General features: G+C 63.0%; 97 protein-coding genes, 1 tRNA gene and 1 other RNA gene (2 of these 99 running past the window's edge). 65 read left to right on the top strand and 34 right to left on the bottom strand.

The window, feature by feature from the left end; all coding sequences use genetic code 11:
* Together dnaK and dnaJ are read left to right on the top strand one after the other, a co-directional pair.
* A protein-coding gene (dnaK, locus tag ACEXP3_RS18535; protein ID WP_377298568.1) for a molecular chaperone DnaK crosses the window boundary here: on the top strand, positions 1 to 1,432 show its 3' portion. Its footprint begins 473 nt before the window's first position; only the last 1,432 of its 1,905 coding nucleotides appear in the window; the start codon falls outside the window, past its left edge; the stop codon is at positions 1,430 to 1,432.
* Positions 1,433 to 1,513: 81 nt separating this feature from the next.
* Positions 1,514 to 2,650 (top strand): molecular chaperone DnaJ, encoded by a 1,137-nt coding sequence (gene dnaJ / locus ACEXP3_RS18540; RefSeq protein ID WP_377298569.1) that lies wholly within the window; start codon positions 1,514 to 1,516, stop codon positions 2,648 to 2,650.
* A gap of 268 nt (positions 2,651 to 2,918) precedes the next feature.
* On the opposite strand, the gene ACEXP3_RS18545 is transcribed toward dnaJ, so the two are convergent.
* Both ACEXP3_RS18545 and ACEXP3_RS18550 read right to left on the bottom strand, forming a co-directional pair.
* Positions 2,919 to 3,494, bottom strand: coding sequence for a LysE family translocator (locus ACEXP3_RS18545; RefSeq protein ID WP_377298570.1), 576 nt, complete (start codon positions 3,492 to 3,494; stop codon positions 2,919 to 2,921).
* A gap of 124 nt (positions 3,495 to 3,618) precedes the next feature.
* Entirely contained in the window at positions 3,619 to 4,041 is a 423-nt protein-coding gene (locus ACEXP3_RS18550; RefSeq protein ID WP_377298571.1) for a putative antibiotic biosynthesis monooxygenase, read from the bottom strand.
* A gap of 149 nt (positions 4,042 to 4,190) precedes the next feature.
* Here ACEXP3_RS18550 and ACEXP3_RS18555 point away from each other — a divergent pair, with 149 nt between their 5' ends.
* Positions 4,191 to 4,781, top strand: a complete 591-nt coding sequence (locus tag ACEXP3_RS18555; RefSeq protein WP_377298572.1) for a TetR/AcrR family transcriptional regulator — start codon at positions 4,191 to 4,193, stop codon at positions 4,779 to 4,781.
* Between the two features lie 42 nt (positions 4,782 to 4,823).
* Here ACEXP3_RS18555 and ACEXP3_RS18560 read toward each other — a convergent pair whose 3' ends face one another.
* Entirely contained in the window at positions 4,824 to 5,060 is a 237-nt protein-coding gene (locus ACEXP3_RS18560; protein ID WP_210103939.1) for a SlyX family protein, read from the bottom strand.
* 61 nt (positions 5,061 to 5,121) lie between these two features.
* Positions 5,122 to 5,415, bottom strand: coding sequence for a hypothetical protein (locus ACEXP3_RS18565; protein ID WP_210103940.1), 294 nt, complete (start codon positions 5,413 to 5,415; stop codon positions 5,122 to 5,124).
* A 182-nt stretch (positions 5,416 to 5,597) separates the two neighbouring features.
* Here ACEXP3_RS18565 and recF point away from each other — a divergent pair, with 182 nt between their 5' ends.
* From recF to ACEXP3_RS18580, 3 genes are read left to right on the top strand one after another with little or no spacing between them, the layout of a single operon-like run.
* Positions 5,598 to 6,716: a DNA replication/repair protein RecF gene (recF, locus tag ACEXP3_RS18570; protein ID WP_377298573.1), complete on the top strand. Its 1,119-nt coding sequence runs from the start codon at positions 5,598 to 5,600 to the stop codon at positions 6,714 to 6,716.
* Between the two features lie 36 nt (positions 6,717 to 6,752).
* Entirely contained in the window at positions 6,753 to 7,520 is a 768-nt protein-coding gene (locus ACEXP3_RS18575) for a molybdopterin-synthase adenylyltransferase MoeB (protein WP_377298574.1), read from the top strand.
* Positions 7,517 to 7,987 (top strand): GNAT family N-acetyltransferase, encoded by a 471-nt coding sequence (locus ACEXP3_RS18580; protein WP_377298575.1) that lies wholly within the window; start codon positions 7,517 to 7,519, stop codon positions 7,985 to 7,987. The genes ACEXP3_RS18575 and ACEXP3_RS18580 overlap by 4 nt, the downstream gene beginning before the upstream one ends.
* Before the next feature lie 24 nt (positions 7,988 to 8,011).
* Here ACEXP3_RS18580 and ACEXP3_RS18585 read toward each other — a convergent pair whose 3' ends face one another.
* The 3 genes from ACEXP3_RS18585 to ACEXP3_RS18595 all read right to left on the bottom strand — a co-directional run bounded on the left by ACEXP3_RS18585 (position 8,012) and on the right by ACEXP3_RS18595 (position 9,869).
* Entirely contained in the window at positions 8,012 to 8,512 is a 501-nt protein-coding gene (locus ACEXP3_RS18585) for a DUF3833 family protein (RefSeq protein WP_210103944.1), read from the bottom strand.
* 175 nt (positions 8,513 to 8,687) lie between these two features.
* Positions 8,688 to 9,692: a 2-hydroxyacid dehydrogenase gene (locus ACEXP3_RS18590; RefSeq protein WP_377298576.1), complete on the bottom strand. Its 1,005-nt coding sequence runs from the start codon at positions 9,690 to 9,692 to the stop codon at positions 8,688 to 8,690.
* A gap of 21 nt (positions 9,693 to 9,713) precedes the next feature.
* Positions 9,714 to 9,869: a hypothetical protein gene (locus tag ACEXP3_RS18595; RefSeq protein WP_377298577.1), complete on the bottom strand. Its 156-nt coding sequence runs from the start codon at positions 9,867 to 9,869 to the stop codon at positions 9,714 to 9,716.
* A gap of 49 nt (positions 9,870 to 9,918) precedes the next feature.
* Between ACEXP3_RS18595 and ACEXP3_RS18600 the strand changes: the two genes are divergently transcribed.
* Positions 9,919 to 10,416, top strand: coding sequence for an SH3 domain-containing protein (locus ACEXP3_RS18600; protein WP_377298672.1), 498 nt, complete (start codon positions 9,919 to 9,921; stop codon positions 10,414 to 10,416).
* A gap of 12 nt (positions 10,417 to 10,428) precedes the next feature.
* Here the strand turns inward: ACEXP3_RS18600 and ACEXP3_RS18605 are convergent, their stop codons facing one another.
* Positions 10,429 to 11,421 carry an adenosine kinase gene (locus ACEXP3_RS18605; RefSeq protein WP_377298578.1) on the bottom strand — a complete coding sequence of 331 codons (993 nt, stop codon included), beginning with the start codon at positions 11,419 to 11,421 and terminating at the stop codon, positions 10,429 to 10,431.
* 311 nt (positions 11,422 to 11,732) lie between these two features.
* Between ACEXP3_RS18605 and ACEXP3_RS18610 the strand changes: the two genes are divergently transcribed.
* A complete protein-coding gene (locus ACEXP3_RS18610) occupies positions 11,733 to 12,680 on the top strand; it encodes an AEC family transporter (protein ID WP_377298579.1) in 948 nt (315 codons plus the stop codon).
* 56 nt (positions 12,681 to 12,736) lie between these two features.
* Here ACEXP3_RS18610 and ACEXP3_RS18615 read toward each other — a convergent pair whose 3' ends face one another.
* On the bottom strand, positions 12,737 to 13,312 hold the full coding sequence (locus ACEXP3_RS18615; RefSeq protein WP_210103948.1) for a c-type cytochrome: 576 nt from the start codon (positions 13,310 to 13,312) through the stop codon (positions 12,737 to 12,739).
* Between the two features lie 166 nt (positions 13,313 to 13,478).
* Here ACEXP3_RS18615 and ACEXP3_RS18620 point away from each other — a divergent pair, with 166 nt between their 5' ends.
* Genes ACEXP3_RS18620 through ACEXP3_RS18630 form a run of 3 tightly spaced genes read left to right on the top strand, consistent with a single transcriptional unit; the run spans position 13,479 to position 16,048 of the window.
* The gene (locus ACEXP3_RS18620) at positions 13,479 to 14,234 is read left to right on the top strand and encodes a 3-deoxy-manno-octulosonate cytidylyltransferase (RefSeq protein ID WP_377298580.1); all 756 of its coding nucleotides are present in this window, start codon (positions 13,479 to 13,481) and stop codon (positions 14,232 to 14,234) included.
* 14 nt (positions 14,235 to 14,248) lie between these two features.
* Positions 14,249 to 15,112 carry a prephenate dehydratase gene (locus ACEXP3_RS18625; RefSeq protein WP_377298581.1) on the top strand — a complete coding sequence of 288 codons (864 nt, stop codon included), beginning with the start codon at positions 14,249 to 14,251 and terminating at the stop codon, positions 15,110 to 15,112.
* 21 nt (positions 15,113 to 15,133) lie between these two features.
* Positions 15,134 to 16,048, top strand: a complete 915-nt coding sequence (locus tag ACEXP3_RS18630) for a DMT family transporter (RefSeq protein ID WP_377298582.1) — start codon at positions 15,134 to 15,136, stop codon at positions 16,046 to 16,048.
* Here ACEXP3_RS18630 and nudC read toward each other — a convergent pair whose 3' ends face one another.
* Both nudC and ACEXP3_RS18640 read right to left on the bottom strand, forming a co-directional pair.
* Entirely contained in the window at positions 16,049 to 17,011 is a 963-nt protein-coding gene (gene nudC / locus ACEXP3_RS18635; protein WP_377298583.1) for an NAD(+) diphosphatase, read from the bottom strand.
* A gap of 19 nt (positions 17,012 to 17,030) precedes the next feature.
* Positions 17,031 to 17,435: an HIT family protein gene (locus ACEXP3_RS18640; RefSeq protein ID WP_377298584.1), complete on the bottom strand. Its 405-nt coding sequence runs from the start codon at positions 17,433 to 17,435 to the stop codon at positions 17,031 to 17,033.
* Positions 17,436 to 17,523: 88 nt separating this feature from the next.
* On the opposite strand from ACEXP3_RS18640, the gene ffs reads away from it, so the two are divergent.
* The 3 genes from ffs (at position 17,524) to ACEXP3_RS18655 (ending at position 19,982) form a co-directional block, all read left to right on the top strand.
* An RNA gene (gene ffs, locus ACEXP3_RS18645) (signal recognition particle sRNA small type) lies at positions 17,524 to 17,620 on the top strand.
* An 84-nt stretch (positions 17,621 to 17,704) separates the two neighbouring features.
* Positions 17,705 to 19,633: a DNA polymerase III subunit gamma/tau gene (locus tag ACEXP3_RS18650; RefSeq protein WP_377298585.1), complete on the top strand. Its 1,929-nt coding sequence runs from the start codon at positions 17,705 to 17,707 to the stop codon at positions 19,631 to 19,633.
* A 25-nt stretch (positions 19,634 to 19,658) separates the two neighbouring features.
* Positions 19,659 to 19,982, top strand: a complete 324-nt coding sequence (locus ACEXP3_RS18655) for a YbaB/EbfC family nucleoid-associated protein (protein ID WP_210103955.1) — start codon at positions 19,659 to 19,661, stop codon at positions 19,980 to 19,982.
* A 336-nt stretch (positions 19,983 to 20,318) separates the two neighbouring features.
* Here ACEXP3_RS18655 and ACEXP3_RS18660 read toward each other — a convergent pair whose 3' ends face one another.
* Positions 20,319 to 20,942: an MOSC domain-containing protein gene (locus tag ACEXP3_RS18660; RefSeq protein ID WP_377298586.1), complete on the bottom strand. Its 624-nt coding sequence runs from the start codon at positions 20,940 to 20,942 to the stop codon at positions 20,319 to 20,321.
* Positions 20,943 to 20,998: 56 nt separating this feature from the next.
* Here ACEXP3_RS18660 and recR point away from each other — a divergent pair, with 56 nt between their 5' ends.
* Positions 20,999 to 21,604 carry a recombination mediator RecR gene (gene recR / locus ACEXP3_RS18665; protein WP_210103957.1) on the top strand — a complete coding sequence of 202 codons (606 nt, stop codon included), beginning with the start codon at positions 20,999 to 21,001 and terminating at the stop codon, positions 21,602 to 21,604.
* A 40-nt stretch (positions 21,605 to 21,644) separates the two neighbouring features.
* On the top strand, positions 21,645 to 22,880 hold the full coding sequence (locus ACEXP3_RS18670; RefSeq protein WP_377298673.1) for a lytic murein transglycosylase: 1,236 nt from the start codon (positions 21,645 to 21,647) through the stop codon (positions 22,878 to 22,880).
* Positions 22,881 to 22,925: 45 nt separating this feature from the next.
* Here the strand turns inward: ACEXP3_RS18670 and ACEXP3_RS18675 are convergent, their stop codons facing one another.
* The 3 genes from ACEXP3_RS18675 to ACEXP3_RS18685 form a co-directional block, all read right to left on the bottom strand.
* Complete coding sequence (locus ACEXP3_RS18675) at positions 22,926 to 23,117, bottom strand: hypothetical protein (protein WP_210103958.1); 192 nt, start codon at positions 23,115 to 23,117, stop codon at positions 22,926 to 22,928.
* 249 nt (positions 23,118 to 23,366) lie between these two features.
* Complete coding sequence (locus tag ACEXP3_RS18680) at positions 23,367 to 23,822, bottom strand: GNAT family N-acetyltransferase (protein WP_377298587.1); 456 nt, start codon at positions 23,820 to 23,822, stop codon at positions 23,367 to 23,369.
* Between the two features lie 25 nt (positions 23,823 to 23,847).
* Positions 23,848 to 25,503: an MFS transporter gene (locus ACEXP3_RS18685; protein WP_377298588.1), complete on the bottom strand. Its 1,656-nt coding sequence runs from the start codon at positions 25,501 to 25,503 to the stop codon at positions 23,848 to 23,850.
* 335 nt (positions 25,504 to 25,838) lie between these two features.
* On the opposite strand from ACEXP3_RS18685, the gene rimP reads away from it, so the two are divergent.
* The 10 genes from rimP to ACEXP3_RS18735 all read left to right on the top strand — a co-directional run bounded on the left by rimP (position 25,839) and on the right by ACEXP3_RS18735 (position 38,724).
* A complete protein-coding gene (rimP, locus tag ACEXP3_RS18690) occupies positions 25,839 to 26,456 on the top strand; it encodes a ribosome maturation factor RimP (protein WP_210103962.1) in 618 nt (205 codons plus the stop codon).
* Positions 26,457 to 26,531: 75 nt separating this feature from the next.
* Entirely contained in the window at positions 26,532 to 28,157 is a 1,626-nt protein-coding gene (gene nusA, locus ACEXP3_RS18695) for a transcription termination factor NusA (RefSeq protein WP_210103963.1), read from the top strand.
* Entirely contained in the window at positions 28,154 to 28,840 is a 687-nt protein-coding gene (locus ACEXP3_RS18700; protein WP_377298589.1) for an RNA-binding protein, read from the top strand. Before nusA ends, ACEXP3_RS18700 begins: the two co-directional genes overlap by 4 nt.
* Positions 28,841 to 28,941: 101 nt before the next feature.
* A complete protein-coding gene (infB, locus tag ACEXP3_RS18705; RefSeq protein ID WP_377298590.1) occupies positions 28,942 to 31,800 on the top strand; it encodes a translation initiation factor IF-2 in 2,859 nt (952 codons plus the stop codon).
* Between the two features lie 296 nt (positions 31,801 to 32,096).
* A complete protein-coding gene (gene exbB / locus ACEXP3_RS18710) occupies positions 32,097 to 33,218 on the top strand; it encodes a tonB-system energizer ExbB (RefSeq protein ID WP_377298591.1) in 1,122 nt (373 codons plus the stop codon).
* Between the two features lie 3 nt (positions 33,219 to 33,221).
* The gene (gene exbD, locus ACEXP3_RS18715) at positions 33,222 to 33,689 is read left to right on the top strand and encodes a TonB system transport protein ExbD (RefSeq protein ID WP_377298592.1); all 468 of its coding nucleotides are present in this window, start codon (positions 33,222 to 33,224) and stop codon (positions 33,687 to 33,689) included.
* Entirely contained in the window at positions 33,686 to 34,678 is a 993-nt protein-coding gene (locus tag ACEXP3_RS18720) for an energy transducer TonB family protein (protein ID WP_377298593.1), read from the top strand. The genes exbD and ACEXP3_RS18720 overlap by 4 nt, the downstream gene beginning before the upstream one ends.
* 67 nt (positions 34,679 to 34,745) lie before the next feature.
* Positions 34,746 to 35,747: an Ldh family oxidoreductase gene (locus tag ACEXP3_RS18725; protein ID WP_377298594.1), complete on the top strand. Its 1,002-nt coding sequence runs from the start codon at positions 34,746 to 34,748 to the stop codon at positions 35,745 to 35,747.
* 407 nt (positions 35,748 to 36,154) lie between these two features.
* Complete coding sequence (locus tag ACEXP3_RS18730) at positions 36,155 to 36,778, top strand: ribonuclease D (protein WP_377298595.1); 624 nt, start codon at positions 36,155 to 36,157, stop codon at positions 36,776 to 36,778.
* Positions 36,779 to 36,972: 194 nt separating this feature from the next.
* Positions 36,973 to 38,724, top strand: a complete 1,752-nt coding sequence (locus ACEXP3_RS18735) for a hypothetical protein (protein ID WP_377298596.1) — start codon at positions 36,973 to 36,975, stop codon at positions 38,722 to 38,724.
* A 101-nt stretch (positions 38,725 to 38,825) separates the two neighbouring features.
* On the opposite strand, the gene rpsA is transcribed toward ACEXP3_RS18735, so the two are convergent.
* Complete coding sequence (gene rpsA, locus ACEXP3_RS18740) at positions 38,826 to 40,529, bottom strand: 30S ribosomal protein S1 (RefSeq protein ID WP_210103971.1); 1,704 nt, start codon at positions 40,527 to 40,529, stop codon at positions 38,826 to 38,828.
* A 171-nt stretch (positions 40,530 to 40,700) separates the two neighbouring features.
* Positions 40,701 to 41,336, bottom strand: a complete 636-nt coding sequence (gene cmk / locus ACEXP3_RS18745; protein ID WP_377298597.1) for a (d)CMP kinase — start codon at positions 41,334 to 41,336, stop codon at positions 40,701 to 40,703.
* 304 nt (positions 41,337 to 41,640) lie between these two features.
* Here cmk and ACEXP3_RS18750 point away from each other — a divergent pair, with 304 nt between their 5' ends.
* The 5 genes from ACEXP3_RS18750 (at position 41,641) to ACEXP3_RS18770 (ending at position 64,516) form a co-directional block, all read left to right on the top strand.
* Positions 41,641 to 42,027 carry a TIGR02300 family protein gene (locus ACEXP3_RS18750; RefSeq protein WP_210103973.1) on the top strand — a complete coding sequence of 129 codons (387 nt, stop codon included), beginning with the start codon at positions 41,641 to 41,643 and terminating at the stop codon, positions 42,025 to 42,027.
* A gap of 152 nt (positions 42,028 to 42,179) precedes the next feature.
* A tRNA-Ala gene (locus ACEXP3_RS18755) sits at positions 42,180 to 42,255 on the top strand.
* Positions 42,256 to 43,386: 1,131 nt separating this feature from the next.
* Positions 43,387 to 61,749: a leukotoxin LktA family filamentous adhesin gene (locus ACEXP3_RS18760; protein WP_377298598.1), complete on the top strand. Its 18,363-nt coding sequence runs from the start codon at positions 43,387 to 43,389 to the stop codon at positions 61,747 to 61,749.
* A gap of 114 nt (positions 61,750 to 61,863) precedes the next feature.
* A complete protein-coding gene (locus ACEXP3_RS18765; protein ID WP_377298599.1) occupies positions 61,864 to 62,571 on the top strand; it encodes an invasion associated locus B family protein in 708 nt (235 codons plus the stop codon).
* Between the two features lie 181 nt (positions 62,572 to 62,752).
* Entirely contained in the window at positions 62,753 to 64,516 is a 1,764-nt protein-coding gene (locus ACEXP3_RS18770; protein WP_377298600.1) for a ShlB/FhaC/HecB family hemolysin secretion/activation protein, read from the top strand.
* Positions 64,517 to 64,562: 46 nt separating this feature from the next.
* Here ACEXP3_RS18770 and ACEXP3_RS18775 read toward each other — a convergent pair whose 3' ends face one another.
* Positions 64,563 to 64,817, bottom strand: coding sequence for a hypothetical protein (locus ACEXP3_RS18775; RefSeq protein ID WP_210103977.1), 255 nt, complete (start codon positions 64,815 to 64,817; stop codon positions 64,563 to 64,565).
* Between the two features lie 188 nt (positions 64,818 to 65,005).
* On the opposite strand from ACEXP3_RS18775, the gene ACEXP3_RS18780 reads away from it, so the two are divergent.
* The 6 genes from ACEXP3_RS18780 to ACEXP3_RS18805 all read left to right on the top strand — a co-directional run bounded on the left by ACEXP3_RS18780 (position 65,006) and on the right by ACEXP3_RS18805 (position 70,233).
* On the top strand, positions 65,006 to 65,584 hold the full coding sequence (locus tag ACEXP3_RS18780; protein WP_377298601.1) for a DNA-3-methyladenine glycosylase: 579 nt from the start codon (positions 65,006 to 65,008) through the stop codon (positions 65,582 to 65,584).
* Positions 65,585 to 65,715: 131 nt separating this feature from the next.
* Positions 65,716 to 66,921, top strand: a complete 1,206-nt coding sequence (gene kynU / locus ACEXP3_RS18785) for a kynureninase (protein ID WP_377298602.1) — start codon at positions 65,716 to 65,718, stop codon at positions 66,919 to 66,921.
* Positions 66,918 to 67,757, top strand: a complete 840-nt coding sequence (gene kynA, locus ACEXP3_RS18790; protein WP_377298603.1) for a tryptophan 2,3-dioxygenase — start codon at positions 66,918 to 66,920, stop codon at positions 67,755 to 67,757. The genes kynU and kynA overlap by 4 nt, the downstream gene beginning before the upstream one ends.
* 35 nt (positions 67,758 to 67,792) lie before the next feature.
* A complete protein-coding gene (locus tag ACEXP3_RS18795; RefSeq protein ID WP_377298604.1) occupies positions 67,793 to 68,620 on the top strand; it encodes a hormone-sensitive lipase in 828 nt (275 codons plus the stop codon).
* Positions 68,621 to 68,735: 115 nt separating this feature from the next.
* A complete protein-coding gene (locus ACEXP3_RS18800) occupies positions 68,736 to 69,446 on the top strand; it encodes a YoaK family protein (protein ID WP_377298605.1) in 711 nt (236 codons plus the stop codon).
* 4 nt (positions 69,447 to 69,450) lie between these two features.
* A complete protein-coding gene (locus ACEXP3_RS18805; protein ID WP_377298606.1) occupies positions 69,451 to 70,233 on the top strand; it encodes a YdcF family protein in 783 nt (260 codons plus the stop codon).
* Between the two features lie 3 nt (positions 70,234 to 70,236).
* Here the strand turns inward: ACEXP3_RS18805 and ACEXP3_RS18810 are convergent, their stop codons facing one another.
* Positions 70,237 to 70,728, bottom strand: coding sequence for a hypothetical protein (locus ACEXP3_RS18810; RefSeq protein WP_377298607.1), 492 nt, complete (start codon positions 70,726 to 70,728; stop codon positions 70,237 to 70,239).
* Between the two features lie 109 nt (positions 70,729 to 70,837).
* Between ACEXP3_RS18810 and ACEXP3_RS18815 the strand changes: the two genes are divergently transcribed.
* Positions 70,838 to 71,488 (top strand): trimeric intracellular cation channel family protein, encoded by a 651-nt coding sequence (locus tag ACEXP3_RS18815; RefSeq protein ID WP_377298608.1) that lies wholly within the window; start codon positions 70,838 to 70,840, stop codon positions 71,486 to 71,488.
* 24 nt (positions 71,489 to 71,512) lie between these two features.
* On the opposite strand, the gene irrA is transcribed toward ACEXP3_RS18815, so the two are convergent.
* Positions 71,513 to 71,929 (bottom strand): iron response transcriptional regulator IrrA, encoded by a 417-nt coding sequence (gene irrA / locus ACEXP3_RS18820; RefSeq protein WP_210103984.1) that lies wholly within the window; start codon positions 71,927 to 71,929, stop codon positions 71,513 to 71,515.
* A gap of 290 nt (positions 71,930 to 72,219) precedes the next feature.
* Here irrA and fabA point away from each other — a divergent pair, with 290 nt between their 5' ends.
* Genes fabA through fabI form a run of 3 tightly spaced genes read left to right on the top strand, consistent with a single transcriptional unit; the run spans position 72,220 to position 74,812 of the window.
* Complete coding sequence (gene fabA, locus ACEXP3_RS18825; protein ID WP_210103985.1) at positions 72,220 to 72,735, top strand: 3-hydroxyacyl-[acyl-carrier-protein] dehydratase FabA; 516 nt, start codon at positions 72,220 to 72,222, stop codon at positions 72,733 to 72,735.
* A 42-nt stretch (positions 72,736 to 72,777) separates the two neighbouring features.
* Entirely contained in the window at positions 72,778 to 74,001 is a 1,224-nt protein-coding gene (gene fabB / locus ACEXP3_RS18830; RefSeq protein ID WP_377298609.1) for a beta-ketoacyl-ACP synthase I, read from the top strand.
* 4 nt (positions 74,002 to 74,005) lie between these two features.
* Complete coding sequence (gene fabI / locus ACEXP3_RS18835) at positions 74,006 to 74,812, top strand: enoyl-ACP reductase FabI (protein WP_210103987.1); 807 nt, start codon at positions 74,006 to 74,008, stop codon at positions 74,810 to 74,812.
* 87 nt (positions 74,813 to 74,899) lie between these two features.
* Here fabI and ACEXP3_RS18840 read toward each other — a convergent pair whose 3' ends face one another.
* The 5 genes from ACEXP3_RS18840 to rbfA form a co-directional block, all read right to left on the bottom strand.
* Positions 74,900 to 75,916, bottom strand: coding sequence for a class I SAM-dependent methyltransferase (locus ACEXP3_RS18840; RefSeq protein ID WP_377298610.1), 1,017 nt, complete (start codon positions 75,914 to 75,916; stop codon positions 74,900 to 74,902).
* Between the two features lie 185 nt (positions 75,917 to 76,101).
* On the bottom strand, positions 76,102 to 78,243 hold the full coding sequence (pnp, locus tag ACEXP3_RS18845; RefSeq protein WP_377298611.1) for a polyribonucleotide nucleotidyltransferase: 2,142 nt from the start codon (positions 78,241 to 78,243) through the stop codon (positions 76,102 to 76,104).
* A gap of 379 nt (positions 78,244 to 78,622) precedes the next feature.
* Positions 78,623 to 78,892: a 30S ribosomal protein S15 gene (rpsO, locus tag ACEXP3_RS18850; RefSeq protein ID WP_210103990.1), complete on the bottom strand. Its 270-nt coding sequence runs from the start codon at positions 78,890 to 78,892 to the stop codon at positions 78,623 to 78,625.
* A 162-nt stretch (positions 78,893 to 79,054) separates the two neighbouring features.
* Entirely contained in the window at positions 79,055 to 79,984 is a 930-nt protein-coding gene (gene truB / locus ACEXP3_RS18855) for a tRNA pseudouridine(55) synthase TruB (protein ID WP_377298612.1), read from the bottom strand.
* Positions 79,985 to 79,990: 6 nt separating this feature from the next.
* Positions 79,991 to 80,404 (bottom strand): 30S ribosome-binding factor RbfA, encoded by a 414-nt coding sequence (gene rbfA, locus ACEXP3_RS18860; protein ID WP_210103992.1) that lies wholly within the window; start codon positions 80,402 to 80,404, stop codon positions 79,991 to 79,993.
* A gap of 421 nt (positions 80,405 to 80,825) precedes the next feature.
* On the opposite strand from rbfA, the gene ACEXP3_RS18865 reads away from it, so the two are divergent.
* The 3 genes from ACEXP3_RS18865 (at position 80,826) to ACEXP3_RS18875 (ending at position 83,955) form a co-directional block, all read left to right on the top strand.
* Positions 80,826 to 81,917, top strand: a complete 1,092-nt coding sequence (locus ACEXP3_RS18865; RefSeq protein WP_377298613.1) for a DUF475 domain-containing protein — start codon at positions 80,826 to 80,828, stop codon at positions 81,915 to 81,917.
* A gap of 70 nt (positions 81,918 to 81,987) precedes the next feature.
* Positions 81,988 to 83,082, top strand: coding sequence for an Ldh family oxidoreductase (locus ACEXP3_RS18870; RefSeq protein WP_377298614.1), 1,095 nt, complete (start codon positions 81,988 to 81,990; stop codon positions 83,080 to 83,082).
* A 114-nt stretch (positions 83,083 to 83,196) separates the two neighbouring features.
* The gene (locus ACEXP3_RS18875) at positions 83,197 to 83,955 is read left to right on the top strand and encodes a siderophore-interacting protein (RefSeq protein WP_377298615.1); all 759 of its coding nucleotides are present in this window, start codon (positions 83,197 to 83,199) and stop codon (positions 83,953 to 83,955) included.
* Positions 83,956 to 84,032: 77 nt separating this feature from the next.
* Here ACEXP3_RS18875 and ACEXP3_RS18880 read toward each other — a convergent pair whose 3' ends face one another.
* On the bottom strand, positions 84,033 to 85,769 hold the full coding sequence (locus tag ACEXP3_RS18880; protein WP_377298616.1) for a chemotaxis protein: 1,737 nt from the start codon (positions 85,767 to 85,769) through the stop codon (positions 84,033 to 84,035).
* 302 nt (positions 85,770 to 86,071) lie between these two features.
* On the opposite strand from ACEXP3_RS18880, the gene ACEXP3_RS18885 reads away from it, so the two are divergent.
* From ACEXP3_RS18885 to ACEXP3_RS18935, 11 genes are all read left to right on the top strand, one after another.
* Complete coding sequence (locus ACEXP3_RS18885) at positions 86,072 to 86,401, top strand: STAS domain-containing protein (RefSeq protein ID WP_377298617.1); 330 nt, start codon at positions 86,072 to 86,074, stop codon at positions 86,399 to 86,401.
* Positions 86,398 to 86,766 carry a response regulator gene (locus ACEXP3_RS18890; RefSeq protein WP_210103998.1) on the top strand — a complete coding sequence of 123 codons (369 nt, stop codon included), beginning with the start codon at positions 86,398 to 86,400 and terminating at the stop codon, positions 86,764 to 86,766. The genes ACEXP3_RS18885 and ACEXP3_RS18890 overlap by 4 nt, the downstream gene beginning before the upstream one ends.
* Positions 86,763 to 88,826, top strand: a complete 2,064-nt coding sequence (locus ACEXP3_RS18895) for a chemotaxis protein CheA (protein WP_377298618.1) — start codon at positions 86,763 to 86,765, stop codon at positions 88,824 to 88,826. The genes ACEXP3_RS18890 and ACEXP3_RS18895 overlap by 4 nt, the downstream gene beginning before the upstream one ends.
* On the top strand, positions 88,823 to 89,338 hold the full coding sequence (locus tag ACEXP3_RS18900; protein ID WP_210104000.1) for a chemotaxis protein CheW: 516 nt from the start codon (positions 88,823 to 88,825) through the stop codon (positions 89,336 to 89,338). The genes ACEXP3_RS18895 and ACEXP3_RS18900 overlap by 4 nt, the downstream gene beginning before the upstream one ends.
* Positions 89,339 to 89,359: 21 nt before the next feature.
* The gene (locus ACEXP3_RS18905; protein ID WP_210104001.1) at positions 89,360 to 91,039 is read left to right on the top strand and encodes a methyl-accepting chemotaxis protein; all 1,680 of its coding nucleotides are present in this window, start codon (positions 89,360 to 89,362) and stop codon (positions 91,037 to 91,039) included.
* Between the two features lie 89 nt (positions 91,040 to 91,128).
* Entirely contained in the window at positions 91,129 to 93,030 is a 1,902-nt protein-coding gene (locus ACEXP3_RS18910) for a methyl-accepting chemotaxis protein (RefSeq protein WP_377298619.1), read from the top strand.
* Positions 93,031 to 93,185: 155 nt separating this feature from the next.
* The gene (locus tag ACEXP3_RS18915) at positions 93,186 to 95,006 is read left to right on the top strand and encodes a methyl-accepting chemotaxis protein (protein ID WP_377298620.1); all 1,821 of its coding nucleotides are present in this window, start codon (positions 93,186 to 93,188) and stop codon (positions 95,004 to 95,006) included.
* A gap of 4 nt (positions 95,007 to 95,010) precedes the next feature.
* Positions 95,011 to 95,499: a chemotaxis protein CheW gene (locus tag ACEXP3_RS18920; RefSeq protein WP_377298621.1), complete on the top strand. Its 489-nt coding sequence runs from the start codon at positions 95,011 to 95,013 to the stop codon at positions 95,497 to 95,499.
* A gap of 13 nt (positions 95,500 to 95,512) precedes the next feature.
* The gene (locus tag ACEXP3_RS18925) at positions 95,513 to 96,370 is read left to right on the top strand and encodes a CheR family methyltransferase (protein WP_377298622.1); all 858 of its coding nucleotides are present in this window, start codon (positions 95,513 to 95,515) and stop codon (positions 96,368 to 96,370) included.
* A gap of 15 nt (positions 96,371 to 96,385) precedes the next feature.
* On the top strand, positions 96,386 to 97,465 hold the full coding sequence (locus ACEXP3_RS18930) for a protein-glutamate methylesterase/protein-glutamine glutaminase (protein WP_210104169.1): 1,080 nt from the start codon (positions 96,386 to 96,388) through the stop codon (positions 97,463 to 97,465).
* Between the two features lie 202 nt (positions 97,466 to 97,667).
* Positions 97,668 to 98,363 carry a ParA family protein gene (locus ACEXP3_RS18935; RefSeq protein ID WP_377298623.1) on the top strand — a complete coding sequence of 232 codons (696 nt, stop codon included), beginning with the start codon at positions 97,668 to 97,670 and terminating at the stop codon, positions 98,361 to 98,363.
* 79 nt (positions 98,364 to 98,442) lie between these two features.
* Here ACEXP3_RS18935 and ccoS read toward each other — a convergent pair whose 3' ends face one another.
* The 8 genes from ccoS to ccoN form a co-directional block, all read right to left on the bottom strand.
* Positions 98,443 to 98,595, bottom strand: coding sequence for a cbb3-type cytochrome oxidase assembly protein CcoS (gene ccoS / locus ACEXP3_RS18940; protein ID WP_210104007.1), 153 nt, complete (start codon positions 98,593 to 98,595; stop codon positions 98,443 to 98,445).
* The gene (locus ACEXP3_RS18945; protein WP_377298624.1) at positions 98,592 to 100,892 is read right to left on the bottom strand and encodes a heavy metal translocating P-type ATPase; all 2,301 of its coding nucleotides are present in this window, start codon (positions 100,890 to 100,892) and stop codon (positions 98,592 to 98,594) included. Before ACEXP3_RS18945 ends, ccoS begins: the two co-directional genes overlap by 4 nt.
* Entirely contained in the window at positions 100,889 to 101,377 is a 489-nt protein-coding gene (locus ACEXP3_RS18950) for a FixH family protein (protein ID WP_377298625.1), read from the bottom strand. Before ACEXP3_RS18950 ends, ACEXP3_RS18945 begins: the two co-directional genes overlap by 4 nt.
* Positions 101,377 to 102,939 carry a cytochrome c oxidase accessory protein CcoG gene (gene ccoG / locus ACEXP3_RS18955; RefSeq protein ID WP_377298626.1) on the bottom strand — a complete coding sequence of 521 codons (1,563 nt, stop codon included), beginning with the start codon at positions 102,937 to 102,939 and terminating at the stop codon, positions 101,377 to 101,379. Before ccoG ends, ACEXP3_RS18950 begins: the two co-directional genes overlap by 1 nt.
* Positions 102,940 to 103,113: 174 nt before the next feature.
* Positions 103,114 to 103,977, bottom strand: coding sequence for a cytochrome-c oxidase, cbb3-type subunit III (gene ccoP / locus ACEXP3_RS18960; RefSeq protein WP_210104011.1), 864 nt, complete (start codon positions 103,975 to 103,977; stop codon positions 103,114 to 103,116).
* A gap of 2 nt (positions 103,978 to 103,979) precedes the next feature.
* Entirely contained in the window at positions 103,980 to 104,132 is a 153-nt protein-coding gene (locus ACEXP3_RS18965; protein ID WP_210104012.1) for a cbb3-type cytochrome c oxidase subunit 3, read from the bottom strand.
* Between the two features lie 12 nt (positions 104,133 to 104,144).
* On the bottom strand, positions 104,145 to 104,876 hold the full coding sequence (gene ccoO / locus ACEXP3_RS18970) for a cytochrome-c oxidase, cbb3-type subunit II (protein WP_210104013.1): 732 nt from the start codon (positions 104,874 to 104,876) through the stop codon (positions 104,145 to 104,147).
* Between the two features lie 12 nt (positions 104,877 to 104,888).
* Positions 104,889 to 106,520, bottom strand: coding sequence for a cytochrome-c oxidase, cbb3-type subunit I (gene ccoN, locus ACEXP3_RS18975; RefSeq protein ID WP_377298627.1), 1,632 nt, complete (start codon positions 106,518 to 106,520; stop codon positions 104,889 to 104,891).
* A gap of 290 nt (positions 106,521 to 106,810) precedes the next feature.
* Here ccoN and ACEXP3_RS18980 point away from each other — a divergent pair, with 290 nt between their 5' ends.
* The 10 genes from ACEXP3_RS18980 to ACEXP3_RS19025 form a co-directional block, all read left to right on the top strand.
* Entirely contained in the window at positions 106,811 to 107,473 is a 663-nt protein-coding gene (locus ACEXP3_RS18980) for a response regulator transcription factor (protein ID WP_210104015.1), read from the top strand.
* Positions 107,470 to 108,840 (top strand): sensor histidine kinase, encoded by a 1,371-nt coding sequence (locus tag ACEXP3_RS18985; RefSeq protein ID WP_377298628.1) that lies wholly within the window; start codon positions 107,470 to 107,472, stop codon positions 108,838 to 108,840. The genes ACEXP3_RS18980 and ACEXP3_RS18985 overlap by 4 nt, the downstream gene beginning before the upstream one ends.
* A 126-nt stretch (positions 108,841 to 108,966) precedes the next feature.
* Positions 108,967 to 109,644 carry an MtnX-like HAD-IB family phosphatase gene (locus tag ACEXP3_RS18990; protein ID WP_377298629.1) on the top strand — a complete coding sequence of 226 codons (678 nt, stop codon included), beginning with the start codon at positions 108,967 to 108,969 and terminating at the stop codon, positions 109,642 to 109,644.
* Between the two features lie 12 nt (positions 109,645 to 109,656).
* On the top strand, positions 109,657 to 111,069 hold the full coding sequence (locus ACEXP3_RS18995) for an aspartate aminotransferase family protein (protein ID WP_377298630.1): 1,413 nt from the start codon (positions 109,657 to 109,659) through the stop codon (positions 111,067 to 111,069).
* Positions 111,070 to 111,073: 4 nt separating this feature from the next.
* Positions 111,074 to 112,027, top strand: a complete 954-nt coding sequence (locus tag ACEXP3_RS19000) for an arginase family protein (protein WP_377298631.1) — start codon at positions 111,074 to 111,076, stop codon at positions 112,025 to 112,027.
* A complete protein-coding gene (locus ACEXP3_RS19005; RefSeq protein ID WP_377298632.1) occupies positions 112,024 to 112,374 on the top strand; it encodes a permease in 351 nt (116 codons plus the stop codon). The genes ACEXP3_RS19000 and ACEXP3_RS19005 overlap by 4 nt, the downstream gene beginning before the upstream one ends.
* The gene (locus tag ACEXP3_RS19010) at positions 112,371 to 113,246 is read left to right on the top strand and encodes a fatty acid desaturase family protein (RefSeq protein WP_377298633.1); all 876 of its coding nucleotides are present in this window, start codon (positions 112,371 to 112,373) and stop codon (positions 113,244 to 113,246) included. Before ACEXP3_RS19005 ends, ACEXP3_RS19010 begins: the two co-directional genes overlap by 4 nt.
* On the top strand, positions 113,236 to 114,054 hold the full coding sequence (locus ACEXP3_RS19015; protein WP_377298634.1) for an alpha/beta hydrolase: 819 nt from the start codon (positions 113,236 to 113,238) through the stop codon (positions 114,052 to 114,054). Before ACEXP3_RS19010 ends, ACEXP3_RS19015 begins: the two co-directional genes overlap by 11 nt.
* The gene (locus ACEXP3_RS19020) at positions 114,032 to 115,201 is read left to right on the top strand and encodes a GNAT family N-acetyltransferase (protein WP_377298635.1); all 1,170 of its coding nucleotides are present in this window, start codon (positions 114,032 to 114,034) and stop codon (positions 115,199 to 115,201) included. The genes ACEXP3_RS19015 and ACEXP3_RS19020 overlap by 23 nt, the downstream gene beginning before the upstream one ends.
* A 5-nt stretch (positions 115,202 to 115,206) precedes the next feature.
* A protein-coding gene (locus tag ACEXP3_RS19025; RefSeq protein ID WP_377298674.1) for an EamA family transporter crosses the window boundary here: on the top strand, positions 115,207 to 115,343 show its beginning. The gene runs 235 nt beyond the window's last position; only the first 137 of its 372 coding nucleotides appear in the window; it begins with the start codon at positions 115,207 to 115,209; its stop codon lies beyond the right edge, outside the window.

Consider the following 115,343-nt stretch of genomic DNA (forward strand, 5'->3'; position numbering starts at 1 on the left):
CCGCATTGCGGGTCTTGAAGTTCTGCGCATCATCAACGAGCCGACGGCTGCGGCCCTTGCCTATGGTCTCGACAAGAAGGACGGCAAGACCATCGCCGTCTACGACCTTGGCGGCGGCACGTTCGATATTTCTGTTCTGGAAATCGGCGACGGCGTCTTCGAAGTGAAGTCGACGAACGGCGATACCTTCCTCGGCGGCGAAGATTTTGACATGCGCCTCGTCGAATATCTGGCCGGCGAATTCAAGAAGGACCAGGGCATCGACCTGAAGGGCGACAAGCTGGCCCTGCAGCGCCTGAAGGAAGCAGCCGAAAAGGCAAAGATCGAGCTGTCCTCGTCGCAGCAGACGGAAATCAACCTGCCCTTCATCACGGCAGACGCTTCCGGCCCGAAGCACCTGACGATGAAGCTGACCCGCGCCAAGTTCGAAAGCCTGGTCGACGACCTCGTCCAGCGCACCATCGCGCCGTGCAAGGCAGCCTTGAAGGATGCCGGCGTAACGCCTGCTGAAATTGACGAAGTCGTGCTCGTCGGCGGCATGAGCCGCATGCCGAAGGTCCAGGAAGTCGTCAAGCAACTGTTCGGCAAGGAGCCGCACAAGGGTGTGAACCCGGATGAAGTCGTGGCTCTTGGCGCTGCCATCCAGGCCGGCGTTCTGCAGGGCGACGTCAAGGACGTTCTGCTGCTCGACGTGACCCCGCTGTCGCTCGGCATCGAAACGCTGGGTGGCGTGTTCACCCGACTGATCGACCGCAACACGACGATCCCGACGAAGAAGAGCCAGGTCTTCTCGACTGCCGACGACAACCAGCAGGCCGTGACGATCCGTGTTTCCCAGGGTGAACGCGAAATGGCCGCCGACAACAAGCTGCTCGGTCAGTTCGACCTGGTCGGCCTGCCGCCGGCACCGCGTGGCATGCCGCAGATCGAAGTCACCTTCGATATCGACGCCAACGGCATCGTTCAGGTTTCGGCCAAGGACAAGGGCACCGGCAAGGAACAGCAGATCCGCATCCAGGCCTCCGGTGGCCTCTCCGACGCCGACATCGAGAAGATGGTGAAGGACGCCGAAGCCAATGCCGAGACCGACAAGAAGCGTCGTGCCGTGGTGGAAGCCAAGAACCAGGCCGAAAGCCTCGTTCATTCGACCGAAAAGTCGCTGCATGAATACGGTGACAAGGTTTCCGAGGCGGACCGCAAGGCCATCGAGGATGCCATCGCTGCCTTGAAGGCTTCGACTGAAGTATCCGAGCCGGATGCAGAAGACATCACTGCCAAGACCCAGACGCTGATGGAAACCTCCATGAAGCTCGGCCAGGCGATCTACGAGGCACAGCAGAAGGCGGAAGCCGGTGCTGAAGGCGGCAAGCATGAAGACGGCGTCGTCGATGCCGACTACGAGGAAATCAAGGACGACAAGAAGTCGGCCTGAGGTTTGACTGCTTAATCTGTAATCGCGTAGACATCCGGCTGCCCCTGTGCAGCCGGACCCCTTTCGGGAGCCGTTACCTCCATGGCAAAAGCTGACTTTTACGAAACGCTGGGTGTCGGCCGCACCGCTGACGAGAAGGAGCTGAAAAGCGCCTTCCGCAAGCTTGCGATGAAATATCATCCCGACAAGAACCCCGGCGACGCTGAATCCGAGAAGAAATTCAAGGAAATCAACGAGGCTTACGAGACGCTCAAGGACCCGCAGAAGCGGGCGGCCTATGACCGGTTCGGCCATGCGGCCTTCGAGCAGGGCGGCATGGGTGGCGGTAGCGGCATGGGCGGCGGCTTTGCCGGCGGTGGCGGTTTCTCCGACATTTTCGAAGACATCTTTGGCGAAATGATGGGTGGCGGCCGTGCACGGCGCTCGTCCGGCGGGCGCGAACGCGGCGCCGACCTTCGCTACAACATGGAAATTTCACTGGAAGAGGCCTATTCCGGCAAGACCGCGCAGATCCGTGTGCCGACCGCCGTGACCTGCGATGTCTGCACAGGCTCGGGCGCCAAGCCCGGTACGCAGCCGAAGACCTGCGGCACCTGTCAGGGCTCCGGCCGGGTTCGCGCCAGCCAGGGTTTCTTCTCGGTCGAGCGCACCTGTCCGACCTGCCACGGCCGTGGCCAGATCATTCCCGACCCTTGCGTGAAGTGCAACGGCCAGGGCCGCATCACCGAGGAACGGGCGCTTTCCGTCAACATTCCCTCGGGCATCGAGGACGGCACGCGCATCCGCCTGCAGGGCGAAGGCGAAGCCGGTGCGCGCGGCGGACCGGCAGGCGATCTCTACATTTTCCTGTCGGTCAAGCCGCATGAGTTCTTTCAGCGCGACGGTGCGGACCTCTACTGCGCCGTGCCGATTTCCATGACGACGGCAGCGCTTGGCGGCACGTTCGACGTGACCACGCTCGACGGTACGAAATCGCGCGTTTCGGTTCCGGAGGGCACCCAGCCGGGCAAGCAGTTCCGGCTGAAGGGCAAGGGCATGCCGGTTCTGCGCTCCTCGCAGACGGGGGATCTCTATATCCAGATCCAGATCGAAACCCCGCAAAAGCTGACCAAGCGCCAGCGCGAACTGCTGCAGGAGTTCGAGGAAATCTCGTCCAAGGACAACAACCCGGAATCGACCGGCTTCTTCGCCCGCATGAAAGAATTTTTTGAGGGGTGAGCTGCGACGGCGTAGCCGGCAAAATGTGCCAGTGGCACATTTTGAGCAGCGAACGCCCTGAGCCAAAGCGAAGGGCCGGGGAGCAAGCCAGCTGCGACGGCGCAGCCGGCAAAACTTAGCCGTGACACGTTTTGAGCAGCGAACGCGCCGAGCCCAAAGCGAGGCGCCGGGGCGATGGCCAGCTGCGGTGATCGCGTGACGCCCACCCCATCCAAAGTCCAAACGCCGGCCTCCAGGCCGGCGTTTACATGTCCGCCTAATACACTCGTCAGGCGACAGCCTTCAGCCCTGCCCCGGCAAGCAGCGTGGCAAACAGCAGCAGGCCGATGGCGGCAATGCGGTGAATGAGGATGTGGGTGCGCAGGGATCCGCCCCTATGCTGCAGCAGGCTGCCGCCGAGGATCCAGACGCTCGCTGCACCAAACACCAGCAGTGCGAACATGAGAAGCCAGGGCAGAAGCGAGGCAAGCGCGCCACGCGGCATGATGACGAGGCCGATGATCAGCGCCTTCGGATTGAGGCAGGTCGTGACGAAAACGCTCTGCCAATCGATTTGGCGCGCGCCGGCGGCGTCCGGCTGAACGGTCCAGAGCTTGACTGCCAGGAAGAAGACCCAGGCGCCGGCCGCAAGCTTCGCCCAGAGGGCAAGGACCGGCCATTCCTCGAACAGTGGCGCGGCAAGCGTTGAAACGGGGATAATGATGAGGAGATAACCGGCAAGCTCCGCCGAGATCAGCGGAGCGGCCCTCTTCCAGCCGTGTTGATAGCCGGCGAGCGCCATCAGCGTGTTGGTGGGACCGGGTGTTGCCAGAAGCAACAGTATGGACAGACAGAAAGTCAGCACGCCTCACCCTTTCACTGATGGGATACGGTCGTTCCTATCAGTTCGGCCCAGCTGCCGTCCTGATCGATGTCAATCGAGCCTGGGAACTATCGTGCGACATCTGCCGGGCGGTTCGCGGGGTCGGTCAGGACCGCTGGCGGGCGCGGGGAATGACCAGCCAGTGCAGATATTTCAGGATCAGCGGTGTCACGACGAAGATGATGCTGAACACCATCACCGGCGTGATCAGCAGCGTGCGATGCCAGGTGGCCCAGCCCTCCGTGAGCGGCACCAGCACGTAGAGAAGCGTGGTGATGACCGGATAGACGCAAAGCATCAGCACCAGTGCGAGCCGAAGGCGATGCGGTGCCGGACGCGGCGCAAGAACAGGCCTCTGATCCGCCTGCGGCTGCAGATGCGGATGATCGTGATGGGCGTGGCTGTGGGGATGCGCGTGCGGATGGGAATGAGAGTGGGCAAGAGCCTGCGGCAGGCCGGCTGCCGGTTCTTCCGACCGCGCGGCAGGATGCGGAGACTGCGCCTTTGCAGAGGTCTGTTGCGGAGCCATGGAGATACCAAATAAAAACGATCCGTTTCGTATCTATTCAAACTTGTGTTTACAGGCAAGGGATTTTCCGCGCCGGGGCTTTTCATGCTACCAGACCACAGGACCGCAGCGGCCGCTCGACACGAGCCAAGTCGCGGCAAGGAAACAGCATGACGTCAGACATCCGCAGAACCTCCATCGGTGCGCAACGCAATCCGGAAAGCCGCGATGCGATCCTGAAGGCGGCAACCGACATCATAACCGAATCCGGGCTGGCCGGCTTCTCCATCGAGGCGGTGGCGAGACGCGCGCGGGCCGGCAAGCCCACCATCTATCGCTGGTGGCCGTCGCGCGGCGCGCTGCTTCTGGCAATCTACGAGCTGCAGAAACCGGACCTCAAGATGCCCGACACCGGCGCGCTGGAGGAGGATATTTTTCTGTTCCTGAAGGGCCTGATCGGCCACTGGCGGGATACACCGGCCGGTGCCATCTATCGCTCGATCCTGGCCGAAGCACAGTCGAACGATGCCTCGGCGCGCGTGATCGGTGACTACACTGCGGGGCGCTATCACTGGATCGGCGAGGTTCTTTCGCGCAACAAGGCGCGTGGTACGCTGGCTGACGATGTCGATGCGGACATGGCCGGCGAGCAGATCGCAAGCTTTGCCATCGCGCGGCTGGTGATGCACCGGCTGGACATGTCCGATTCCGAGCTGCGGCTTGCCGCGCGGCAGTTCACGCAGGGCCTGCGCAAGCGCTGATGGAACGGCATCCTGCAGACGGCCGGGATCGGCGCGATGTGCTCAGTAATGCGGTGGCCTAGTGATCGCCGGCGCGTCGAGCGAGCTTTCTTCCAGCGTCAGGAAGCGCTCGGTCAGACGGTCGAGCTTGGCGCGGGTCTGCTCCACCACTTTCCACTGCTCGACCAGTTGCTCGGACAGCTCGTCAATGGTTTTTGCCTGGTAAGCGACGATCTCCTCGAGCTTGACGATGCGCTCGTTCTGCGAGGGGACGGTTTCGGTCGGGATCGTATCGGACATGATGCCTCCTCTACTGCAGGTGCGCTGGATTGGAAAGCGTTCTTCCGGACGTCGAAAAGGGTCAGGCCTGTGTCTTAGCCTTATAAGGCATCAGCATGACAGCCGATGCGGTGACGGCGCCGCTGAAGGTAAACGCCATCGGCACCGAGAGCATGAACATCACCATGAAGGGTGTGTGCGAACGGGCGACCCGCGTGCCGAGCCCTCCAAGATCAAACCAGACGAGGCTGAAGGCAACGCCAAGGCCGATCAGAAAGCCGACGCAGGCATTGATGGCCAGAAACCGCATCATGCTCCAATGGTCCGCCTGCGCCTCCCGTGCGCTCAAAGGCTGATGGCTTTGCTCTCTGTTCATGCCCGCTCTCCCCACGGACTGGTGAATTTCAGCGGATCCTAACATGATTTGGCGCGCAGGGTTCCATTGTTTTTTGCTCCGGCCGGGACGGGCAGGCGCCCACTGAACGGCAAAAATCCGGCGCAAGCTTGCTATCGCCTGGCCGAAGCATTAGCTGCTAGGCACGATCAATGCGAAGCACCATGGCGCAGAAAACCTTCCTTTCGACACTGAAGCTGACCGACTTCCGCAACTATGCGGCGGCCGCGCTGTCCTTCGATGATCGCCATGTGGTGCTGACCGGCGATAACGGTTCGGGCAAGACGAACCTTCTCGAAGCCGTTTCCTTCCTGTCTCCCGGCCGCGGCCTGCGCCGCGCGGTGCTTTCGGATGTGACGCGCGTCGGGGCAAGCGGTGGCTTTTCCGTCTTTGCCGATGTCGAAGGCCGAGAGGGCGAGGTGGCGATCGGCACGGGGATCGAGGGCGGCGAAGAGACCGTCAGCCGGCGCCTGCGGCTCAATGGAACACCGGCGCGCTCGGTGGAGGAACTCACCGATCATCTGAACGTCCTGTGGCTGACGCCCGCCATGGATGGCCTGTTTACCGGCGGCTCGTCGGATCGCCGTCGCTTTCTCGATCGCCTCGTCCTGTCGCTCGATCCCGCCCATGGCCGGCGCGCCGCCGATTATGAGCGTGCCATGCGCAGCCGCAACAAGCTTTTGTCGGAAGGGCGGTTCGATCCGGCCTGGCTCACCGGCATCGAACTGCAGATGGCCGAGCTCGGCATGGCGATGGCGGCCGCGCGCATCGAAATGCTCGACCTGTTGTCGGCCCTCATTGAGCGTGCCGCATCGCCCTTCCCGACGCCGCATCTTGCGCTATCCGGGTTTCTCGAAGACGGCGCTGGCCGGCCCTTTGCCGAACTGGAAGAGGCGTTTCTGGAAACGCTGCGCGAGACCCGCGCCCGCGACGCCGCCGCCGGGCGCACGCTGACGGGGCCGCACCGCGCCGATCTTCTGGTACGCCACCGCGAAAAGGATATGGATGCCGGCCGCTGCTCGACGGGCGAACAGAAGGCGCTGCTGGTCGGGCTTGTGCTTGCCCATGCGCGGCTGACGGCCGACATGACCGGTCACGCGCCGGTGCTGCTGCTCGACGAGATCGCAGCACACCTGGATGAGGGCCGCCGGGCCGCACTCTTCGATCTGGTCGATGATCTCGGCGGCCAATCCTTCATGACCGGCACCGACCGGGCCATGTTTTCAGCGCTCGGCGCGCGGGCGCAATTTCTGACCGTGGCGCAGGGGGCCGTTCATGGCTGATTCCACCCGGGCTTTCCCCGTGCTAGGCTCTTTCTCATGGATCACCTGACATCGGACGAAATCGAACGCTACAAGCGCCATATCCTGCTGCCGGAAGTGGGCGGGGAAGGCCAGAAGAAGCTGAAGGGGGCCCGCGTGCTCGTCATCGGCGCCGGTGGGCTGGGTGCCCCCGTGCTGCACTATCTGGCGGCCGCCGGCGTGGGCACGCTTGGCATCGTGGACGACGACCGGGTGTCGCTCTCCAACCTGCAAAGGCAGGTCATTCACGACAGCGGCACGCTGGGCGAATTGAAGACGCAGAGCGCGGCAGACGCCATCGCACGGCTTAACCCGCATGTGCGCACCATCCGGTTCGAAGATCGCTTTGGGCCTGAATTTGCAGCCCAGCATCTGGCAAGGTTTCACCTGGTCATCGACGGATCGGACAATTTCGACACCCGCTATGCGGCAGCCGATGCGACGGACGCATTCAAGATACCGCTGGTGACGGGGGCCGTCGGCCGTTTCGATGGAACGGTGACGGTGCTGAAACCCTATGAGACCGATGCCGAGGGCCGACAGAACCCCCGTTATCGCGATCTTTTTCCGGAAGCTCCCCCGCAGGGCCTGGTGCCGGTCTGTGCGGAAACCGGGGTCATCGGCGCCCTCACCGGCGTCATCGGCACGCTGATGGCCATGGAAGCGATCAAGCTGATTGCCGGCATCGGCGAACCGCTCGTCGGCCGCCTGCTGATCTATGACGCGCTCGCCGCCACCTTCAACACGATCCGCTACAAGCGCCGCATGAAACCTGAAAGTCGATGATTACCATTGCCCCCGTCCCTTCGGACTTTGCCGATTGGCAAGGTCTGCTCTCCCTCATCCTGCAGGCCTTTTCCTATATGGACACGGTCATTGATCCGCCGTCCTCCGCCCATCGCCTGACACCGGCGACGCTTGCTGAAAAAGCCCGCGATGAGACGGCCTTTCTCGCCCATGACGGCGACACGCTGGTCGGCTGCATGTTCCTGAAGCCGGAGGCGGCCAGTCTTTATGTCGGCAAGCTTGCCATCTCGCCCGCCTGCCAGGGGCGCGGCATCGGCCGGCTTCTACTGCAAGCGGCAGAGGCAGAAGCGAAGCGCTTGAGCCTGCCGGCTCTTCGGCTGGACACGCGCATCGAGCTCGTTGCCAATCATGCGACCTTCGGCGCCTGGGGCTTTGAAAAGACCGCGGAAAAATCGCATCCCGGCTATGACCGGCCGACCTTCATCGAAATGCGCAAGACGCTCTGACGGTCCGACCCTTGGCACCCGCGTTCAGCGGCTGAACACGACGCGGGTCTTTGCCACCGGAAACAGGTATTTCGTCACCCAGGCGGTGTTGATCACCCGTCCGTCCGGCTGCAGCACCATCGTGTCATGGAAACGCACGGTGTTGGGCTTTGCCGCCGTGCCAAGGTTGACGAGATAGGTGAACTTCGCAACCTTGCCTTCGATCACCACATCGGTCGAACCGATGACATCCTCACGGGTCCCGCTGTAGCGGCCCTCGCCGGTCTTGGTGAAGCGCCAGGTCTTGGTGTCCTTCTCGCCGTCGGAGAAGACGAAATCCTCGCGCAGAACCAGCGTCTTGCCGTTCCAGCGACCGTCGAGGTCCACCTTGAAATCGCGCCTGACGCCGTTGATGGCGCCAAAAGAGCCGGTGGCGGTCGTCCTGCCGGCGAAATACCGTTCAAACACCAGATCCGCGGCCTCGGCCGTCTGCGTCAGTGTCACCATCGAAAGCCCCATCGTGAGCGAGACCAAAGCCGTTTTCATGGCTGCCTCCTTTCATCTCTGATGTGGCTTTACGGCGCGTGTTCCCGGCTGGATCGATGAGACGCCAAGAAAGATCGTCACGATGTTGCGAGAACGAAGAAGAGGTCAGGCATGCCTCCTCTCCCGGGGGGCTTCTATCCGACAGGATCGGCATCTCGAAGCAGGAAGGCGCGCCTCAGAGGCGGCTCGGCAGCACGCGGTTCGGCGGACGATGTCCGTCGAAGAAGGTGCGGATGTTGATGATGACCTTATCGCCCATGTCGATGCGCCCTTCGATCGTCGCCGAGCCCATATGCGGCAAAAGCACCGCCTTGCCCTGATGGGCAAGCTTCAGGAGCTTCGGGTTGACCAGCGGCTCGTTGGAAAACACGTCGAGGCCGGCGCCGGCAATCTTGCCCTCGCGCAGCAACTGGACGAGAGCGGCTTCATCGATGATATCGCCGCGCGCGGTGTTGACGATGATGCTTGACGGCTGCATCAGCGCCAGCCGCCGTGCCGACAACAGATGAAACGTCGCTGGCGTCGAGGGGCAGTTGACCGAGACAATGTCGACACGCGCCAGCATCTGGTCGAGGCTGTCCCAATAGGTCGCCTCCAGTTCCTCCTCGGTCGCCGGGTTCACCCGCTTGCGGTTGTGATAATGGATGGACAGGCCGAAGGCCTTGGCGCGGCGGGCAACGGCCGTGCCGATGCGCCCCATGCCGACGATACCGATGCGCTTGCCGCCGATGCGCCGGCCGAGCATCCAGGTGGGCGACCAGCCGGCCCAGCTTGCCGGCGATTCGGTGAGCACCCGCGAGCCTTCGATCAGACGGCGCAAGACCGCAAAGATCAGCACCATGGTCATGTCGGCTGTGTCTTCGGTGAGCACGTTCGGCGTGTTGGTGACGGTAATGCCCTTCTTGGCCGCCGCATCCACATCGATATGATCGACGCCGTTGGAAAAGCTCGCGATCAGCTTCAGCTGCGGCCCGGCCGCCTCGATCAGCGCCGAATCGATTCGGTCCGTCACCGTCGGCACCAGGACTTCCGCCGTCTTCATCGCCTCCATCAGCTGCTCGGGCGTGCGCACCACGTCATCGATGTTCAACTGTGCGTCGAACAATTCGCGCATCCGCGTCTCGACCGCATCCGGCAGCTTGCGGGTGATATAAACCTTGGGCTTTTTCCTGGCGGTCATGGGCGTCCTACAGAAGCTCGTTCAGAAGTCGTTAACCAAGATGGGCGACATTCGGCGGATCAGGCGTTTTCTACCAGACCCACCGGCGAAGACAAACAAAACCTCAGCGAGGACCGGCTGCTGTTTGACCGATGGCTCGGGGTGCAGCACCTGACGACCCGCAAAGAGAAGAAACATGAACCGCTCCATCCGTATCGCCAGCCTCGCAGCCCTGCTTCTCGTCGCCATGTCCGGTATCGCCCCGGTGACGGCACCGGCCTTTGCCCAGGGCGCCTCGAAAGGGGCAAGCGGCCTGCCTCTGCCGCGCTTCGTCAGCCTGAAATCCCGCCGCGTCAATATCCGCATCGGTCCCAGCACCGATTATGCCGTCTCCTGGATGTACATGAAGGAGGGGCTGCCGATGGAAATCATTCAGGAATACGAAAACTGGCGCCGCGTGCGCGATGCCGACGGCACGGAGGGCTGGGTCAACCAGGCGCTCTTGTCGGGCGAGCGCAGCGCCATTGCCGCCCCCTGGATGCGCAGCAAGGGCCAGGATGTCTTCGTCAACATGCGCCGCGATCCGCAAAGCTCCGCCCAGGTTCTGGCCAAGCTGGAGCCGGGCGTGATCATGCGCCTGAAACAGTGCAACGGCACCTGGTGCCAGGCCATTGCCGGCTCCGTGGAGGGCTGGGTCTCGCAGGCCGAGATATGGGGTGCCTATCCCGACGAGGCCTTCAAGTAGACCTCAACCGGCTTAAAGAAGGCCAGCCTCTTGCCCGGCTTCCTTCAGCGATACCATCGGGCGTGGCCCGAAATGCTGGATGACGATGCCGGCGGCAAGGCAACCCATCTTGCCACACACATCGAGCGGCCGGCCGGCCGTGTAGCCGGCCAGGAATCCGGCGGCAAACAGGTCGCCGGCACCTGTCGTATCCAGCACCTTGTCGATCTTCAACGCCTCAATCTTGAAACGCTCGGTGCCGCGCACGACGATGGCGCCCTCTTCGCTCAACGTGACGCAGGCAAGCTTGCTATCGGCCGCGATGTTTTGAAGCGCCAGTTCCAGATCATCCGTCTCGTAGAGCGACAGAACCTCCTGACGGTTTGCAAACACGATATCGACAGTGCCGGAGCGCATCAGATCGAGAAACTCGTCGCGGTAGCGGCCGACGCAGAACGGATCGGACAGCGTCATCGACACTTCACGACCGTTTTCATGGGCGATGCGGGCACATTCGCGGATGGCTTCCTTGGCGCGCGGCGGATCCCAGAGATAGCCTTCGAAATAGGTCACCTTCGACTGGGCCACCACCTCGGGCTCCACATGCTCCGGCCCCAGATCGACGCAGGCGCCGAGATAGGTGTTCATCGAACGCTCGCCATCGGGGGTCACAAAAATCATCGAGCGGGCGGTCGGCGGAAAGGTGCCATCCGGCTTCGTCTCGTAATGCACGCCCTGGGCGCGGATGTCGTGGGCAAAAATCTTGCCAAGCTCATCCTCGGCCACCTTGCCGAAATAGGCCGCACGCCCGCCAAAACTGGCGACGCCGGCTGCCGTATTGCCGGCGCTGCCGCCGGAGGCTTCGTGGGCGGGGCCCATCAGCGCATAGAGGTGTTCCGCGCGTTCCGCATCAATGAGGTTCATGGCAGCCTTGATGATGCCGTTCTCTTCGAGAAACCGGTCGTCGCAGCGTGAAATGATATCCACGATGGCATTGCCGATGGTCAGAACGTCGAACTTGCTCATGAAGCCTTCAATCTCCGCGGTTGGCGACTGCCTCCTCATATAGCTTTCAGAGTTGAAGAAAAGGAAAAAACCGCCACGGCTTACGGCGAGAACCGTCATTCTCCCGTCACGAAAGGGCGCTATACGTCACGGCATCGGATCGCTTCCAGGACCACGGATGAACTGGCAGGAGGCGATACCGGGACCCGGTTTCGGGTGACAAGCGGGCTCGATGCCCGCTTTCTTTTTTTGAGCTGGCGGCCGGGTTCGCGTTTGTCGGTCACGGTCGAATGGGCTAAACGGGGTATCTCCTCTTTGAAAGCCCTTCCCCCGTGTCAGCCGTCTTCGTCAATGTCGCGCCCGTCTTCCTGTTGATCCTCATCGGCTTTCTGGTGGCGCGCACCGGCCTGATGCGCGAAGAGACCGGGGATGCGCTGGCCGAATTCGTCTTCAAGATCGCGCTTCCGACCCTCATCTTCCGCACGCTGGCGGAGGCGCATTTCGAGGGCGCCTCGCCGTTTCGCCTGTGGATCGCCTATTTCGCCGGCGTGGCGGTGACCTGGACGATCGGCCACCTCATTGCAAAGCATGTCTTCGGGCGCGACGAAAAGATCGGCGTCATTGCCGGCATGTCGTCCGCCTTTGCCAACAACGTCTTCATCGGCCTGCCTCTGGTCGGCCGCTCGGTCGGCGATGACGGGCTGGTGGCCCTTTCCATTCTGCTTGCCATCCACCTGCCGCTGATGATGGTGGCCGGCACGATCCTGATGGAACATGCGAGCGCCAAAGTGGATGGTGGCGGGCGGCGCAGCCTGGTGACGGTTCTGAAACAGGTGGCCACCAATCTCTCGCGCAACCCGCTTGTGATTGCGCTGACGTTCGGCCTTGCCTTCAACATCTCCGGCCTTGGCGCGCTCCCGGTCGTGCTCAAGAGCGTGGTGGACCAGATCGCCGCCGTGACTGCCGCGTCCGCGCTTATTTCGCTCGGCATGACGCTGAAGAAATATCCGGTGCATGGCAATCTGTCGCTGGCAGCAGTGATGGCCGTGCTGAAACTGCTGCTGCTGCCGGCTGTCGTTTATGGTCTTGCCCATCTGCTCGGTCTGTCGAAACCCTGGACGGCGGCGATTGTGCTGACCTCTTCGGTGCCGACCGGCATCAATGCCTGGATCATCGCCACCCGCTTCCGCTCCGGCCAGAGCCTTGCCGCCTCGGTGATCAGCATCACCACCATCACCGGCATCGTCACCGTCAGCTTCTGGGCCTGGCTGCTGAGCTGACCCCCGGACGCAAAAAGGCCCGGACGAACCGGGCCTTTTCAGACTTTATCGAAAAATCAGTTGGTCGCCGGTGCGGCAGCCGGATCCGGCAGCGGCGCGGGGCTATCGGACAGCGACCGCAGATAAGCGATCACGTTTGCCCGCTCCTGATCGTTCTTCAGGCCGGCAAAGCCCATGGCTGTGCCCTTGATATAGGCCTTCGGCGCCGTCAGGAAGTGGTTGAGATGCTCATAATCCCACTTCTCCGCGCCACCCTTGGAAAAGTCCTTGATGGCCGCGGAATAGCTGAAGGCTTCATGCGCTGCGATCGGCCGATTGACGACGCCCCACAGGCCGGGTCCGACCTTGTTGGGGCTGCTCGGTTCGGCCGAATGACAGCTCGCACATTTCTTGAACACGGTTGCCCCTGCCGTTGCATCGGCGCTGGCCAGCAGCTTGGCGATCGGCACGGCGGCCGGCGCGGCGGCACCGGCAGCGCCCCCCTCGGCCGGCGCCTCTTCGGCCACGATGGCAAATCCCGGCTTTTCGGGTGCTTTCGCGTGGAAAAGACCTTCCGAGGCGATCGAGACCGACATCATCACGAAGACAGTGCCGAGCAAGGCCCCCGCGGCCATGTTCGTATAGGAATTCATCCGAGAAAAGCTCCTTCCCGCCCGCCGGCCCACCCGCCGGAATCACAGGCGTCCCACCTTGAAATCCGTTGAAAGCTATGTCTTTTGCAGGATCGGTGCAACCTGAATCACGTTGCAGCCCCTGAGACCTTTTGCCATCCCACCGGCAGTGCCAGAAGAGAAATCAATGCGCAATACGGCTTTTGACAAGACGCTCGTTCTTATTCCGGCGCGCATGGCCTCCACCCGCCTGCCGGGAAAGCCGCTCGCCGACATCAACGGTGCCCCGATGATCGTGCAGGTGGCGCGCCGCGCCCGTGAAGCCGATGTCGGCCGCGTCATGGTGGCCGTCGACGACCAGGACGTCTTCAATGCCGTCAAGGCCGCAGGCTTCGACGTGGTGATGACGCGCGCCGACCACCAGTCCGGCTCCGACCGCATTCACGAGGCCCTGGTGGCCGCAGACCCCGACGGCAAGGTCGAGTATGTCGTCAATATCCAGGGCGATCTTCCCACCATCGAGGCGTCCGCTGTCCATGCCTCGCTGCGTCCGATGCAGGATCCGGCCGTCGATATCGCCACGCTGACCGTCGAGATCGACAACGAGGAAGACAAGGTGCTGCCGCATATCGTCAAGGTGGTAGGTTCGCCGATTGCCGAAAACCGCCTGCGCGCGCTCTATTTCACGCGCGCCACCGCTCCTTATGGCGATGGCCCGCTCTACCACCATATCGGCCTCTACACCTATCGCCGCGCAGCGCTCGAACGCTTCGTCACGCTCGGTCCCTCCGTCCTGGAACAGCGCGAGAAGCTTGAGCAATTGCGGGCGCTCGAGGCCGGCATGCGCATCGACGTGGAGATCGTTGACTCCGTGCCGCTCGGCGTCGATACTCCCGCCGACCTTGAAAAGGCGCGCGCGATCCTCGCCGGCCGCCCCCTCTGACCGGACATCCCCTCATGTCTTCGACCACCAATCGCATCGCCTTCCAGGGCGATCACGGCGCCAACTCCGACATGGCCTGCCGGGACATGTTCCCGACCATGGAACCCCTGCCCTGCCCGACCTTCGAGGATGCCTTTACGGCGCTGGAAAGCGGCGAGGCGGATCTGGCGATGATCCCCATCGAAAATACGCTGGCCGGGCGTGTCGCCGACATCCACCACCTGCTGCCCGATTCGCGCCTGCACATCATCGGTGAGTATTTCATGCCCATCCGCTTCCAGCTGATGGTGCTGCCGGGCGTTTCGCGCGAAGAAATCCGCACCGTCCACAGCCATATCCATGCGCTTGGCCAGTGCCGCAAGATCATCCGCTCGAACGGCTGGAAGGGCGTCGTCGCCGGCGATACGGCTGGCGCCGCACGGCTGGTGTCGGAGCGCGGCGACCGCTCGATGGCAGCCCTTGCGCCGCGTCTGGCCGCCGGTCTCTACGGGCTTGAAATCATGCAGGAAAACGTCGAGGATTCCGAGCATAACGTCACCCGTTTCGTGGTTCTGTCGCGCGACGAGCAATGGGCTCACCGAACGAGCGCCGACGACCTCATCGTCACCACCTTCGTCTTCAATGTGCGCAATATTCCAGCCGCCCTCTACAAGGCGATGGGCGGCTTTGCGACGAACGGCATCAACATGACGAAGCTCGAAAGCTACCAGATCGGCGGCAAGTTCGTGGCAACCCAGTTCTATGCCGATATCGAGGGCCACCCGGAGGATGCGCCGGTGCGCCGAGCCCTGGAGGAGCTGCGCTTCTTTTCCGAAAAGGTCCGCATTCTCGGCAGCTATCTCGGCCATCCCATGCGCCGGTCGCTCAACGGCTCGTAACGAGCCTGAAAAGGAGACCGCATGCTTTTAGGCATCTTGGCCGGCCTCCTCACCGGAGCGCTGTGGGGCTTGACCTTTGTGGCCGCGCGCCTCGTGCATCCCTTCTCCGTCTGGGACATCACGATCGGCCGCTACTTCGTCTTCGGCATCACCTGCCTCATCACCATGCTGCATCCGCGCTTTCGCCTGCAGGGTGTCGGCGTCAAGCGCGCGCTGATCGGCATGTCGCTCGGCGTCATTGGATATGTCGGCTATTTTCTCTTGGCCTCGCAGGCCGTCCTTCTGGCCGGTCCCGTCATTCCGCCGCTGATCATCGGCGTCACGCCGGTGGTGCTGCCGGCGATCGCCAACCTGATGGAGCGCACCATCGCCTGGCGCCGGCTTGCCGCACCTCTGGTGATGATTGCGGCCGGCATCCTGGTGGTCAATCTCGAGCTGGTGGCTAAGCTCGACATTGCCGGACAGCGCATGGTGCTGGCGGGTGCCGGCTGCGCGGTGGCAGCCCTTCTCGTCTGGGTGATCTACGGCATCGTCAATTCCCGCCTGATGCGGGCCGACAATCCTCCAAGTGCCATGGACTGGACCACCCTGCATGGGCTGGGCGCGCTGATCGGCTCGATCCTGCTTCTGCCCATGGCCTCCGACGCCTATCAGACCGTGCCCTCCGAGGTGCTGATACGTTTCGTCCTCTGGTCCGTGGTGCTGGGCATGGCCGCTTCCTGGCTTGCCACCTGGTGCTGGAGCTTTGCCTCGAACCGGCTGCCGCTGGCGCTGACGGCCCAGCTCATCGTGGCGGAAACCGTGTTCGGCCTGATCTTTGGGCTCACCATGGACCTGCGCCTTCCGACCCCATCGGAAGGGTTCGGCTGCCTTCTGCAGGTGATCGGCGTCTCGCTTGCCGTGCGCGAATTCACCCGGCGGAAAACGGCGTCCTGATCAGCGGTTCCACTCCACCCAGTCGCGCAGCAAGCGATGGGCAATGGCACCGCGCATCGGCGCCGACGGCCCCTCGCCCGCCGGATCAGCCGCCAGCATGGCCAAAACCTCGGCGCGCGAAAACCAGCGGCAATCCTCGAGCTCCTGGGCGTCGATGTGGATCTCTTCGCTGAGAGCCTCGGCATAACAGCCGATCATCAGCGAATGCGGCATCGGCCAGGGTTGTGACGCGTGGTAGCGCACGCGTCCGGTGACGATGCCCGATTCCTCGCGCGTTTCGCGGCGCACGGCATCCTCGATAGTTTCCGCCGGCTCGACGAAACCGGCAAGCGCCGAATACATGCCCGGCGTAAAGTGATGGCCGCGGCCAAGCAGCACGCGATCGCGCGCCTCGTCCACCGTCAGCATGATGACGACAGGATCGGTGCGCGGAAACATCATATGCGCGCAGGCTGGGCAGATGCGCTTGTAGCCGGCAAGCTGGCTTTGCGTCCTCGTTCCGCATTTGCCGCAGAACCGGTTGGCCTCGTTCCAGTGCAGAAGGCTGACGGCCTGCGCCACCTCGCCCAGCACCTCCTCCGCGACCAGGCCATCGCGCAGGGCCGAGCGGGGATCCGTCAGGCGAAACGACAGTGCAAGCGCGTCCGCAGGCTCAAGGACCGGAACGGCAAGGCGCGGCGACCCATCCTGGCGCTTTCCCAAAAGGATGGCGCCCGCCAGATCCGGCCGAAGAGCCTCAAGCTCCGCACGGTCAAACAGCGGATCAAGCGTACCCTCAGTCTCCTTCAGCAGGAGCCGGTTGCCGGAAAACGCCAGGAGCGTTGCGCCGCCCACCGCCAGCGCCTGATCAAGGCTGTCTTCCGTGCGGTGTTCGGCATCGCGGTCCAGCCGGTTGCCGGTGAATGCCGTCAGCCGGCTTGCTTCGCCGTGCGGGGAATCGGTATCGAAGAGGGAAAGGGTCATGGGGCCAAATCTTGAAGGGTCAGAGGGCTTTATCGAGGGCTGCAAGGAAAGCTCGCTTCTGCTCCTCGTCGTAAGGTACGGCAGAACCGTGGCCCCAGATCGGCCCCGGCCAGTTGGGATCCCCCTCGTTTCGCGCCACCACATGGACGTGAAGCTGCGACACGATATTGCCGAGCGCCCCGACATTGATCTTTTTCGCGCCGGTGACCCGCTTCAGTGCCTGCGCCACAAGGTTCGTCTCGAAGGTCAGCATAGCCTGGTCAAGCGGCGTCAGATCGAAGATCTCGGTCATTCCCGGCCGCTGCGGCACCAGCATCAGCCAAGGCCAGCGGCTATCGTTCAGGATGCGCAGCTGACAAAGGCCGAGCACCGTCACGAGATCGGAATCGCGCGCCAGCCGGGCATCCAGGTCGAATTGGCTCAAGGGTTTCCTCCTGCTTTTTTTGTCTTGCTAGCAGTTTTTTGGAAGCTTGGCTTGCATTTGCGTACGTTATTGCCGATATGTCGCCTCGGGAGGTTGGTGGTGGACGAGCCACTCGCCAACCGGGTCAGGTCCGGAAGGAAGCAGCCCTAACGAGCCAGGCACGGGTCGCCGTGCCAGCCTCCCACCTCATTTCCTAGTTGGCCAGCGTCCGGTCGGTCCGCAATCCGGCAGAGGCCGGGGGCGGTCTTGAAGAAGGCTGGCGGAACCTCATGAGCGACATAGAGCCGCCGGTAAACGGGCCGACAGTTTCGGGAAACACCGCGACGGCCAATGCCGGCTACCGGGTCCTGGCACGAAAATACCGCCCGAAGGATTTCTCCGACCTGATGGTCGGCCAGGAACCGATGGTGCGCACCCTCACCAACGCGTTCGAGACCGGCCGCATCGCGCAGGCCTACATGCTGACCGGCGTGCGCGGCGTCGGCAAGACGACGACCGCCCGCATTCTGGCGCGCGCGCTGAATTACAAGACCGCCGACATCGACAAGCCGACCATCGACCTGCGCATCCCCGGCGAACATTGCCAGGCGATCATGGAAGGCCGCCATGTCGACGTGATCGAGATGGACGCTGCCTCCCATACCGGCATCGACGACATCAGAGAAATCATCGAGCAGGTGCGTTATCGCCCGGTATCGGCGCGCTACAAGGTCTATATCATCGACGAAGTGCACATGCTCTCGACGCAGGCCTTCAACGGCCTGTTGAAGACGCTCGAAGAGCCGCCGGAGCATGTGAAATTCATCTTCGCCACCACCGAGATCCGCAAGGTTCCGATCACCGTCCTGTCGCGCTGCCAGCGTTTTGACCTGCGCCGCATCAGTGCGGCCGATCTGGTCGGCCTGTTCTCGACCATTCTCGACAAGGAAGCCGTGCCCTTCGAGCCGGAAGCGCTCTCCATGGTGGCGCGTGCCGCCGAGGGTTCGGCGCGCGACGGCCTGTCGCTCCTCGACCAGGCGATTGCCCATGGCGGCGGCAGCGTGCAGGTGGAAACCGTGCGCGGTATGCTGGGCCTTGCCGACCGCGCCCGCATCGTCGATCTCTTCGAGCATGTGGTAAAGGGTGACGTGACGGCGGCACTGTCCGAATTTACTGCCCAGTATGAAGCAGGCGCGAGCCCCGTCGTGGTGCTGACGGATCTCGCCGACTTCACCCATCTCGTCACCCGCATCAAATATATTCCGGATGCCGCAGACGACCCGTCCTTGAGTGAAGTGGAGCGCCTGCGCGGCGCCGAATTTGCCGGTACGGTCGCCGTCAGCACGCTGTCGCGCATCTGGCAGATGCTGCTGAAGGGCATTCCGGAGGCGGAAAATTCATCGCGTCCGGCCGGCGCTGCCGAAATGGTGCTGATCCGGCTCACCCATGCCGCGCACCTTCCCTCGCCGGAAGATGCCGCGCGTCGCATGGCCGATCTTCTCTCCGGCGGCGGCAGCGATCCGGCGGCCTCACCCTCGCCGGCCGGCAATGGCAATGGCGGCGCGCGCGCAATGGCGGCCCCGCAGGTGACGGCAATGGCACGCGGTTCCGATGCGGGACAGGCTGCCCGCATGCCTTCAGGCGGCGCGACCGCCATGCTGGCCGCAGTGCCGGCCTCTTCCCCGCCGATGGCGATGGGGCAGACCGAGGCGCAGCCGGATGCCAGGCCCGCGCCGCAGCAGAGACAGCAGACGCAGCCGAAGGTGTCGATCACCTCGCTGTCAGATATTGCCGATCTCTGCACCAAGAATCGCGATCCGAAGCTGAAGGCGCTGTTGCGGGGCTTCGTGCGGCTGGTGAAGGTGGAACCCGGGCGGCTCGAAATCAACCTGCCGACCGATGCGCCGAAAAGCATTGTCGGCGACCTGCAGAAGCGCCTCGAAGAATGGACCGACATCCGCTGGATGGTGATCCTCAGCCGCGAAGCCGGGTCGCAGACGCTGTCCGAGCAGGAAACGGAGGCCCGCGAGGCGCGTCTCACCGATGCGCGATCCGATCCGGATGTCGCCGCCATCCTGTCGCAGTTTCCCGGCGCCCGCATCACCGACGTGCGCATCCGGGTGACGGAGATAACCGACGATGCCGACGAGGCGCCGCCACCGGCAACCATCGAAAGTGCCGAAGGCGATATCCTGCCCGGCGACGACATGGAATTCTAACGACAAGCATAAAGGAGCGGACCCGATGCGCGACATCATGGGCATGATGGGCAAGGTCAAGGAAATGCAGGCCAAGATGGAAAAGGTGCAGGAGGAGATCGCTGCCCTTGAAATCGAAGGCAAGGCCGGCGGCGGCCTCGTCACTGTCGTCCTCAACGGCAAGGGCGAGATGCGCGGCCTGAAGATCGATCCCTCCCTCTTCAAGGAAGACGAGGTGGAAATCCTCGAAGACCTGATCGTGGCCGCCCACAAGGATGCCAAGGACAAGGGTGAAGCCCAGGCGCAGGAAAAGATGGCAGCCTTGACCGCCGGCCTGCCGCTGCCGCCCGGCATGAAGCTGCCGTTCTAAGGCAGGCGCAAGGCCGCAGCGGGAGCGCTGGGAAACAAGCTTTTGCTCTCCAAGACGTTGCATGGGTCAAATGGGTCGCCCCAATGTCCCTTCGCCTCGTCAAAACCAGGGCTATCGCATATGAGACAAGTCCCCTCCCAAACCCTCCCCACAAGGGGGAGGGCTTAATCCAGTCGCACCGTCTGATGCGGGAACAGGGCGCTTGTCACATCGGTTCTCCCCCCTTGTGGGGGAGATGCCCGGCAGGGCAGAGAGGGTCTTATTTCAATGCGATAGCCCTACCGTCAAAACAGGGAAAAGGTGCCGGGAGCCGGATGAGGGGCAGACAGCCCCGCCTCAACTGCCCGCCTTTTCCAGATCCGCGCGCAGCTTCGTGTGGATCGGTGCTGAGAGATACCGCGCCCGATCTTCCGGCGTCAGCCTCTTTCCAAACGCCCGCATCATCTCCACGATCGGCACTTTTTCACCGGAAAATGCTTCTAACGTGACCGCCTCGTCCCGGCTCACGGTTCCCGGCACAAAAACACGGCAGTAAATGCCGGGCCGGCCCGCTGCCATATAGCGCTTGGCAAACTTTGCATCTCCCATGTGGGCGGAAAACGTGTTGCAGGGTATTCGAGCGGACGTCGCCTCCAGCACCACCCCGCCTGAGAGGTAAAAGCGATCACCGGCGCAGACATCCCGGTTGTCGAGGCCACCGATAACGAGGTTCTCGCCAAAAAGGCCCGGCGCCACCGGATGACCGAGCGCCTCGGCCCACCAGTCCAGCGTCAGACTGCCCTCCACATAGACCGCCTGATCCGGCCCGCCGTGGTATTTGCGGTTGCAGATCGCATCGCCGACAAGGCCGTTTTCATCAACCAGCACCGCGCCCGCAACAGAGTGCTTGTTGATGCCCGTCTTATAACTTTTTCCCGGCAGTTTTTCCGCCTGACCGAGACAGATGGCGCTGACTTTCATGGGGCAAGCCTCACTGTGCGATTCCGTTTTCCAGACATATGGTCTAAAAGCGGCGCATGGCAAAACGTGTGACCGGTCCCGAAATCGAAAAACTCATCCAGTTGCTGGCAAAGGTTCCGGGGCTTGGCCCCCGCTCCGCACGCCGCGCAGCCCTGCACCTCATCAAGAAGCGCGAACAGCTGATGGGTCCGCTGTCGGCCGCCATGGGCGAGGCCTATGACAAGGTAAAAGTCTGCTCGCGCTGCGGCAATGTCGATACGGTCGATCCCTGCACGGTCTGCACCGACGAGCGACGCGACCAGGCCGTCATCATCGTGGTAGAGGACGTGTCCGACCTCTGGGCGCTGGAACGGGCCGGCGCGATGAACACGTCCTACCACGTGCTTGGCGGCACGCTGTCGCCGCTCGATGGCGTCGGACCGGATGACCTCAACATCAAGGGCCTCATCGACCGGGTGAGCGAAGGCGGCATCCGCGAAATCATTCTTGCGGTGAACGCCACCGTCGAGGGACAGGCGACGGCCCATTACATCACCGACCGTCTGGGCGATCTCGACGTGCGCATCACGCGGCTTGCCCATGGCGTGCCGGTCGGCGGCGAGCTTGACTACCTCGACGAGGGCACGCTGACGGCAGCGCTTCGTGCGCGCACCGCGATCTGAGGAGAACAGGCTCATGTTGAGAACGACCGCCCGGCGGCGCATAGCCGGCGCCATCGCCATTCTTGCCCTGTCTCTCCTGCCGCTTCCGGCGCTGGCCGCCCCCTCCAAAGCTCAGGTGGAAGGGCAGTTCCGCACCTGGCTTGCCAGCGAAATCACGCCAGAGGCGCGCAAGGCCGGCGTTTCCGCTCGCACCGTCGAGAACGCGCTGAACGGCGTGAAACTGTATTGGGACCTGCCGGATCTGGTGCCGCCCGGCACCACGCCGCCGAAGGAGCGTGACCAGAGCCAGGCGGAGTTTTCATCCCCCGGCGCCTATTTTTCCGAGCAGCGGCTGCAGGGCCTTGCCGCGACGGGCCGCTCGTTGGCGGCCACACATGCGGCAACGCTGCGCAAGATCGAGCAGACCTATGGCGTGCCGGGCGCCATCGTGCTCGCCGTCTGGGGTCGAGAATCCGGCTATGGGCGGGCAAAGCTGCCCTATCCGGCGCTCGACGTTCTCGCCACAAAAGCCTTCATGTCGACCCGCAAGGACATGTTCCGCACCGAGCTGATCGACGCGCTGCGCATCATCGAGCATGGCGACATCACCGCGGACAAGATGATGGGCTCCTGGGCGGGCGCCCTTGGCCAGCCGCAGTTCATGCCGTCTAGCTATGCCCGCTATGCGGTGGATTTCGACGGCGACGGACGCGCCGACATCTGGAATTCGGTGCCGGACACGCTGGCCTCGATTGCCCATTATCTGGCGCTGAAGGGCTGGAGCCGAGGGCGCGACTGGGGATTTGAGGTGTCTATCCCGCAAAACGTCTCCTGCGCGCAGGAGGGGCCGGATCTGGCCAAGCCGATTTCCACCTGGGCTGGCATGGGCATCCGCCGCGTCTCGGGCAAGACCTTTCCCGCCGCGGAGCAGAGGGTCGACGGCATGATGCTGGTGCCGGCCGGCCGCCACGGTCCGGAATTCATCGTCACGCCGAATTTCTACGTGCTGAAGGAATACAACAATTCCGACCTCTACGCGCTCTTCATCGGCAATCTGGCCGATCGTATCGCCTATGGTGCCGGGGCCTTCGAGGGCTCTTGGGGGCCGGTGGGCAAAATGCTGCGCTCGGATGTTCTGTCCATGCAGAAGACCTTGCAGGCCAAGGGCTACGATGTCGGCAATGCCGACGGGCTTGCCGGCTTCAAGACCCGCCGTTCGCTGGGGGACTGGCAGCAGAAGAACGGGCTGTCTCCTACCTGTTTTCCGGACGAGAGCCTGAAGGCAAAGCTGCGCTGACAGCTCACTTTCGAGCCTCAACAGACTATCTCGGTATAGGCAGCATCAACGCCGATTTTTGAAATAGAACATGAGCGCTTTGACGCTGATTGCCATTGTGAATGCGGCCAAAACGAGCCACAGGCCGGCGAAAACGTAGAATGCAGCGGGGTCGCTACTCAGCTCGATCAGTGTGCTGTCCCTTCTGCTCAAACCCATGATGACCCCGTTGATCAGATGATGAACCACCATGCCCAAGACTATGGGTCCTAAAAGGATCTTGCCAATCAAAGCACAATAAAACTTGAGACGACCTTCTTCCACCCGAAAACCTCACAACTCCTGCCTTCGTGGTTTGTCACACGACAACATCCGGCGCTATCAAACACCATATCAATCCGCTTATCGCGTATTCTTGACGAAAATCTCGACCTCTTCCATGTTAATGAACTTGAAATATACATTGGGACGAAGCTGGCGACGGTCGGAAATCGGGAAATGAGACCACTAGAGCGTTAGCTTCAAACCCGCATGGCTGTTTTCAAAGCCAAGCTTTTCATAGAAGCGGTGGGCATCCTCGCGCCTGCGATCAGAGGTGAGTTGCACGAGCCTGCAGCCGCGCTTTCGACACGTCTCGATGGCCCAGACCATCATCTCGCGGCCGATGCCGCGTCCACGCGCCTGCCCGGCCACCCGCACACTTTCGATCTGCCCGCGCCACAGGCCAAGCCGCGACAGGCCGGGGATGAAGCTTACCTGAAGACAGCCGATCACCTGACCCTCTTCGGACACGGCGACGGCGAGCATCTGGTTTTCATCCCGGTCGATGGCCTCGAAGGCCTCGACATAGCGCCGATCGACGGGATCCGACACCACTTCGCGGGCAAGGCCCAGCGCGTCGTCGGCCAGCATGGCGACGATGGCGGAAAGGTCGTCGCGGCGTGCCTTGCGGATCGTCACCATGCGTGCCTCCGAGAATCCGTTGCTGTCAGTGGTGAATATCAAGCGCAGACTTCAGAAAGACTTCGTCGCGCGCATTAAGCGGCGGAATGGCCTGGCGCTCAATCATGCGGTGGACACGCGGTCCCTCCGGCCCGGCATGAAGCGCCCGGATGCGCGACCAGACCTCGGCATCTGCCTGGGTGCGGCGCTGGTTATGGCGCACGTAATCGGCCCAGGTCGCCGTGTGATAGGTCTCCGTCCAGATATCCGGGTTTTCCAGGTCGCGCAGCAGCCCCCACTGGCGCGCGCCGTCACGGATGCGGATGCGCCGGCGCTCCGACATCAGGGTCAGGAACTCGGCGACGTTTTCCTCGCGGATCGTATAATCGACGAGCAGCACGATCGGGCCGCTGCGCGGCTGGAGGTCGAGCCTCAGCGAGGGTTCGCGAAAGGTGTTGACGGGATCAAGGTTCAGCGTTTCCAGCGAGGGCAGCCACAGTTTCCAGCCGATCGCGGCGCCCACCACCAGGGCAAGGCTTGCCAGCATCAGCGCCGTCGCCACTCCATGCTCTTCGGCAAGCGCGCCCCAGACCCAGCTGCCAACTGCAATGCCGCCGAAGGCCGCCGTCTGGTAGAAGGAAAGCGCCCGCCCGACCACCCAGCGCGGCGTCGACAGCTGCACCGTGGTGTTGAACAGGGAAAGCGCCAGCACCCAGCAGGCGCCGGGGATCAGAAGCACGAGACAGGTAAGCCAAGTGACGGTCGACAGCGCGGAGACCACGGCACTGACTGCAAAGCCGGTAAAGGCGATGCGCACGATCATCTCGCTCGAAAACATCTCGCGCAGCCGGGCATTCAGCATGGCGCCGCCCACCGCCCCGACGCCGAATGCACCCAGCATGAAGCCATAGGTCAGCGGCCCGCCGGAGACGAGATCACGCGCGACCAGCGGCAGAAGCGCCAGGATGGCGCTCGCCGAAAGACCGAAGAGAGCCGAGCGGAACAGCACGTTCAGGAGTTTCGGCGACATCGCCACATAGCCGAAGCCGGCCGACAGCGCCCGCCCCAGCGTTTCGCGCGGCAGTCTGCTTTCCGCCTCCTCCTGCTTCCAGCGCCACAGCGCATAGATCAGCGCAAAATAGCTGGCGGCATTGACGGCAAAGGCGGCCGCCGCGCCAAACGCTGCGACGATGGCGCCGCCGATGGCCGGGCCGACGCTTCGGGTGATGTTGAAGCCGACGCTGTTCAGCGTCACCGCCGCCGGCAGAACAGGGCGCGGCACGAGATCCCCGACAGACGCCTGCCAGGACGGATTGTTGAGCGCCGTGCCGCAGCCGATGAGGAAGGTGAAGGCAAGCAGCGCCCAGGGTGTCAGCCAGCCGAAGAAGGCAAAGACCGTCAGCAAAAGCGAGATCACCAGCATGAAACCCTGCGCCGTCAGCATGATGCGGCGGCGGTTGTAATTATCGGCAAGGGCGCCTGCGACCAGCGAAAACAGCATGATCGGCAGCGCCGTGGAGGACTGCACCAGGGCCACCATGTTCTCCGACGAGGAAATCGCCGTCATCATCCAGGCAGCCCCCACGGCCTGGATCAGGCCACCGAAATTGGAGGCGATGCTGGCAATCCAGATGGTGCGGAATGTCTGGTAACCGAAAGGCGCCAGGGGTGAGACCCGCTCGGGCACGGTGAACCTCTTCATGCTCTTGATGCTGCCGGCTAAACTAGTCAGCGCCGGGCTGACGGCAAGCGCAAAAAACACAGCGGCCCGTCCTCTTGCGGCCGATCTACTCTGATCGGCCGCAAACCTCTCCAGCGAGCCGCCGCAGTCTGGACCAGCCGCGCGCGGAGCGCTTCCTTGCCCGCAAACACCCAGGCTTTGCGGGCACGCTTGCAATTGCGGCGCTGAAAGCGTATATGGCTCTCATATTCTTGATCGTCAGATGAAGGGTGGGGCCTGACCGGGACCCGCTCTTTTTTGTTAGGCGGTCAGTTCGCAGCATCATCGCCGGGACGGCGACAGCGCCGAAAGACCAAATGCAGGACAGCACCAAGGAACCGCGTCTCATCGTCGAGACAGGCCTCGACCTCCGGGTCGCCGAAATCATCGAGCCGACGCTCGAAGCGATGGATTTCCGTCTCGTCAGGGTTCGTCTGATGAACCAGAACGGCCTGACCTTGCAGATCATGTGCGAGCGTGACGACGGAACCATGGATGTCGAGGGCTGCGAAGCCGTGTCCATGGCGGTTTCTCCGGTTCTGGATGTGGAAGATCCGATCGACAAGGCGTATCATCTGGAAGTGTCGTCGCCCGGCATCGACCGTCCGATGGTGCGCAAGTCCGATTTCAGCCGCTGGAGCGGGCACCTTCTGAAGTGCGAAACCTCCGTGATGCTCGATGGCCGCAAGCGTTTTCGCGGCAAGATCATCGCAACCGACGAGAACGGTTTCACGCTGGAGCGCGACCAGGCCGCCTATGGCGAAGAGCCGCGCGTGACCGTGCCCTATTCGGCGCTTGCCGAGGCAAAGCTGATCCTGACCGACGACCTGATCCGCGACGCCTTGAAGGCCGACAAGCTGGCCAAGGCCGAAGCTGCAAACCAGAACGACGAAGACCTGAGTGATGACGACCTGGGTGAAGATCACCAGGGCTGACCGCTCCCGGACCAACCGATCCACGCTGCCTGCCTTGCAGGCACGAACCCATTCGATCTACGGAGACCGACGACAATGGCAGTGAGTGCGAACCGGCTAGAACTTCTGCAGATTGCAGATGCAGTGGCGCGCGAAAAGGTCATCGACCGCGAGATCGTGCTGGCCGCAATGGCCGATGCGATCCAGAAGGCCGCCCGCTCGCGTTACGGCACCGAAAGCAATATCCGCGCCGACATCAATTCCAAGACCGGCGAGATCCGCCTGCAGCGTCTTCTGGAAGTGGTCGATCACGCGGAAGACTATACCACGCAGATCCCGCTGGCGCTCGCCCGTGACCGCAATGTCGATGCCAAGATCGGCGACTTCATCGCCGATCCGCTGCCGCCGATGGACTTTGGCCGCATCGCGGCCCAGTCGGCCAAGCAGGTCATCGTGCAGAAGGTGCGCGAAGCCGAGCGTGACCGCCAGTTCGACGAGTTCAAGGATCGCGTCGGCGAAATCGTCAACGGCACCGTCAAGCGCGTCGAATACGGCAACGTGATCGTCGATCTCGGCCGTGGCGAAGGCATCATCCGTCGCGACGAAATGATCCCGCGCGAAAACATGCGCTATGGCGACCGCGTTCGTGCCTATGTCTACGACGTGCGCCGCGAGCAGCGTGGCCCGCAGATTTTCCTGTCGCGTACCCATCCGCAGTTCATGGTGAAGCTGTTCACCATGGAAGTGCCGGAAATCTACGACGGCATCATCCAGATCAAGTCGGTCGCCCGTGACCCGGGCTCGCGCGCAAAGATCGCCGTTATCTCCAACGATAGCTCGATCGATCCGGTCGGCGCCTGCGTCGGTATGCGTGGTTCGCGCGTTCAGGCCGTCGTCGGCGAGCTGCAGGGCGAAAAGATCGATATCATTCCGTGGAGCCAGGATCCGGCTTCCTTCATCGTCAACGCCTTGCAGCCGGCGGAAGTCGCCAAGGTGGTTCTCGATGAAGACGCAGAACGCATCGAAGTGGTTGTTCCCGACGAGCAGCTGTCGCTCGCCATCGGTCGCCGCGGCCAGAACGTGCGCCTGGCTTCGCAGCTGACCGGCTGGGACATCGACATCATGACGGAAGCCGAGGAATCGGAGCGCCGCCAGAAGGAATTCAACGAGCGCACCAACCTCTTCATGGACGCGCTCGATGTCGACGAGATGGTCGGCCAGGTTCTGGCATCGGAAGGTTTCGCGCAGGTCGAGGAACTGGCCTATGTCGAGCTGGACGAAATCGCCTCCATCGACGGTTTCGACGAAGATACCGCCAGCGAAATCCAGATGCGCGCCAAGGAATACCTGGAGCGCCTCGAAGCCGAAATGGATGCCAAGCGCGTCGAACTCGGCGTAGAGGACGAGCTGAAGCAGATCGATGGCCTCACCGGCAAGATGCTGGTGGCGCTGGGCGAAGACGGCATCAAGACGGTGGAAGACTTTGCCGGCTGCGCCGCCGACGACCTCATCGGCTGGTCGGAACGCAAGGACGGCGAGACGAAGAAGTTCGAAGGCCTGTTCTCCAAGTTCGACGTATCGCGCGTCGAGGCGGAAAACATGATCGTGCAGGCCCGCCTGCTGGCCGGCTGGATCACCGAGGAAGACCTCGCACAGCAGCAGGCTGACGGCGAAGACGCCGAGTTGGCGGACGAGGAGGCGGACGCCGCAGTTCAGGAATGATTGCGGCGGCTGAGGCCGGTGACGGGAGCGCAGACGATGCGGAATTGGTTGTGAACGACCGGACCTGCATCGTGACGCGCCAGGCCGTTTCGCCGGAAAAGCTGATCCGCTTCGTGGCGGCACCCGATGGAACGGTGGTGCCGGACCTGAAGCGGCAATTGCCGGGCCGGGGATGCTGGGTGTCGATGGATCGTGCGCTGGTGGAAACCGCCATCAAGCGCAAGATCTTCGCCCGCGCCCTGAAGGCGGACGTGAAGGCGGGGCCGGATCTTGCCGCGCTGGTGGATAGACTGCTGGTGGCGGACCTTGCGGGCATGATGAGCTTGGCGCGCAAGGCGGGCCAGTTCATTTCCGGCGCCACGAAAGTGGATGCCGCGATCCGCTCGGGCCAGGCGCTCGGCGTGTTCCATGCATCGGATGCGGCAGCGGACGGTGTGCGAAAATTGGACCAGGCCCGCAAGGCCTGGCGGCTCGGAACCGAGAGCGAAGAGGAGATCCCCTCCTTCATGCTCTTTACTGCGGCCGAAATGGACGAACTGATGGGCCAGAGTGCTTTTATCCATGCCGCGGCGCTTGCCGGACAGGCGGGTGAGGGTGTAGTGAAACGCGCAACCATGCTCGATACGTACCGCAATGGCGGTCACTCCGGAGCAAATGGCGGCGCTGGCCGGTCAGAGACATGACGTGGTCACCGGCATTCGCCGGCAGCCGCACTGGAAAAGTGTATTGAACGACAGGATCTGATGGCTTCCATCTCTGTTCCTGTCGGAAGGAACAGGAACGGATGACCGACAACAAAGACGACAAGACGCTCAGCGTTACGGCAAAGAAGACCCTCACCCTGAAGCCTTCGGGGATGAGCCAGGGTACCGTGCGCCAGGAAATGGGTCGCGGTCGCACCAAGGCGGTCGTGGTGGAAACGCGCAAGCGTCGCCCGCTGCGTCCGGAAGACGAAAAGCCGATTACACCGATCGTGACGCCCGTTGCAGCGCCGGCCGCTCCGGCACCGCGCGCCGAACAGCCGGCTCCCCAGCCTGTTGCTGCCGCACCGGCGGTAGCGCCGGCGGCCCAGGCCCCGGCACCCGCAGCACCGGTTGCTTCCACGCCCGCTCCGCGCCCCGCAGCGCCCCAGCCGCAGCGTCCGGCTCAGACTTCGGGCTATGGCGCAGGCCAGAACAACCAGCAGCGCCCGAACCAGCAAGGCAACCGCCCGCAGCATTCGCAGCAGCGTCCATCCTCGTCGCAGCCGCAGCGCCAGCCGGATCGTCCGCGCACCGTCCTGCACGATCTCTCCGCGAGCGAAATGGACGCCCGCCGCCGCGCGCTTGCCGAAGCGCAGGCCCGTGACGTGATCGAAGCCAAGCAGCGTGCGGAAGAAGAAGCCCGCCGCAAGATCGAGGACGAGCGTCGCGCCGCCGAACAGGCGATCGAGAACGAGCGCCTGGCAGCAGAAGCCAAGCTTCGCGCCGAAGAAGCCGAAAAGGCAGGCCCGGTGGCGCCTGCTCCGGTCGAAGCCCCGGTTGAACGCGCAGCCGCACCGGCGGCAGCCCGTGCGCCCGAAGGCCGTCCGCAGGCCCCGCGTGCCCCGGTTACGGCACCGGCTGCCGGTCTTCCCGGTGCCGTGCGTGGCCGCAAGAGCGGTGACGAGGACGATGATCGCGGTCCCGCCCGTGGCGCCCCGAACCGTGGCAAGGTAACCGCTCCGGTTCCGGCGAAGGTTCCTGCCCGCCCGAAGGTCGAGGAAGACCGTCGCCGCGGCAAGCTGACCGTCACCACCGTCAGCACGGACGATGACGGCAACGCCCGTGGCCGCTCGATGGCCGCGACCCGTCGCCGCCAGGAAAAGTTCCGCCGCAGCCAGATGCAGGAAACCCGCGAAAAGGTCATGCGCGAGGTCATCCTGCCGGAAACCATCACCATCCAGGAACTGTCGCAGCGCATGTCTGAGCGCGCCGTCGACGTCATCAAGTACCTGATGAAGGAAGGCCAGATGATGAAGCCGGGCGACGTCATCGACGCCGACCTTGCCGAACTCATCGCGACCGAATTCGGCCATACCGTCAAGCGCGTCTCGGAATCCGACGTCGAAGAAGGCATCTTCAACGTCAAGGACGACGAAGGCGAGCTGGTATCGCGTCCTCCGGTCGTCACCATCATGGGTCACGTCGACCACGGCAAGACCTCGCTGCTCGACGCCATCCGCAAGACCTCGGTCGTGTCGGGCGAAGCCGGTGGCATCACCCAGCATATCGGTGCCTATCAGGTCGAACAGAACGGCCAGAAGATCACCTTCATCGACACTCCCGGCCACGCCGCCTTTACGGCCATGCGTGCCCGTGGCGCCCAGGCGACGGATATCGCGATCCTCGTGGTTGCCGCAGACGACAGCGTGATGCCGCAGACGATTGAATCGATCAACCACGCCAAGGCGGCCAACGTGCCGATCATCGTGGCGATCAACAAGATCGACAAGCACGAGGCAAACCCGGACAAGGTTCGCCAGCAGCTTCTGCAGCACGAAGTCTTCGTGGAATCCATGGGCGGTGAAGTGCTCGATGTCGAGGTTTCGGCAAAGAACAAGCTCAACCTCGACAAGCTGCTCGAAGCCGTGCTGCTGCAGGCGGAAATCCTTGACCTCAAGGCCGACCCAACGCGCACAGCCGAAGGCACCGTCATCGAAGCCCAGCTCGATCGCGGCCGTGGCGCCGTGGCAACCGTTCTCGTCCAGAAGGGAACGCTGCGTCCGGGCCAGATCATCGTGGCCGGCGACCAGTGGGGCCGTGTGCGCGCGCTGGTCAACGACCAGGGCGACCACGTCAAGGAAGCAGGTCCTGCCATGCCGGTCGAAATCCTCGGCCTGTCGGGCACGCCCGCTGCCGGTGACAAGTTCGCCGTGGTTGAAAACGAAAGCCGCGCTCGCGAAATCTCCGAGTATCGTCAGCGTCTGGCCCGCGACAAGGCCGCTGCCCGTCAGTCGGGTCAGCGCGGTTCGCTGGAACAGATGATGAGCCAGCTGCAGAACACCGGCTTCAAGGAGTTCCCGCTGGTCATCAAGGCCGACGTGCAGGGCTCTGTCGAAGCCATCGTTGCCGCTCTCGACAAGCTCGGCACCGACGAAGTGCGGGCCCGCATCGTCCATTCGGGCGCTGGCGCGATCACGGAATCGGATATCTCGCTCGCCGAGGCGTCCAATGCCGCCATCATCGGCTTCAACGTACGCGCCAATGCGCAGGCCCGGACCGCTTCCGAGCGTGCCGGCATCGAGATCCGCTACTACAACATCATCTACGATCTGGTGGATGACGTGAAGGCGGCGATGTCGGGCCTGCTCTCGCCGGAGCGTCGCGAAACCTTCCTCGGCAATGCCGAGATCCTCGAGGTGTTCAACATCACGAAGGTCGGCAAGGTTGCCGGTTGCCGCGTCATCGAAGGCAAGGTGGAGCGTGGTGCAGGCGTGCGCCTGGTGCGCGACAACGTCGTCATCCACGAAGGCAAGCTCAAGACGCTCAAGCGCTTCAAGGACGAAGTCTCCGAAGTGCCGATGGGCCAGGAATGCGGCATGGCCTTCGAGAATTACGAAGATATCCGCGCTGGCGATACGATCGAATGCTTCCGCGTGGAACATATCACGCGCACACTCTGATCGACATCAGCCGTCAGACAATCAACGCCGGGCCCTCATGCCCGGCGTTTTTTTGTGCCGTTCAGCCGCATCTGCGTCCTCACGCGCTGCCCTTTGCAAAAGTTGAATAACAAGCTCGGCTTTAACGGCACATTATAGTTGCTAAAGGCACTCAAGTTTATTATCGGGGTAGGCAACTGGCGTGGCCGCGCGGGATTAATCCGGTGCGACACCGCGTTGGGCGCCCGCTTTCTGCAGCAATGGCCAGACCGGCCGGGTGCCCTGGCCCCTGCGTAAGATCATCCGGAGTTTGCCTGATGCCGATCCTGTCCCTCCCGTCCACCGCCTCTGCCCGCCAAGCAAAGACAGGTGCAGCCGGCGGCCTTGCGGCTCTTGTCCTGGCCGCCTCGCTGGCTGCCGCCCCGGCCTGGTCGCAGACGCCGCCCGCCCAGCCGTCTGCCCAGGAGGCGCCAGGCACCACCCAGCCGCGCCTTGCCCAGCCAACGGCACCAGCACCCGAGGTACCAGCGGCAGGTGCGACCGAACCATCGGCCGCTTCTCCGGTCGCGCCCGCTGCCCCAACCAATCAGACACCGGCCTCCCCTGCCCCCGATCCGGCCGTCTCCGGCGCCCAGCCTCTGACGCTGCCGCCGGCTGCCGCGGAAGAGCCAGCCGACATGCCGACGTCGCTGGTCGATCCGCAGGCGCGCGGCGACATCCCCCATAATCTGTCGCCCATCGGCATGTTCATGGCCGCCGACTGGGTGGTGAAGGGCGTCATGATCGGGCTTGCGGTCGCCTCGCTGATCACCTGGACCGTATGGCTTGCAAAATCGCTGGAACTGGCCGCGGCGCGACGCCGGGTGAAGGGCGTGATCAAGGCGATCGCCCGGGCAAAGACGCTGTCCGAGGCGCTGAACGCCACCGAAAAGCGCGGCGGTCCCGCAGCCCTGATGCTGCGCGAGGCGGCGACCGAGCTGAAGCTATCCGAGGGTGCGCTTGATCATGCGGAAAACAGCGGCGTGAAGGAACGCGTGTCCTCGACGCTCGGCCGCATCGAGGCGGGCGCCGGGCGGCGCATGATGCGCGGCACCGGTGCGCTCGCCACCATCGGTTCGGTCGGTCCCTTCGTCGGCCTCTTCGGCACGGTCTGGGGCATCATGAACTCGTTCATCGGCATTTCCCAGGCGCAGACGACCAATCTTGCCGTCGTCGCACCCGGCATTGCCGAGGCATTGCTCGCCACCGCCATCGGCCTCGTCGCCGCCATTCCGGCCGTTGTCATCTACAACATCTTCGCACGCTCCATTACCGGCTACCGCCAGCTTCTCGCCGATGCGTCGGCCGGCGTCGAACGGCTGGTCAGCCGCGACCTCGATTTCCGCAAGGTGCCGCCCGGCACGCGCAAATCGACCGTGTCGCTTGTTGCAGGAGAATGAGCCATGGCCGGAGGCATTCGCGAACATGGCGGCGAGGACATGGCCGAAAACCATGAAATCAACGTCACGCCCTTCATCGACGTGATGCTGGTGCTGCTGATCATCTTCATGGTGGCGGCCCCGCTTGCAACCGTTGACATCAAGGTCGATCTGCCCGCATCGACCGCCAAGCCTGCCCCACGCACCGACGAGCCGCTTTATCTGACCGTCAAGCAGGACCTGACGCTGAACCTCGGCAATGATCCTGTCGGCCGCGAGCAGTTGGCATCCCGGCTGTCGCAGGTGACCGGCGGCAACACGGACCGACGGATTTTCCTGCGCGCCGACAAGTCGGTCGATTACGGGCAGTTCATGGAGGTCATGAATCTGTTGCGCGATTCCGGATACCTGAAGATCGCGCTGGTCGGGCTTGAAACGCTGCCCAAGGCGCCGCAAGCCGCTTCTGCAGCCCCGCAGGGCGCAACGCCATGAGCCAGATGCTTCCCCGCAGCCGCTGGAGCAAGCTTGGCGAGGCAGCCCTCTGGTCCGGTGCCTGCGCCACGGTTCTGGCCGCGCATCTGGCAGCAGCCTCCGTGATGCTGCGCGAGGAGCCGGAAGACACGGCGGAAGCCTCGCAGCCGGCCGCCATCATGATCGAGCTTGCCCCGGAACCGGAAGCGACCCAGACCGATGAAACTCTGGTGGCCGAAGACCAGCAGGATTCCGAAGAGGTCAAGAGCGACACGACGCAGCCGGTAGACGAACCGCTGCCCGAACCGGTTGTCGAGCCTGCCCCGGAGCCGCCGCCAGAGCCCCCCCAGGAGGTCGCGGAAACCCCTGAGCCGCCGCCGGAACCCGTCATGGAGGAACCGAAGCCGGAAGAGCCGGTCAAGGAGGTCACGGAAACCATTCCTGAAAAGCCGCCGGAGCCGATCGAGGAGACGGTAGATCAGCCTGCCGAGCAGCAGCTTGCGCTTCTGCAGAATGTCGAAGTGCCGCTTCCGGTGGTGCGCCCGCCGGAGGTCGAGGAGCAAAAGCCTGAGATTACCGAGGAAAAGCCGAAGCCGGTCGAGAAGAAGGTGGTGCGCGCCGAAAAGCCACGGCCGAAGCCGCCAGCCTCAAAGGCTGCCCAGCAGGCCAAGGCAGAGGTTCAGCAATCCGATCGCACGGCAGCAGCGGCAACCTCCACCAGCCTTGGCGGCAGTTCGCTTTCGCCGGCGCGCTGGCAGACCAAGCTTGCCGCACATCTCGGCCGCCAGAGGGGCCGCTGCCCGGCGACCGGCCGCGGCAGTACGGCCTATGTAACCTTCCGGATCGATGACGGCGGCAATCTTTCGGCCGTCTCGCTTGCCAGATCCTCCGGCTATTCCGATTTCGACAACTATATGGTCGAACTCGTGCGCCGTGCCTCCCCCGTTCCGCCGCCGCCGGCCGGGATCGGCAACAAGGTCACGGTTCCGCTCGGCTATAAAAACTGCTAGTTCAGGCCATCCGGGGTTTGCGCCGTTGCTGAGGCGGCGCGGCCCTCCCGCCTCAGGAATAAGCAGCATGCACCATACCCTTGCCGACCTTGAACGGCAGATCGCCACGGTTTTCGAAACAAGCGGCGTTCTGCCCGCATCTGCGCGCTCGGTTGCCCGCGCGCTGGTGGCTGCAGAAGCCGCCGGCCAGTCCGGCCATGGCCTGCGCCGGGTACCGGCCTACGTGAAACAGGTGAGAAGCGGCAAGGTGGATGGCCTTGCGCAGGCAAGCCTCGCTCATCCGAGACCCGGCGTGCTGGCCATCGATGCACGCGACGGCTTTGCCTATCCGGCGCTCGATCTGGCGGTCAGTACGCTTGCGCCGCTCGCCCGCAGCCAGGGCATCGCCTCGGCCGGTATCTTCCGCTCGCACCATGCCGGCGTGATGGCGCTGACGGTCGAACGCTTTGCCGAAGAAGGGCTGGTTGCCATGATGTTTGCCAATGCCCCGGCCGCCATGGCGCCCTGGGGTGGCCGAAAGCCGCTGTTCGGCACAAATCCCATCGCCTTTGCCGTGCCCGTGGGCGAGCCGGCCGACGGCATCGATCCGATCGTCATCGATCTGGCGCTCTCCAAGGTGGCGCGCGGCAAGGTGATGGAGGCCCAGCAGAAGCGCGTCGCCATTCCCGACGACTGGGCGCTCGACCCGCAAGGGCAGCCGACCACCGATCCCGACATTGCCATGCAGGGCACGATGGCGCCGGCCGGTGGTGCCAAGGGTGCAGCCCTTGCGCTGATGGTGGAGGTTCTTTCTGCCGGCACCACGGGCGCACATTTTTCGCACGAGGCCTCGTCGCTGTTCGACGACAAGGGACCACCGCCGGCACTTGGCCATTTCATCATCGCCATCGATCCGCAGGCGACAGCCGGGGCCGGCTTTGGTGCGCGCATGGCAGCGCTTGCCACGCTCATGGCCAGCGAAGAGGGCGTGCGCCTGCCCGGCCGCCGCGGCCGCTCCTTGCGTCGTGAAGCCCAGGAAACGGGCCTTTCTATCGACGACAGCGTGATGCAGGCGATCGCCGCCCTTTGAGAGGGGCTCCTTCACCGGGTAAAATCGAGATGCCGCCGCGCCCACGGGTCCGGCGGCTTTTTTGTCCAGACGATACGGGGAACTGCAGGGAAAATGACGTTTCGGGGAGCCAGAAACGGAAAAAGCCTGCCGCGGGAGGAGGTGCGGCAGGCTTTTAAACTTGATCGGCAATTGGGAGGAGGAGGAGGTTGCCGATCTCAACGAAGCAGCACTGGGAGGAGGAGTGCGCCGCTTCGATGGTTTGTATATAGGCCATGGCTTCGATTCGAACAACCGCTTTGCCGCAATGCAGCAATGCATCACGCGCAAGGCTTCGCGAGTGATTGCTGCCCGATGCGGCAGAAAATTGCCATATTCAGACCCCGCGCCTTGGTTTATAGCCAACAGGGTCAAGCAGGAGGCAGGCCATGAGCAGGATCAGGACGCACGAGGGCGATATTTCTACAGAGGATGCAGCGCGCTACACGGGCGCTATCGCCATCGATACCGAAACGCTGGGACTGGTTCCTCGTCGCGACAGGCTCTGCGTCGTGCAGCTTTCGCCAGGCGACGGAACAGCAGACGTCATCCGCATTGCCGCTCATCAGACGCAGGCGCCAAACCTCACGGCCATGCTGGCCGATGCCGGCCGGGAGAAAATCTTCCATTATGGTCGCTTCGACATCGCCGTGCTCTACCACACGTTCGGTGTGACCACCGCTTCGGTCTTCTGCACCAAGATCGCCTCACGCCTGACGCGTACCTATACCGACCGGCATGGGCTGAAGGACAATCTGAAGGAAATGCTGGATATCGACGTGTCAAAGGCACAGCAGCAGACCGATTGGGCCGCCGAAACGCTGTCACAGGCGCAGTTGGATTACGCCGCCTCCGACGTGCTTTACCTGCATGGCCTGCGTGACAAGCTGATGGCCCGGCTCAAGCGCGATGAGCGGCTGGAGCTTGCCAAAGCCTGCTTCGACTTCCTACCCACCCGCGCCAAGCTCGATCTTCTCGGCTGGGAAGAAACCGACATCTTTGCCCATAGCTGAGGGCGTGCAATCGGGCATACGGAGACAGGCACGCGACGGCCTCTTAATGCATTTTTAATAAAATTCTATTCTAATAAGCCCTTAATCGGCTTTAGATGACGCCATGAGGCGCCGCGGTTGCGGCCCGTTCGGTCGCAGTAGAAACGCCCCGCCAGCCGGTCTGCCCTTCAACCGACACAGCGTGGAGCAGACCCATGTTGCCTCCGGTCGCCGCATCTTCCGATACCGCCTTCAACACCCATGACCAGTCCGGCATCGTTTTTTCGGCACCCCGCATCGAGGTGCTGTTGTCATCGACCGGTGTGGATGCGCGCCTGTCGCGCGAACCGTCCATCCGAAGCGGCAGCCGGCTCGACATCATGTCTCTCTCGGGCCAGCTGCAATTGGCGCAGGGACTTTCGGTGGTGGAAACCATCGGCGCGCTTCTTTCCGTCAGCCGCAACCAGGGCGAACCGCTCGCCGACTATGCCGAGCGAATCACGGAGGTGATCGCCAAGCTGTCTTCCACCGAACGGCTCTCGCTGCAGCGGGCCCTCAACCAGCTGATGCAGGGATTTACCCTGCGTCTGCTGACCGAGATCCTCAAAAATCCCGTCGGACCGGAGGCTACGCGGCTGGCACTGCGGCTGGAGGCGGCCGCCTATCTGGAGCGCGATCCGGTCGCCCGCCAGGTGGTGACCTCCTATCGCCAGAACGGCGGCGCGGAGGCACAACCGCCGACCGGCAGCCGTGCGAACGCCCCCGCGATTGCCCCGGCGGGTGGCCCGCGACAGGCCGGCGCTTCCACCATGGGTGCCGACCCGCCTTTAGCGCCCCGGGAAGTGCACGAGGAGGCTTCGGCTCTTTCGACATCGCGTAGCCCCGCCGTGGATCGGCGGCAGGATCCGGATGAAACCGCAGCAACGCCGGCGCGCAGGGCCGGCGCGAAAACGGTTCCGGATGCCCCTGGGCCGGGTCGGCAGATGACCACCACCCCCCTTCCCGCCCAGCCGGAGCCTGCGGGACGCATGGCCATCGCAGCGCAGGCGGCCGGGACGACCTCCCCGATCGAGCCTGCTTCCCCTGAAGGAAACGCCTCTTCGGCGGACGCGGCAGGCCTGGGCGCGGCCGGGACCAACAGTGCTGCCGACGAATCAGCGGATGATGTGACCTATGACGCGCCGGCTCTTGCTCGGCAGATACAGGCCGAAACAGAACCGGCAAGCCCAGCCTCTAGCGCGCGTTTGACAGCTCCCGGCCAGCCCCTTCGTTCACAGGCGGCAGAAGCGCCGGGCCCGGTGCAGCTGACGGTCGCCGTTGTCATCTCGGAACCCGTCCCCGTCGCCTGGCTCTCCGGCCTTTACGCGGATGAGGGTGGGGCTTCCTGGGGGCTCGCAAATGCTGCCCTGCCGACACCTGATGAGAGCGCCGAGACGGCACAGGCGCCTGACGCAAAGGCAAAGACAGCCGCCGGGTCGGACGCAGGTCCCGCATCCAACGCGAGGTCTGCAACACCGTCCGCGCCCCTCACCGCCGCACAAGCCTTGCCCGGCGCCGGTGGGCCGGCATCCGGCGCAGCGCCTGCCGCGACGCAGCCGACGGCCATGATGCTGCAGGCGCAGGCCGCACAAGGGGTTCTGCGCGACGGCCTCATGCCGGCCTATGTCCCCTATGCGCCGGCAGGCGGCATCGCGGAAAAGCCAAAACCCCTCGTCTCGGCCATCGAAGCGGAGGACGACCGTCGCGAAGGCGGTGGCCGGTCCGGGGGCGGCGCCAAGAGCAGCGATGACCGTGAGGACAAGCAGCGGCATGCGGAGACGGAGCTTTCCGCAGCCGATGACGAGGATGGTCTTCAGGATCTTGTCCCGGCACTGGAAATCACCGCCGCAGAAGAGCTTGCACCGCAGGACGCGCCGTCCGGTGGCGATGATGCGCAGGCCTATTATCGGCGCATGGCCGGCTGGTAGCTGCGTCCGGACCGTATCTGGCAGCTGTGTCCGGATCTTACGCATAAAAAACCCGCCGGGATCGCTCCCGGCGGGTTCTTCAATTCAGTCTTTAACGAGGATTAGTCGTTGGTGCGGTTCTTCAGGGCTGCGCCCAGGATGTCGCCGAGCGAAGCGCCCGAGTCGGACGAACCGAACTGAGCCACGGCTTCCTTCTCTTCTGCGATCTCGAGAGCCTTGATCGACAGCATGACCTTGCGGTCCTTCTTGGAGAAGTTGACGACGCGGGCGTCGAACACCTGGCCAACCGAGAAACGCTCCGGACGCTGATCGTCACGATCGCGTGCGAGATCGCCACGGCGGATGAAGGACGTGATGTCTTCGTGGGCCACGAGCTTCACTTCGACGCCACCGTCGTTAACGGCGATGACTTCGCACGAAACGACAGCGTTCTTGCGCAGTTCGCCAGACGTTGCAGCTTCACCAACCGCATCGCGGCCGAGCTGCTTGATGCCGAGCGAGATGCGCTCCTTGTCGACGTCCACATCCAGAACGACAGCCTTGACGACGTCGCCCTTGTTGAACTCTTCGATGACCTGTTCGCCCGGACGGTTCCAGTCGAGATCCGACAGGTGAACCATGCCGTCGACATCGCCGTCGAGACCGATGAAGAGACCGAATTCGGTCTTGTTCTTCACTTCGCCTTCGACTTCAGTGCCGGCCGGGTGGCTGAAGGCAAATGCCTGCCACGGGTTTTCCAGCGTCTGCTTCAGGCCAAGCGAGATACGGCGCTTGGACGGATCGACTTCGAGAACGACCACGTCGACGTCCTGCGTCGTGGACAGGATCTTGCCGGGATGAACGTTCTTCTTCGTCCAGGACATTTCGGAGATGTGGATGAGGCCTTCGATGCCCGGCTCCAGCTCAACAAACGCACCGTAATCGGTGATGTTCGTGACGGTACCGGAGATCTTCTTGCCGACCGGGTACTTGGCCGAGATGCCATCCCACGGATCCGACTCGAGCTGCTTCATGCCGAGCGAGATACGGTGGGTTTCCTGGTTGATGCGGATGATCTGAACCTTGACCGACTGGCCGATGTTCAGGATTTCCGACGGATGGTTCACACGGCGCCATGCCATGTCGGTGACGTGCAGCAGGCCATCGATGCCGCCGAGGTCAACGAACGCACCGTAATCGGTGATGTTCTTGACGACGCCGTCAACAACCTGGCCTTCTTCGAGGTTCTGCACGATTTCCGAACGCTGTTCGGCACGCGATTCTTCCAGAACCGTACGACGCGAAACCACGATGTTGCCGCGACGCTTGTCCATCTTCAAGATTTCGAAGGGCTGCGGGTTGTGCATGAGCGGCGTGACGTCGCGGATCGGGCGGATGTCGACCTGGCTGCGCGGCAGGAAGGCAACGGCACCATCCAGATCGACGGTGAAACCACCCTTGACCTGGTTGAAGATGACGCCTTCGACGCGTTCGCCGGCTTCGAACTTGGCTTCGAGCTTGATCCAGCTTTCTTCGCGGCGAGCCTTTTCGCGCGACAGAACAGCTTCGCCCAGCGCGTTTTCGATGCGCTCGACATAGACTTCGACTTCGTCGCCGACCTTCAGCGTGCCGTCTTTGCCCTTGGCGCCGAATTCCTTCAACGGAACGCGGCCTTCAACCTTCAGGCCGACGTCGATGACGGCGACGTCCTTTTCGATCCCGGTGACGATACCCTTGGCTACATAGCCTTCAGCAAGGTCGTTCGTGACGAAGGATTCTTCGAGGAGGGCTGCGAAATCCTCCCGCGTGGGGTTTGCTACTGACATGAAATCTCCTGGTCGTGTCCCTTGTTCGGACACGGATGGCGCCGGGGGGGTTTGTGTTAAACATACCCAAAGAACAAATCCGCCCGTCTTCGATGAGAGGGCAATCCGGCGCGGGGATCCGAGCTTTGGGTCAGGCACTGCAATTGCGCGCGCCGGAAACCCGGCAGGTCGTCAATCTTTTTTCAACGCGGCGTCGATGATGACCGATGCTGCCTCAAACGCGGCCTCTATACTCATTTCCGAGGTATCAAGCAAGTGCGCATCGGCTGCCGGTTTCAAGGGGCTGTCGGCGCGCCCCATGTCGCGCTCGTCCCGCAGCTTCACATCGGCAAAGATAGTGTCGAAATCCGCCTCCTTGCCGGAGGCGAGGATCTCATCGTAACGGCGGCGCGCACGCACTTCGGGCGCTGCCGTCACATAAAGTTTTACCGGAGCATCCGGACAGACCACCGTGCCGATATCGCGCCCGTCGATGACCGTTCCCGGCTCACGCTCTGCAAAGGCGCGCTGCGCCTCCACAAGCGCGCGCCGCACCGCCGGCATCACGGCGATCTTCGAGGCCGCCTCACCGATGGCATGGGCCGAGAGGACCGATCGATCAAGACCGGAAAGATCCACCTTGAGCGCCATCCCTTCCGCCACCGCCTCGTCATCGAGCGGAAGACCGGCATCGAGCAGCGCCTTGGCTGTGGCGCGGTAGGTGAGCCCCGTGTCGAGATGATGATAGCCATAGGTCTGCGCGATGCGGCGCGACAACGTTCCCTTGCCGGCCGCAGCCGGCCCGTCGATGGCGATGGTGAAAGTCATGAAATCCCTCGGCAGCTCTTTTTCTCCTGGAGAGCCTCGCTTAGCGGAAAACCGCTCCGCGCGCACCCTGTTCCATGCTCTCGACCGATCCGCTCACGCAACCAAGCGCACGCCTGCCCACAAAGCCCCGGTGTCACGAAGAGGAGGCCATTCCAGGGCGGTTATCGCGCAAATCCGGGTGTTTGGCGCAAAAAGTTTGCCTTTGACATGCCCAGGCACAAGCATTAAGGGGACCGGCTAGCATTTTAGCGCCGCCTTTGCGGCATCAGCCGAATTGATCGGCCATTCTCACGGGGCTTCGACAGTGGCAAAAGCGGAACTTGGTACCAAGCGCACCGACCCGGATACGGGCAAAAAATTCTACGACCTCAACCGCGACCCGGTTGTTTCTCCTTACACCGGCAAGTCCTGGCCGCTTTCCTTCTTCGAAGAGACGACGGCCCAGATGAAGATGGAACAGGCCGAAGAGGAAGAAGTCGCGGAAGTCGATACGGAAAACACTGATGTCGAACTCGTCTCGCTCGAAGAGGGCGACGAGGCGGCATCCGGTGACGACATTCCCGATATGGGCGATGACGACGTCGAGATCGACGGCGACGACGACGACACCTTCCTGGAAGCCGATGAAGATGACGATGACGACGACGTCTCCGGCATCATCGGCGTCGGCGGCGACGAAGACGAGGTCTAAGACCTTGATTTTTAGGCCCGGACGAAAAAAACGTCCGGGCTTTTCATTTTTAGGCTTGCACTCCGAAACCACCGGAAGTAATAAGCCGCCACCCCGACGAAAGCAGCGCTTTCAAGGGGTTCCCGGAACCGGTTAATGCCCGGTACCCTGATGGGGCTATAGCTCAGCTGGGAGAGCGCTTGCATGGCATGCAAGAGGTCAGCGGTTCGATCCCGCTTAGCTCCACCAAATTTTTAGATTCGGAATTTTGGGAATTTCCACCGGCCGATCGGATTTTCCGTCGAAACGCCGATTAATTCTCAGCTGCTTCCGATGTGCACGTCTCGCCCTCGTTGATCCCCTCACGATGCCCGCGCAGTTATTGGCGCATGCTGACATTCCCGGGCGCCTTGAGCAAAGGCTGGCTGGCAGGACGCTGTGTCAATGACGGACAGATCAACGGTGAGTGCTTCGCGCTGACGTCGAACGGCGGTTTGCTCATACCCCAAGGCAGGTGACATGGCCATCTCATGGGCGACCTCGGCCCGCCGTCCGAAGCGCGATCGAAGCGGCAAGTGCAAACCTCTGGTTCCTGTTTCCATCTTCGCCGAACCTCAATGCGATCCGACAGCCCTTCTCGGCGATAATGCATCCGATGCGCCATGCTCGGAAAAGGAGCAGCGAGGATACCCGGCGCTGCGTCGGAAGCCTGGTCAATCCATCCACCATACGACCGCAGAGACGATCCGACTATTGCCGGCCACGGTCGCGAAAAGTAACAATTCTAAAAGCCGAAAGTAAAAATAAGTATTTTATTCGGAATCATTGCGTGATTTTGAATATTTCCCACCCGCCATTCGATACATTTGTCTAGAGTAGAGAATATTGGCCCAAATCGGCACATTTTGGCAAGGGTGAGCAGAAGTGCCTGCGGCGTTATTTGCGGACGCTCGCCGACCGCCACGACTCACTAAAGTCGGGCTTGGCACTTAAAAAATCTCATAGAATCAATTGACTGACTTTCATGAGGCGGAAGAACCTCTGAGTTCTGGTCGGCGGGGCTGCGATGGTCCGTGCACGACCCGCATATCCGCGGTGTGCGACAAGCGCCGAGATGGCTGTCACCGACCGGAGAACGCAGCTTTAGCGTGACGTCTTCAAAAATACACTATTCAGTCTATTAAAATATGTACTTATAAAACAACAACAAATATTTGAAACCTCACCACATCCGCATCTAGACTTCCATTTTTCAACTCTGTATCTCTAGAAACATCGGGTGGAATCGGATCAGTATTATTTATTACTAAAATATACTGGCCGATTGAAAAAATTGAGAAGGTGCGGCCGATGCTGGGCGGCGCCGGGGGTTCTTTGAAAATGGTTGATCGGTCTCGTCACTGGTATCCTGGTTTTGCGCGTTTTTCCCGCACGCTGACGGCCACTGTCGTGTCAGGAAGTCTGGCGCTTCAGCCCTTCCTCGTGCACGCGCAGCAAATCGTCATCGACGGACGCACGCAAACCTCGCTGCAGGTGCACGGCGCCGTGACGGACGTGGCGACGAAGACGATCGCCAATGGCAATGCGCTGAACTCGTTTTCCAAGTTCAACGTCGATTCCGGCAATACGGTCAATCTCTATGTGCCCGAGGGCGCCGACCGTCTGCTGAACATCGTCCGCGACACCCAGACCTCGATCAACGGCATCCTGAACAGCTACCAGCACGGCGAGATCGGCGGCGACGTTTACTTCCTCAATCCCCACGGGGTGGTGGTGGGTGAAGGCGGTGTCGTCAATACGGGCCGCCTGACGCTGCAGACACCGACCTCCGACTTCGTCGATGGCCTGATCGACAACCGCGGCGCAATCAGCCATGCGCAGGTGGATGCCGCCGTGCGCGGCGAGATCCCGCTGTCGAAGGACGGAAGCGTGCGCATTCTGGGCGAGGTGAATGCCCGCGACCAGCTGATCATCCGCTCGGCCAGCCAGGAAATCCACGGCACGGTGCGGCAAGGAGCCGAAGCCTCGCGTGCCATTTTCGAGCATGTCGTCAACACGGATGGCCTGCAGAAAGGGGCGCAGTCGGTCGCGGTCGGCGCCGACGGCACGATCTCGCTGCTGGGAGCGGGCCAGACGACGACCGCACCCAAGATGATCGCGCTGGACCAGAAAGCCGACACGCGCACCGAAACTTCGCTCACCATCCGTGAGGGCCTGGTCGACATCTCGACCAACACCATCAACGGCAACAATGCCTACAACTCCTTCAGTGTCTTCGACGTCTATGCCGGGCAGACGGTCAATCTGATCGTTCCCTCGACCGTCTCCAACCTGATCAACGTCGTCCACGACAAGCAGTCGAACATTGACGGCCAGCTCAACACATTGAAGAACGGCCATGTCGGCGGCAATGTGTTCTTCCTCAACCCCTACGGCATCGTGGTCGGCGCCAGCGGCATCCTGCGGGCCGACAGCATCACGCTCGCCACCCCCTCCACCGAGGATGTGGATCAGCTTCTGAAGACCGGTCGCGCGCCGGCGCAAAATGACGCGCTCTCGCTTCTGACGCTCGGCGCGTTGCAGAAGAACAGCAAGGGCATCGTCAACGTCGCGGGCGTCGTGCAGGCGAAGTCTAACGTTACGGTGGCGGCAAAGGATGTCGATCTCTCCGGCCGGTTGACCGTGGAAGGTTCAGGCGCTGCCGGTATTGCGCCGCAGATCGTGGTGCAGTCGGTCGAGGACACCGTGATCAACGGCGCGGGCATCCGCGCCGATGGCGCAAACGGCCGCGATGCCGGCTCGATCAGCATCCGCTCCGGCAACGACGTGACGGTGAAGGCAGGCAGCCTGATTTCGGCAAGCGGCAAGGGCGCCAACTCCGACGGCGGTTCGGTGGTCATCTTCGCCGAGAACGAATCACAGCTGGCGGCGGACGCCTCGGTGATGGCGCTCGGCGGCGACGTGTCGGGCAATGGCGGCTTCATCGAATTCAGCGGCCGCAATGTCGCGACCCTGTCCGGCGGCACGCTGGAAGCCGCCGCCTTCTTCGGCGAAGGCGGCAAGGTGCTGATCGATCCGGCCCAGATCGTCATTGCCGCCAACACCTGCCTCGGTTGCGGCGGGGCCTATTCCGGCGCCATTTCGGCCGGCACTACCTTCAGCCTTCAGGCCAGCCAAAGCATCACGCTGGCGCAAAACGTCTTCCTCTCCACCCGCCAGGTGGGCGGCGCGACCGATCGAAACAGCCATGCCAACGCTGCCTCCACCGGTGCCTCAGGCAATGTCGAACTAACGGCTGCCAAGATCGACCTGAAGAGCGGTTCGGCCATCTATGCCCAAGGCAGCGGCAATTATGCCGGTGGCGACGTGACCCTCTCCGGTCAGACGATCAACCTCGAAAACGCAACGATCTCCGGCAACAATGTGGCGCTCGCCGCCAGCGACGAACAGTCGGATTCCGTCGCCTTCCTCGTGCAGACCGGCACGGCCTTCAGCAGCGTCAACATCACTAAAGGCAGCCGCATCAAAGCAGATGGCACGCTGGACGTGACCGCGACCGCCTCCTCGGTGGTCGAGGATCTCAGCCTCAACGTCAACCGCCCCTATCTGCTCTCCTCGGCCAACAAGGCCACCGCTTCTGTCACGATCGACAATTCGAGCCTCACCGCCCAGGACGATGTGACCGTCGAAGCCAATGCCAAGACCGTTTCGCTCGCCAGCGACCTCCTGACCGACAGCGTTCTACCCATTCCGATTCCCTTCGATGCCGCCGTAGGCGTCGCGCTCTCCAGCGCCACGGTCAATGTGCAGAACGGATCGAACATCACCAGCGACACGGCAAGCGTCAGCCTGACGGCCGACAGCCGCGCCGAGGTCGAGGCGATCGCGACCGCGCGCAACATTACCTTCGGACAGGCTTCGCTTCCCTATGCGGCTGCCGTTTCGGTTGGCGTTCTCACCAATGATGCAACGGTCAATGTCGACAATTCGACGCTGACGGCCGCCGAGGACGTCAATGTCCGCGCTTATGCACTGAGCGACAACAGCAACACCTTCAACGTACTGGCCGGTGGCTCCACCACCGGTGCGCTCGGCATCGGTTTCAACTTCACCGATCACCAGGCGGTTGCCCGCGTTCATAATTCCGACGTGACCGCCACCAATGGTGATGTCAACGTCCAGACCGAAAGCATTTTGCGCGCCGAACAGGCTGGAACGCTGTCGGTGAAGGACAGCGCGACCGACAACATTCTCGACCTCCTGGACGGCGTGGTCACGGCCGTGGTGGACGAATTCTTCACGGACGATGGCGAGGTCAACGAGACCGGCGACAAGATCACCACCTACTGGGAAATTACCAAGGATGCCGCGACAGCGATCGATGCGCTGGCCTCCGTCTATAGTGCTGCCTGGGGCGAAAAATCCGGGATTTCCGGCAAGCGTCAGGAAGGCAAGGACAAGGTCTGGGGTGCGGCCGCAGGCGCGTTGATTGCCCTTGACAACAGCTCGGCGGAAGTGACGGCGGATGGCGGAAAATCCGTCAGCATCACCGCCGGCGGCGACCTCAACGTTGAAAGCCGTTCGAATGCGCTGACCATGAACTCCGTCGCAAGCGAAGTGGCTTACGAAGGCGAAGGGGGCAGCGCTACCTCGCTGTCACTCAATCTTTCCTACGAGAACATCTCCAACCGCGCCCTCATCGATGGCGCCGGCGGCACGCTCGCAGTGGATGCAGGTGCCGTTTCGGTGCAGGCGACGCAGTTCGAGACCACAACGGATCCGGATGACGAAGAAGTCGAATATCTGGAGTTCCGGGGCGAGGAAATGAATGCCGGGCACTATGCCAATGGTCGCAGCGTCATCGCCAATGCCCGCGCGGCAGCGCCGGATGCGACGGCCAACACCTATGCGATCGGCATTGGCGTTTCCATGCGGGATGTGGAGGCCTATGTCGATAACGCCGCCTTGAAGCTTGCGGAGGACGGTGCGCTGTCGATCGGCGCGGAGAACGTGCTGTCCGTCCTCTATATGGAAGCCGGTGACGCCGAAGACATGGCGGTGCTGGCGCAGGAAGCTGCGACGGGGCGCCTTGCCGATCAACTTTCCGAAATTCGCGATGCGAAGGCGGCCGCCAAGGCTGCCGCCGAGAGCGAAAAGGCCAATGCGACGACAGCCGAGGCGAAGGCTGCAGCCGACAAGAAGATTGCCGCGGCCGATGCCGACCTGAAGAAGGCGGAAGCCCAGGAGGCCAAGGTCGAGGAAACGAAGACGGAAGCGGAAGCCGCAGCCGCGAACCCGGTTGCCTCGCTCGGTTCCACCTATACCGTTGGCTTCAACATGATCGACCAGAACACCAAGGCTGAGCTTCGCGGCGGAGCCTCGGTCGGTTCGGAAGTGTCGAACGGCGTCCTGTCCGGCGCGGTGGGTGATATCGCAGTGACTGCGCATTCCGGCATGGAAGGCGGGCTCAGCACCTATGCGACGCTGAACGGCGGCAGCGCAAAATCTGCCTCCAGCGGCACGGCCCTTAACATCGGCGTGAACGTGCTGCTCGGCGAAACGACGGCCAAGATTGCCGAGAAGGCAGGCTCCGGTGGTGGGTCGAATGCCCAGAACACCCTGGCCTCGAGCGGCGACGTCACGGTCAGCGCCCGCAACGAGACCTCCTTCCAGATCGTCAACAAAAGTGCGACGCCGGAGAAGATGTCCGGGGACGCCACCTCTGCCAACCTGATCACGCTCTCCGGCGGCATCCAGATGCTGGACACCGGCGCGCGCCTGGAGCGCAGCGTGCTGGCCGATGGTGCGCTGACCGTGGAGGCAGCGAGCGCCAATACGGTGGCAACCTACCTGATCGGCACGACGGCAGGTGGCGCGGTGGCGCCCGTCAGCAACGCCGTGACCAACGGGCTCGACCTGATTGCCAGCATTGCCGGCTACGACCTCGGCGATGAGGAAGAGGAAGGCGAGCCGCCGGCAGACGAGGGGGACGAAGATGAGACTTCTTCCAACGCCAAGCTTGGCATCGGCGCCATTCTGAACGTCGCAATGGTGGCGAGCGCCCTTCGCAACAGCGCCTCGATGATGGAATCGGCCGAGAAGGCCATGAGCGCGGAAGAAGACGCGCAGGGCGTGATGAAGGAGCAGGGCAAGAAGGACTTCGTCCTCAGCGCCGGCTTCTCCTATAATTCCTTCGACAGTCTGGCGGAAACCGCCTCTAACCTGACGCTGCGCGGCGAAGGCGTGACGGTCGGCGCCTACAATGTCACTGACGCTGATGTAACCGTCACGTCGAATTCGGAATTCGACGAAGGCGCCGGCGCGACAGTTCTGTCGGTGGCCGCCAACCTTGCCAACCAGGACAACCGTGCCCTGATCGGCTCCGGCAGCACGATCATCGTCGGTCAGGATGGCCTGACCGTCGAGGCCGCCACCAAGGCCTATGGCACTGATGAGAATGGCGACGAGACGCTGGATGACGACACCAGTGATTTCTTTGCCCGCAGCACCGGCAAGTCCGGCCTGAAGGGCAAGCAGATGATCATCGCGCTTGGCCTCAATATCGTCGACTTCGAGAATGAGGCAACCGTCGGCAACAATGTGACTGTACTGTCGCAGGCTGCTTACGACGCAGCCAACCAGTCCGATCTCGCCGGCGTGATCGCCAGCGGCGACGACAAGCCAGCCGTTTCTGTGAACTCGGCCGCCGCCATGACGCTGAAAGCCGAAGGCAACGCCGCCAACGGCACCAATGGCCTGTTCTTCGATGGCGAGGACGGCCTGCTCGGCTATTACGAGTCCACCGAAGGCATGCGCGGCGGCGCGCTCGGCCTGTCTATTGCCAAGATGGCAACGCCGCTGATCGCCGGCTATTTGGACGCCCGCGTGAAACAACGTCAGTCCGAACTTACAGAAGGTCATAGTGCCGCTGGAGAGGGCGATGCCAAGGGCTTCGGCATCGGCATCAATATCGGCTCCATCGATGTCACGTCCAAGATCGGCGACGACAATGCGATCGTCGATATCGGCGATCTTGCGGTCACCACTGATGCGCAGGTCCGCACCAGTGCACAGGGCGTGGCCGGTACCGGCCCCTCGGGCGAGATCCTCAGCCTTTCGCCGGAGGCGAGCGAATCGGCTGCCACCGCCATGGATGCTGCGGCGGCGATCAACGTTGTCTATGGCGATGTCTCGGCCGCCATCGGCACGACGCGCACCGGCACGCTGCGTGCCGCCGATGCCGATGCGGACCTCGAGGCGCTTCTCGCCGACGGCTACATCTATGCCGATACGGTGACGGTCAGCGCCAAGACCCAGGCCATGGCCGAGGCGACCGCTGACGGCAAGGCGGCCGGTGCCCAGGCGGCGGATGGCGCTGCCGGTGCCATCAACCTGCATGATTTCGACACGACCGCCACGCTGTCTGCCTCCATCCGTGCCACCGGCGATGTGGCGGTTACCGCCACCTCCGATACGGTGGAAGTGGTCAGTGCCGAGGCCTCTGCGCGCGGCACGCCGGTGGAAGCCTATGCCTCGAAGCTGAAGAGCTCGGTCAACAACCTGCTGATAGGCACCAACGGCAGCAATCCGAACACCAGCATCTTCGGCCGGGCCGCCGACCGCTTCAAGAGCACCTATGACAAGGTCAGCAGCACGACCGAAGAACTGAACAATGCCAAACCCACCCAGGCCTTTGCTGCGGCTGTCGGATTCAACTTCGCCGATCACGATACCAAGGCGATCGTCTCCGACAATGTGAAGATCGAAACGCCCGGCGCAATCAGCGTCATTGCCGACCATGATGCCATGTCGATGGTCGAAGCCTCCGGTGCAGCCGTTCTCAGCGACGACGCAACCGGCGCGGCGATGAGCATCAACGTCATCAACACCACGGTGGCGGCCAATATCGGCAAGAAAGTCGTGCTGGGCACCGCTGCAACGCAGGCCGGCGACGTGACTGTCCAGGCGATGAGCCGGTTCAATACGGGCGTCAATGTCGATGATCTCCTAGTCTACAAGACCGATGACGACGGCAATTACATTCTCGAAAACGGCGAGAAGGTTCTCGACGAAACCTTCCCCGATTTCACCTATTCTGCCGAAGCCATCGCCGGTGCCGGCGGCAAGGGCTCCGCGCTGACGGGCGCGTTTGCCGCGACCGTCTATCTCGGCGATACCGCGACGACGCTCGGCAACGGCGTCAAGATCAATGCGACCGGCGACACGACGATCGGCGCCTATGACCGCTCTCAGGTCGCCAACAAGGCCTGGGGCGTGTCTGCCGCGCTTGGCACCGGGACGAGCGTCAACAAATCGGCACGCGGCGCCGTCGGCTCGATCATCTATCGCGGCCGCTCCGTGACCACCACCATCGGCACCGACCTTGATCTTCAGACGGAGGGCGCAGCCGATATCGTCGCCAAGGTTCTGATGCCATCCGAGGCCTGGGTGGGGTCAGACGATGACGGCGTCACCTCCTCCACCACCTGGCTCGACTATGTCGATCCGTTGCTGGGCGGCGACCTTGCCGCACCCTTGCGCAAGGCCGATCCGGCGGTGACGCAGTCGCTGCACAACCAGGTGATCGCCGCCGCGGCCGCCGGCCAGAGCACGCAGGCCTCCTTCAGCGGCGCGCTCGGCATTACGGTTGCCAACGGCGTCACGAAGGTGACGATCGGCGATCGCGCCCATGTCGAGGCCGACACGATCAATGTCGAAAGCCGAATGAACCAGGAAATGCTGGGTATCGGTGGTTCGCTGACGGTCAGCCTTTCGGGCTCTGGCGGCACCTTCGGCGTGCAGGGTGCCGTCAACGTGGTGATGGACGACGTGCTGACCTCTGTTGGCAAGGGCGGCGTCTTCGTCGCCAATGGCGGCGGGGCCGACTTCACCTCCGAAGCCGAGACGCAGGCGATGTCGATCACCGCGGTTGCCTCGCTGTCCGGCTCCAGCTCGACGACGGTTGCGGCCAACATCGCGTCCAACACCTTCCAGAGTTCGGCCAAGACATCGATCGCGGACAACGTGTCGATCACCTCGGCCGACGATACCAACATTACCTCGCGCAATGCCATTGAGGCCTTTGCCTTTGCCGGCGCACTCGGCGTCAGCTTCGGCGGCGCCAATCCGGTTGCCGCCACCGTGGTCAGCAACACGCAGCTCTCTTCGGCTAAGAGCCTGCTCGCCTCCGGCGTGACCGTGACCTCGACTGACGGCTCCGTCAATCTCGGCGCCGCCACCAGCGAACGGCTTCTGTCCGTGCCGGTGGCCGGCGGTGGCCGTGCAGGTGTTTTGAGCGTCACTGTGGTCGACAGCACCACGCGCGCCGTTGCAGACGCAACGTCGACGCTGACGGCCGAGAACGGCGATGTCTCGGTGACGGCAGAGAACACGTCTGACGTGCTGGAAATCGCCGGTACCATTGCCTTCTCCATGAATGGTGCCGCCTTCGGTCTCACAATGCCCGGCACCGGCGTCAACAAGACGGTGGAAGCGCAGATCGGCAACGCCGAGGCGCGCAACATAGAGATTGCCGCGCGCTCCTCCAACGATATCCGCCAGCTGGCCGGCGCCGGCGCCGCTAGCACGCAGAGCACGGGCGCAGGCGGAACGGTATCCGTTCTGGTTCTGGATAACGACGTGACCGCCCGTATTGCCGCAGGTGCCACCGTGACGGCCAACGGCAATGTCTGGCTGGATGCGGCCGATGACAGCAGCCTGCTGCAGTTCGGCGGCGGCATCGGCGCCGGCCAGAATGTCGGCGTCGGCGCAAGCGTCGGTTCGCTGGTCGTGCTCGGCAATACGCTGGCCGAGGTCGGCAGCAATGCGACCGTCACGGCACGCGGACTGGAGAGCGACGTTGTGACCTTCCAGCAGTTGCAGGAGGTGGATGAGGCGAAGGAATCGCAACGGACCGGCATTGTCGGTAGTTTCGAGGCACTGGAAGATACCGGCCTTGCCTTTGCCGACGACGTGAAGGCAGCCTTCGATACGCTCGGGGATGTCGGCAAGTCGAAGGCGGAGCGCGATGCGCTGCTCGCCATGCCGACGACGACGCGTACCGCCAAGGGTTTTGTGATGACCGCCAACGGCGATCATCGCGCCGTCGCCATCTCGCTGGCCGTCGGTGCCTCGACCGGGACTGCCGGCGTCGGCGGCGTCGTGGATGTCGGCGTGTTCAGCAATACCGTGACGGCGCATGTCGCAAACGGCGCCAGCATCAATGAAGGTCTGACGGCTGCGACGCTTGGCGATTACGGTTCCAGCCAGGATACGATCATCAGTGCCCAGTCGACGGGCCGCATGATCGGCTTTGCGGGTATGGTCGGCGCTGCCGCCACGGCCGGCGTCGGCGGCGGCGCGACCGTCAACGTCTTCAGCGGCACGACCGAAGCCGTCGTCGATAGCGGCGCGGTGGTCAAGGCCCGGCGGGACGTTGAACTCGCCGCCCGGCGCCAGCAACAGATCGGCGTCGCCGGCTTCGCCATGGGTGCGTCGAGCGGTGCAGCCGGCGTGGGTGCTGCGGTCAACGTGACGACGATTTCCGGAACGACGCTTGCCCGCCTCGACGGCCGCGCGGACGCCTATCGCGACGTCTCCATCAGCGCGCGCGAAAGCTCGCAGCATCTCGAAGTGGTCGGTGCGATCGGCGTGGCCGGCACGGCCGGCGTCGGCGGTGCGATCAACGTTGCCGTCGCCAGCAGCACCACCTCCGCCGTTCTCGGCGCCTCCGGTGCGATCAATGCAATCGGCGATACCAGCATCACGGCGCGCGCCCGCGAATATATCGGCAACATCATCGTCGCCGGTGGCGTGGGCGGCACGGTCGGCGTCGGCGCCTCGATCAACGTGGTCGATTCCCGCCGCGGCATCTCCTCCTATGCCTATGGCCGCATCAACCAGGATGCCGCCTTCCAGTCGGCCGGCAGCGGCCAGGATGTCGAGATTGAAGCGTCCAGCGCAATCGACATGTATCGCCTGGTCGGCGGCCTCGGCGGCGGCGGCACGGTCGGCGTCGGTGTGAGCTTCGACATGGCGACCATCCTCAACCAGACCGACGCGGCCATCGGTGGCAATGCCAAGGTCTATACCGGCGGCAATGTCGATATCGATGCCGTCTCGGCGAAGAATTATGCCTCCAACACCATTGCCGGCGGCGTCGGCGGCGTGGTGGGCGTCGGCGGCGCGGTGGTCATCAACCGCACCGGCTCCGGCAATCTGAACGGCTACCAGAACAATGACGGTACCTCGGCTGTCGATGGCGGCGGCATGGCTGCCGATATTGACGGTGTTCTCTCCAAGGTCGCGGCGAGCCGTATCCAAAGCAGCGGCAATGCCTCGCTCGACGCGACCGTTGCCAAGGCGAATGGTGCCACGGCCTCCAGCCTCTCCGGTGACGCGACCAGCGTTTCGGCCATGCTGACCAAGGACGGTCATGACCGCACCTCCGCCACCATTGGCGATAGCGCTCAGGTCGTCGCCGGCCGCGCGGTCAGTCTCGCCGCTGCCGATTACGGACGCGTCTACCAGCTGGCCGGAACGGTCGGCGTGGGCGGAACGGTCGGCGTCGGTCTCACCGTCGGCGTCAACGACTTCTCATCCTCGGCAATCACCGCCATCGGCAACAATGCCCGCGTAACCGCAGGCACCACGCTCTCGATGGATGCAGAAAACGTCTCCGTGCTGGAGGCGGTCAACTTTGCCGGGGCGGCCGGTCTTGTCGGCGTGGCCGGCTCGATCAACTACAACCGCCTGCGCAACACGGCCAATACGTCGATCGGCGCCGGGGCTCAGGTCACCGCCTCCCAGGCCCAGATCATTGCCGAAAACGAGCAGAATCTGGCCGCGACCACCATCGGTATCGCGGGCGGCTTTGTCGGTGTTGGCGTCTCCTATACGCGCGCCGAACTGGAAGGCGGCGCCTTCACGACGATCGGCAACGGTGCGACGGTAACGACCCTCTCGGGCGATCTCGACGTGCTGGCCGAACAGCGCTTCCGCATGTCGGTTGACGGACTGGCGGGTGCTGGTGGTGCCGTGGCTGGCCAGGCGGCGGTCTCTGAAATCGAGGAAGACAGCGACGCTACGGTGCAGCTCGGCGACAACGTGACGCTCGACTCGGCCGGCGTGCTCAACCTTGAGGCTCAGAATCTCGGCTGGTCGGTCTCCAACGTTGTCGGCATCGCGTTCGGCGCGGTCGCGGCCGGCTATGTCCATTCCTATGCCGAAAGCTATGGCGATGCCTCGGTATTGGCCGGCAACAACCATCACCTGACCGGCAGCGCGGTGGACATCTCCGCTCTCGTCGGCGACCTGCAGTCGGTCGGTCGTCTGGCCGGTTCCGCTACGCTCGGCACGATCGCCGGCGACCGCAGCGCCGTTGCAACTGCACTTGAATATATCGGCCTCGTCCGCTCGACCTATCGGCGCGCCGACAGCTTCGCGCTGGCGGCCGCCGGTGGCATTGGGGCAGCGCAGGGCAGCAACATCGCCGCGATGACGGGCAACGATACCCTTGTCGACCTCGGCTATGGCCAGATCACTGCGCGCAGCGGCGATGTCGACATCAGCTCTGAAAATGAGGCATCGCTGCAGACCAAGATCATCGGCATCACCGTCGGCGCCCTGTCGCTCGGTGCGCATGTGGCGCAGACGAAGAACGAGAACAACAGCCGCATCGTCCTCGGCTCCTCGATCAATGCGAAGGATATTTCCATCCTCGCCAACAGCGACACCCGCGCCACGGCGGAGAGCTTCGCCGTGTCCGGCGGCATCTATACGGCCGGCATTTCCATGGCCAAGGTGATCGACCGCGGCGCGACAACCATCGAATTGCGCGATCTCGGAACGGTGACGACCGGTGACGACATCAGCGCGACCGGCACGATCATCATCAAGGCCGATCACGAACGCCACTTCGACGGCAAGATGAACTCCTTCGGCGTCGGCCTGGTGGGCGGCGGCGACGGCACCACCGTTTACGACGTGGCAGGCTCCTCGACGGTCGACATCGGCGACAACCGCAAGATCGTCTCGAAGACCTATGACGATCAGAGCAATGGCGAGAACATCCAGATCCTCGCCCGTAACGCAATCGCCAAGGACCTGTTCAGCGGCACCAATCTCAACCTGAAGGCCTATGGCGCAATTGCCGTGGCCGAGGTGGATTCGGACATTACTGTCAAGACCAATACCGGTGTTGCGATCGGCCGCAATGCTCAGATCTATTCGGCGGGCGACCTCACCATCAAGTCGATGGCGAACGTCAGCGGCGACGATGTGATCACCATCGATTCTGCCGGTGCGGCTGCCGCCGCCACGGGCAAGACGAAGTTTACCCACACCGGAACGACCGGCGACCGTGCGCAGTCCTTTGTCACGGTGGGTGATTCGGCCGCGCTGTTTGCCGGCGAGCACCTGGAAGCCTCGGCCGTGACCGACACCAACATCTCGACCTCAGGCGACGGCTCGGCCTATGGCCTTGGCGCCACGCTGCGGGTTGATTCGGTCAGCGCGTCCACCTCGGACAACGTGGTGACGATCGGCACCAATGCCACCGTGACCAGCTACGGCGACGTCTTCCTGGGCGCCGGCGAGGACTATGTGGCGGCCGACAACACGACGGCGCTCGCGGGCGATCGCCTTGTCGGCTATCGTATCAACAACAATACGGTTGCTTCCTCGGTCGTTTCGATCATCGGGGCTGCCATCGGCATTCCGCGCGACAATATCTCGCGCGCCACCAGCGACCAGCACAACCTCCTGAACATTGCCAGCGGCAGCAAGGTCCAGTCGGCCGACAACCTGCATGCGGGGGCCTCCGACGACCTGCGGGGCGGTGCCACGGCCTATATCGACGTGCGCAACTATTCCGCAACGAGCTTCCTGACGGCCTTCATGGACATCAAGGGCGTTGGCAAATCCAGCAAGGCCGGGGTGGTCAATCTCAACGGCACGCTGGAAACGGGTGCCGACCGCACCCGCTGGATTTCAATCGACGGCACCGATGCGAACTCCGTCTCCGGCAAGGGCTACAACTGGCGCAAGGGTGTGAGCAAGTCCGGGAATACGTGGAACGTGAACTATGAGGCGCCGCTCGGCGACGTGGTGCTGCGCACGGGCGTCAACCATGGCGGTCTGATCGGCACGGGCACCATCGTGACCCCGCGCGACGCGGATCTGCGCGTGGTCAACACCTCTTCGAACGCGCTGTCGATCACCGGCCTGTCGATCCCCTATCTCGTCGGCGGCAAGCTCTACGTCAACGGAACGCAGGTGAAGCAGAACGGCTCGGCGCTGCTCGGCACGGTCAACTACGCGCTTCCGACCGAACAGAGCATGCTCTCCGTCGTCAGCACCAATGCCGCCGGCGCCGATTTGACCGTCAACGGCCAGATCAGCAATCTCGGTGGCTCGGTGACGCTGGCCAACATCTATGGCTCCGTGTCGCTGCAAGCGCGCGTTCAGGCGGCCGATCTGACCATCCTGGCCGGTCGTGACTTCCGTATCGACAGCGATGACGACATCAACCTCGGCAACGATCCGATCAGCGAGTACAGCAACCTCGCCAATTCCTACAACAACACGCAGACGGCCTCCAATTCGGACGTCAAGCTGTCGTCCTCCGGCACGCCGCAGGGTGCTGCCGGCTCGATCGAAGCGCTCGGCAACATCTATATCAAGGCCGCGGCGGTCAACATCAACGGCACCATCCGCTCGGGCGTCAGCGGCCGCGACACCACGGTGACGCAGGCGCAGGTCAATTCGGCCCTGTCGAGCAACCAGAAGACCCGTTACGAGCAGACCAAGAGCGAATCCGATCGCTACTATCAGCTCAATGCGGGCCTCGGCTTCGATCCGCTGACGGCAACGCGCGAGCAGCTGGCCAGCATCTCGATCGATGATCTTGCCGAAATTCCGCTCTATTACGACTACGCGACCGGTCACATCGTCGCGAAGAACCTGCAGGCGGAAGGCGGCACCATCGTGATCGAAGGGCGCATCGCCAGCACCGGCCGCGGCAAGGTGGAAGCGCTGGACGGCTATGCCCGCTTCGACATCACCAACCAGTCGACCAGCGCGCTCGAACTGCGCGACATCGACACCGGCGATGGCGTAGAAGGCACGATCGTCTTCAACGACCACAACTACCAGACGGCCGACAGCAGCTACCTGCAGACCCGCTGGGCCCGCGTCGGCAGCGATATCGTCAAGTACGAGAATACCTCTAACCAGCTGACGAACGGCGTGGCGATGACGCAGGTGGCAACAGGCGCCGCAGCCGCGACCTATGATCCGATGGCCGGCCAGCGCTACAAGTGGACCGTAACGGCCGATTATTATGATCTGGAACAGTTCTACTCGCACCACGAGGACAAGAGCGATGGTGAGGATGACGTCAACGACATCATCAGCCACCAGAACGGCGCCGACTGGACCTCTGCCGATTACAGCTGGATCCGCAACAAGCTGACCGGCGGTGACTGGGAACGCTGGGGTGATGACCATCAGAGCTGGTCGAGCCCGACCTATGGAAGCGATCCAGTCGGCTCCCTGATCGTCGACACCTCCGATAGCTCCGAATTCCACTATACCCGTCAGGTCACCGAAACGGGCCGCGAGGTGGAGAACTTCCAGAGCGAGACGGTGTGCGAGACCAGCGTTCTCGGCATCTGCTTTGACTACGAAGTCCGTCCGAAGATGGACTACCGCATCTATTACCACAGCAACCAGACCTATTCGGTGAAGGCGGACAAGGCGATCAATATCGGCTTCTTCGGCGAGGATACCGGACGGATCGCCGTGGACAGCCAGGGTGACGTCCTGATCGGCGGCACCGTTCGCAACGTGACTGGCGAAACGGTGCTGACCAGCCATCAGGGCGGAATCTACACGGCCGAACAGGACGGCCAGAAGGGTGTGCTGATTGCCAACAACGTCACGCTGACCGGCAATACCAGCATCGGCAGCTCGGCCACCGACACGTTCCGCATCGAGCAGACGGGCGACAATGCCATCGTCAATGCCACGGCACCGAACCTCTATCTCGAAGAGGTTGCGGGTGGCCTGCGCCTCGGCCAGGTCAATGTCGATACGGCGAAGACGGCCAATGGCGGCGACCTGACGCTGATCGCGCGCGGCGACATCGATTTCCGCGCCTCCAACATGGGCTCGGTGGTTACGGCGGGCCGGATTAAGCTTGAAAGCAAGACCGGCAAGATTCTCACCAATGTCGCCGACAACGGACTGGACGTGGACACCGATGCGGCGGACGGTGGCACGCTGAGCGTCAAGACGAAGGATCCGAATGCGGTCACCATCCGCGAAGTGTCCGGCGACCTGCGCGTCGATACGATCGACATTGCCGGCGACCTGACGCTGATGGTCAATGGCGATCTGCTGAATGGAAAGGACGATGCCCTCGATCTGACAGCCTACGACGCAGGCTTCGCAAGCTATCTCGACAGCCGCGGCGTCGGTACGGCGTCCTACACGCAGAGTGAGACCGAACTCGTCAACGATGCCAAGGCCGAGCAGATGACGCAGATGTATAAGGCCTACTGGAAGATGCGGGGTGCCGGTTCCGGCAGCACCAATAGCCTGGCGCGCGTCGCTGCGACCGAAAGCACGATCGCCCCCTACGACAAGAACTTCGTCTACCACGTGTCGGACACAGACCGGACGGCGCTCAAGGCCAACGGCTTCTCCGATGCCGACATTGTAGCGTATGAGGCGGAGCAGACAGCCTTCTATCACGACGCGCATGACAAGCTAGGCGCCGCTGCCGAAGGCACCTATGACGAGAACTTCACCTACCAGTTGACGGATGCAGAACGCACCGCCAACACGCAGGGCCTGACGCTCGATCGCGACGCAGTCCTCTCGGCTGTCAATGCGGAGGTCGTGGGTGGCAATGCAACCGGTTCGACGCTCGCCAGCAATATCCAGGCCGGCAGCCTCAACATCGACGTCAGCGGCACGATCGGCGATTCCAGCCAGAGCGTGACGCTCAACGCTGACGGCGACAAGACGATGTCCCTGGCGGACATGCAGAAGATGCGCACCGCCCAGGCCGGCGATGTACAGTACCACGACGACGGGACGGTCACGCTGACCAATCATGAGGGCGTGTCGATCAATACCGATGGCACCGTCAGCGTAACCGCCGGTCAGGATGCCTATCTGCAGAGCCAGGGCGACCTCAACGTGAAGACGATTGCGGTCGGCGAAACGCTGCAGCTTGTCACCTCCGGCAGCCTGCTGAACGCCAATGACGACGGCACGGCCAACGCGACCGGTCGCAATCTGATCCTCTCCTCCGCCGGGGACAATCTCGGAACCGCCGACAAGCGCTTCGTCACCGACACCACCGATGACGGCTATGTGCAGCTGCGCACCGACGGTTCGGCCTATCTGTTGGAAAAGACCGGCGATCTGCGCCTGCAGGATGCGGCCGGCCCGACGCTCGACCTGCAGGCCAATGACGGCCGGATCGTCGATGCGTTGAACGACAAGGGCGTGGAGATCAACGGCGACAATGTGAAGCTCTTCGCCCGCGACGGCATCGGCACAGAGGGCGCCGATCTCGACGTGACAACGCGCGTCAAAGGCTCGATCTCGGTAGAGACGCCCGGCGATTCCTTTGTCTATGCCCCGGATCTTCCCGTGACGGTGAAAGAGGCCGTCGTCGGCGGCCTCTCGAAGATCGTCTCAGCCAGCCAGATCCTGGTCGAGGCGGGTCAGACCTTCTCGGCAAGCGTCATCGACTGGTTCGCGCCGGACGACATCACCTTCGAAGAGAACAGCAAGGTCATCTCGCGTGACGGCACTGCCAAGTTCCGCACCGATGCCAATCTGGTGATGGGCGAAGGCTCGACCATTGATGCTGAGGGCAATGGCATCGACATCGGCGCGGCCGGCAATGTCGTGCTGGGCAACCTCGTCAGCACGAAGGGCGGCGACAATGTCATTGTCGTCGATGCCGGTGGTTCGATCAACGGCAATGGCGACAGTCTGAAGGATATCGACGTTTCCGACGATACCGCAGGCGTGACGCTTTCGGCCCATGGCGGTATCGGCGGCGACACGGCGCTCGCCACCAATCTCGCCCGCCTGACCTTCACCAATGTCGATGGCGGCGACGTGGCGATTGAAAACAGCCGCAGCATGACGCTGGAAAACAGCAGCGTGGGCGCGGGCTCTTCCATCAGCGTCTCGACGGCGGGTGACCTGCTGACAGAGGCCGTTACCGCGGTCGATGGCGACATTGCGCTCTCGGCCGATGCCAAGCTGACCCAGGTCCAGAACGCCGTCATCAATGCCGGCACAGGGTCGATTGCGATCACGGCGGGTACGGATGCGCTGCTTTACCGCATCATGACGGCCGGAAACGGCAATATCGATGTGGCCGCGCTGACCGGTGAGGTCAGCCTCAACAAGGACGTCAGCACCGCCGAAGGCTCGATCAGCGTCACAGCCGCGACGGATCTGACACTCGCCGATACTGCCAACGTGACGGCGGCCGGTGCCGGCGACGTGTCGCTGACGGCCACAACTGGCCAGCTGACCCAGAGCGCGCTTGCCGTCATCAACGGCGGCACGGGGTCGGTTTCCCTGTCGGCCGGTACGGATGCGGTGCTGAACCGCATCCTGACGGGCGGCAACGGCAATATCGACGTGGCGGCACTGACGGGCCGGGTCGATCTCAACAAGGAAGTCAGCACCGCCGAGGGCGACATCAGCGTCACGGCCCATACGAACCTCACGCTCGCCGATGCCGCCAACGTGACGGCGGCCGGTGCCGGCGACGTGTCGCTGACGGCCACAACTGGCCAGCTGACCCAGGGCGCGCTTGCCGTCATCAACGGCGGCACGGGGTCGGTTTCGCTGTCGGCCGGTACGGATGCGGTGCTGAACCGCATCCTGACGGGTGGCAACGGCAATATCGACGTGGCGGCGCTGACCGGTCAGATCAACCTGAACAAGGAGATCAGCACGGCAGAAGGCAATATCAGCGTGACGGCCTATACCGACCTGACGCTTGCCGATGCCGGTCACGTGACGGCGGCCGGCGCGGGCAATATTCGCCTTGATGCCACCACCGGGCTGCTGACCCAGGCGCTGGGCGCCATCATCGACGGGGGAACCGGCGATGTGGATCTGCTGGCCGGTCGCGACGCAATCCTGCAGACCGTCCGGACCGCGGGCGACGGCGACATCGGGATCGTCAGCCGCCAGGGCAATGTCTTCCTGCAGAACGATATCGATACCGCGGAAGGCTCCATGAACATTCTGGCCCAGCACAATGTCTTCATCGCGGCCACGTCCGACCTCACGGCGGAAGGGGCAGGGGACATCAATATCCGCACGCTTCAGGACAGCGTCATCCAAGCGCAGGGTTCCTGGATCGACGGCGGCCGCGGTCAGGTGCGTATCCATGGTGCCTTCGATGTGGTGCTGCGCGATGTCCGCTCCAGCTATCCGTCGCGCTACCGGATCATGGCGACGGCCGGCAACTATATCGACGACGGCGGCAATGCCCATCGCAATGTGCTGGACACCGAGATGCGCAATGCCCGCATCGATGTGGCCGCGCTGATGCCGGTGGTGCCGGATGCGGACCTTTACCTGCGGGCGCTGCGTGCCCTGCAGGACGGCCGGGTCGGCATCGTCAACCGCGGCACGAGCGTCGGTGCCGAGGAGGTGGAAAGCGATGAAAATGGAGCCATCGTTCTGGCGCCGTAAACCTGAACCCGTGTGGGAGGGCAGCAATCTGTGGAAGCAGATGGGCTGGCCTCCCGCAGCAACGACCTTCGTGCCACAAGAGCAGCGAAGATTATTTCCAGAAGTGAGGATGTCGTGTCCAAGAATGCATTCCGTTTGAACTCCCTGACCACTGCCTTTGCTGCCTGCCTGGCGCTTGGCGTTGCTGTGCCGCTGGTGGCAGAGGCCGCAGGCACCGGCGACAAGCCGAAGGCCGCCGATGCGGCCGCACCGGCCACCGCAGCCGCTGCGCCGGCCGCCCCAGCGCCAGCCGCACAGCCGGCCGACGCGGCCCAGAAGGGCAAGGATGCCGCCGCCGGCGGCGACGTCCAGAGCGGCCCGAAGGTCACGGTGCAGCAGCACGGCGACTGGCTGATGGAATGCTACGATCCGGCCGTCAACAACGTGAACTGCCAGATCAAGCAGCGGATCGCCCAGAAGGATACCGACCGCAACATTCTGGTGATGAGCATCGCCTTCGACCCGAAGGCCAAGAGCAATGTCATCCAGTATGTGCTGCCGCTGGACTTCCTGCTGACGCCCGGCGTCTCCGTCGAGGTCGGTAGCTACCAGACGACCGCCGGCGTCAACCGCTGCTCGGCCCAGGGCTGCTTCGTCGAAGGCACCACCGACGATGCCTTCATCAAGGCGATGCAGGGCGCCAAGGACGGTGGTCGCGTCGTGATCGTGTCGCGCACCGGCCAGAAGGTTGGCATCGGCTTCTCGGTCGCCGGCTTCTCTAAAGCCTATGAAGAAATGATCAAGGAAAACACGCGGATGGCGGCGCAGCAGCCGAAGGGCTGAGGCAGACACGGGCGGCCTTCGCCGCCCGACGCCATGCAAGCAGACTGGGGAGGCCCGCGGGGGGTCTCCCTGCGGAATTTCGGGGGTTCAGGTGCGGTCGGTTCGGGACACACAGCGCGGCGGATTGAGCCGGCGCGACAAGGCACAACAGATCGGGACAGCGACGGATGCCGCGCAGGGCATGGCTTTGACCGGTCGTCTGGTGTGGGCGGGCGCCATGCTGGTCGGCCTGTCTTGCGGCATGGCTGCGGCTCCGGCCGACGCGGCACCGGCCCTGCCGACGGTGCCTTCGGCGACCAATGCCGATATCAACAATCCCCGCGCCGTGAGCGATTTCGAGGAGCGTGAACGCCAGCGCGCGCTGGAGCGCGCCACCGACCGGCAGCCGGCAGCACCGAGCGCGCCGGAGCACGAGGACGTGGCCGTGCCGAAGGGGGCAGAGCGCGCAAGTTTCGTGCTGAAGGATGTCGCGTTCAACGAGAGCCGCATCTTCACCAAGGCCGATCTCGACGCGATCGTGGCGCCTTATCTCAACCGCAAGATCTCCGTCGCGGATCTGTTCCGCATGACGGCAAAGATCAACGCGACCTATCGCGAGCGGGGCTATATCACGGCACAGGCGGTGCTGGTGCCGCAGCAGATCGCTGGCGGTCATGTCCGCATCCAGCTGGTGGAAGGCACGATCGGCGCCGTCGAGGTGTCCGGCAACAAGAAGGTTCGCTCGGATGTGGTGATCGACCATGTCGAGGTGCTGCCGGGCAGCATTCCCACCATCCAACTGATCGAGCGGCGGCTGGCCGCGGTCAACCAGAACCGCAAGTTCCAGGTCACGGCCGGGCTGAAGCCCGGCAAGGAGACCGGCACCACGGATCTTCAGTTGCAGGTCACCAGCGAGCCGAAGCCCTTCAGCGGCACCGTCTATATGAACAACCAGGGCACCCGCGACAGCGGCCGCTATACGCTCGGCGCCACCGCGAGCCTCTACTCGCCGTTCGGCTATGACGAAACCCTTTCTGCCGGCCTGACCACCTCCGTCAGCGACATGAGCAACATGTTGCAGGATTTCGACGTCGGCTCCTATTTCTTCGACGCGGATCTTCCGATGCCGGTGGGCAATGGCGGGCTGCGCCTGCTGTATTCGCATTCGGATTCCAAGGTACTGGAAGGCAGCTTTGCCTCGCTCGGCGTGCTGGGTCGCGGCGATCTCGTCAGCCTCACCTATACGCAGCCTTTCTACACCACGCCGACCTGGAACTTCTCGACCGTCAGCGGCGGCCAGTGGAGCGATACCCACAGCGAGGTCAGCACCGTCGATACCGACACGCTGTCGTTTCGCGTGTTCGGCGGTGTAAAGGGGCAGGCAACCTTCCCCACCACCGGCACCTATATCGAAACCGAGCTCCGCCTCATCCAGTCCTGGGTCGATACCAAGGGGCTGAGCGGCCATGACCGCGACACCATCACCCGCATCGTGGGCAGCGCCACGCTGTTCCAGTCGATGGGCGATGGGCTCAGCCTGATGATGCGGGCGGGCGGACAATATACGCCGGAAAAGCGCCTGCCCTCCGGCGAACTCTGGTATCTCGGCGGCGTCAGCACGCTACCCGCCTACGAGCTGTCGTCCCTGTCCGGAGACAACGGCCTCTACCTTGCCAACCAGATCCGCTACAGTTCTGACTATTACAACAGCGGCATGCAGCAGGCGCTCGGCATTCCCTTCTCATCCGGCATCCGCGCCTTCTACGATGTCGGTGCCGTGTTTGACGATTACCTGCGCGGGGAATCCAGCAGCTTCTACTCGGATGCGGGTTTTGGGCTGGATTTCGACATTGGCGGGCACCTGAGCGGCGACCTATCGGTAGCCTGGGCGATCGATCCTGAGATGAACAAAAACATCGAGATCGATAAGCCGCGCTTCCTCTTCACGGTCACCACCAGCTTCTGACGGACGGGCTGCAGCCCTCTGGGATGGCGCGACGGCGAATTCGGCATCACCGCCGCGGTTCGCCGCCCGGCGCGTAGACGCTTTTGCGGGCAAACAGGAATTTGTGGCCGCACTGGCAGCGCAGCATGTATTTTTTGGGGTCGCGGGCGGCAAATTCGGTGGTGAAGCCCTTGGGCATCTCGTCGATGGCAAAGCCCGGGTCCTTGCGGCGCGGGTCGTCGTCTTCCGACACCTCGGCAAAGCCGGAGTGTCCGCATTGCGGGCATTCGAGTTTTCGGGAATATCGGTCGCGTGCAGCCATGCGGGGGTAAGTAGACGCTCGACCTTGCCCTGACAAGACCGGGGAGAAGCAGGCGCCGGCAAAACCGCGATGGCCCCCAGAGGCGCTTGCGTCCCCTCGCCTGATCCGCGATCCGCCATTGCAGCCTTGCATCCGCCGGCACGTCGGGCGACAACGCCGGTTCGGGACTGGAGCAGGGAGCGAAGGCCATGCAGGAGCACGCTTTTTTCGACCGCAGCGCCGTTATCGTCGCACAAGACCTGATCGGCGCCATGCTTACGGTCAACGGCGTTGGCGGCATGATCGTCGAAACAGAAGCCTATGAGCCGGATGACCCGGCCTCGCACAGCTTTCGCGGACCGACGGCCCGAACCCGCACCATGTTCGGCCCTGCCGGTCATGCTTATGTCTACCGGTCCTATGGCATTCACTGGTGCCTGAATTTCGTCTGCCGGCCGGGCAGTGCCGTGCTCATCCGCGCGCTTGCACCGACGATCGGCCTCAACGAGATGGCACGCCGGCGCGGGCGCGCCGACCCGTTGATGCTCTGCTCCGGACCCGGGCGCCTGGCGCAGGCGCTCGGCATAGACAGTGGGCACGATGGCGCGCCGCTCGATGCGCCGCCTTTCGCGGTGGAAGCTGCAGCGACCCCTCCCCTCATCCTCAGCGGCCCCCGCATCGGCATCACCAAGGCGACCGATCTGCCCTGGCGTTTCGGCCTTGAAGGCTCTGCCCATCTCAGCCGTCGCTTTCCCGCAGATGGGAAGGCACCACCTCCCGCGCCATAAAGTGACGCGTGGGGTGGAATACCTAGTTTAAACTTAAAATGATTTGGGTATCATGCCGGAAACGCCCGCAGCGGCGTCGGGAGCATGGACCGGTCGGGGGCGGCAAAAATCCCCTGTGGGGCACAGAGAGAATGACGGACTTTCAAAAGACACGGGCGCTGTTTCACATGCCGGACGGCGTCATCTACCTGGATGGCAACTCGCTGGGGCCGCTGCCACTTTCCGCGACCGAGCGGGTGCGCGCCCTGATGGTGGACCAGTGGGGCGAAATGCTGATTCGCGGCTGGAACCAGGGCGGCTGGATGGCGACACCGCGTCGCATCGGCGACCGGGTCGGCCGCCTCATCGGCGCGCCCGAAGGCACGGTGGTGATGGGCGACACGCTCTCCATCAAGGTTTATCAGGCGCTTGCCTCCGCCCTGCAACTGGCCGAGGAACGTGATCCCGCCCGGCGCGTCATCCTCTCCGACAGCGGCAACTTTCCCTCCGATCTCTATATGGCCGAAGGGCTGATCAAGTCGCTCGATCGCGGCTATGTGCTGAAATTGGTCGATCCTCTGGCCGTGGAAGAGGCGATCGATGAAACGGTTGCCGTCACCATGCTCACCGAAGTCGATTACCGTACGGGGCGCCTGCACGACATGAAGGCGCTGACGAAGAAGGCACATGCGGCCGGCGCGTTCACCATCTGGGATCTTGCCCATTCCGCCGGCGCCATTCCCGTCGATCTCTTGGGCGCCGATGCCGATTTTGCCGTCGGCTGTACCTATAAATACTTAAACGGCGGCCCCGGCGCGCCGGCCTTCATCTATGTTGCTCCCCGCCATGCCGACCAGGCGCGGCCGGCGCTCTCCGGCTGGCTCGGCCACGAAAAGCCCTTTGCCTTCGATCTCTCCTATCGCCCCGGTGAGGGCATCGACCGCATGCGCGTCGGCACCCCGCCCATCCTGGCGCTTGCGGCCCTGGATGCAGCACTCGACGCCTGGGACGATGTGGACATGGCCGACGTGCGCGAAAAGTCGATTGCGCTTTGCGATCTCTTCATCGCTGAAGTGGAGGCGCGCTGCCCCTCGCTCACGCTTGCCTCGCCGCGCGACGGCAGGAGCCGCGGCAGCCAGGTGTCGTTTCTGCATGACGAGGGCTATGCCATCATGCAGGCACTCATCGCACGCGGCGTGATCGGCGATTTCCGTGCGCCGAACGCCATCCGTTTCGGCTTTACGCCGCTTTACATCGACGAGCGCGATGTCGTGTCTGCCGTCGACATTCTGGCGGAGATCATGGACCAGCGGCTCTGGGACAGGCCCGAATTCAAGCAGAGGGGTGTTGTGACGTGAGCGGAAAACCCTACAATCCGGCCGAAGACGGCGCCGAAATGTCGTTCCGCGAAAAAATGTCCTACACCGATTACCTGCAGCTCGACCCGATCCTGTCGGCGCAGAAGCCGCTGTCGTCGGCGCATGACGAACTGCTGTTCATCATCCAGCACCAGACCTCGGAGCTTTGGATGAAGCTTGCCATCCACGAGATCCGCTCGGCCATTGCAGCGATCCGCCGGGACGAGCCGCAGCCGGCCTTCAAGATGCTGTCGCGCGTGGCGCGTATCTTTGAACAGTTGAACAATGCCTGGGACGTGCTGCGCACCATGACGCCGAGCGAATATACGCAGTTTCGCGATGCGCTCGGCCAGTCGTCCGGCTTCCAGTCGGCGCAGTACCGCGCCATCGAGTTCCTCGCCGGCAACCGCAACCTCGCCATGCTCGGGCCCCACAGCCACCGGCCTGACCTGCTCTCCCACCTGGAAGACGTCCTGGCGAGCCCAAGCCTTTATGACGAGGCGATCCTGCTTCTTGGCCGCAACGGTTTCGACATCGGCGCCGATGGCGAGCGGACGAGTTTTCGCGAGAAGCGCGTGGAAAGCGAAAAGGTGCTGGAGGCCTGGCGGCAGGTCTATGCTGCCCCCTCGCGCTTTTGGGATCTCTACGAGCTGGCCGAAAAACTGGTGGACTTCGAGGATTATTTCCGCCGCTGGCGCTTCAACCATGTCACGACCGTGGAGCGCGTCATCGGCTTCAAGCGCGGCACCGGCGGCACCTCCGGCACGCATTACCTGAAGAAGATGCTGGAAGTGGAACTGTTTCCGGAGCTTTGGCGGGTGCGCACCGTTCTCTGACCGATCAACCCCAACACGCTGGCGAGGCCACATTCATGCTCTTTCACCGCATCAACGACTGGGACGACGCCTATACCAACGGCGCCAATATTCCGCGTGGCGAGGAGTGGCCGAGCCGTTGGGTGGCGCCGGCTCTTGCCTATCGTGAAGACCTGGCCGCAGAGGGCCGCGCCAAGCTCGACCTCTCCTATGGCGATGCCCCCCGCAATCGCTACGACCTGTTTTTGCCGGAAAGCACGCCCAAAGGCCTCGTCGTCTTTGTCCATGGCGGATACTGGCAGGCGCTGGACAAATCCTTCTGGTCGCATCTGGCAAAAGGCAGTGTCGAGAGCGGATTTGCTGTCGCCATGCCCTCCTATACGCTGTGCCCTGAGGCCGGGGTCGGTGATATCGTTCGGGAAATCGGTGCGGCGATTATCGATGCGGCAACCGAGATCGATGGGCCGATCCACCTCACCGGCCATTCCGCCGGCGGCCATCTGGTGACGCGGATGATGGCAAAGACCTCGCCACTGCCCGAGGATATCCGGGGGCGGGTGAACAATGTCGTGTCCATCTCCGGCGTGCATGATCTGAGACCCCTCGTCAACACCGGCCTCAATACCAAGCTGCAGCTAACGCCGCAGGAGGCCGCGGCCGAAAGCCCGGTTCTGATGGAGCCCGGACACGGCGGGCGACTGTTCTGCTGGGTCGGCGGCAATGAGCGCGCCGAGTTCCTGCGCCAGAATGCCCTGATGGCCAGCATCTGGCTGGGGCTCGGGGCAGAGACCGGTGCCTATGTCGAACCCGATCGCCACCATTTCACGGTAATCGACGGACTTGCCGACAGGAACCATCCGCTGACGCTCACGCTCTTGTCATGATGCGACGCAATATGTGAGCCGGTGATTATCGCCGGGACATTTCCTTCGGGCAGCCGGACCGGCTAGGCTCTCGCGAAACATCATCGGCCCGATGATTCGGGCTGCCGAGGGCGATATGACACGGGCAAGACGGCGCAGGATCATTCGTGTGCAGCGAACGGGCACGGGGCTTGCGCTGGTGGCGGCGATTTCCTTCATCGCCGGCATGACCGATGCGATCGGGCTGCGTCTCTCCGGCGATTTCGTCTCCTTCATGACCGGCAACACCACGCGAGCGGCGATTTCCCTGGCCGATGGCGATCTGCACCACGGGCTGGTGCTGCTCGGTGCCGTCCTCGTCTTCGTGCTGGGTAATGCCGCCGGCATCGTCGTTGCCCATCTCGTGCAGCGGCGCATGTTCGGTGTTCTGGCCGGCGTCGCCATGCTGCTGTCGCTTGCTTCCATGCTGCAGGATCCGGATCTGCATCTCCTGCGATTTTATATGGTCGTGCTCTCCATGGGCATGGTCAATGCCACCATCGAGCACATCGAAGGCCTGCCGATCGGGCTAACCTACGTCACGGGTGCCCTGTCACGCTTCGGGCGCGGCATCGGGCGCTTTATCATGGGCGAGCGCAAGATGGACTGGACCATCCAGGCGGTTCCGTGGCTCGGCATGATCTCCGGCGCGCTCTGCGGTTCTGTTCTCGGATTGGCGCTTCCGGGAGATGCCCTGTTCATTGCCGCAGTACTGACACTGTTCGTCGCTCTATCCACGCTTCTGATGCGCCGCACATTGCATCACCGCTATAACCAGCGCATCGCCCGCGCGACCGGCACCAAGTGAGTGAATGTTTTATCTGTCAAAAATCGTCTGGCTGCTGGCTCAGCCTCTGTCGCTGTCGTTTTTCCTGTCGTGTCTTGCAGCCGTCGCCGTCTTTTGCGGCTTTCGGCGCAGCGGCGGGCTGATGGCCGCGGCGGCAGCCCTCCTCCTCTTCGTCACGCTCTACACCACGACCGGAAACCTTCTGCTGCAGTCGCTCGAGAACCGGGTGGCGCGGCCGCCCAATGATCCGGCCGATATCTCCTGCATGATCGTGCTCGGCGGTGCGATCGAGAACGAGGTGATGAGCGGCCGTGGCGGCATCGAGCTGAACGCGGCAGCCGATCGCTACACGCAGGCCCTGCGACTGGCGCTTGCCCATCCGGCGGCCCAAATCCTCATCTCGGGCGGCGACGGGTCCTTCAGCGGCGCCTACGAGGGCGAGGCCGGTGCCGCCGCGCGGTTCTTTGCCGCCTACGGCGTGAAACCCGAGCGGCTGATTGCCGAAAACACGTCCCGCAACACCTTCGAGAACACGCTGAACACGCGCGACATTCTTGCGCGCGACGGCTTGGCAAACTGCCTGCTGATCACCTCGGCCTTCCATATGCCGCGGTCGATGGCGCTTTTTGACAAAGCGGGGCTCACGGTCACGCCCTATCCGGTCGATTACCGCACGAGCGGCACGGTGACGGTCGGTTTCGATTTTACCCAGCCGTCTCTTAACGCACAGAACATGTCGACGGCGGTCCGCGAATGGCTGGGTCTCTTCGGCTATTACGCGGCAGGCCGCATCGACTGGCCGTTCTGAGCGCTATTTGCGCGAGATCGTCACCATCTTGGCTCCGCGCACCCGCACCGTCATCTCGCAAGGGGCGGTATCGGTGCGGTCGCAGAATTTCGGATGCATCCGGAAGACGAAGACCATGTTGCCGAACCGCTTGACGAAGTCATAGCCAAAAATCTTGGCCGTCGACATCATGAAATAGCCGCCCTCCTTCACCTGCAGATAGAAATTATACGGGCAGCCATCGGCATCGCAGCCCACGCCCTTTTCGCCATTGCAGGTGACGGCGCCATGATTGACGATGGCATCGATGATGCCGTCATTGTTGATGTCCGTGCGGGTGATGAAATCGTCAGCGAAAGTGGGGCTGGCGCAGATCTTGCGGAAATGGTCCTTCTCGTAGATTTCCGGATCGCTGAGCAGCGCCTGCTGGGCACCTGCCATGGCGGGCAGGAGCGAGAGCAGGGCCGCCTGCAGAAGAATGATCAGAAGTTTTGCCACGCCCTTGGTCTTCCCCATGGATTGCCTGTAGACAAGGCCCGCTGCCAATGGCGGCAGGCCGGATGCGCGGATATGATGCACCCTGCCGCTTGCGCGACGCTGGCGTGCCGTGGGAGGTCGAGGTCACATGTCTGTGCTGATGATGCTGGATTATGCAGGCGTCGCGCTGTTTGCCGCAACGGGTGCCCTTGCCGCCTCGCGCAAGCAGCTGGATCTGATCGGCTTCCTGTTCTTTGCAGCGGCAACGGGCATCGGCGGGGGAACACTGCGCGATCTGGTGCTTGGCCGCACACCGGTCTTCTGGGTGATGGACCCGACCTATCTGGTGATCTGCGCGGCCGTCGGCATCTTCGTCTTCCTCACCGCCCACCGCGTGGAATGGCGCTACAAACTGCTGATCTGGCTCGATGCGGTCGGGCTTTCCGCCTATAGCGTCATGGGGGCGGCGAAAGGCTTTGCGACCACCGGTTCGCTGACGATTGCCATCGTCACCGGCACCATGACGGCCACCTTCGGCGGCATCCTGCGTGATCTCATCGCCAACGAGCCGTCGATCCTGCTGCGGCCGGAAATCTATGTGACGGCAGCACTGGCTGGCGCCACGGTCTTTACCGGCGCAAACCTTCTCAGCCTGCCGCTGCCGGTCAGTTCGGCCGCAGGCTTTGCCATTGCCTTTGGCCTGCGCGGCGGGGCGCTCTACTATGGCTGGACGCTGCCGCGCTACCGCGCACGACCGGGACGGCCGGCGGACGAGGCGCTGAAGAAACGGAAGAAATAGACGATGGATTGAGAGGCGCCGGCCTCAGGCCTTCTTCTCGCGCAGCCGGATGATGACGTCGACATGGGCGATTTCCATGCCCTCGGGTGCCTCGGGCAGATTGCCGATTTCCAGATTGCTGACGGGAATGTCGAGAACCTCGTTGCGGCCTTCGACAAAGAAATGATGGTGATCGGACACGTTGGTGTCGAAATAGGTGCGCGCGCCCTCAACGGCGAGAACGCGGATCAGGCCCGCCTCGGTGAACTGGTGCAGCGTGTTGTAGACGGTCGCCAGCGACACGGGCACGTCGGCGGTGATTGCCTCCTCGTGCAGTTCCTCGACGGTCAGGTGGCGATCACCCTTGGCAAACAGAAGGTCGGCCAAAGCCACGCGTTGCCGCGTCGGCCGCAGCCCGCAATCGCGCAATCTGGTTTCCACGTCGGTGATGGCGTCAGCCATGAGTGAGGCAAGCTCCTGTAAAGCCGGTATTCTCGACTTTTGCATATAACTTTTATGCGTGCCGCTTTCAATAGCGCCAGCGCCCTCGCCGTAAACCGCCCAGCAAGGAAAATGCGCAATTTTGCACGAAATGCCTCTGGTTTGCCGGGTTCCGTTCCTATATGCCGACCTGAATCAATCTGGATCGGCCCCCTGGCAACACCGGGGAGCGGATTCATGCGCTTCAATTTCCGCCGCTCTTGCTTTAAACAGGCGCAACGACCGGCGAAGAGGGGGAACGGACAGGCCTCATGGACAGCAGACAATCGAGCTTCTCGTATGAAGAAATACTGACCTGCGCACATGGAGACATGTTCGGGCCAGGCAATGCGCAGCTGCCCCTGCCGCCCATGCTGATGTTCCACCGCATCACCGAGATTTCCGAAACGGGTGGCCCGAACGACAAGGGCTTCATCCGCGCCGAATTCGACATCACGCCGGATCTGTGGTTCTTCCCCTGCCATTTCGAAGGCGATCCGGTGATGCCCGGTTGCCTCGGCCTCGATGCCATGTGGCAGCTCACCGGCTTTTATCTCGGCTGGCTCGGCGAGCCCGGCAAGGGCCGCGCCATTTCCACCGGCGAGGTCAAGTTCACCGGCATGGTGACGCCGAAGACCAAGCTTGTCGAATACGGCATCGACTTCAAGCGCGTCATGCGTGGCCGCCTCGTGCTCGGCATCGCCGACGGCTGGATGAAGGCCGATGGCGAAGTCATCTACCGCGCCAGCGATCTGCGCGTCGGTCTCTTCCAGGAAAAGGCCGCCTGACGGCCGGCCGCCTGCTCAAAACGAACTGAAAAGGTCAATCTCATGCGACGGGTAGTTGTCACAGGCTTGGGTGTCGTTTCCTCCATCGGCAATGATGCCGCCGAGGTCACCGCGTCTCTGCGCGATGCGAAATCCGGCATCTCCTTCTCCAGCGATTTTGCCGAACATGGCTTCAAGTGCCAGGTCTGGGGCAAGCCGCAGCTCGATCCGACTGATCTAGTCGATCGCCGCGCCATGCGGTTCCTGAGCCAGGGCGGCGCCTGGAACCATGTGGCCATGAAGCAGGCGATTGCCGATTCGGGCCTCGAAGAGAGCGACTACGCCCAGAACGAGCGCGTCGGCATCATCATGGGCTCCGGTGGCCCCTCCACCCGCACGCTGATCGAAGCAGCCGATATCACGATCAAGAACAATAGCCCCAAGCGCATCGGCCCGTTTGCCGTGCCGAAGGCGATGTCCTCCACGGCATCCGCTACGCTTGCCACCTGGTTCAAGATCCACGGCGTCAACTATTCCATCTCGTCGGCCTGCTCGACCTCCGCGCACTGCATCGGCAATGCGGTGGAGATGATCCAGTGGGGCAAGCAGGACATGATGTTTGCCGGCGGCCACGAGGATCTCGACTGGACCATGTCGAACCTGTTCGACGCCATGGGTGCGATGTCCTCCAAGTACAATGACACGCCCTCCACCGCCTCGCGCGCCTATGACGTCAGCCGCGACGGTTTTGTCATCGCCGGTGGCGCTGGCGTTCTGGTTCTGGAAGAGCTGGAGCATGCCAAGGCCCGCGGCGCCAAGATCTATGCCGAAGTGGTCGGCTACGGCGCCACCTCCGACGGTTACGACATGGTGGCCCCGTCTGGCGAGGGCGCGATCCGCTGCATGCGCCAGGCGCTTGCCACCGTCGACGGCAAGGTCGATTACATCAACACGCACGGCACCTCGACGCCGGTGGGCGACGCCAAGGAAATGGGCGCCATCCGCGAAGTGTTTGGCGAAAACCTGCCGCATATCCAGTCGACCAAGTCGCTGACCGGCCATTCGCTGGGTGCTGCCGGCGTGCAGGAATCGATCTATTCGCTCTTGATGATGCAGGCCGGCTTTATCGGCGAAAGTGCCCATATCACCGAACTCGATCCGGAATTTGAAGGCATGCCGGTGGTGCGCTCGCGCATCGACAATGCCAAGATCGATATTGCCCTTTCCAATTCCTTCGGGTTCGGCGGCACCAACGCCACGCTCGTCTTCCAGCGCTATAACGGATAAGACCATGAGCGGTATCATGCAGGGTAAGCGCGGCCTCATCATGGGGGTCGCGAACAATCACTCCATCGCCTGGGGTATTTCAAAGGCGCTCGCCGCCCAGGGGGCCGAGCTTGCCTTCACCTACCAGGGCGATGCACTGGGGCGGCGCGTGAAGCCCCTCGCCGCCGAAGTCGGTTCCGATTTCGTGCTTCCCTGCGACGTGGAGGACCTTGCCTCCGTGGATGCCACGTTCGCGGCCATCAAGGAGCGCTGGGGCAAGCTCGACTTCGTCGTGCACGCCATCGGCTTTTCCGACAAGAACGAGCTGAAGGGCCTCTACGCCGATACGACGCGGGACAATTTCAGCCGCACCATGGTGATCTCCTGCTTCTCCTTCACCGAGATCGCCAAGCGCGCCGCAGACCTGATGGTCGATGACGGTGCGATGCTGACGCTGACCTATGGCGGCTCCATGCGGGTGATCCCGAACTACAACGTGATGGGCGTCGCCAAGGCCGCCCTGGAATCGTCCGTGCGCTATCTGGCGGCCGATTACGGTCCGAAGGGAATTCGCGTCAACGCCATCTCGGCGGGGCCCGTGCGCACGCTGGCGGGTGCGGGCATTTCGGACGCGCGCGCCATCTACTCGTGGAACCAGAAGAATGCGCCGCTGCGCCGCACCGCGACCATCGAGGATATTGGTGGCTCAGCGCTTTACCTTCTGTCGGACCTGTCGCGCGGCGTGACCGGCGAGATCCACTACGTGGATGCCGGCTACAACATCACCTCGCTGCCCTCGCTCGACCGGCTGCGCAACGCCGATTCGGAGTGAGCGCTTCGCGCCTCCTGTCATGAAAAAGGCCTCCGGATCGTCGATCCGGAGGCCTTTTCTCTTGGTCTTCATGGAAGCTGCGAAGCGTCACTTCTTCGCCTGCAGCACCTTGAAGCGGGCATTGCGGCACACTTCGCCGCTTTCCTTGAACTCCGCCGCCAGGACCGGCTCGTAAGGCAGCCCGCGATTGGCGACCATCAGCAGGCGACCGCCGATGCGAAGCGCAGAGGACGCCGCCTTGATGAAGCTCTGGCCGATTTCCGGATTGGCCGCATGGCCTTCATGGAAGGGCGGGTTCATGATGACGAGATCGTATTTTTCCTTGATCGGCTCGGCCGTCAGATCCTGCCAGAAAAAGCGCGTCGAAAGCTGCGGGCAATTGCGGGCAAGGTTCTTGCGGGCGCATTCCAGCGCGCGGTGATCGGCCTCGAACAGGTCGATGCGGTTTACCCGCGGCGAAGCATCCGCCAGCATCACCGAGAGATAGCCCCAACCGGCGCCGAGATCGGCGGCATTGCCATCGAAATCGCGCGGCAGGCGGCTTGCCAGAAGCTCCGAGCCGGCATCGGCATGCTCATGCGAAAACGTGCCCGGCAGTGCTTCGAAGCGGGCATCGATGATCGAAACCGGACGGCGAAGGGACGCAAGGGCTGCATCGACATCGTCCGGGCGCTGGAACCAGACGACGACACCGTGATATTTCGGCATGGATTCGATGGCAAAGCCCAGGTTGAGCAGTTGCTTGCGCAGCGGCTGGATGCCGTCCTCCTTGGAACCGGCAACGGTGATGATGCCGCCCGGCTTCACGCGAGACAGCGCCTCGGCCATGTTGTTGTCGTTCTCGCCGCGGTGCTTGCCGCAAAGCACCAGCGCGCCGTCATAGTCCTCGCCTTCCGGCTCCGGCACGATATGGGCGCCAGCGACCGACAGCGGGCGATAGAGCGGCCGCAGCGGCTGCACATTGGTGATCGTGGCGCCAAAGCCTTCCGGCAGGCGCGGGCCGCTCTCGGCGGCCAGAAACAGGATGCGGGAGCCTTCGCCGGGCATGGGCAGCGTGCCGATGGCGAAAGGATGGAACAGCGTTTTCACGGCGTCGCGGATCATGAAGAGTTTCCGATCTGTGGAGCGTGCGCCAGAGCCTGGCCGACAAACGCTCGATCTCTAAGGGTTGGGGCTGTGCTGCTGACCATACGAGTGCTGCAACGGCCCGAAGTGGACCAGAAGGCCCGAATAGGAAAAGGGCGCGGAAACATTTTCCGCGCCCCAGAAGTCATCCGGATGCGAGCGCCTTATTCGGCGGCTTCGCCTTCCTTCTTCTTGTCGGCGGCGATTTCCTGCCCGGTCGTCTGGTCGACAACCTTCATGGACAGGCGAACCTTGCCGCGCTCGTCAAAGCCCATCAGCTTGACCCAAACCTTCTGGCCTTCCTTGACCACGTCCTGGGTCTTGGCAACGCGATCGGCCGCCAGCTGCGAGATGTGCACGAGACCGTCACGGGCGCCGAAGAAGTTGACGAAGGCGCCGAAATCGGCGGTCTTCACAACCGTGCCTTCGTAGATGGCACCGATTTCCGGCTCGGCCACGATCGAGTGGATCCACTTGCGGGCCGCTTCGATCTCCTTGCCGGAGGAAGAGGCGATCTTGATCGTGCCGTCGTCTTCGATGTTGATCTTGGCGCCGGTCTTTTCGACGATTTCACGGATGACCTTGCCGCCCGAACCGATGACTTCGCGGATCTTGTCGACCGGGATGTTCATCACTTCGATGCGCGGTGCAAATTCGCCGAGCTGCGAGCGACCTTCGCTGATGGCGTTCGCCATTTCGCCGAGGATGTGCTTGCGGCCGCCCTGTGCCTGGGCGAGAGCCACCTTCATGATCTCTTCGGTGATACCGGCGATCTTGATGTCCATCTGCAGCGAGGTGATGCCGTCGGCGGTACCTGCAACCTTGAAGTCCATGTCGCCGAGGTGGTCTTCGTCACCGAGGATGTCGGAGAGAACCGCAAAGCGGTCGCCTTCAAGGATGAGGCCCATGGCGATACCGGCCACCGGCTTTGCCAGCGGAACGCCGGCGTCCATCAGAGCGAGAGACGTGCCGCAGACGGTTGCCATCGAGGACGAGCCGTTGGACTCGGTGATCTCGGAGACGACGCGCAGCGTGTAGGGGAACTGTTCCGGCGACGGCAGCATCGGACGGATCGCGCGCCATGCGAGCTTGCCGTGACCGATTTCGCGACGGCCCGGGGAGCCCATGCGACCGGTTTCACCGACCGAGTAGGGCGGGAAGTTGTAATGCAGAAGGAAGCGTTCCTTGTACATGCCGGTGAGGCTGTCGACATACTGCTCGTCTTCGCCGGTGCCGAGCGTGGCAACAACGATCGCCTGCGTTTCGCCGCGGGTGAAGAGCGCCGAACCGTGGGTGCGCGGCAGGATGCCGACTTCCGACACGATGGCGCGAACCGTTTCGAGATCGCGGCCGTCGATGCGGCTCTTGGTATCAAGAATGTTCCAGCGAACGATCTTGGCCTGCAGATGCTTGAAGACGGCGCCGATGACTTCGGCTGTGTACTTCGGCTCTACGCCTTCGGGGAAGAAGTGAGCCTTCACCTTGGCCTTGACGGCGTCGACGGCAGCGTAACGATCAGCCTTCTGGGTGATCTTGTAGGCGGCGCGCAGCTCGGTTTCGGCAATCGAGAGCATTTCGGCTTCGAGAGCGGAATGATCTTCCGGTTCGAATTCGCGCGGCTCCTTGGCGGCAACTTCAGCGAGCTTGATGATCGCGTCGATGACCGGCTGGAAACCCTTGTGGCCGAACATGACGGCACCGAGCATGACGTCTTCGTTCAGTTCCTTGGCTTCCGATTCCACCATCAGGACGGCGTCCTGCGTGCCGGCAACGACGAGATCGAGAACCGATTCGTCCATCTCGTCGAGATGCGGGTTCAGAACATATTCGCCGTTGATATAGCCAACGCGCGCACCACCGACCGGGCCCATGAAAGGAACGCCCGACAGCGTCAGCGCAGCCGAGGTGGCAACCATGGACAGGATGTCCGGGTTGTTTTCCAGGTCATGCTGGATAACCGTGACGACAACCTGCGTGTCGTTCTTGTAGCCTTCCGGGAAGAGCGGGCGGATCGGGCGGTCGATCAGGCGTGAAACCAGCGTTTCATTTTCCGACGGACGACCTTCGCGCTTGAAATAGCCACCCGGGATCTTGCCGGCGGCGTAGGTCTTTTCCTGGTAGTTGACGGTGAGCGGGAAGAAGTCCTGGCCCGGCTTCGGCGACTTGGCCGACACAACGGTGGCGAGAACGACGGTTTCGCCGTAGGTGGCGAGAACCGCGCCGTCGGCCTGACGGGCGATCTTGCCGGTTTCCAGCTTCAGCGGGCGTCCTGCCCACTCGATTTCGACAGTGTGTGTATTGAACATGCTATGTCCTTCGTAGCGCGGCGGCGCGGCATCGGCATCCAGGCGGATCCCCAGGCGTCGCGCGGCCTTTGCGCAATGCGACACGATCACGGGCAAGACAACGGGAGGCTTTCAGAGGCGTTGCGGCTGTTCCGCAGCGCTTGGCAATACCTCGCCAGTTAAGGCATCAAAGGCATTGCCCGCCGGCGCCCGCATTGGGAACGTCAGCGAAAGCATCCGGCAATCCTGCCCCATGACAGGTCATCGGTTACGTTCGGCGGCCCGGCCATCCGGCCCGCCAGTGCCGTCCGGTATCGAACGGTTCATGCCTTGCCGGGCACATCGGGCCCGGATCGGAAACCGGCGGACCGTCTGTTCGACGGCCCGCCGGAAATCTGTTTTAGCGGCGGATGCCGAGACGGGTGATCAGGTTGGTGTAACGAGCCTCGTCCTGCTTCTTGACGTAGTCGAGAAGCGAGCGGCGGGTCGAAACCATGGTCAGAAGGCCACGACGCGAGTGGTTGTCCTTCTTGTGACCCTTGAAGTGTTCCGTCAGGTTGGTGATACGCTCGGTCAGGATCGCGACCTGAACTTCCGGCGAACCGGTGTCGCCTTCCTTGGTTGCGTATTCCTTGATGAGGGCGGCCTTGCGCTCTGCAGTGATCGACATCGTAAATCCTTTCGATGTGAGGATGGAAGGGGTCGCCATAGGCCGGGATGTCGTCCAGCCTTGGCCATGAAGGCAAGAGAGCGAAAATGACGCATCTCAATGCTGGCGGTGCCTATAAACCATTCGGCCCGCCTTGGGAAGAGGCATGTAATTGAGGGCTTCTCAGCCGAAGACGCGCTTCGGCCGGAACTCGCCTTCGCCGATCTCGCCAATGGCGATCAGCTTGCCGCCGGCAAGCGCCACCGCCTCCGGTTCGGCCACCGGCGCATCGCGCCCGCGCAGAATGATCGGGTTGCCCATGCGCAGGCGGTGGGCCTGGTCGTCGGTGATGCGGATCTGCGGCAGGGCCGACAAGGCCTCGCTGGTATCGACGAGGAAAGCGTCGAGGGCGGCCAGCCGTTCGTCGCGATCCTCGATGGCTTCAAGCGCGATGAGATCGGCAAGCGGCACCATGGTGTCTTCGGCAAAGGGCGCCACATAGGAGCGGCGAAGCTCGGAAATATGCGCATAGCAGCCGAGATCGCGTCCGAAATCGCGTGCCAGCGACCGCACATAGGTGCCCTTGCCGCATTCCACCTCGAAGAAGGCGCGGTCCGCCTCCGCCTTCAGCAGCGTCAGGCGGAAGATTTCCACCTCGCGGGCCGGAATGTCCACCACTTCGCCGTCGCGCGCCAGATCATAGGCGCGCTCGCCGGCAATCTTGATGGCGGAAAACTGCGGCGGGATCTGGCTGATCGTGCCGGTATAATTCGGCAGGATGGCGCGGATGTCTTCCTCGGAAGGCCGGTTGTCGGAAGACTGCGTGACCTCGCCCTCCAGGTCGTCGGTCGAACGCTCTTCGCCCCAGGTCACGGTGAATTCGTAGATCTTGCGGCCGTCCATGACGTAGGGCACGGTCTTGGTCGCATCGCCCAGCGCAATCGGCAGCATGCCGGACGCGAGCGGATCGAGCGTGCCGGCGTGACCGGCCTTCTGGGCGTTGAACAGCCACTTGATCTTGCCGACGGCTTCGGTCGAGCCGAAATCCACCGGCTTGTCGAGGATCAGCCAGCCGGAAATCGGCCGGCCCTTGGGTTTGCGCGGTTTGGACATGGGTCTCTATTCTTGTTCGTCGGTGCCGGCATCGTGGTCGAGGTCACGGCTGACTTCGGGCGAGCGCAAAAGGGCATCAATCTTCTTGTAGTTGTCGAAGCTGGTATCATCGCGGAAGCGCACTTCCGGCATGTATTTCATCTGGCGCAACTGGCCGCCGATGCGCCCGCGGATGAACTTGGCATGGCGGTTGAGGGCGTCGATGATCTTTTCATGATCGGCGACGCCGAGCGGCGTCACATAGGCCGTCGCCAGCTTCAGGTCCGTCGACATGCGCACTTCCGAAATCGAGATCACCGTCTTCTCGATGAGGTCGTCGCGCACTTCGCCACGCTGGAGAACCTGCGTGATGGCAGCGCGGACCTGCTCGCCAACGCGCAGCATCCGCTGCGACGGGGCGGAAGATGTAGGTTTACTCATGGTTGTTTTTCTTTCCTTCGGGCCGTTTCATCACGCGCATCCTAGCAGAAACGCGGTGAAATGGCGCGGGCAGGCGTGCTCCATGCCTTGCGAATGCCAAAAGGTCAAGGCAAGGCGGCAAGTGCGAGCACTGCCGGACTGCGGAGAAGCCCCTTGAGCGCGATGATTAGGCTCTTGACGTTTGGCGGGATTTGACCACTTCTAGGTCTGTCTCCCCACGCGCAGACTGCCTGGGGACGGAACACTGGTGCCGGGCCCCTCTGGCGAGAGTTTTACGGCGCTCTCGCGATGTCGGTACCGCCTGCAAGCAAGCCGGCGGATTGAACCCCATGAAATCGATTAGTATCCGAATGCCGGATGCCGCTCACTGCGCGCATCCGCGTTTTGCTTTTCCGCAAGCTCTCAAGGCAGAGGTGCGCAGATGAGCCAGCCCACATCCCAAAGCTCCACCCTCGGTTATTTCCGCTGGGCCTTCATCGTCACCGTCATCGGCCTTATCCTTGGCGGCATTCTCGGCTGGCAGTCGAGCGGCACGATCAGCGGCATGCTGACCGTGTTTTTCATCTGTGCGGTCCTTGCCGTGCTGGAAATCTCGCTGTCCTTCGACAATGCCATCGTCAACGCCAACAAGCTGAAGGACATGACGCCGGTCTGGCAGCAGCGGTTCCTCACCTGGGGCATCCTGATTGCCGTCTTCGGCATGCGCATCGTCTTCCCGCTGTTGATCGTCGTCATCGCCGCCGGCATCGGCCCGATCGATGCGATCATTCTGGCAGCCGCCAAGCCGGAAGAATATGCCCGCATCATGAACGATGCGCATCTGCCGATCGCAGCCTTCGGCGGCACCTTCCTGATGATGGTCGGCCTCACCTTCTTCTTCAATCATGAGAAGGACGTCCACTGGATCGAGGTGCTGGAAAGCCGTGTCGCGCGCTTTTCCTCCATCAAGGGCATCGAAATTGCCTTCGTGCTTCTGCTGATCATGCTGTTTTCGCAGCTTCTGCCGGAAGCAGACGCCTCGACCTTCGTGCATGCGGCGGTCTACGGCCTCCTGACCTTCCTTCTCGTGGAAGTGCTGGGCGGCGTGCTGGATGCCTCGCAAAAAACCATGAGCGAAGCGGCCAAGGGTGGTCTCGGCGCCTTCATCTATCTGGAAGTGCTCGATGCGAGCTTCTCCTTCGACGGCGTGATCGGCGCCTTTGCGCTGACGCAGAACCTCTTCATCATCGCCATCGGCCTTGGCATCGGCGCCATGTATGTGCGCTCGATGACCATCATGCTGGTGGAGAAGGGCACGCTTGCCGAATACCGCTATCTGGAGCACGGCGCCTTCTATGCCATCCTGATCCTGTCGGTCATCATGTATATCCAGACGCTGTTCCACATTCCGGAAGTCATTACCGGCCTTGGCGGGGCGGGGCTGATCGGCCTCTCGCTCTGGTCCTCCATCCGCTACAACCGCCGCGAACGGGAACGCGACGGGCATACGGAGTTGAGCAGCAGCCACGTTTGACGCACACTGCAGCAATAAGAGTAACGACAGGCCCTTCGGGGCCTGTCCTGTTTCAGGGAGGAGACACATCATGACCAAGCCCCAATCCGCCGCCGTGATCCTTGCGCCACTGGAGGCGATGGCAGACTATAGCCGCGCCGTCCTCAGCGCTGCAGGCGCCGACGCAGAAACCGCCGAGGCGGCCACCCGCGCCATGCTGCATGCCTCGCGTCTTGGCGTCGACAGCCACGGCATCCGGCTTCTGGACCATTATGTCACCGTGATCGAACATGGCCGCGTCAACGGCTGCCCCGACATGCGCTTTTCCGGCGAAGGCGGGGCCGTTGCCGTCCTTGATGCCGACAATGCCCATGGCGCGCGCGCCACCTATCACGCCATGGACAAGGCAACCGCGCTTGCAGACCGCTTTGGCATCGGTGCCGTCTCCATCCGCAACAGTTCGCATTTCGGGGCAGCGGGAGCCTATGCGCTCGAGGCCGCCGAGCGCGGCTTCATCGGGCTTACCGTCTGCAATTCCGACAGTTTCGTGCGCCTGCATGATGGCGCCATGCGCTTTCACGGCACCAATCCGATTGCCTTTGGCGTGCCGGTGGCAGGAACAGAACCGTGGCTTCTCGACATGGCGACCAGCGCCATCCCCTATAACCGGGTAAAGCTTTACGAGAGCCTTGGGGTCTCGCTCCCTGACGGGGTTGCCTCGGATGCGCAAGGCCATGACACGATCGAGCCGCGCAAGGCCGACATGCTGGCGCCGCTGGGTGGGGCCTTCGGCTTCAAGGGAGCAGCCCTTGCCGGTCTCGTCGAGATCCTGAGTGCCGTGCTCTCCGGCATGAAACTCAGCTTCGACATCCTGCCGATGGGCGGGCCGGATCTGTCGACACCGCGCGGGCTTGGCGCCTTCGTGCTGGCGCTCAAACCTTCCGCCTTCCTCGACCAGGCGACCTTTGACGCCGGCATGACGCATTACCTGAAGAGCCTTCGCCAGTCGCCTGTCCGCGCCGATGCGGGTGCCGAAACGCATGTGATGGCGCCCGGCGACCGTGAATGGCAGGTGGCCGAGGCGCGCGAGCGGGACGGGATACCGCTCGATCCGGCAACGCAGGAGGCATTTCGCCGCTTTGCCGTCGCCTATGGCATTGCGCTGCCGTTTGCCAATCAGGCGTGAGCGCCCGTCCCTCGCTCGGACACCAAAACATGACTTTAATTTGAAGGTATAAGGCGCTATCCCTGCGACACACACTGCGGCTGATGCCGCAACGCGCGTTGAAAGGATTTCCGCATGGACCAGCCCGTGTCCCCCACCACCGAGCCGCCCCGCCAGCGTCCGAACCTGCCTGCCTGGACGCTTACCGTCATGGATGCCTTCGATCTGTCGCCCCACATGCGCCGCGTGCTTCTGGCGCCGGAACGGATCGAGGACTTCACCTACAGGCCGGGCCAGGACATCGTCTTCTTCCTGCCGCTGGGCAACGGTGAAACCGGCCGCCGTCATTACACCATTCGCGCGCTCGACCGGGCAACCGGCACGATCGCGGTGGATTTCGTGATGCATGGCGATACCGTCGGCCCGCGCTTTGCCCGCTCGGCCAAGGCCGGCGACACGGTGGAGGTGAAGGGACCGCGGGGTCGCATCGTGTTCAACGACAAGGCCGACTGGCATCTGATGACCGGTGACGAAACCTGCATTCCGGGCATTCTGCACATTCTGGAAACCATGCCCGCAAACGCGCGTGCCTTCGCCTTCATCGAGGTTCAGGACGAAAGCTGGCGGCAACCGGTGGTGACCTCGGGCCAGGCCGTGCTGGAATGGATTTATCGCGGGGATATTCCAGCGGGCCCAAGCACCGTCATGCTGGACCGCATCAAGGCCTTCGCGCTGCCGGACGGCCACGGCCAGGCGCTGATCATCGGCGAGACCAGCAATGTGCGCGCCCAGCGGCACCACCTGATCGAACGCGGGCTTTCCCGCGCGCAGATTGCGTCCGAAGGATACTGGCGGCCGGGCCGCAACGGCGGCCACGACCACGTGGACGACTGATCGCCGCACGGCATTTTGAGGATATCGGCCCGAGGCAGGATCAGGACATAGCGGGCCTGTTGGCGAAGCGGGACACGCTAGAAAAGCGCGTCCTCGAGGTCTTCGTCGCTGAGTGGCGTGACGGGCTCCTCCGGCGCAAGCTCGGTGCCCAGCACATGGGCATGCAGTTCCCGTTCGCTCGCCATCGTGTAGATCTGCGCGATCTGAGGCCCGATGGCTGCAAGCGCCTCGTCAAGACCCGCTGCCGACAGATCCTGGCGTGGATCGACGGCGATATCGTCGGCGCAAGCGCTGAGGATGGCGCCGAGTTCGGCATGGAAGTCCAGACGCTTGAGCGACGCATTCATGGCATTGACGCCGGCGCGGCCTTCCTCGGCCATGACCTTCAGATCCGCATCCATGCTGTCGCCGACGGCGCGGATGCGGGCAAGCGCCCGTTCCAGCCGGACATCGAGATGCTCTTCATCCGATAGTGCCTGTGGATCGTTCAGCAGCTGTTGTGCCGCGTTTTCGAGGACGTGCAGCTCCGCGAGGATCTTTTCCGCCGCCTCGTCGAGATGGCCGGCAAAGACGCGCAGTTCGGCGGTGACGACATTAATCGCCTTGCCCGCTTCGCCGATCTTGCCGCAGCGCAGGTTTGTGTTGAGCGCCATGTAGTGAATGTCGCCGCGCACCACCTGGACCAGGCTGATCCCGTCCAGGAGGTCGCGGACCGTGCCGACCGTGGTGCGGCTGAGATTGGAGGCGGCCTGCGCCACCAAATCGATTTCCGCCACCGCCTCGCGGGCTTCCGAAACGCCCTGCTCCAGTTCACGCAATGCATGGGTCGACTGGCCGTCGCCCTCGCCCATCATCAACTGCTGGATCTGGGTAATCTCCAGAAGATCCTCGCGAAAGCTTTCGATCGTCTCGACGATCTTCCTGGTGTCGCGGTCGAAATCACCGCGCGTCTGGTCCAGCTGCAACGACACAAGCTGGCGGATGATCGCAGAGAGACGCTCGCGATCCTCGCCCGTGAGCGACGCCGCCTGCGGCGTTGCGAGATAGTCCTCCAGGATCTCGAAGCTCGTCTGGCAGTGTTCGACACGCTGGCGGGTGATATCGCCGATCTGCATGGCAGACAAAGTGGAGGCAAGCTTGTTCTGGATACCGCGCGCGATGATACGAACCTTGTCAGCCCGCTCGGCCAGATGCCGGCGCTGATCGCGGATCTGGTCGACGCCGGTGGAAAGGCTGGCCACGATTTTCGGCACCGTCTGGCCATAGCGCAAGAGAATGGCGTCACCCTTGACGATGACGGGCGCAAGGCCTTCGCCGAGATCGCGCAGCTTGTCGGAAAAATTGTTGACCTGCTGGGCACCCTCCTGGATGCGCTGAAGGATCTCTTCGGCAAAGCCGGCGAAATCGTCGATGCCGGCGCCGGTGATCTTGGCGGTCACGGCAAAAGTGCGCAGGTAGCGCAGCGTTTCCTGCATGCTGCTGACATGGGGGCGCAGAACGCGCTCGGTGGAGGAGATTTCCCGAAAGCGGACCTGGCGCTCTCCTTCGGCAGCCGTCAACTGCGACAGCGCCGCGACCGTCGTGTTAAGCTCGCCCATGGTGGCTTTCGCCGTTCCCTCGTCCAGCGATCCGGTGAGATTATCGAGGGAGGCGATCATCTTGTTGAGGATGTCGAGAACGGACAAAAGCACGCCGCCGCCGTCCAGGAAGCGCTGCTCGATACGCGAGCGCGCGTCTTCCATGCGATCAACGGTATGCCGGACGCTGTTGCTGCCAAGGATCGAGAGCTGTTTCGCCGCTGCTGACAATGCCATTACACCCTTAAATCATCACCGAAGAATTGCACGCACCGCAGTCCATGGAACCTGCGTCAGGCAGCCGATGAGCCGCCTGTATTGCGACGCGTAACCTGTTGTGATGCCTCAACGTTAACAGGCAAAAAACCGAGGTTCACTTTCGGGGCGAGTGGTTAATTTTCCTGAGTGCCCGCACGCGGGAACCCATGATGATTCCTTCCACATCATAACTCATACCTGGGAATTAGGGGTTCGTTAATCGGCCGGGAGGAGCTTTCGAGAGCAATGCGTCGCGCTTTATACAAATTGGAGGAGCCTTGATGCTTTCCACCCCGTCTGCCTCCTTTACGATCACCCTTCCCGACACGCTGACGATCAGAAACATCGCGTCCGTGCGGGACGATTTACTGCAAGCCATTCAAGACCAAGACACCGTCATCGTTCAGGTGCCGGCCGATGTGCAGGCAGATCTGAGCTTCCTGCAGCTGGTCGAGTCGGCGCGCATCTATGCCGGCACTGCCGGCAAGCGGCTCGCCCTGGAAAGCCCCGTCGAGGGACGGCTCCTTTCGCTTTTGCAAAGGGCCGGATTTGCCGAGGACATGTCCGCGGACGATGCCGGTTTCTGGTTACATCAAGGGGAAATTCAATGACTGCCAGCATCCTCACCGTGGATGATTCCGCCAGTATCCGTCTTACCACGCGCGTGGCCCTCTCCAACGCCGGTTACCAGGTGACCGAAGCGGTGGACGGCAATGACGGCATCGCCAAGCTGAAGGGCGGACAATACGATCTGATCGTCACCGACCTCAACATGCCGGGCATGGACGGACTGACGATGATCCGCGAGCTGCGCAAGCTGCCGGCCCATATGGGCGTTCCCGTCATTTTCCTCACCACCGAATCCGATGCCGCCATCAAGCAGCAGGCCAAGGCCGCCGGCGCCACCGGCTGGCTGACCAAGCCTTTCGATCCGGAAAGCCTGGTAAAGATTGTCAGAAAGGTCCTTGGCCGATGAGTTTCCCAGATCCGATAGCCGTTTTCAGAACCGAGGCGGCCGAGCTGCTTGAGCAGATAGAGACCGGTCTACTGGATCTGAACCACGACCTGGCCGACAAGGAACAAGTGGACGCGGTGTTCCGCGGCCTGCACACGTTGAAGGGCTCCGGCGCCATGTTCGGCTTCGAGGCCCTTGCCGCGTTTACCCATCATTGCGAAACTGCCTTTGACCAGGTGCGCAAGGGCATCGTGCCGGCAACCCATGATCTGGTGACCGCCGTTCTCGGTGCCACCGACCACATGCGTGCGCTCATTGAAACGCCGAACGGCGATCACGAAGCGGCAAGCGAGGTCCTGCTGGCCGGTCTTCGCGCCGCCGTGGCCGCCGCTGCCGACCCCTCGCAGACGCCTGCGGCGGCCGCACCCGCCAAGCCGCAGGACGTAGGCTACCGCATCCGCTTCAGCCTTCCGGCCAATGCCATGGCCAATGGCACCAATCCGCTCGGCCTTCTCGACGAGCTTGCCGAACTCGGCGCCTGCCGCATTCGCGCCGACAAATCCGACATCCCTTCCCTCGACCTCATCGTTGCAAGCGATCTGCATGTCCGCTGGGACGTGGAACTGCTGACCGACCAGCCCCGCTCGGCTATCGAGGACGTGTTCATCTTCGTGATGGATGAAATGCAGCTGGACATCGCGGCGCTCTCGCCAAACCCGGCTGCGGCGTCGGCGGCAGTGCCCGTGGTCGCGGCTCCCGTATCGTCCGCGGCCCCCGCACCCGTTGTCGCAGCGCCCACGCCGGCACCGGCCCTCGCATCTGCCCCCGCACCGGCACCTTCACCAGCACCGGCAACTGCACCGGTCCCGGCCGAAACGCGCCAGAACGAAACCAAGCAGGCGAAATCGGCTGAAAACGTCCGCGTGCCCGCCGAGCGCCTCGACGAGCTGATGGACCGCGTCGGTGAACTGGTGATTGCCCAGTCGCGCCTCAGCCAGCTGGCCAATTCCAGCGCCGACCTGCAGCTGCGCGCCGTCTCGGAAGATGTCGAGCGCCTGTCGGGCGAGTTGCGCGACACGATGATGGTGCTGCGCATGGTGCCGGTTGCGCATCTCTTCAGCCGTTTCCGCCGCCTCGTGCATGATCTCGCCATCGAAACCGGCAAGAAGATCGAGCTGATCACCGAAGGCGAAACCACCGAAGTCGATAAGAGCGTGGTCGAACGCCTGGCCGATCCGCTGGTGCACCTGGTGCGCAATTCCTGCGACCACGGGCTGGAAACGCCGGAAGAACGAATTGCCGCCGGCAAGCCGGCCGCCGGCCGCATCTATCTCACCGCCCGCCAGCAGGCCGGCGAAGTGATCATCACCATTCGCGACGACGGGCGCGGCATCAACCGCGAACGGGTGCGCGCCAAGGCGGAAGCCTCCGGCCTCATTGCTTCCAACGCCACCCTCAGCGACCAGGAGCTTTTGCAGCTGATCTTCCAGCCGGGTTTCTCCACTGCCCAGCAGGTGACGAACCTGTCGGGCCGCGGTGTCGGCATGGACGTGGTGAAACGCACGATCGACGCGCTGCGCGGCACGATCAATGTCGCCAGCCAGAACGGCGAAGGCTCCAACATCTCGCTCGCCATCCCGCTCACGCTTGCCATCATCGACGGTCTTCTGGTGCGCGTTGGCAATGGCCGCTACGTCATCCCGCTCTCGGCGGTGGAAGAGTGCCTGGAACTGTCGCTCGATGAGGACATGCGCTCGCGCGGTCGCTCCTTCATCTCGCTGCGCGACAGCCTGGTTCCCTTCATCCGCCTGCGTGATCTCTTCCGCACCGGGACCAAGCCGGACCCCTTCCAGAAAGTCGTCGTCATTTCCACCGGCGCCGAGCGGGTGGGCCTCGTCGTCGACCAGATCATCGGCGACCACCAGACCGTCATCAAGGGCATGTCGAAGCTGCACCATGACGTGGCGACCTTCTCGGGCGCCACGATCCTTGGCGACGGTGGCGTCGCCCTTATTCTCGACGTCGGCCATCTGGTCGCCGCAGGCCAGCAACAGGAGGCGCAGTTGCGCGCTGCAGGATGAGCCAAGCACAGAGAAACTTAGCCGAGGACCTTTGGAACGGCCGCGAAGAGGTGGAGGTCCTGACCTTCGACATCGCCGGCGAAATGTTCGCGCTTGAGGCCGTCAAGGTTCAGGAAATCCTCGATCTCCTGCCGGAAACCACCGTGCCCGGAGCAAAGCCCTTCGTCGGCAGCGTCATCAATTTTCGCGGCAAGGTCATTCCGCTCGCCGATATCCGGCTGGCCTTCGGCATGGAGGCCACCAAGCCGACAATCGACAGCCGCATCATCGTGATCGAGCTGGATATCGATGACGAACCGACGCTGACCGGCATCCGCACCGACAAGGTCAACGAAGTCACGACCCTGATGAAGGCGGCTGGCGAGCCACCGCCGAGCGTCGGCATGCGCTGGCGGCCGGATTTCATCGACTGCCTGGTGCGGCGCGGCGGCGAATTCATCATCATTCCCAACCTGCATACCATTTTTTCGGCTCAGCAAGAGCGAATGCCCAACCAACCGCTGCAAGCCTAGGCCGGCACAGGAGATTTCATCATGCGCGCTTCCATCAAGTTAAAGCTCACCGTGGCCTTCGGCTTCGTCATCCTTCTTCTGCTGGCGGTCGCCGGCCTCGGCGTCTACAGCCTCGGAAGCCTCAACGATGAGCTGGAAAACGTGGTGGAAGGCCCGGCTGCCCGGCTGAAGCTTGCACAGGACCTCAGCAATCTTCAGCTGGAACAGATCCGCCAGCAGAAGAACATGCTGCTGGCCACCAATGCATCGGCCGCGCGCGACTATACCAGCAAGCTTGACCAGGCACGCGCCGAATTCGATCGCGAATTCAATGAGGTTCAGGCCAAGGCCACTCAGGAGGGCCGCGCGATCTGGAGCAAGCTGCAGGGCCTCACCGCCGATTACCGCCGCCAGGACGACCAGATCCGCAGCCTGCTTATGGGCGGCGACCAGCCGGCCGCCCTCAAGATCTCCACGACGGAAAATCGCGCCACCGCCGGCGAGATCGACAAGGTCCTCGAGGACGTGGTGACGCTGGAAACCAAGCGTCTGCATGACTCCAAGCAGGGCGCCTACGAAGATTATCTCCAGACCCGCATGATCATGCTGTCGGTTGCCGGCTTTGCCCTTCTGGTGGCCGTTGGCGCAGCGCTCTGGATCGCCGTGTCGATCAACCGCGGCCTGCGCAACGCAACGAACGCCGTGCAGAGTGTTGCGGAAGGCGATCTGACCAAGCTTGTCACCATCACCACAAGGGACGAAATCGGTGACCTGCTCGGCTATGTCAACACCATGATCGAGCGCCTGCGCGGCGTCGTCGGCGATGCGCTTTCGGCCTCCGACAACGTCTCGTCGGGCAGCCAGGAACTGTCGGCAAGCTCCGAGCAGCTGTCGCAGGGTGCGACGGAACAGGCATCAGCCGCTGAGGAAGCCTCCGCTTCGATGGAGCAGATGGCCGCCAACATCAAGCAGAACGCCGATAATGCCGCCCAGACAGAAAAGATCGCCCGCCAGTCCTCGCGCGATGCCGAAGCCTCGGGCCAGGCAGTGTCTCGTGCTGTCGGCGCCATGCGCACGATTGCCGAAAAGATCTCCATCGTGCAGGAAATCGCCCGCCAGACGGACCTTCTGGCGCTGAATGCCGCCGTTGAAGCGGCCCGCGCCGGCGAGCATGGCAAGGGCTTTGCCGTCGTTGCCTCGGAGGTGCGAAAGCTTGCCGAGCGCAGCCAGGCGGCGGCGGCCGAAATCTCCGCCCTCTCGGGCGATACGGTCCAGGTGGCAACCGATGCCGGCGAGATGCTGAGCCGGCTGGTTCCCGACATCCAGAAGACGGCAGAACTGATCTCCGAGATCTCCGCCGCCTGCCGCGAGCAGGATATCGGGGCCTCGCAGATCAACGAGGCGATCCAGCAGCTCGACAAGGTGACCCAACAGAATGCCGGCGCCTCCGAGCAGATGTCGGCGACATCCGAAGAGCTTGCCGCCCAGGCCGAGGAACTGCAGGCCTCCATCGCCTTCTTCCGCGTGGAAAACGGCCACAAGGCCGCCGCCCGCCCGGCGGCCCCGCAGCGGGCTACCCCCACCCATCGCGCTCAACCACAGCAGAAGCGCCAGAGCCAGCAATCGGTTGCGGCCCAGCAGGCCCGCGTGAAGGGCTTTGCGCTGGATATGTCGATGGGTGGCCCGGACGACGACGACCACGATTTTCGCCAGAGCGCCTGAAGGCGCTCTGGCAGAGAGGACTACCGCCGAAACCTCCGGATGTTGCCCGGGGTTTTGAGCGGCCACAGACTTCATGAGGAAACGCTGTCATGCGGATGACCATCAAGACCAAGCTCACGGCTGCATTTGCCCTCCTGTTGTCGCTGATGGCGGCCATGGGTGCCTATGGACTCTATGCTATCGATGATGCCGGCGAGACCCTCCATCATACACTGGCCGGCCCCGTGGCGCGTCAGTCCAACGCCATGACCATGGTCAGCCTGCAGCTGAAGCTCGGCCGGGCCCAGCTGGAACTGATCGAGGCGCACAACGCCGAGGACGCAGCCCAGCTGATTCGCACGGCCGACGACTTGCACGAGCAGCTTGTGAAGTCTGCCGAATGGGCCGTGGATGCCGCAGAAACGGAGGCCGGCAAGAAAGCCTATGCCGATATCATCCTCCTTCTGCGCGATGGCGCGCGCATCGACGAGCAGATCCGGGCGCTGGTCAGGGCCGGCGATTCGGCAGGCGCCCTCAAGCTCGCCAAGGGCCCCAATGACGCCCTGATGGACAAGGTCGAGGCTCTGATCGACGGACGCCTTGCCAACAATCGCAGCCAGATGCAGGAGGCGGAAGCCCATGCGGTTGCAACGCGCGCCACGACCCAGATCGTGGTCGGCATTGCCCTTGCCGTCGCCTTGCTCTCCGGCCTCATTTGCGCCGTCCTCATCCTGCGCGGTATCGGCCGCGGCCTGCGGTCCCTGCAGGAGGCAACGAGTGCTGTTGCCCTGGGCGACCTCGACCAGGAGATCCGGGTTTCCGGCAATGACGAAATCAAGGACGTGGTCGACACGGTCAATCGCATGGCAGCCAATCTGCGCCAGACGGCAGGGGTTGCCAGCCGCGTGGCGCTCGGCGACATCAAGGTGTCGGTCACGCCGCTCTCCGACAAGGACACGCTCGGCCATGCCATGCAGGACATGGTGGCCTATCTCGGCGTGACGGCAAACCTGGCCGAGAGCATTTCCGCCGGTGACCTGACGGTCGAAGCCCGTCGTCAGTCCAAGGACGACGTTCTCGGCACGGCGCTGGAATCCATGGTTCAGCGTCTGCGCGGTGTCGTCGGCGACGCATTGTCGGCCTCCGACAATGTCTCGTCGGGCAGCCAGGAGCTTTCGGCCGGTGCCGAGCAGCTGTCGCAGGGATCTACCGAACAGGCGGCAGCCGCCGAACAGGCCTCCGCCTCGATGGAGGAGATGGCCGCCAACATCAAGCAGAACGCCGATAACGCCGCCCAGACCGAAAAGATCGCCCGCCAGTCCTCGCGCGACGCCGAAGCCTCCGGCCAGGCGGTCTCCCGCGCCGTCGGCGCCATGCGCACGATTGCCGAAAAGATCTCCATCGTGCAGGAAATCGCCCGCCAGACCGACCTTCTGGCGCTGAATGCCGCCGTTGAAGCGGCCCGCGCCGGGGAACACGGCAAGGGCTTTGCCGTCGTTGCCTCGGAAGTGAGAAAGCTTGCCGAGCGCAGCCAGGCGGCCGCCGCCGAAATCTCCTCGCTCTCCGGCAGCACCGTCCAGGTGGCAACCGATGCCGGCGAAATGCTGAACCGACTGGTGCCCGATATCCAGAAAACCGCGGAACTCGTGTCTGAAATCTCGGCGGCCTGCCGCGAGCAGGATATCGGCGCCTCGCAGATCAACGAGGCGATCCAGCAGCTCGACAAGGTCATCCAGCAGAATGCCGGCGCGTCTGAGGAAATGTCCTCCACGTCGGAGGAACTGGCGGCACAGGCCGAGGAACTGCAGGCCTCCATCGCCTTCTTCCGCGTCGATCGGGCCCCGACCGCGCACCGGGCGGTGGCAGCACCGGCACCCCGGACAGCGGGCAAGGCCGCACCGGTGAAACGGCAGACAGTTTCGGCCCAGCTTTCGCGCGCAAAAGGCTTTGTCCTCGACATGTCGGGCGGCGGGCCGGACGAGGAAGACCAGGATTTCAGGCAGATGGCTTAACCCTTGCTTTCACAATTCCGGCTAAACTGAGCAAATTCAAGCGGCCCGATGCAGGGGCCGCATCATACCGGTCAACCGGTGCGCACAAGGGTGAATGTCATCGTTCCTGGTGCGGAAAGTTGAAGTAAAATCTCTCTTTCCTGTGGGACATAACCATGCGTTTCACCATCAAGCTCAAGCTGGCCTTGGCCTTTGGCTTTCTGATCCTGCTCTCCAGTGCGACGGTGATTGTCGCCATCATCAATCTCGGCAATCTGAATTCCGCCATCAGCGGCATCGTACAGGGGCCGGCAGCGAATCTGCGGATCTCCTCGGACCTGTCGACGGCGATCCTGAACGCGATCCGGGACGAAAAGAACGCGATCATCAATACTGATCCCAAGCAGATCGATACGTTCGTCACACAGATCCGGACCAACCTGCAGAAGGCGGATGTGGCCCTGCAGAAGCTGGCGCAGAGCCACAATCCGGCGGTTATCGAGAAGGTCGCTCAGATGAACCGGCAGCTGCCGGCCTGGAAGCAGATTGATGAGCAGGTCATCAAGCTTGCGACCGAGAACACGGACGAAAGCAACCGCAAGGCGGGCGAGATTTCCATGGGAGACGGTCGCAAGGCCTTCAATGAGGTTCTGATCTCGTTGAACGCGGTCAACGAAGCGATCGCTGCCGATCTTCGCACGACGGATGAAGCGACCAACGAGCAGTACACCACCTCGCGCAATCTCCTGATCACCGGCCTTGCCGTGATGTTTGTTCTGTCCGCCGCCGTCGCCCTCTGGATCGCGCTTGGCATCAACAGCGGCCTGAAGAAGATCAAGGCGGTTGCGGATGCCGTTGCCATCGGCGATCTCAACCAGAACATCGAGATCAAGACCAATGACGAAATCCGCGACGTCGTGGAAAGCGTCCGGGTCATGACCGGCAACCTGCGCAATACCGCAGACATTGCCGACCAGATTTCGAACGGCAACCTGACGGTATCGCCCAAGCCGCTGTCGGACAAGGATACGCTCGGCAAGTCGCTGGAAAGCATGGTTGCGCGTCTGCGCGGCGTCGTGGGTGATGCGCTGGCCGCCGGCGACAATGTCTCGTCGGGCAGCCAGGAACTGTCGGCAAGCTCCGAGCAGCTGTCGCAGGGGGCCACCGAACAGGCGTCTGCGGCGGAAGAAGCCTCTGCCGCCATGGAACAGATGGCCGCCAACATCAAGCAGAACGCCGATAACGCCGCCCAGACGGAAAAGATCGCCCGCCAGTCCTCGCGCGATGCCGAAGCCTCCGGCCAGGCAGTGTCGCGTGCCGTCGGCGCCATGCGCACGATTGCCGAAAAGATCTCCATCGTCCAGGAAATCGCCCGCCAGACCGACCTTCTGGCGCTGAATGCCGCCGTTGAAGCCGCCCGCGCCGGCGAACACGGCAAGGGCTTCGCCGTCGTTGCCTCGGAAGTGAGAAAGCTTGCCGAGCGCAGCCAGGCGGCCGCCGCTGAAATCTCCGCCCTCTCGGGCGATACGGTCCAGGTGGCAACCGATGCCGGCGAGATGCTGAGCCGGCTGGTTCCCGACATCCAGAAGACCGCCGAACTGATTTCCGAGATCTCCGCGGCCTGCCGCGAGCAGGATATCGGGGCCTCGCAGATCAACGAGGCGATCCAGCAGCTCGACAAGGTCACCCAGCAGAATGCCGGTGCCTCCGAGCAGATGTCGGCGACCTCCGAAGAACTTGCCGCCCAGGCCGAGGAACTGCAGGCCTCCATCGCCTTCTTCCGCGTGGAACAGGCCAATGCCGGCCGCAACGCACAGCAGCGCGGCCCGGCAAGATCCGCCAAGCCGGCGCCATCTGCTGCCAAGGCAAGGCCGGTGCAGCGCCCGGCCGCCAGCCAGTCGGTTGCCGCCCAGCAGGCCCGCGCCAAGGGCTTTGCACTGGACATGTCGATGGGTGGTCCTGACGACGACGATGCCGATTTCAGGGAAAGCGCGTGACATCATGACGATACAATCGGAAGCCCAGTTCGTTACTTTCAGCCTCGGCGAGGAAATCTTCGCCGTTCCGGTCGAAGTGGTCCGGGAGATCCTGGACCACGAGGAACCGTTCAAGATTCCCCACGGCCCCGATTATCTTCTGGGGCTGCGGGATGTGCGCGGACAGGGCGTTCCGGTGATCGATCTGCGCCTGAGGCTCGGCCTCAGCCGCACGGAAAAGACGCCGCATACCCGCATCCTGGTGCTCGATGTGCCCGTCGGCAACAAGGTGCTGGTGCTCGGCCTCGTCGCAGACCGGGTCTACGAGGTCGTGCCCTTCCTGCGCGAGCAGATCGAGGCCGCGCCGGATATCGGCATTCGCTGGCGCTCGGAATATATTTCGGGCGTCGTGCGGCGCAATGGCGGCTTTGTCGTCATCATTGATCTTGCCCGCCTGTTTTCAGACGAGAGCCACGCGCTTGCCGGGGTGACCTCCACCCTGCAGGTGGCGTGAGCAGGAGACCAGCGTGGCCGCAGCCCCGGAACTTGCCCGCCAGTCGCTCGACGACCGCCTGAGCACGCGGAACTTCGAACAACTGGCCAAATACATCTACGATTACAGCGGCATCAAGATGCCTGTGACCAAGGTGACGATGCTGGAGGGACGCCTGCGCCGCAGGCTTCGCGTGACCGGCATTGCGACGTTCGATGACTATTGCGATTACCTCTTCAATCAGAACGGCCTCGAAAGAGAGCAGGTCTACCTGATCGATGCGGTGACCACCAACAAGACGGACTTCTTCCGCGAGCCCAAGCACTTCGATTACCTTGCCGGCACTGTCGTTCCGGAGCTTGTCCAGGAAGGTGTACCGTTGATCAGGGCATGGAGTTCGGCCTGCTCGACCGGCGCCGAACCCTATACGATGGCCATGGTGCTGGCCGATTGCCTGGCCCAGAAGCCCGGCATCGACTTCCGCATCATTGCGACCGACCTGTCGACCGAAGTGCTGCACACGGCGCGTCGGGCGATCTATACGGAAGAAACCGTTGCCCCCGTCTCCAGGGAGGCACGGCGCAAATACATCATGCAGTCTGTCGACCCCAAGCGGGGGGAAGTCCGCATCACCCCGCAGCTTCGCCAGCGCGTCGGCTTCGGCCGGCTGAACCTGATGGACGACGCCTACGCGATCAAGGACATGCAGCACGTGATCTTCTGCCGTAACGTGCTGATCTACTTCGATAAACCGACACAGCAGCATGTCCTGAGCCGGCTATGCGACTGCCTTTTGCCGGGCGGCTACCTGTTCATCGGTCATTCGGAGACAGCAACCGGCTTCAGCCTGCCGATCAAGCAGGTGGCCAATACAGTCTTCAAACGGGTGTGAGCCATGGGCACCGAGATTGCCAAGAAGATCCGCGTCCTGATTGTCGATGATTCCGCCAGTATCCGGCAGACGCTCACCATGGTCCTGTCGGAAGATCCCGAAATCGAGGTCATCGGCACGGCGACAGACCCGTTTGCTGCAGCCCGCCGTATCCGCGACGATGTGCCGGACGTCATCACGCTCGATGTGGAAATGCCGCAGATGGACGGCATCACCTTCCTGCGCAAGCTGATGTCGCAGCACCCGATCCCGGTCGTCATGTGTTCCTCGCTGACGGAAGCAGGCTCCGAAACGCTGATGCAGGCGCTGGAAGCCGGCGCCATCGACATCATCCAGAAACCGAAGATCGGCGCGGCGGACCATCTGGCCGAAAGTGCGGAGCGCATCCGCACGGCCGTCAAGGCCGCCGCCAAGGCGCGGCTCGGCAAGCTGCGTCGGTTCAGGAGCCCCGAACCGGTGGCGCAGAAATTGACGGCAGATGCCGTCCTGCCGCCGCCGAAGGTGGGAGCCATGGCCAAGACCACCGAAATGGTGGTGTGCATCGGTGCCTCCACCGGCGGCACCGAGGCCTTGCGCGAATTGCTGGAAGCGCTTCCGGCAAACGCCCCCGGCATCATCATCGTGCAGCACATGCCGGAGAAATTTACCGCAGCCTTTGCCAAGCGGCTGAACAGCCTGTGCGAGGTCGAGGTCAAGGAAGCCGAAGACGGGGATCCGGTTCTGCGCGGCCATGTGCTGATTGCCCCGGGCGACAAGCATATGCTGCTGGAGCGGCGCGGTGCCCGCTATCATGTGTCCGTCCGCGCCGGCCCCCTGGTCAGCCGCCACCGCCCCTCCGTCGATGTCCTGTTTCGCTCGGCCGCCCGCGCGGCCGGCAGCAATGCGGTCGGTGTCATCATGACCGGCATGGGCGATGACGGCGCGCGCGGCATGCTGGAAATGCACGAAGGCGGCGCCTTCACGCTGGCGCAGGACGAAGCAAGCTCGGTGGTGTTCGGCATGCCGAAGGAAGCCATCGCCCGCGGTGGCGTCGACCGCATCGTGCCGCTCGACCAGATCGCCCGCGAAATCCTGGCCGCCGACAAGCGCCACTGAAGAGAGCGTCCCCCGCATTGGCGATGCTGACGACGGGGCCTTCAAAGGCCCCTTCTGCACGCCTGCGAAGCGCTCCGGCGCTATCTCTTACATCCGCGCCTTTTCGCTTTTTTAACCATGCTGCGGGATAGTGCGAGGGCACCATGACGCGCGTGCCTTTGCGAGCAATGCCGGCTCACGAACCTTTCCCTGAGGATCGACGATGCCCGTCATTACCTTTGCAAACACCAAGGGCGGAGCCGGCAAGACCACGGCCGTGCTGCTGCTGGCCTCAGAACTTGCCCATGCCGGCTATCGCGTCACCGTTCTCGACGCCGATCCGCAATACTGGATGTCGCGCTGGTTCGATGCCTCCCCATCCATTCCCCGCCTGTCCGTCATCTCCTATGTGACGCAAGCCTCGATCGACCGCCATCTGGCTGAGGCGCAGGCGGCAAGCGATTACGTGCTGGTCGATCTGCCGGGCGCCCGCAGCCCGCTTCTGGCAAAGGCCATCGGCCTTTCCGATCACGTGCTGATCCCCATCCAGGGCTGCGCCATGGACGCGCAGGGCGGCGCCCATGTGCTGGAACTCCTTCAGTATCTCGGTGAAAAGCTCGGCATGCACGTGCCCCATTCGGTGGTGCTGACCCGCGTCAATTCCATGGTGACGACGCGGGCGCTTCTCGCGGTCAAGGGCCTTCTCGCACAGCGCAATGTCGATGTGCTGAACACCCCGATCATCGAGCGCTCCGCCTATCGCGACATCTTCGACTGCGGCGGAACACTGCATACGATGGATGGCGAGCGCATCAGCAATCTCGACAAGGCCCGCGAGAACGCAAGGCTCTACGCCGAGGAAATCGTGCGGCGCGTTCCGGGGGCACAGGCTGGCGCGACCCGTATGGCGGCACGATAATCCCTTCACGACATCCGGCCGCCGGCTCTCAAACGGGCCGCGGTATTCTTTGCCGCGACAGGGTAATACAGCCGCTGTTTTATCCGCGCGGCTGGTCCTCATCCTCCAGTACGCGCCAGGCGGCGCCGTCCAGATCGTCATACTGGCCATTGCGCAACGACCACAGGAAAGCCCCGAGGCCAAGGCCGCCGAGCAGCAGGGCAACCGGGATCAGATAGATCAGCATGTTCATGCGGGCGAGACCTTTGCGGTGAGCGCCGCGGGGCGCCGCCTATCCGGTTCGGAAAGCGACACCTTTGCCTGCCGCGCCGCATGGTTCAGCCGCAGGGAATTGGCAACCACGATCAGCGAGGATGTCGACATGGCAATCGCGGCAATCAGCGGCGTGGCATAGCCGGCGATTGCGATCGGCACGGCGATGATATTGTAGCCGATGGCGAGAGCAAAATTCTCGCGGATCAGCCGGCCGGCCTTGGCAGAAATGCGGATTGCCATCGGCACCGCCTCAAGTGTGTCATGCATGAAGACGAAGTCCGCCGCCTGCCGGCCGATATCGGCGGCCGTTGCCGGCGCCATAGAGACATGGGCGGCGCTGAGCGCCGGCGCATCGTTGATGCCGTCGCCCACCATCAGCACCCGCCGTCCGGCCCCCTGCAGGGCGGCAATCGCCTGCGTCTTGCCGCCGGGCGACAGTTCAGCCTCGAAGGCATCGATGCCGAGCCGTGCGGCCATGGCGGCAACGACCGGGCGCCGGTCGCCCGAAAGCACCTGCGTTTCGAACCCTCCCTGCTGCAGCGTGGCAATCGCCGCCTCGGCATCGGGGCGCGGCCGGTCTTCAGCCAGGAAGCGGGCGATTTCCAGCCCGTCGAGAGACAGCACCACTTCGGAACCGCCATCACGCGTGCTCACCGTTTCCGGGCAGGCGAAGGCGCGGCTGCCGAGGCGATATCGCCCTTCGGGCCGGTCGCAGGAAAGCCCCTCGCCTGCCAGTTCCGTCACCGTGCCAAGGGTGGGCACCGGCCCGGCAAAGGCATTGTAGATGGCCTGCGACAGCGGGTGGCGGGAACGCGATGCCATGGCTGCCGCCATCGCGATATTGGCCGGCGTGCCCACCGTCTCAATGAGTTGCGGACGCCCGAGCGTCAGCGTTCCGGTCTTGTCGAAGACGACCGTATCGATCTCGGCAAGCCTCTCCATGGCCGATCCGTCCTTGACCATGACGCCGTTCTGGAAGAGCCGCCCGGCCGCCACCACCTGCACGACCGGCACGGCAAGGCCGAGCGCGCAGGGGCAGGTGATGATCAGGACGGCAATGGCAATCAGCATGGCCTGCTTCCAGTCGCCGCCGAAGAAGCCCCAGCCGAGAAAGGTGAGGAATGCCAGAAGATGCACCGCCGGCGAGTAGATCTGGGCGGCCCGGTCCGCAATACGGCGATACTGCGCCCGCCCGCCTTCGGCCGCTTCCATCAGCGCGATGATTTCCGACAGGAAGGACTGACGCGCCGTCGCCGTTGCCTGAAGCAGCAGCGAACCGGTGAGGCTGACGGTGCCGGCCTGCACGGCCGCGCCCGGGCCCACGGCAACCGGCGCGCTTTCACCGTTCACGATCGACAGGTCGAGGTCGCTTTCTCCCTCGATGACCAACCCATCCACCGGCACGCGGTCGCCAGCGGCAATGGCGATATGATCCCCCGGCATGACCTCCTCGACCGGACGATATTCCCGGCTGCCGTCGGCCGCCACCACCATGGCGCCGCGCGGAGAAATGCGGGCAAGGCCGGTAATGGCCGAGCGCGCCCGGTCGCGCATGATATGATCGAGCGTGCGCCCGATCAGCAGGAAGAAGAGGAGCGAGACAGTTGCATCGAACCAGGCATGCTCGCCGTGATGAAGGGTTTCCCAGAGCGAGACCGCATAGGACAGCGTAATCGCCAGGGCGATCGGCACATCCATGTTGGTGCGCCCGCGTTTCAGCGCCGCATAGGCCGACCGATAGAAGAAGCGGCCGCCATAAACGAGCGCGGGGGCGGCGATCATCGCCGAGATCCAGTGAAAGAGATCGCGCGTCGACGCTTCAGCCCCCGACCAGACGGAGACCGACAGCAGCATGATATTGGCAGCGGCAAAGCCGGTGACGGCAACGCCGCGAATGAGCTGCGCCTTCATCACATCGCCCGCCTCTTCTGCGGCCGACAGCAGATGCGCGTCATAGCCGGTCGCCCGCTTGATGGCCCGCACCAGATCGACCGGATCCATCGCCGTCTCGTCCTGCGGCACCTGCCAGACGATGGACACACGGCGAGTCGACAGATTGACGCGAGCCTTGGAGACGGGAGAGAGCGCCATCAGAGCCTGCTCGACGGCGCTGATGCAGGTGCCGCAGTGCACGCCGGGCACGCTGAGGTCGAGCTGGTAGAGGCCGTCGCCGAGATCGCGGCTTGCCAGCATCAGTTCCTCGGCCGATGGCAGCGCAAGCGTCGCCCCCGCCATGTCCAGCGAGCCTTCCGTTCCCGGTGCGCAGCAGCTCATTTTACCTCTCCGATCACCGCGATGCGCTTGTTGTGGTGGAGAATACGCTGGCCGTTGCGCATGGCGCTGGTATCGACGATCCAGTGGCCGGTCGCCACCTCGCGCGCCGCCTCATAGGTGCCGTTGCCGACATCCGACAGGGTGACCGAAAAATCCTGGTGGTCGCCTACGGGCCGCTTGAAGGTGGCCGTGACCGTATCGATGGGCACCGGCTTCTGGTCCGGGCCGGTAATCACATAGCGGATCACGCCCTTTTCCACCGAGAGCGTGCCTGTCACGCCGCTTGCGCCCAGAGCCTTGGCTTCGGCCACCTTGGAATTGAACTGCTGGCTGGCGACATAGGTATTTTCCACCACCAGCCCGCTCCAGGAATGGACGGCCTGATAGGCCATGTAGAAATTGACCGAGATGATCGTGCCGAAGAACAGGCAGACGACGCCCATCATATGCCATCCGGTAAAGACGAAACTCTTGGTGTGGGTCATCACTTGGCTCCCGGAGTATTGAAATTGGCGCGGTAGACATCTTTTTCATGGCTGGCGCGGTCTTCGGCGATGAAGCTGAAGCCTTCGCGGGCATCGCCCACGGCTCCCTTCGGCAGCGTCACGAAGACCTTCAGCGTGGTCGCCTTGTCCGGCTCCACCGGAATGGCAAAGACGCGGTCGGAGGTGTCGGTGAGCGTCGGGATCTTCATCTCGGCACCGGCAAGCCCCATCATTGACAACAGCACCGTGCGCCGTTCGGGGATCATGTTGAGAAGCCGGATCGTATAGCCGTTGCGGATGGATCCGTCCGATTCCAGCACATATTGCGGATTGCGGTCATGCAGCACATTGATCTCCAGCCGGTCGCGGCTGAGGAGAGCAATGATGAGGCCGATCCCGACGGCGGTCCAGACGCCCATGTAAAGCAGCGTGCGCGGCCGCAGGATGATGCGCCAGTTGAAATGGCGCACGCGGTCGCTGAACATGCCGTCGGGTTTGCGCACCCGGGCGGGCTGGATGGCGGTCTGCCCATTGTCTGTCGCAAGCGCCATGTTCGACTGGTACTCGTTGAGCGTGGCATAGCCGATCAGCCCGCGCGGACGCTCCAGCTTGTCCATGACGCTGTCGCAGGCATCGATGCAGAGCGCACAGGTGATGCATTCCATCTGCTGGCCGTCGCGAATGTCGATGCCCATGGGACAGACCGCAACGCAGGCATTGCAATCGACGCAATCGCCGACGGCTTCATTGGCGGCCGCCACCTTTTTCTGATGCTTGCCGCGTGGTTCGCCCCGCCAGTCATTATAGGTGACGACCAGCGAATTGTCGTCCAGCATGGCGCCCTGGATGCGCGGCCAGGGGCACATGTAGATGCACACCTGCTCGCGCATCAGCCCACCCAGCACATAGGTGGTGGCGGTGAGAAAGGCGACGGTCGAATAGGCAACGAAAGCCGCCTGGCCCGTCAGGAAATCGAAGGCAAGGGAGGGCGCATCGGCAAAGTAGAAGATCCAGGCGCCGCCGGTTGCCACCGCGATCAGCAGCCAGATCGCATGCTTTGTCACCCGCTTGACGATCTTGTCGGCTGTCCAGGGACCGGCGTCGAGCTTCATGCGAGCATTGCGGTCGCCCTCGATGAAGCGCTCGACCACCAGGAACAGATCGACCCAGACGGTCTGTGGACAGGTATAGCCGCACCAGGCCCGGCCGACGGCGGAGGTGACGAGAAACAGGCCGAACCCCGCCATGACCAGAAGGCCCGCGACGAAGAAGAATTCCTGCGGCCAGATCTCGATGAAGAAGACATAGAAACGCCGGTTGGCGAGATCCACCAGCACCGCCTGGTCAGGCGCAAACGGGCCACGGTCAAAGCGGATCCAGGGCGTCAGATAATAGATGCCGAGCGTGATCAGCATGACCAGCCATTTGAACCGGCGAAAACGCCCCTCCGCCCGCTTGGGAAAAATTTTCTTGCGCGCGGCATAGAGCGGCTCGTTGGGCGTCGACGGCGGCTTTCCGCCGCTCTGTTCGGCCTTCGGGTCTTTGGCGGTATAAAGGTTCATGGGGGCTGATCCACTTCTCATCGGCGCCGTTTTCCCATCGATCCGCCCGGCGATCCTTGACTTGGGTCAAGTTCCAGGAGGGCGCGCGCCGATGTCGCAGCGTCTGCTCCCGAAACGAAAAAGGCCGCGCCCGAAGAGCGCGGCTTCAAAGGTACTGCAGAAGCGGGCGACGAATTATTCGCCGCCGCCCAGCGCATGGATGTAGACGGCCAGTTCCTTGACGGTGGTATCGCCGAGGCGGGTCTGCCAGGCCGGCATCACACCGTGCTTGGGCTGGCGCACCTGGCCGGCGATCTGCTCCTCGCCCTTCACCTTCAGCCAGATGGCATCGGCAAGGTTCGGCGCACCGAACTCGCGGTTGCCCTTGGCGTCTTCGCCATGGCAGGAGGCACAGTTGTCGGCAAACAACGCCTTGCCGGGTTCCACCATTGCCGGATCATGCGGCGTTCCGGTGAGGCTGACGACATAGGCGGCCACCTGGCGGATTTCGATCGGCTTCAGGATATCGGCAAAGGCCGGCATTTCGGACACGCGGGTTTCCGCATCGTCCGCATAGCGAATGCCATGGGCGATGGTCTGGTGGATGTCCTCGATCTTGCCGCCCCACAGCCAGTCGTCGTCGTTGAGGTTCGGATAGCCGGCACCGCCGGTCGCGCCCGAGCCGTGGCACTGCACGCAATTGACCTTGAAGGCGGCAGCGCCGGCCGCCGTTGCAAATTGCGCCATCTGCGGATCGGCGAGGATTTCCGGCAGCGACGAGGTCGAGATCTTCTCGACGATCGCTCCTTGCGCGGTCTTGGCGCCCGCCAGCTCGGCCGACAGCTCGGCGCGGCTGGAATAGCCCAGCACGCCCCGGGTCGCGCCCGTCAAAAGCGGCACGGCCGGATAGACCACCATATAGCCGATCGCCCAGGCGATACAGGCATAGAAGGTCCACAGCCACCAGCGCGGCAGCGGGTTGTTCAGTTCGCGGATGCCGTCCCACTCATGGCCGGTGGTTTCGACGCCGCTGATGTCATCAATATGTTTGTCCGCCATGATCAATCCTCCTTCAGAGGGATTTTTGCCGCTTCGTCGGCGAGGCTCTTGGCGCCGGGACGAAGGGTCAGGAACACGGCGCCGAGGAAGAACAGGGTCATGGCGAGCAGACCCCAGCTATCGGCGAAGTGGCGCATTGCGGTATAGACTTCCATCTTCCCATCTCCTCAGCGGTAACCGGTGGCGTCGTCATAGGTGGAGAAATCGACCAGCGTGCCGAGCATCTGGAGATAGGCAACGAGGGCGTCCATCTCGGTGAGCTTGGTCGGATCGCCGTCGAAATCGCCGACCTTGGCCTTCGGATAGCGCGACAGAAGACCGGCCGTATCGGCATTCGGGTCGGCCTGGGCGGCAAGGTCCGCCTTGGCATTGTCGAGCATGTCATCCGTATAGGGCACACCGACGGTGCGGTTGGCCTTCAGCTCCATGGTGACATCGGTGATCTTGAGCGGCGTTTCCTTGAGGAAGGCATAGCTCGGCATCACCGATTCCGGCACCACGTCGCGTGGACGCGTGAGATGCTGCACGTGCCACTGGTTGGAATAGCGGTCGCCGACGCGGGCCAGATCCGGCCCGGTGCGCTTGGAGCCCCACTGGAACGGATGGTCATACATGGATTCCGCCGCCAGGCTGTAATGCCCGTAGCGTTCCACTTCGTCGCGGAACGGACGGATCATCTGGCTGTGGCAGACATAGCAGCCCTCGCGAATGTAGATGTCGCGTCCGGCCAGTTCGAGCGGCGAATAGGGCCGCATACCTTCCACCTTCTCGATGGTGTTTTCGAGATAGAAGAGCGGCGCGATTTCCACGATGCCGCCGATGGACACGACCAGCAGGGACCCCACCAGGAGCAGCGTGGCATTACGCTCGATAAATTGATGTTTGTCGAGAATGGACATGGGTTGCGCTCCTTATTCGGCCGGCTGCAGGCCGGACGGCACGCCGCCCGGCAGGGTTTCGCGCCGCTCGTAACCGAGGATGGTCATGGTGATGTTGTAGGCCATGATCAGTGCGCCGCTGAGGTACATGATGCCGCCCACGGACCGCAGCACGTAATAGGGGAACATGGCGGCAACGGCTTCGGCGAACGAATAGACGAGGAAGCCCTGATCATCGTATTCGCGCCACATCAGGCCTTGCTGGACACCGGCCACCCACATGACGGCGGCGTAGACGACGATGCCGAGGGTGGCGAGCCAGAAGTGCCAGTTGACCATGGCAAGGCTGTAAAGCCGGTTGCGGTGCCACAGCTTCGGAACGAGGAAGTAGACCGCACCGAAGGAGATCATGCCAACCCAGCCGAGCGCGCCCGAGTGCACGTGACCGATCGTCCATTCCGTATAGTGGCTGAGCGAATTGACCGCCTTGATCGACATCATCGGGCCTTCGAAGGTCGACATGCCGTAGAAGGCAATGGCAATCACCATCATGCGGATGATCGGATCGGTGCGGATCTTGTCCCAAGCGCCGGAGAGCGTCATCAGACCGTTGATCATGCCGCCCCAGGAGGGCATCCACAGCATGATGGAAAACACCATGCCGAGCGTCTGCGCCCAGTCGGGCAGCGCGGTATAATGCAGGTGGTGGGGGCCGGCCCAGATATACATGAAGATCAGCGCCCAGAAGTGGATGATCGACAGCCGGTAGGAATAGACCGGGCGACCGGCCTGCTTGGGCACGAAATAATACATCATGCCGAGGAAGCCCGCCGTCAGGAAGAAGCCGACGGCGTTATGGCCGTACCACCACTGCGTCAGCGCATCCTGCACGCCGGAGAAGACCGAATAGCTCTTCACGCCGAGGAAGGAGACGGGAACCGCCAGGTTGTTGACGATATGCAGCATGGCAATCGTCACGATGAAGGCGAGATAGAACCAGTTGGCCACATAGATATGCGGCTCCTTGCGCATCAGGATCGTGCCGAGGAAGGCGACGAGATAGGCGACCCAGACCACGGTGAGCCAGATATCGACATACCATTCCGGTTCGGCATATTCACGGCCCTGCGTAATGCCGAGCAGATAGCCGGTGGCGGCCATGACGATGAACAGCTGGTAGCCCCAGAACACGAACCAGCCGAGCCCGTCACCGCCGAACAGCCGCACCCGCGAGGTGCGCTGCACGACATAGAGCGACGTACAGATCAGCGCATTTCCGCCGAAGGCAAAGATGACGGCCGACGTGTGCAGCGGCCGCAGCCGGCCGAAATTGAACCAGGGGCCGAAGTTGAGATCCGGAAAGGCCAGCTGCAGCGCCACGACGACGCCGACGAGGAAGCCGACAACGCCCCAGAAGACGGTGGCGATGGTGCCATACTTGACCACTTCGTCGAAATAGACCGGCGCATCGCCGGACCTTGCCGGTGCGGGCACGGCAGCCGGGGCAAAGCGCACCCGGCGCAGAAGTACCACCGTGAAGATGGCAAGGGTAAAGAAAAGCACCCACATATGGGCTGAAAACAGATCATCGTGGGCAAAACCTGCACCGAGCAGCGCCAGGAAGGCGCCCACGGTCAGCGCCACGATCGGTACGGTATTGTTCATCTTGAACATCCCCCAGAGGCGAACAATGGAAGAGGGGTGTCATCGATGTGCCGACAAACCCCGCCTGATGGGGAGAGTTCTCATTTTCGTGAAGACAAGACCTTGATCTGAATCAACAAACGCTGTGGCAGGACGGCGCACGTCACGCGGCCCGTTCCCCCGCCCCTTGCGACGCCTTGCGCCTTGCCCCGCCCGCACCGCCACTGCGAGGACATCCACTCGCACATCGGATAAATTCTGCCACAATGGCGTGGGCAAAGATTGGCAAATCACCTCCCGGAGATGAGCCCTTGCGCCTCCTGCTTGTCGAAGACGACCGCATTCTCGGATCGTCGCTGAAAAAGGCGTTCGAGAAACATGCCTATGGCGTAGACTGGTTCCGCGACGCCGAAACCGCGCTCGAGGCGCTGCGCGACAGCACCTATGGCTCCGTCATTCTCGACGTCAACCTGCCGAAGGCGAGCGGCTTCGACGTGGTGCGCGCCCTGCGCACGCGCGGCGACGACGTGCCGATCCTGATGCTGACGGCGCTCGACAGCGTGCGCGACCGGGTGACAGGACTGGACGAAGGAGCCGACGATTACCTGATCAAGCCTTTCGATCTCGACGAACTTCTGGCGCGCCTGCGCGCGCTTATCCGCCGCCGTCAGGGCCGCAGCGAAACGGTGATCCGCTGCGGCGAGGTGGAGCTTGACCCCTCCGCCATGGTGGCGCGCTGCCGCGGCGTGCCGCTTCACATGGCGGCCAAGGAGTTTCACCTGCTGCGCCTCCTGATGGAACGGGCCGGACGCTACGTGACCAAAAGCGATATCGAATACGCGCTCTACGACACGGATGTCTCCGTCGAAAGCAACACGATCGAGGTGACCATCTATACGCTGCGCAAGAAGCTGGGCCCCGATTTCATCCGCTCGATCCGCGGTGTCGGCTACATGGTCGAGCGCCAGCCGTGACGCTCAGTCAACGCCTGTTCTTCCGCATCCTGCCGACGCTGATGGTGACCATCGCCGTCATAGGCTTCCTCGCCTATCGCAGCGCCACCCGCGAGATCGACAACATCTACGATGCCCAGCTGATCAACGATGCCAATGTGCTGTGGTCGGTGATGAAACGTCCTCTCCTGCGCGAGCGCCGCAGCAGACCGACGGTGCAGGTGCCGGATATCGACTTCAACATGGACAATCAGCTGGCGCTGAACCAGGATGCCGACGATTACGCCGACGCCCATTCCTTCCGCGCCTGGAAGGACGATGCACTGGCGATCGCCAGCAGCAATGCCTTTCCCGCCAAGGTTCAACGGATGAAGGCCGGCTTTTCCGATGTCACCTACCAGGGTGAGCTTTGGCGGGTCTATTCGCTGCCCATTCCCGATACGACCATCACCATGGAAGTGGCCGAAAACATCGACCTGCGCGAAGGGCTCGTCGAAAACATCGTTCTGAACCTCGCCTTTCCGCTGCTCGTGCTGGTGCCGGTCATCGCCATCATTATCTGGCTTGCCATCTATAACGGCATTGCCAGGATCCGGGAACTTGTGTCGGAGATCCGCGCCCGCACGCCCGACGACCTGTCGATGATCGAGACGCGTAACCTTCCCCGCGACCTTGCCCCGGTTGTCCATTCCCTGAACAACCTCTTGCGCAAGCTTGGCCAGTCGCTGACAATGGAGCGCCGATTTTCCGACCTTGCCGCCCATCAGCTGCGCACGCCGCAGGCCGGCATCAAGCTTCTGCTGCAGATGTTTGCGCGGGCTGATACTGAGGAAGAGCGCACGGCGCTGCTGAAGGATCTGGTCGTCAGCAACGAAAGGGCCATGCACATGACCGAGCAGCTGCTGCGGCTTGCCCGCGTCGGCCATCAGGCGGTGCGGCTCGAACCCCTTCTCCTTCATGACGTGGCGGCCGCAGCCATTGCCGATTTCGGCGTGATCATCAACAATCGCAATCTCGATGTCTCGCTGAGCGGGCCGGCAGACGCGACGGTGCGTGGCGACCGGGCACTCCTGCGGATCATGATCGACAACCTGCTCGACAATGCGATCAAATATTCTCCGGACGGTGGCCGCATTGCGCTTTCGCTGGAGAGACGCGAAGGGGGCTGGCGGCTTTCCCTCATGGACAGCGGCCCCGGCATTGCACCGGACCAGCGCCAGGCCGCCTTCCAGCGCTTCAACCGGCTCGGCGAAAGTGCCGCAGAAGGGGCCGGACTGGGCCTTGCGATCGTGGCCGATATCGCCCAGCGGCTGGAGATCGCCATTGCACTTTCGGCGGCCGACTGGGGGCCGGGCCTGCGCATCGATCTCGATATCCCCGCGGCCTGAGCGGCCCCCGGGGAAGCCAAATCCGCCGCCCTATCCTGTCCTGACGAATTCAGTTTCGCTTCATCTTCACCTCATCCTGCTTTCAGCCGCCGGCGCTAGACCCTTCCTCGACAGAAGGAGAATGCGATGCAGGTGTTTTGCGATTTCGACGGGACCATTTCCAAAAAGGATGTGACCGATCTCGTGCTGCAGCAGTTTGCGCTGCCCGAATGGCACGCCATCGAGGATCAATGGACCGCCGGCAGGATTACCTCTGCCCAGTGCATGGAGCGCCAGATCCGGCTCATCCGCGCCGAGCGCGACACGATCGACGCCTTTCTCGATACGGTCGAGATCGATGAAGGCTTCGTTGCGTTCCGCGATTTCTGCCGCGCCCATGGCCTGCCGCTCACCATCGTCAGCGATGGGGTCGAGTATTTTATCCGCCGTATCCTGTCGCGCCACGGCATGCCCGACATTCCTGTCATCGCCAACCGTCTGGTCGCCTCGGCGGCATCCGGCGGTCTTGATCTCGCCTTTCCCTTCATGCGGGCAGACTGCGCCGCAGGCTCGGGCGTCTGCAAATGCGCGGTCGTCTCCCCCTCGTCCCACAGCGTCTATGTCGGCGACGGGCGCAGCGATTTTTGCGTGTCCCGCATGGCGACGGTTGTCTTTGCCAAGGCGAAACTCGCCGATTACTGCGCAAGCCAGCGCATCGCTTTCACTCCCTACGATGGATTTGCCGGTGTCCAGGCCGCCGTCGCAGCCATGCTTTCCACCCCGTCCAGACAGCCGTTTGCACGGCCGCTGGCAAAATCTGCGTGAGAAGAGGTTTCCATGCGCTCCAACCTTAAACTGGCCGAACCTGCAGTGCCCGCCCTCAGCGAAGACGAATTGCGTCATCTCGAGGAGACCTATTGCTCCCATGGCGATACCGTCCATTACACGGACAAGCCGAAATTCTTCAGCGGCTGCGAAGGCTCCTTCGTCTATGATGCAACCGAGACGCCGTTCCTTGATCTGCAGATGTGGTACTCGGCGGTCAATTTCGGCTATCGCAACGAGCGCCTGAATGCGGCCGCCCACCGCCAGCTCGATTGCCTGCCGCAGGTGGCGTCGCAGTATCTGCACCGCGAGAAAGTGGAACTGGCAGCGCTCATCGCGCGCGATGCGGAAGAGAAGTTCGGCCACAAGGGCCGCGTGCATTTCAACGTCGGCGGCTCCCAGGCCATCGAAGACTCGCTGAAGCTGGTGCGCAACTATACCGGCGGCAAGAGCCTGATGTTCGCCTTCGAGGGCGGCTATCACGGCCGCACGCTGGGGGCGACCTCGATCACGTCGAGCTATCGCTATCGCCGCCGCTACGGCCATTTCGGCGAGCGTGCGCAGTTCATCGAGTTCCCCTACCACTTCCGCGGCCCCAAGGGCATGTCGAAGGAGGAATACGGCCACGCCTGCGTGCAGAAATTCGCCCGCCTGTTCGAGAGCGAGTATAACGGCGTCTGGGATCCGAAGGCCGGCAAGTCGGAATATGCCGCCTTCTACATCGAGCCGATCCAGGGCACCGGCGGCTATGTCATTCCGCCGATGAACTTCTTCAAGGAGCTGAAGAAGGTTCTCGACGACCACGGCATTCTCCTGGTGGTGGACGAGATCCAGATGGGCGTCTACCGCACCGGAAAACTGTGGTCGGTCGAGCATTTCGGTGTCTCGCCGGACGTGCTGGTCTTCGGCAAGGCGATCACCAACGGCCTCAACCCGCTCTCAGGCATCTGGGCCCGGGAAGAGATGATCAACCCGACCATCTTTCCGCCCGGCTCCACCCATTCGACCTTCGCGTCGAACCCGATGGGCACGGCTGTCGCGCTCGAAACCCTCAAGATGGTCGGCGAAACGGACTTTGGCGCCGGCGTAATGGAAAAGGGTGCCCGCTTCCTCGACGGCCTGAAGGATCTGCAAAGCCGCCACGCCATCGTCGGCGAAGTGGATGGTCTTGGCCTTGCTCTGCGCATGGAGATCTGCAAGTCCGACAGCTATACGCCGGACAAGGCCACGCTCGACTGGATGTCGGACGAGGGCATGAAGGGCGATCTTCTGGTGGATGGCCGCAAGTATGGTCTGGTGCTGGATGTCGGCGGCTACCACAAGAACGTCATCACCCTTGCCCCGAACCTGATGATCTCCCATGCCGAGATCGATCTGGCGCTGGTTCTGCTCGACCAGTTGCTGACGCGCGCCGAGCGGAGGTAGGACGGTGCAACTCCTTCTTCTTCATCTCGATGATGCGTTGGAGTTGCAGCCCGGCTTCGCGCAAGCCTGCCTGATGGCCGGTGCGCACGAGATCGCCGCCAAGGACAGCGGCCGCGCCATCCGCCTCTGGGGCAGAGAGCCGGGGCTCGATGCGCTCTGGCAGGCGCTGTGCCGCACCCCGCCGAAAAGGAACGGAGGCGCACGGCTCTCGTTCATGGGGTCCGGCGATTTTCATCACGTCACGGCGCTGCTCCTTGCGGCAGCGCTGGAGACAATGACGCAACCGGTGACGGTCATCCACATCGACAACCATCCGGACTGGGTGCATTTCCAGAGCGGCATGCATTGCGGCTCCTGGGTGAACCGCGCGCTGGCGCATCCTCTTGTCACGAAGGTGATCACGCTTGGCGTGTGCAGCGACGATCTGACGTCACCGGAGAAAAAGGGGGCCAACCTGTCCCTGCTGACAGGCGGCGGGCTGGAGCTTTACCCATACCGGCACGCGCCGAGCAAGGTGCGCCGCACCTACGGCTGCGGCCCGGGCTTTCGCCAGGTCGACGGTGCGCTTCACTGGCAGTCGATCGCCGATCTGGGCGAGGAGAACTTCATCGACCTGCTTCTGTCGCGCATCGACACCGAAGCCGTCTACATCACGCTCGACAAGGACGCGCTCTGCGCGGCCGATGCGGTGACCAACTGGGACCAGGGCTCGATGAGCCTGCCCTATGTGCTGGAACTGTTGCGCGCGATTGGCGAGCGGCACCGGGTCATCGGCGCCGATGTGACGGGCGATTACTCGGCGCCCGGCTATGGCGGCAGCCTCGCCACCCGCCTTCTGAAACAGGCCGAGGTGCTGATCGACCAGCCGCGCCGTTCGCGCGATGTCCAGGCCATCCGCACCATCAACAGTGCGGCAAATCACGCGCTGCTCGAAGTGCTCTCGGAGGTGATGCCGTGACCGCAACACTCACCATCGGCACGCTCTTACTCATCCTCTTCTGCATCCTTGCCGAAACGGCACGCGAGCTGTGCTTCAAGCTGGGGGCGGAAGGCACGCTTTTCCAGGCGCTGGCAAGGCCGGTCGTCTGGCTTGGCATCCTGTTCTGGGCCGTCGAACTGCTTGCCTGGACGCGGGTGCTGGAAAAGGTGGCGCTGTCAGTCGCCTTTCCGCTGATGGCTCTGAGCTATGCGGCAATCGCAGCAGCAAGCGCCATCGTCTTCAAGGAAATGATCAACCCGCGCCACGCACTCGGCATCTGTCTGGTGACGATCGGCGTGGTCTGTGTCGGAGCAACGGGACTATGAAAATCTTTGCGCATACCAGATGGGATATCCTGCCGGTGCTTGCAGCCCTTGCGCACCTTGCCTTCAACATCACCCTGATCCTCGGCTTTGAAAGCCGCCCGCTCTGGCTATCGGCCGTGCTCGGCGCGGTCTATGCCGTGTCGATCTCCTGGAACATCAACAGCATCTCCCACAACTTTATCCACACGCCCTATTTCCGGCCGCGCTGGATGAACTATGCCTTCAGCCTCCTGGAATCCGTCACCATCGGCTTTTCTCAGGTCTACTATCACTGGATCCACATGCGCCACCATTCGGGCAACAGCGACCGCCCGAACGAAAAGGGCGAAACGGTGGACCTTCTGTCCATCTACCGGCACGGCCGCAATGGCGAGCCGGAAAATGTCTTCTCCTACACCTTCCTCAGCTTCTTCCGCGACGATATCGGCGACATCCACAAGGCGATCGCAGCCAAGCGGCCCTTCGAGGCGAAGTTCGGCCGGTTCGAACTGATCTCCTTCCTGGGCTTCGTGGCGCTGGCGCTCCTCGTCGACTGGAAGGCCGTTCTGTTCTTTCTTCCCTTCTATTATCTCGGTAACTGCCTCTCCTCGCTCAACGGCTATTACGAGCATCTGAACGGCGATCCCGACGAGCCGATCGCCTGGGGCGTCAGCAGCCATAACAGCTTCTACAACTGGCTGTGGTTCGGCAATGGCTACCATGCCGAGCATCACTACCGGCCAAAGACTCATTGGACGAAGCTGCGCGCCTTCCATGATGAGATCAAGCAGGAGCAGGAGGCGGCCGGGACGCATGTGATCAGCACCTGCCACGCGCTCGGCTTCATGGCGCCGGAAAACCGCCAGCAGGAGGAAGCTCCCCATGCCGGCTGATGGACGCTCCTTCTTCCTGGAGGGCACCAATGGCCTGGGTGTCGTCCTGGTCCACGGACTGACGGGGGCGCCCGCCGAAATGCGGCTGGTTGCCCGCCAATTCCATCGCCGCGGCTTCAGTGTCTACGCACCGCTGCTCGCCGGCCACGGCGAGACGGCTGCCGTGCTGCGCCGCTCGCGCTGGCAGGACTGGCTGGACAGCGTCGAGGCGGGAAGCGCGTGGCTTGGGGCACGCACCGATGCGGTGTTTGCGGCCGGAATCTGCGTCGGCGGCAAGCTTGCGATGATGGCCGCCTACCGCAATCCCGACCGCATCCGTGCCGTCGGCGTCTATTCGCCCTGCTTCAACTATGACGGCTGGGACGTTCCGCGCCATTACGCATTGCTTGCGCCGCATATCGGCTGGATCTCGCATATTCCCTTCCTGGACCGGCTTAACTTTCGAGAAACCGCCTCGCTTGGCATCAAGGATGCCCGCATGCGCCGCATGGTGGCCAGCATGACCGGTGAAGGCATGCTGGACAGCTTTCCCGGACGCGGCCTCGTGGAGATGTACAGGCTCGGGCGAGCGCTCAAGGCACACCTGCCCGAAATCCGTACGCCGACCCTCATCCTGCATTCGCGCGAGGATGATCTGAGCGGCCCGACCCATGCCGAATATATTGCCGCCCATCTCGGCGGCAGGCGCGAGCTTCACTGGCTCGACGACAGTTATCACATGATCCATGTCGACCGGCAGCACCGGCAGGTGGCCGATCTGACGGCAGATTTCTTCGAGGCAGACCATGCATCAAGCACTTGGAATTGACATCGCCGCCCCCTTGCCGCTGGCAGGCGCCACGTCAGCGTCCGCAGCCGCCGTCTTCAGCAGCATCCGCATGATCGGACGCGAGGCGTGGAATACCTGCTTTGCCGGCGAAATCGAGACCTATGATTACCTGCTGGCTGTCGAGGAAGCCGGGCTCGACGGCTTTGACTGGCATTATGTCGTCGTGCGGGAAGGCGGCGAGATCCTGGCCGCCATGCCAATCTTCCTGTGCCACTACGCTCTGGAGACGACGCTGGAGACTGGCCGCATCCGCCAGGCCATCGAACGGGTCCGCCGCGTGTTCGACGGTTTTCTCAAATTTCGTCTGGCCTGCCTGGGCTCGCCCTGCACCGAGGCCGGCCTTGTCGGCTTTCATCCGCGCGTGGCAGCGGAGCGCCAGCCGGCCCTGTTTTGCGCCCTGCTCGACGCGTTCGAGGCCCATGCCTCCGCCAACGGCTGTGCGCTGACGGCCATCAAGGATCTGCCTTTGCCCTCGCATCTCCAGTCGACGCTTTTGGCGCGCGGCTATAGCCCGGTTGACAGCATGCCGACGGCTTGGCTCGACATCGAATTCGAGACGATCGAGGCCTATCTCGGCACTCTTTCCCCAGGCACGCGCAAGGATATGCGCCGCAAGCTGCGCAGCCGCGACAGCGTGCGCATCGAATACACGACCGATTTCGGCCCCCTCCTGCCAAGGGTGATGGAGCTTTATCGCCAGACGCGCGCGCGCAGCGAATGGCAGTTCGAGGCGCTGACGGGCGCCTATTTCGACGGTATCCTGAAGCGCATGCCGGACAATGCCTTCTGCGTTTTTTACTTCGTCGGTGACGAACTGCTGGCCGCCAATCTTCTGGTCCACGATGAAGACCGCCTCATCGACAAGTTCTTCTGCATGGATGCCGAGGCTGGAAGGCCCTACAATCTCTATTATCTGAGTTGGTTCACCAACCTTGATTACTGCCTGCGCCACGGGCTGAGCTGCTACCAGAGCGGACAGGCCTATTATCGCAACAAGGTGCGGCTCGGCAGCCAGCTGACGGAAAACGCACTCTTCTTTCGCCACCGCAATCCGCTGATGCAGGTGATCCTGAAATGGGTCTCCGGATGGCTTGCCGCGGACGGCACCGACGAGCATGCGGCGTGACCACCATGCGCACGCTTTGGCTTGCCGTGCCGTTTTTAAATGCGCTCCAGCAGATCCTGCTCAAGCTGAGCGCGCTTGATGCGGCACCAAAGAATACCTCTGACGCGGGCGCCTCCTGGCTGGCGCCCCTTCTCTCCTCGCC

This window comes from Neorhizobium fuzhouense (assembly GCF_042611105.1).
GTDB classification, from domain to species: Bacteria; Pseudomonadota; Alphaproteobacteria; order Rhizobiales; family Rhizobiaceae; genus Neorhizobium; species Neorhizobium galegae_A.

Bases quoted from the DNA above. Each gene is read 5' to 3' on its own strand.
- dnaJ (WP_377298569.1), top strand. From the start codon at position 1,514: ATGGCAAAAGCTGACTTTTACGAAACGCTGGGTGTCGGCCGCACCGCT.
- ACEXP3_RS18550 (WP_377298571.1), bottom strand. From the start codon at position 4,041: ATGGCTCCGCAACAGACCTCTGCAAAGGCGCAGTCTCCGCATCCTGCC.
- ACEXP3_RS18555 (WP_377298572.1), top strand. From the start codon at position 4,191: ATGACGTCAGACATCCGCAGAACCTCCATCGGTGCGCAACGCAATCCG.
- ACEXP3_RS18560 (WP_210103939.1), bottom strand. From the start codon at position 5,060: ATGTCCGATACGATCCCGACCGAAACCGTCCCCTCGCAGAACGAGCGC.
- ACEXP3_RS18565 (WP_210103940.1), bottom strand. From the start codon at position 5,415: ATGAACAGAGAGCAAAGCCATCAGCCTTTGAGCGCACGGGAGGCGCAG.
- recF (WP_377298573.1), top strand. From the start codon at position 5,598: ATGGCGCAGAAAACCTTCCTTTCGACACTGAAGCTGACCGACTTCCGC.
- ACEXP3_RS18575 (WP_377298574.1), top strand. From the start codon at position 6,753: ATGGATCACCTGACATCGGACGAAATCGAACGCTACAAGCGCCATATC.
- ACEXP3_RS18580 (WP_377298575.1), top strand. From the start codon at position 7,517: ATGATTACCATTGCCCCCGTCCCTTCGGACTTTGCCGATTGGCAAGGT.
- ACEXP3_RS18585 (WP_210103944.1), bottom strand. From the start codon at position 8,512: ATGAAAACGGCTTTGGTCTCGCTCACGATGGGGCTTTCGATGGTGACA.
- ACEXP3_RS18590 (WP_377298576.1), bottom strand. From the start codon at position 9,692: ATGACCGCCAGGAAAAAGCCCAAGGTTTATATCACCCGCAAGCTGCCG.
- ACEXP3_RS18595 (WP_377298577.1), bottom strand. From the start codon at position 9,869: ATGTTTCTTCTCTTTGCGGGTCGTCAGGTGCTGCACCCCGAGCCATCG.
- ACEXP3_RS18600 (WP_377298672.1), top strand. From the start codon at position 9,919: ATGTCCGGTATCGCCCCGGTGACGGCACCGGCCTTTGCCCAGGGCGCC.
- ACEXP3_RS18605 (WP_377298578.1), bottom strand. From the start codon at position 11,421: ATGAGCAAGTTCGACGTTCTGACCATCGGCAATGCCATCGTGGATATC.
- ACEXP3_RS18615 (WP_210103948.1), bottom strand. From the start codon at position 13,312: ATGAATTCCTATACGAACATGGCCGCGGGGGCCTTGCTCGGCACTGTC.
- ACEXP3_RS18620 (WP_377298580.1), top strand. From the start codon at position 13,479: ATGCGCAATACGGCTTTTGACAAGACGCTCGTTCTTATTCCGGCGCGC.
- ACEXP3_RS18625 (WP_377298581.1), top strand. From the start codon at position 14,249: ATGTCTTCGACCACCAATCGCATCGCCTTCCAGGGCGATCACGGCGCC.
- ACEXP3_RS18630 (WP_377298582.1), top strand. From the start codon at position 15,134: ATGCTTTTAGGCATCTTGGCCGGCCTCCTCACCGGAGCGCTGTGGGGC.
- nudC (WP_377298583.1), bottom strand. From the start codon at position 17,011: ATGACCCTTTCCCTCTTCGATACCGATTCCCCGCACGGCGAAGCAAGC.
- ACEXP3_RS18650 (WP_377298585.1), top strand. From the start codon at position 17,705: ATGAGCGACATAGAGCCGCCGGTAAACGGGCCGACAGTTTCGGGAAAC.
- ACEXP3_RS18655 (WP_210103955.1), top strand. From the start codon at position 19,659: ATGCGCGACATCATGGGCATGATGGGCAAGGTCAAGGAAATGCAGGCC.
- ACEXP3_RS18660 (WP_377298586.1), bottom strand. From the start codon at position 20,942: ATGAAAGTCAGCGCCATCTGTCTCGGTCAGGCGGAAAAACTGCCGGGA.
- recR (WP_210103957.1), top strand. From the start codon at position 20,999: ATGGCAAAACGTGTGACCGGTCCCGAAATCGAAAAACTCATCCAGTTG.
- ACEXP3_RS18680 (WP_377298587.1), bottom strand. From the start codon at position 23,822: ATGGTGACGATCCGCAAGGCACGCCGCGACGACCTTTCCGCCATCGTC.
- ACEXP3_RS18685 (WP_377298588.1), bottom strand. From the start codon at position 25,503: ATGAAGAGGTTCACCGTGCCCGAGCGGGTCTCACCCCTGGCGCCTTTC.
- rimP (WP_210103962.1), top strand. From the start codon at position 25,839: ATGCAGGACAGCACCAAGGAACCGCGTCTCATCGTCGAGACAGGCCTC.
- nusA (WP_210103963.1), top strand. From the start codon at position 26,532: ATGGCAGTGAGTGCGAACCGGCTAGAACTTCTGCAGATTGCAGATGCA.
- ACEXP3_RS18700 (WP_377298589.1), top strand. From the start codon at position 28,154: ATGATTGCGGCGGCTGAGGCCGGTGACGGGAGCGCAGACGATGCGGAA.
- infB (WP_377298590.1), top strand. From the start codon at position 28,942: ATGACCGACAACAAAGACGACAAGACGCTCAGCGTTACGGCAAAGAAG.
- exbB (WP_377298591.1), top strand. From the start codon at position 32,097: ATGCCGATCCTGTCCCTCCCGTCCACCGCCTCTGCCCGCCAAGCAAAG.
- exbD (WP_377298592.1), top strand. From the start codon at position 33,222: ATGGCCGGAGGCATTCGCGAACATGGCGGCGAGGACATGGCCGAAAAC.
- ACEXP3_RS18720 (WP_377298593.1), top strand. From the start codon at position 33,686: ATGAGCCAGATGCTTCCCCGCAGCCGCTGGAGCAAGCTTGGCGAGGCA.
- ACEXP3_RS18725 (WP_377298594.1), top strand. From the start codon at position 34,746: ATGCACCATACCCTTGCCGACCTTGAACGGCAGATCGCCACGGTTTTC.
- ACEXP3_RS18730 (WP_377298595.1), top strand. From the start codon at position 36,155: ATGAGCAGGATCAGGACGCACGAGGGCGATATTTCTACAGAGGATGCA.
- ACEXP3_RS18735 (WP_377298596.1), top strand. From the start codon at position 36,973: ATGTTGCCTCCGGTCGCCGCATCTTCCGATACCGCCTTCAACACCCAT.
- rpsA (WP_210103971.1), bottom strand. From the start codon at position 40,529: ATGTCAGTAGCAAACCCCACGCGGGAGGATTTCGCAGCCCTCCTCGAA.
- cmk (WP_377298597.1), bottom strand. From the start codon at position 41,336: ATGACTTTCACCATCGCCATCGACGGGCCGGCTGCGGCCGGCAAGGGA.
- ACEXP3_RS18760 (WP_377298598.1), top strand. From the start codon at position 43,387: ATGGTTGATCGGTCTCGTCACTGGTATCCTGGTTTTGCGCGTTTTTCC.
- ACEXP3_RS18770 (WP_377298600.1), top strand. From the start codon at position 62,753: ATGGCTTTGACCGGTCGTCTGGTGTGGGCGGGCGCCATGCTGGTCGGC.
- ACEXP3_RS18775 (WP_210103977.1), bottom strand. From the start codon at position 64,817: ATGGCTGCACGCGACCGATATTCCCGAAAACTCGAATGCCCGCAATGC.
- ACEXP3_RS18780 (WP_377298601.1), top strand. From the start codon at position 65,006: ATGCAGGAGCACGCTTTTTTCGACCGCAGCGCCGTTATCGTCGCACAA.
- kynU (WP_377298602.1), top strand. From the start codon at position 65,716: ATGACGGACTTTCAAAAGACACGGGCGCTGTTTCACATGCCGGACGGC.
- ACEXP3_RS18795 (WP_377298604.1), top strand. From the start codon at position 67,793: ATGCTCTTTCACCGCATCAACGACTGGGACGACGCCTATACCAACGGC.
- ACEXP3_RS18800 (WP_377298605.1), top strand. From the start codon at position 68,736: ATGACACGGGCAAGACGGCGCAGGATCATTCGTGTGCAGCGAACGGGC.
- ACEXP3_RS18805 (WP_377298606.1), top strand. From the start codon at position 69,451: ATGTTTTATCTGTCAAAAATCGTCTGGCTGCTGGCTCAGCCTCTGTCG.
- ACEXP3_RS18810 (WP_377298607.1), bottom strand. From the start codon at position 70,728: ATGGGGAAGACCAAGGGCGTGGCAAAACTTCTGATCATTCTTCTGCAG.
- ACEXP3_RS18815 (WP_377298608.1), top strand. From the start codon at position 70,838: ATGTCTGTGCTGATGATGCTGGATTATGCAGGCGTCGCGCTGTTTGCC.
- irrA (WP_210103984.1), bottom strand. From the start codon at position 71,929: ATGGCTGACGCCATCACCGACGTGGAAACCAGATTGCGCGATTGCGGG.
- fabA (WP_210103985.1), top strand. From the start codon at position 72,220: ATGGACAGCAGACAATCGAGCTTCTCGTATGAAGAAATACTGACCTGC.
- fabB (WP_377298609.1), top strand. From the start codon at position 72,778: ATGCGACGGGTAGTTGTCACAGGCTTGGGTGTCGTTTCCTCCATCGGC.
- fabI (WP_210103987.1), top strand. From the start codon at position 74,006: ATGAGCGGTATCATGCAGGGTAAGCGCGGCCTCATCATGGGGGTCGCG.
- ACEXP3_RS18840 (WP_377298610.1), bottom strand. From the start codon at position 75,916: ATGATCCGCGACGCCGTGAAAACGCTGTTCCATCCTTTCGCCATCGGC.
- pnp (WP_377298611.1), bottom strand. From the start codon at position 78,243: ATGTTCAATACACACACTGTCGAAATCGAGTGGGCAGGACGCCCGCTG.
- rpsO (WP_210103990.1), bottom strand. From the start codon at position 78,892: ATGTCGATCACTGCAGAGCGCAAGGCCGCCCTCATCAAGGAATACGCA.
- truB (WP_377298612.1), bottom strand. From the start codon at position 79,984: ATGTCCAAACCGCGCAAACCCAAGGGCCGGCCGATTTCCGGCTGGCTG.
- rbfA (WP_210103992.1), bottom strand. From the start codon at position 80,404: ATGAGTAAACCTACATCTTCCGCCCCGTCGCAGCGGATGCTGCGCGTT.
- ACEXP3_RS18865 (WP_377298613.1), top strand. From the start codon at position 80,826: ATGAGCCAGCCCACATCCCAAAGCTCCACCCTCGGTTATTTCCGCTGG.
- ACEXP3_RS18870 (WP_377298614.1), top strand. From the start codon at position 81,988: ATGACCAAGCCCCAATCCGCCGCCGTGATCCTTGCGCCACTGGAGGCG.
- ACEXP3_RS18875 (WP_377298615.1), top strand. From the start codon at position 83,197: ATGGACCAGCCCGTGTCCCCCACCACCGAGCCGCCCCGCCAGCGTCCG.
- ACEXP3_RS18880 (WP_377298616.1), bottom strand. From the start codon at position 85,769: ATGGCATTGTCAGCAGCGGCGAAACAGCTCTCGATCCTTGGCAGCAAC.
- ACEXP3_RS18885 (WP_377298617.1), top strand. From the start codon at position 86,072: ATGCTTTCCACCCCGTCTGCCTCCTTTACGATCACCCTTCCCGACACG.
- ACEXP3_RS18890 (WP_210103998.1), top strand. From the start codon at position 86,398: ATGACTGCCAGCATCCTCACCGTGGATGATTCCGCCAGTATCCGTCTT.
- ACEXP3_RS18895 (WP_377298618.1), top strand. From the start codon at position 86,763: ATGAGTTTCCCAGATCCGATAGCCGTTTTCAGAACCGAGGCGGCCGAG.
- ACEXP3_RS18900 (WP_210104000.1), top strand. From the start codon at position 88,823: ATGAGCCAAGCACAGAGAAACTTAGCCGAGGACCTTTGGAACGGCCGC.
- ACEXP3_RS18905 (WP_210104001.1), top strand. From the start codon at position 89,360: ATGCGCGCTTCCATCAAGTTAAAGCTCACCGTGGCCTTCGGCTTCGTC.
- ACEXP3_RS18910 (WP_377298619.1), top strand. From the start codon at position 91,129: ATGCGGATGACCATCAAGACCAAGCTCACGGCTGCATTTGCCCTCCTG.
- ACEXP3_RS18915 (WP_377298620.1), top strand. From the start codon at position 93,186: ATGCGTTTCACCATCAAGCTCAAGCTGGCCTTGGCCTTTGGCTTTCTG.
- ACEXP3_RS18920 (WP_377298621.1), top strand. From the start codon at position 95,011: ATGACGATACAATCGGAAGCCCAGTTCGTTACTTTCAGCCTCGGCGAG.
- ACEXP3_RS18935 (WP_377298623.1), top strand. From the start codon at position 97,668: ATGCCCGTCATTACCTTTGCAAACACCAAGGGCGGAGCCGGCAAGACC.
- ccoS (WP_210104007.1), bottom strand. From the start codon at position 98,595: ATGAACATGCTGATCTATCTGATCCCGGTTGCCCTGCTGCTCGGCGGC.
- ACEXP3_RS18945 (WP_377298624.1), bottom strand. From the start codon at position 100,892: ATGAGCTGCTGCGCACCGGGAACGGAAGGCTCGCTGGACATGGCGGGG.
- ACEXP3_RS18950 (WP_377298625.1), bottom strand. From the start codon at position 101,377: ATGACCCACACCAAGAGTTTCGTCTTTACCGGATGGCATATGATGGGC.
- ccoG (WP_377298626.1), bottom strand. From the start codon at position 102,939: ATGAACCTTTATACCGCCAAAGACCCGAAGGCCGAACAGAGCGGCGGA.
- ccoP (WP_210104011.1), bottom strand. From the start codon at position 103,977: ATGGCGGACAAACATATTGATGACATCAGCGGCGTCGAAACCACCGGC.
- ACEXP3_RS18965 (WP_210104012.1), bottom strand. From the start codon at position 104,132: ATGGAAGTCTATACCGCAATGCGCCACTTCGCCGATAGCTGGGGTCTG.
- ccoO (WP_210104013.1), bottom strand. From the start codon at position 104,876: ATGTCCATTCTCGACAAACATCAATTTATCGAGCGTAATGCCACGCTG.
- ccoN (WP_377298627.1), bottom strand. From the start codon at position 106,520: ATGAACAATACCGTACCGATCGTGGCGCTGACCGTGGGCGCCTTCCTG.
- ACEXP3_RS18990 (WP_377298629.1), top strand. From the start codon at position 108,967: ATGCAGGTGTTTTGCGATTTCGACGGGACCATTTCCAAAAAGGATGTG.
- ACEXP3_RS18995 (WP_377298630.1), top strand. From the start codon at position 109,657: ATGCGCTCCAACCTTAAACTGGCCGAACCTGCAGTGCCCGCCCTCAGC.
- ACEXP3_RS19010 (WP_377298633.1), top strand. From the start codon at position 112,371: ATGAAAATCTTTGCGCATACCAGATGGGATATCCTGCCGGTGCTTGCA.
- ACEXP3_RS19015 (WP_377298634.1), top strand. From the start codon at position 113,236: ATGCCGGCTGATGGACGCTCCTTCTTCCTGGAGGGCACCAATGGCCTG.
- ACEXP3_RS19020 (WP_377298635.1), top strand. From the start codon at position 114,032: ATGCATCAAGCACTTGGAATTGACATCGCCGCCCCCTTGCCGCTGGCA.